The organism is Oleiharenicola lentus (assembly GCF_051660365.1).
Taxonomy (GTDB): domain Bacteria; phylum Verrucomicrobiota; class Verrucomicrobiia; order Opitutales; family Opitutaceae; genus Lacunisphaera; species Lacunisphaera lenta_A.
Genome location: NZ_JBOZXB010000001.1, coordinates 1,384,119 through 1,499,461, shown reverse-complemented (window position 1 = coordinate 1,499,461; position 115,343 = coordinate 1,384,119). Strand labels below are relative to the sequence as shown.

The following is a 115,343-nucleotide window of genomic DNA, read 5'->3' as shown; positions in this document are numbered from 1 at the left end:
GAAGCGAGCATGGGCGGCAGCCAGCAACATCACGCGCCTGCGCAGCAATCTCACGAAGCGCGCGAGCCACGTCCGCAGCCCGAGCGTCGCGAACAAGCTCCGCGTCAACCGCAGCAACCAGCGGCGCAACCGGCGCCGGCCCAGCCTCGCGCTGAAAATCAGCAACCGCAGGGCGAGAAAACTTTTCTCGCGAAAGTGCGCAGCATGATGCGTCGAAATCGTCGTGGTCGCGGCGGTTCGGGCAGTTTCCAATTCCTCACGAAAGCCTTGAAACTCGATGAAGCGGGCTTGCTGGCCAAGCTCGGCGAGTTCGGCCTGCGCCTCGATGAGAGCGGCAAGCACGTCATCGCGAACGAAGGCGGTTTCGATTACTGGCTGAATAAAAATTCGCGCGGCGAAATCTGGATCAACGCCGAGGAATCACGCGGCGGTGGCGGCCAACCCGCGGCGTCAGCGCCGGGCGAAGGCGCCTCGGCGGCCGCGGTTAATGCTGACTCTGAATCCGGTGAAAAATCTACTTACGTCATGCCGGATGGTCCGGCGGGCGACGCGCACGATGCCGGCCCGATGGGCAATGTGTTCGCGCCCAAGTCAAAAGCGGTGGAAGAGGTTCAGCCGCTTCCGGTGAATACTTTGTCGGCGGTGCGTTTGCTCATGGAGCCGAAAAAGCGCGGCGAAGGCGTCACGGCGCCAATTCCCGAACTCGCGGAAAAATTGGAAAAATCCGAGGACCAAATTCTCGCAGCCCTCGCGGCGGCGGGCTTGGAATTACCGGCTTCGCCCAAAGACAAACCGACATTCGCTGAACTCAACGGCGAGATTTTCTGGCTCAATGTAAACGCGAAGGGCCAGGTCTGGCTCAACGCGAAGGCGTCGAAGAAGACGAAGAGCAAGAAGTCGGCTGAGTGAGTAGAGTGGGTGGGTGTGTGTTTAGGTTTTAAAGTTTCTACGGGTAGGGCCTGACCTCCGGGCAGGCCGTTTGCATGGGGATATCCTGACGGCGGGCCCGGAGGTCGGGCCCTATCAACGCAATCCTGTGCTCACTACGCGCCCGGTGTCGGAAATGGTGCGCCGGAGGTGTGGAAACGCGTGAGGCCGGAGAGTTGATCGGCGATTTTACGATCCGATCGGCAATACAACATGCGGCCGGTGCCACCGGACTGCCGTTGCGTTTGGGCCCAGTGATCGAAAATGCCCGGCATCACGAGGCGCACGGTCGGTTCATCGAGTCCCTGACTGGCACGTTTGGCCGCGTAGTCGGGATTTCGCTGCGTGAGTTCCGCGTCGAATTCCGGCGCGAGCACGTTTGCCGTTGGGGTCTTGTGCGTGTGCGTGCGCAACTCCACCCACCATTCGTGGCTGTTCGTGACCTTGCCCGCGATCGGCCGGACGCTCAGCGGAGCGACGTGAAAATTTACCGCCTGCCAGCCGTTGCGGTGACACACCGTGACGAGCGTTTCGAGCAGTTCGCGTTCACTGACGTGTTCGCCGAATTTGTTTAATTGCAGGCGCGTGCGCCCGGCGAATTGCAGGCGCGGCGGCTCCGTGGAGACGAAGCGCACGATATCGCCCGTCACGTAACGGCACAGCCCCGCCGGGGTCGTGACGATGATCACATAATCAACGCCGGCCTGCACTTTTTCCAACGGCACGCATTCCGTGCCTGCGTGGGCCAGCGATTCCTCGGAGAAACGGCGCAGCGGAAGAAATTCAAAAAAGATTCCCGTATCGGTCAACAAACGGAGCGCGGTCGGCGTGCCTTCATCCTGTGCAGCGAAAATCCCTTCGCTCGCCGAGTAGATCTCGTGGAAATGCACCGTGGGGCCGAGCGACGCACGCAACGCCTCGGCAAACAAGCCCAGCGATGCGCCGGTGAAGGCGCAGCATTCGAGATTCGGCCACACCGCTTGCAGGTGCGTCATGCGGCGCTTGGCGCTGCTCGCGGTGTCGCGCACGGCTTGGGCGAGCGCAAGGATCGCGGTCGGGGTGCCGCCGACGAGGGTGACATCGCGCGCCACCATTTCACGGGCGACGGCGGTGGTCTTAGCTTTTCCCTCGGGCAGGTCGGCGGTCGCACGCGACGGTGCGTAGAGATTGGCTTCCGTCCACGGCGAGAGACATAGGGCCAGCATTCCGTCGAGTGAAGTGCGGTAAATGCCCTTCGTTTCTTTGAGCGCGGTGCTGTTGCCGATGTGCACCTGGCGGCCGAGAAAAACTCCCGCATGGCCGGTGTTAGCGGAATACAGCAGCAGTGAATCGCGCAAGCCGTGGCGGAAATGCGCGAGCATCTCCTCGGGCACGGGCAGCACTTTAGCGGTGTCTCCCGTCGTGCCCGCCGTCTCGACGAAAAACTGACACCGGCCCGGCGTTAGCACGTTGGCTTCGCCAGTGAGCATACGTTCGATCAGCGGACGGAAATACTCGTGGGTGCGCGGCGGAACTTGGTCGCGGAACTGGTCGTAGGAGGTTCCTGATTTAAGGCGATGGACGCGGCCAAATTCGGTCGAGCCGAACTGCGCCATGAGTTGCGCGAACGCGGCTTTTTGCGACGCCTGACTGTAGCCGGAGGATTTGAGCTGGCGGGCAAATTTAGACGCGCGGTAGCCAGCCCAGAGGTTGACCAAAAATCGCGGCGCCAGCGTCATTGCGCGTGCATTGAACGCTCCGCAGTCGCGAATGCGACTGAGATTTTCATGCGAACACACAGGAAAATACCCTAATGCGGGATTGCCGTGCCCCACGCGCGAGCCACGCTGGTTTTTCCATGCCGTTGCCGCCAGTCCTTTACGAAGACGACACCCTGATCGCGTTCGAAAAACCGAGCGGCATGCTGATCGCGCCCGACCGCTGGGATAAATCGCGCGAGAATCTCATGGACCTCGTGCACGACAAGCTGGGGCACCACGTCGCCAACGTGCACCGCATCGATGCTGACACGAGTGGCGTCGTGCTGTGCACCAAGACGAAGCTCGCGCTCGATTTCGTGAGCGGCCAGTTCCAGTCGAAAAGCGTCGGGAAAATCTACCACGCGATCACGACGGCGATTCCCGCGAGCGACAGTTACACCGTCGATCTCGTCATCAAAGAGGACGAAGCGAAACCCGGCCGGATGTGCGTGGTGAAAAAACACGGCAAGGCCAGCACGACGCATTGCACCGTGTTGGAAAAATTCCCGCAACCCGCCGGGCGGACGAGTTTCGCCTACGTGGAATGCCGGCCGCTGACGGGCCGCACGCACCAGATCCGCATCCACCTCGCGGCGACCGAAACGCCGATTCTCAACGATCCTTTTTACGGCACCGATGCGAAGCTGATGCTCTCCGATCTCAAGCGCGGTTACAAAGGCCGCGTGGACGAAAAGCCGCTGATCGCGCGCCTCGCGCTGCATGCGGGATCGTTGACCTTCAAACATCCCGCGACCCGCGAATCGGTTACGATTACGTCACCGCTGCCCAATGATTTCGAAGTGGCGTTGAAATATTTGCGAAAATTCGCCGAAGGAAAGCGCCGCTGATTTTTGTTTCGTGGCAGGGCTTTACTTGAAGCTCGAAGCGCGGTTGGCTGGCGGCAATCCAGAGTAGCATGAGTTCCCAGAGCCCGGTTAACCATTTCATCGACGCAGATCAGGTCGGCTGGATCGTGTTCGACGATCCCAACGGACGCGCGAACATCTTTAATCCTACCACGCAAGCGGCGTTGGGCGAAGCGATCGAGGCCTTGAAAAAAGCTGCGCCCAAGGCGGTCGTGCTGATCAGTGCGAAGGAGAAGATTTTTATCGCAGGCGCAGATTTGAAATGGCTCGCGAAGCTCTCGAGTGTCGCGGAGGCGGAGACAGCATCGCACGCCGGCCAACGATTATTCGCGCGCTTGGAAACGCTCGGCGTGCCGGTGGTCTGCGCGATTCACGGGGCGTGTGCGGGCGGTGGCTATGAAATGGCGCTGGCGTGCGACTGGCGAATCGCGAGTGACGCGAAGGAAACGGTGATCGGGCTGCCCGAAGTCGGTATCGGCCTGATTCCGGGTTGGGGCGGCTGCGCGCGTTTGCCGCGTTTGATTGGCGTGATGGCGGCGGTGGAACATATTTTAAAGGCGGCGTTGGTGCCGTCGGCGGAAGCCTTGCGCGTTGGGCTGGTCGACGAGGTCGTGCTGGCGGCGGAACTTAAGGAAAAAGCGAAAGCCGCCGCGTTGCGTCTCGCGAGCGAAGGGAAGCCGCAGCGCCCGACGGTGGCGGTCGTGGAGGAAGGTTTCTTTGCGAACCAGATCAAAACGGTCGCCGGGCGGATGCGCGGCCAGCCGGCGCCGCTGGCGGTGCTGGGCGCGATCGGCCAGTCGATCGGGGTGTCGCTGGAAAAAGCGCTGGAGATCGAAGCGAGTAATTTTGGCGGAGTCGCCGCCGGTGAAGTCGCAAAGAATTTGATCCAGGTGTTTTTCCTGAAAGACGCGGTGAAAAAGAGCACGATGGACGCGTGGTTTCCCAACGAGCCGGCGACGGTGTTGTCTGCGCCGTCCGCGACGGCACCGTTTCAAATTATCGGCGTGATCGGCGCGGGGGTGATGGGTTCGGGCATCGCGCAGTGGTGCGTGATGCACGGCTACGGCGTGATGTTGTGCGACTCGAATGGCGAGGCGCTCGATCGCGGCGTGGCGGTGATTCGTGCGCTGTTTGCCGATTTGGTGAAGCGTGGGAAGATGACCTCCGCCCAGGCGCACAAATCCACGGGCAGCATCGGCATTACGACTTCGGTGGAGGATTTGGAGAGCTGCGATCTGATTATTGAGGCGATCGTCGAAGACGTCGCGGCGAAGCGCAAAGTTTACGCGCAACTTTCGAAAGTGCTGCCGCCGGAGTGCTTGGTGGCGTCGAATACTTCCGCGCTGCCGATCGATGAAATCATGGCACCGCTCGCGGGCCAGGAGCGCACGCTGGGGTTGCATTTTTTTAATCCAGTCGGACGGATGCCGCTGGTCGAGATGGTGGTGAGTCCGCACACCTCTCGCGCAACGGCGGATCGCGCGCTGGCGTTTGTGAAGAAGCTCGGCAAGACGCCGGTGATCTGCCGCTCGTCGCCGGGGTTTTTCGTCACGCGCGTTTTGTTTTTCTATCTCAACGAAGCTTGTCGTCTTTGGGAGCAAGGTGTGCCGACAGAGACACTTGATCGGGCGATGCGTGACTGGGGCTGGCCGATGGGGCCGATGCGGTTGATCGACGAAGTCGGCGTGGACGTGACGGATTTTATTTACGGGGAAATGAAGCACTATTTCCCGGAGCGCTTTCTCCCGACCAGTGTGTGCGGGAAGTTGCTCGCGGCTGGACTGCGTGGTCGAAAGAATGGCACGAGTGCGGGCTTCTATGCGTTTGCCGAGGGCGAGAAATTGAACCCGGCGGTGGAGCAATTCGCCCCCGCGGCGAAAATCGACATGTCGGACGAAGCCATCGCGGCCAAGCTCAACGGCGTCATGATCGAGGAAACGAAACGTGTGTTGGCGGAAGGCGTGTTGAAATCGCCGGATGACGCCGATCTGGCGTTGCTGATGGGTGCGGGCTTTCCGGCGTTTCGCGGCGGACTGATGCGTTACGCGCGGAGCGTGGAGATGGCGTGAGCGGATAACGCTGAGCCACGAATTTCACGAATCACACGAATTGTCGGGAGGAATTCCAAACCTGAAGGCTGGTTCGTGGAGTTTGTGAGATTCGTGTCGGCGTTTGAATGATTTAGGCGGAACGGAGTATTCCCGCTGCTCACAGGAGCAGGCTTTCTAAAAATCCGTTGCGAGCGGGTGATTTGTCGCAAAGATTCCCCGTCTTCGAAGATGGCCCAAGCCACGTCAAAAACCCTGAGCAAAGAACAGAAGCGGCAGCTGCTGCTGACCATGCTGGAAAGCCGGCACGGAGACCTGCGCGAGGAGAGCCTGAACCGGCAAGGCAAGGGACATTTCCACGTCAGCGGGCGCGGACACGAGGCCTTGGCCACCCTGGGCGCCCAGCTTGGCGCGGAAGATTACATTTTGCCGTATTATCGTGACCGCGGTTTGTGCATGGCGCGGGGCATGACCACGCGCCACCTCGCGCTCGAGTATTTTGCCAAACGCGATTCGGCGTCGCGCGGGCGCATGATGCCTTCGCATTTTTCGTCGCGCGAGATGAACATCGTCAGTGTGCCTACGCCGCTCGGCACGCAGCTGTTGCCTGCGTGTGGGGTCGCGTGGGGTATGAAGCTCGATGGGAAAAAAAGCGTGGTGGTCACCACGATTGGCGACGCCGCGACGCGCCAGGGCGATTTCTACGAAGCGATCAGCTTCGCGTTGGAGAAAAAACTGCCGGTGCTCTTTGTCGTTGAAGACAACGCCTACGGCATTTCCACGCCCACGCGGAAAACCAACCCACTTTCGCTCGCGGTGCTGAACGCGGCCCAGTGGCAACGAGTCGACGGCACGAATGTCGAAGATCTCCATGCTGCGACGCAGCAAGCGCTCGCGAAACTGCGCGCGGGCGAAGGCCCGGTTTTTCTGTGGTGCACCCTCGAGCGCCTTTCCAGTCACACCAGTTCGGACGATCACACGCTGTATCGTTCGAAGGAAGACATCGCTGCGATGGAGGCGCGCGATCCGATCCGCGTGCTGAAAGACGCGATGATCAAAGCCGGCGAACTGACGGCGGTCGAATTCGGCAAACTCGAAAACGATCTTAAGGAAAAAGTCCGCGCGGAATATGCCGAGGCGGAGAAAGCGGCCGATCCGCGCGCCGATGAGTTGTTGCTCGATGTCACCGGCGCGTCGCCGGATTTGGGCGAGCAACTTTTCAAAGCCGGCACGTATCGCATGGGCGACGTCATCAATAAGACGCTGCGCGCCGGACTCGATGCCGATCCAGGCCGCCTGATTTTCGGCGAAGATGTTGAGGATCCGAAAGGCGGCGTCTTCCGTCTCACGCAGAAACTCTCCACGGATTTTCCGGAGCAGGTGTTTAATTCGCCCCTCGCCGAATCGACGATCTTCGGCGTCGGCGGCGGGCTCGCGCTCTACGGCAAGCGACCGGTGTTCGAACTCCAGTTCATCGATTTTAGTTTTCCTGGTTTTAACCAGCTCGCGTCTAACCTCGCGAGTCTACGCTGGCGTTCGAATGGTGAATGGAAAGTGCCCGCGGTGTTCTACGCGCCTTACGGAGCGTATCTGCCGGGCGGCGGGCTGTGGCATTCGCAGGCGAACGAGTCCGCGTATGCGCATTTTCCCGGAGTAAATGTCGTCGTGCCTTCCACGCCGGAAGACGCGGCGGGCCTGCTTTGGACGGCGATGCATGGCGAAGATATCACGATTTTCCTCGCGCCGAAACACATGCTCTGGGCGGAAAAAGAAACGAAGGAAGCCGTGGTTTCGATTCCGCTCGGGCAAGCGCGGGTGTGTTCGGAGGGCGACGACCTGACGATCGTGGCGTGGGGGAATACGATGGAGAAAGCGCACGAAGCCATTGCGCAATTGCAGGGCGAGGTGAGCGTGGAGTTGATCGATCTCCGTTCCATCATGCCGTGGGACAAAGCCACCATCGAAGCCTCGGTGCGCAAAACCGGCCGGCTCATCGTGGTGCAGGAAGACACCGAAGCGTGCTCGGTCGGCCAGATGATTATTACGCATCTCATGAGCCAGCCACAATTGTGGGCGGCAATGAAAGCCCCGCCCGTGCTCATCACGAAACCGAATGTGATGATCGGCTATAATCCGATTTACGAATACGCCGCGCTTCCCACGGTTAATGAAATTGTCGACGCGATCTGGCGGAGCGTGGCGCTCGACGTGAGCAGGTCGGGCTTTATGCCCGACATGAACGCGTCGCTGTCGGGTATAAAGCCCAACCTGCGAAAGGCTGCCGAACCTGCGGGCCTGGTTTCGGGCGCGCCCGGCCACGCGCCGGCGGTGGTTGCCGGCACGAGCGACATCGTGGTGCGTGTCCCCATCATGGGCGAAGGACTGCGTTCGGCACGCGTGGTGAGTTTAAACAAGAAGCCCGGCGACGCGGTGAACCACGATGATGTATTGTGTGAGCTTGAGACGGACAAGGCGGTTTACCCCGTGGAAGCTTCGTTTGCGGGCACATTCAAAGAATGGAAAATCAAGCTCGATGAGACGGTGTTGATCGGCCAGGAAATCGCGCTCGTGATCGGCGATGAGGCCAGCGTCGCCAACGCGTCGCCGAAAGAAGTTTTCAAATCTGCTCCCGCCACTTCGACCGCAGCAAAAAATGCCGCGCTCACCCCAGCGGTCTCGCGTCCGGTTTCAACAGCGTCCGCCGTGGCGCCAACTCCCTCTGCTCCCATGAAAGGCAATGTCCGTCCGCCCGCGTTGCATCCCGCGATCACCAAGCGTCTCGATGCCGTTGTCCCGGCCAACATGCTCATGGATGTCCGTTGGGATGCGCTCCGCAAAGCCCGCGAAGAAGCGAAAGCTAAATTTGGAAAATCCGCCGCATCTCCTTCCGTCATGATGGCGTGGTGCATTACTCGCGCGCAGGAAAAGCATGCGAGTCTTCGCTGCATCGTCGGGAAGGATGGGGTGATTTACGAGCACACGGACTTCGAGCAAGGCGTCGCTGTCGCGCTCGAAGGCGACCGGCTCGCGACGGCGTCGATCGCGGGCGCGAATAAGCTTTCGTGGACTGATTTCTGCGCCGCCTATAATCGTGCGCTCGAGGAAACCCGCGGCGGCAAACTCACGGATGTGCAAGCGCCGCTGAACATCACCAGCCTCGGCGCGTTTGGCATCGAGAGCGCCACGCCGATCGTTGTGCCGCCGTCGGTCGCGACGATTTTCATAGGCGCCGCGCACGAGCGCATGATCAACGAAGGCGGCGCGATTTATCCCGCCGAGGTCATTACTCTTTCACTCACGTTTGATCACAAGGTCATGAACGGCGCCGGTGCGGCCGCATTTCTGCAGGACGTGAAACGCGAGATGGAAGGCTTTAAGCTGCCGGGCTGAGCGGGCAGATGAGATACAGGCGGAACCACCGCTAATTTACGCTCATTCTCGCTAATCAAGACAGAGAGAGAGTGAACCTTAAGACAGGGCTCCTTTCATCAGCAAATTAGCGAGGATTAGCGGTTAAATCCGGAAGATTAAAACTCACACCATCGGACGGAATTTGCCGACGACGTGGGTGAGGCACGCGGTGATTTGGCCGAGGGAACAGGTTTCGACGGTGGAGATGAGTTCGGCGAACACGTTGCCGCTGCCGCGGGTCACGTTTTCGAGGCGTTGCAGGGCTTCGGCGGATTTTTTGGCGTGCTTCTTTTTGAAAGCTTTGAGGCGCGTGACTTGCAGGCGTTGTTTCGCGGGCGGCGTGCGGGCGAGCGGGACGCTGGGCATCGGTTCGTCGGAAATGTATTTGTTGAGGCCGATGATGGGGCGCTCGCCGGAATAGATCTGCGTTTCGATGCGGTGGCCGGCTTCCTGGATCTTGCTGCGTTGGTAGCGTTGCTCCATCGCGGGAATGACGCCGCCGAGCGTGTCCATTTCGCGAAACACTTTGAGGATTTCTTTTTCCACCGAGCGTTCGAGTGCGAGCAAGCCGGGTGAGCCGCCGAAGAGGTTCATCGTGTGTTTAAAGAAACCCGATTCCTCGAGCAGGATCGATTGGCCGTGCGAAGCGAGAAGCGCGTATTTTTCCGTGGGCGTCGTGAACGGTTCGTCGGCGGAGTTGGAGTGACATGAATTGGTGTAATTCATGTAAGCGACCATCAGTTCGGCGGCGGTGCGCGTGAGGTTATTTTGAAACTCGGCCGCGATGAGGGAACGTCCGCTGGTCTGCGTGTGGAGTTTTAAAATCTGCGCTTTGGCATTCGCGCCGAAGACATCGCGCATGCCGATGGCCCAGATGCGGCGGCACACGCGGCCGAGCACGAGGTATTCGACGTCGAGCCCGCAGTCTAAAAAGAAAGAGAGGCGCGGGCCGAAGTCGTTCACCTCCGCGCCGCGTTGCTTGAGCAACTCGGCGTAAGTGAAACCGTTGGAGAGCGTGAACGCGGCTTGCTGCACGGGCGTGGCGCCGGCTTCGGCGATGTGGTAGCCGGAAATCGAGACGGGATACCACTTCGGCATGTTCGGCACGCACCACTCGATCATGTCGCAGAGAAACCGCAGCGAGGCGTCGACGGGGAAGATCACTTCGTTCTGCGCCTGCACTTCCTTGAGCATGTCGGCTTGGATCGTGCCGCGCAGATTCGCGACGCAATCGGGGCCGAAGCGTCGTTTCGCGGCGGCGATGAACATCGCAAGAATGACCGGCGCGGGCGCGTTCATCGTCATCGAAACGGACGCGTCTTTGCGGGTGAGGTCGAAACCCGCGAAGAGTCGCTGCATGTCCTCGACGGTATCGATCGCGACGCCGCCTTCGCCGACTTTGCCGAGCACGCCTTCGTGATCGGAATCGAGACCGTAGAGTGTGGGGCCGTCGAACGCGGTCGAGAGGCGCAGGCTTTTTTGGTGACGGTTTAAATATTTGAAACGCGCATTGGTGTCGTCGGCGAGGCCGAGGCCGGCGAATAGGCGCATCGGTTCCTCGCCAGTGGCCGTGTCTTTGTCCAAATACATTTCGCGATACGCCGCCGTGGCATACGGAAACTGGCCGGGTGCGCCTTGACCGAGCAGGTATTCAGCGATCGCGCCTGGCTCGTCAGTGTCGGGCAACGCGACGCGGGGGAGCGGAGTGCCGGTGGGAGATTGGGTGGTTTCGACGGCTGCGCGGAGTTGGGCAAATTTCGCGCGCAACTCGGCGGCGAATTTCGCATCGGTGCGGGCGCGTGCAGATTCGGCGGCGACGTGCGCGTTGTAGGCGTCGATTGAATCGGAGATTTTTCCGAGCTGGCTCATGCGCGGGCTCCTTTTTTGAGACGCTGTTTTTTCGAGGTAGGGGCCGTTATCCTTAACGGCCCTTGCGCGGCGGACGTGGATGGAGGGCGGTTAGGGATAACCGCCCCTACCTTTTGCCGCGGGGAGGCCGACCGGCCCGCCCGGAGGTCGGGCCCTACCTCAAGGCCTGCGACCTTCGCAATGGCCGTAAACAGGGCGTCAACGCCGGGATCGAAATGTTTCGCGGCGGTGGTGGGATAGAGTGACTGGTCTTGAGCGTTTTGATTTAGGCGCGCTTGGATTTCCGCTTTGGCGGTGTGTGCCATCGGATGGTCGCATTTGTTGAGCGCGACAAAATCGGCGCCGTTGAGCAGGGTAATTTTTTGCAGCTGAATCAGGCCGCCGTAGTAAGGCGCGAGCACGAACAAGGTGGCGTCGACGAGTTTGGGTTTTTTGCCGAAGATTTGAAACGGATCGCTTTCCTGGCCGACGCCGACGGATTCGACGAGGATCAGGTCGAACTCGCCGCTTTGTTTCAGAATCTCAATTGCAGCGGGCGAGGCGGCGGAAAGCCCGGTGAGGCTGCCGCGCGTTGCGAGCGACCGGAAGAAGACGCGGTCGTCTTGCGCGTAGATGGCGCTGACGCGATCGCCGAGGATGGCGCCACCCGAATCGGGATGGGAAGGATCGTTGGCGAGGAGGGCGATGCGGCCCGTCGGGTTGCTCCGTAGGAAGCGCGAGGTGAGTTCGTCGATGAGCGTGGATTTGCCAGCGCCGCCGGGGCCGGCGACGCCGACGACGAAGGAACGCTTTGCGTTCGGGCGAGCGGCAAAAGGCGAGAGGCGAGAGGTTTTGCTCGCGAACACAGCTTCCTCAGCGAGCGTGATCGCCCGGGCCAGGGCGCGGTCGCCGCGAAGTTTCCGGGTGAGCTTCGGCACGTGCGCGTAATCTTTTTTGATCAAAGCCATGATGTCGTCGAGCGGGGTGCCGGCGAAGAAGATGCGATCGGTGCCCTGGCGCTTCATGACGCGCTCGTCGGCTTGGGTGATCGTGCCGCCGCCGCCGCCGAAAACGGGAATGTCGCCATTGCCGCTTTTGCGCAGCTGGTCGACGACTTCCTTAAAAAACACGATGTGGCCGCCGTTGTAGGAGGAGAGGCCGACCACATTGACATCTTCCTGAATGGCGGCGCGCACGATGGCCGATGCGGGTTGATGATAGCCGAGATAAATGACCTCGATGCCGTGGCGCGCGAGTTCGATGTTTATCGTGGTGACCGCGCTATCGTGGCCGTCGCATACGGGAACGGCGGTCAGAATGCGGATTGGCGCGGCGGATTTCGGGGAGTTACCAACAGCCATGTGACAGATACGAATGCGACGGGCACGCAGGCGCAATGCCTGATCGTTCCCATTTAAATTCCTCCGGAAAACTCGCCCGAACGGAGTAGGGCAAACTTAGGCCGCTTGTCCGGCGCGAGGTAGGGGAATCGTGATCGAAACCGTGGTGCCCTTCGAGAGTTCGCTCGTGATGCGAAATTCTCCGCCGAGGCGAAACACGATGCGCCGCACCAACGCCAAGCCGAGGCCGAGGCCTTGTTGCTCGAATTTCTTGCGTTCGTGTTGCTGGAAGAGGCCGAGTTGCTGGAGCTGTTTCGGCGTCATGCCGCGCCCCTGATCGGTCACCTCGAGATTGAGCAGATCTTTCTCGGGCTTGAGCGTGATTTTGACCGGTGAGCCTTCTGCGGAAAAACTGAGCGCATTCTCAACCAACTCTTCCGCGAGCGCGGTGCAATCGGCGGGGCCGCAGGGCAGGGTCGCGCCGATGATTTCGGCGGTAACATCCGCCGAGCGCCGGTTGCGATCGACCGCGGTTTTAATGCCGGTGTTGAACGCTTCGGCGACTTTCGCGGCGGGTAACAAATCGGACGCCGGGCGGTTGGGCGCATCGAGCGAGATGATGTGGAGATAATTCCGCAGTGTGCGATGGAGGCGGCGGGCGGATTTCAGGATGTCGCGCGTCAGCTCGCGGATTTCGTCTTTGCTGAGATCGTCGAGCTCTTCTTCAAGAATTTCCGTGAGACCGAAAATGCCCGCGAGTGGGGTAAAAAACTCGTGCGGCAGCGTCGCGTGCAGGCTGGTGCGCAGTTGCTCAATCATGCGCGTCTCGAGGTGACGGCTGATCTCGGCACGTTTGAGGCGGGCCGCGACGGCGCTGGCGAGCGCGCCCAGCGAAAATGGCTTTAAAAGGAAATCGTCCGCGCCGAGCTCCATCGCCGTGCGGGTGTTGGCGTTGGCGGCATCGCCGGTCATGAGCACGAACTGGCGATCGGAAAGCTCGGGATCCTGCCGCAGCTCCTTAAGAAAACTTTTGCCGTCCTGCCCGGGCATATCGACGTCGCACACGATGACGTCCGGCAGGTTGGCGCGGGCGAGTTCGGCGCCGATTTTAGTGTTGGGCGCTTGGAGCGTCCGGTAGCCGTAGGCTTCGAGTCCTTCCACCAACACCGGCCGAAGTCGGGGATCGTCATCGATGACCAGCACCGTTTTCAAACCGACGCCGGCGAAGGGGGGTGTGGTCATTGAATCAGGCACGTGCGGCTGACTTTGGGGAGAAGTGTCGTCATGGCAATAATTGAGAAGCCTGACTTGCAATGACGGTAAGATGCCTTTCAAAAACCCTCGGCCGGCGTCTAATAATTCGAGCGCAAGGACGTTTAGTCCCCAACCCCATGAGCAATTACCCCGTTTCTCGGCGTCGATTTTTCGGACAGCTGTCCACGGTGGCGATGGCTGCGGTGATTCCTACTCTGGTGGAGGCGACGGACTCGGTGAAAACGCGCAAGCTGGGGGTGGCGTTGGTGGGATTGGGCGGATATAGCAGCGGCCAACTCGGACCCGCTCTGCGGGAAACAGAATTTTGCCGACTGGCAGCAGTGGTCACTGGCGATGCGCCGAAAGGCCGGCGCTGGGCGCGCGAGTATGCGTTCTCGGAAAAATTCGTCTACGGCTACGACACGATGGAGCGGCTGGCTGACAATCCCGAGGTCGACATCATTTACGTGGTCACGCCACCCGGGCTGCATGCGCAGCACGTCATCGCCGCGGCGAAAACGCGCAAACACGTGATTTGCGAAAAGCCGATGGCGACCTCGGTGCCCGAGTGCGACGCGATGATCGCGGCCTGTCGCACGGCCGGCGTGCGGTTGTTCGTGGGTTACCGGCTGCACTTCGAGCCGCATCATCTGGAATTTAAACGCATCGCGCAGGCTGAAGAATTTGGAGCATTTAAAATGCTGCGCGGCGCAAACGGCTATTCCATGGGCAGCCGTTCGTGGCGCGTGAACAAAAAACTGGCGGGCGGCGGGCCGTTGATGGACATGGGCGTTTACGTGATCCAAGCCGCGTGTATGGCTAAAAATGAACAGGCTCCCGTCGCAGTGACGGCACGCGTGCTGCCGGTGACACGCCCGGAGTTGTTCGACGAAGTGGAAGAAGCGATCGTATGGACGATGGAATTTGCGGACGGAGCGACTGCGGAATGTCGGTCGAGTTATGCGGAAAATATCAGCGAATTTCGCGCCGAGGGTGCGGAGGGTTGGGCCGAATTGCGTCATCCGGCATTTTATTATCGCGGGCAGCGTTTGGTGACTTCGACGGGCGAGCGGAGGTTCAATGCGCGTCAGCAACAGGCTGCGCAGCTCGATGCGATGGCCCAATGTGTGCTGGCCGGCCGCCCGTGCGTGGCCTCGGGCGAAATGGGCCGGCGCGACCTCGCGGTGGTGGAGGCGATTTACCGCGCCGCGAAATCGGGGCAGCGTGAAAGGGTGCCCGCGGGTGATTGGAAACCACCGGTATGAACATCGGGCGAGTTTGCGCAGTGATTTGTTTTGCGGTGCTCGGTCTGGGCGCGGCGGAGCCGGAGCGATTGTTGAGCGGAGCCGAACTGGCGGCGCTCGATCGGGAGAATGCACTGTGGCGGTTGATTCGTCCCGACGAGGAGGTTGCGCTGAATCTTGGCAGGTTGCGCAAAGCAGGCTTCAGTGAAGCGGAAATTAAAAGCGTGGAGCCGCGGTTACGCGCGTGGTGGGAGTTGCCGATGAAGCGGGAATTCGGGCGTTTGTCAGAGGAGACGGTCGAAAAAATTGCCGAGGTTGATGCGCGTCACGTGGCGCGGTTGCGCGCGGCGCGGCTGAAGCGCGAAGTGGGCGTGCAGTCGGAGGAATTCAAAGTCGGCACGCCGCTCCAAGTGAGTTTGCAGTGGCGGCGGGCGGTGTTGCGGGTGCTGGAGTATGACGAGATCGCGGAGTTTGCGTTTATGAATTCCGAGTTCGCGCGGCTCGTGCAAATCCACGCGGACCAGATCGTGTTGACGGCGGATGAGCGGCGCACGCTGATCGAGTGGGAGCGGGAATTTTTGGTCGTGCATGGCCGGCCTGAGTCGTGGGAAGGCGCGACGTCCAAGGTGCGCCTTTGGCATCAGCGCGCCCAGGAAGACGCGCACGATCGCATCCGCGAATTACTGGGTGACGAGCGTGCGGTGGAATACCTGGCGGGGGCGCATCCGCCGTTGGGTAAAATGTGCGACGCGATTGTGGATGAATCGGTGAGCGCGACCGCGTTGCTGAATCTCTGGAAGTTTCGCCGCGAGTATCGGCGTGAACCCGACGCGAGTTGGAACTATCAGCGACGGCTCGCGCGGTATGAATCCGCGCAGGCGAAAGTGCGGGAGTTTCTGGGAGAGGATGCGTATCAAAATTACACAAAACAAGCGGATGCGCGCTGGATGTTTATGCCTGCGGTAGTCAGGACGAAACGCTGAGAAAGTTCATGTTCACTGAAATCAAGTCGGTCGTGCGGTCGTTGCGGCGGGCGCCGGGCTATGCGCTCACGGTGGTCGCGATGCTCGCGCTGGGGCTCGGCGCGTCAGCAGCGCTTTACCGGACGGTGATGGATTCGATGTTTTACTACCGTGCTTACACCGACAAAGGGACGCTCGTGCGCATCTCGTCGAAGAGTCCGGAGAGTGTCTTTGCGGCCAATGTGTTTATGGGGCGATTTCTCGCTTACCGTGAATCGGCAAAGTCGCTCGCAGAGATCGCCGGCACGACCAGTGAGGCGGGCAATTTGGTGCTCAATGGTGATCCGCAAGCTATCTACGCGGTGAAAGTGACGACGAATTATTTTTCGCTGCTCGGGGTGACGCCGGTGCTCGGCCGCGCCTTTGTGCCCGAAGAAGGGCAGGCTGGCCGCGAGCGTGTGATGGTGCTTTCACACTGGTTTTGGAAAAACCGGCTCGGTGCCGATCCTGCGGTGCTGGGTCGCGAGTTCTTGTTTAATGAGGAAAATTATCGCGTGGTCGGCGTGTTGCCGGCGGAATTTAATCCGCCGCTGAGTATGTCGGGTGGCGCGGTGTATGTGCCGTATGTCGTGCCGGCGGTGGTGGCAGATCGGGACGTTTTTATGGGTCTCAACGTGGTCGCGCGATTGCAGGCTGGCGCGTCCCTTGAAAAAACGCAGGCGGAACTGCGCACGTTGCTGCCCGAGCGCGGCAAACCTTACGCCCGGGCGATGGAGAAATATTTGGCGGTGGTTGAACCGCTCGATGCGCCGGCCCCGTTCGAAAGCGTGCGGCGTTACGAACTGATGCAACGCACGGCTTTGGCAGCGGTGGGTTGTCTTTATGCGATCGCGACGGTGAATGCCGGCGGACTCATGCTCGTGCGGATGCTCAAGCGGCGGCGCGAACTCGCGATTCGGTTTTCGCTCGGCGGATCGCGGACGGAGATTTTCCGTCTTTTGATGTGGGAAGGATTGTTGCTCGCCGGCGGTGCGATTGTGTTGGGTGCGGTGTTGGCAAACTGGTTGATGCCCGTGCTGCTTTCGTTGGCGGAAGAAAAGTCCGGGAGTGGCTCGGGGAGCGGCTGGACAGGATTTTCGCTGGAGCCGGGCGCGATCGGGTTGCTGGCGGGACTTGGCGTGGCGAGTGGGCTCGGGATTGCGGCCGCGATGACGTTAGTGCTTTCACGTGCAGATCTCGCCGATGTGATGAAAGACGGCAGCGCGGGCGCGGGAGAGAGTCGTCGCACGACTTGGTTGCGCGGTGGGCTGGTGGTCGTGGAAGTCGCGCTGGCGGTGGTGCTGCTCGCAGGTGCCGGGCTCATGTTGCGCACGTTTCAGCAATTGCAGGATGTGAAGCCGGGCTTCGATCCGACGCAGCGTTATCAGGCGCGAATCGATCAGACGAAACTGAGTTCGCTGACTCCGGCCATGCGTCAGGAGAAAATAAACCAAGTGCTGGAGCGGTTGCGCGCGGTGCCCGGAGTTTCGGGCGTCGGCGTCACTTCGACGATGAGTTCGGAGTATTTCAGTCCGTGGCAAAATTTGCAGATTGCCGGTGCAGGTGACGCGGCGAATGCGCCTGTGCAGGCGCAGGGCGTGGCGGTATCGGCGGATTTTCTGGAAGTGCTCGGCGTGCCGTTGAAGGCCGGGCGCACCTTTGGCGGGATGCGGCCGGGCGATGCGCCGGCGGTCGTGATTAACGAGTCGATGGCGCGCGCCTATTTCTCCGGGCGCGATCCGCGTGGCGAACAACTCGTGTTATCCGCGAAAGAGAAATGGGAAATCGTCGGCGTGGTCGGGGATACGCGCACACTGCGCCACGAGGCGAAACCAATGTTTTATTACCCGGTGTGGTTGCGCGGAAATATGGCCAGCCAGTTGGTGATTCGCACCGCCGGCGCGCCGGGAGCGTCGTTTCAAAAGGAACTGCGGCGCGCGGTTTACGAGGTCGATCCGAAGTTGGTGCTCACGGATGTGTTTTCCGTGACGCGCCGGATGGAGTTGGAGGTGAGTCAAGAGAGCCGGGCGTTGTCGTTGTTGAAAGTGTTGTCGGGACTGGCGCTGTTTCTCGCGGTGGTCGGACTCGGGGCGATGATGGCTTACACGGTGGCGCAACGGCGCGGGGAATTTGGCATCCGGCTCGCGCTCGGCGCGACGGTCGAGTCCGTGCAATGGCTCGTGCTGCGGCGCGGCCTCGTGCTGGTGGCGCTGGGCGTGACGGCGGGTTTGAGTTTGGCGTGGGTGCTGGCGCGATTCCTTGAGGCGCTGCTTTTCCAAACGAAAGGTCACGACCCGTTGACCTACGGCGTGGTGGGAATGCTGATGCTGCTGGTGGCGTTGCCCGCGTGCTGGTTGCCGGCACGACGCGCGGCGAGCGTGGATTTGGCGAAGTTGCTGCGCGCGGAGTAATCAGCGTCACGGGGTGCGCGAGCTTCGCGTGCGCAGATTTCAGATTGCGTCAGGCAGTGTAGTTTTCTCTAATGAATGTAGAGTTCATTAGTGAACTCTGCGCTTGGTTCCTGCCGGCGTGCTTTCGTTACCTTCAACCCCCACCTCCTCATGAAATCCTCTTCGTTTCGCGGGCGCTGCTTTGGCGTCATTGCGTGTATGTCGGTTGCGACCGTGACCGCTTTTGCGGCCGGTCCTTACGGCAATCGCGATAACCTCGATAAAAGTGACACCGCCGAAGGCCAATACCCGATGCCGTATCACTATCCGAAAGTGGAAGAGGTGACGGCGGTGTTGCAACGCGTGCACGCCCATCTCGAACACGCGATGACGACGGGGATCATCGACTCGAAGACGCGCGAGAAAATCACCGACTTGAAAACACCTGTGGCCACAGCGGTGGCGTCGCGCGGGGAGGAAGATGGCTTTCCGCAGATCGCCTACGCAACCGGGGTGACGTATTCGGGTATGCTGCACGCGGCGGAGGTCACGGGTGATCCGCGCTACAAAAACTTCGTCGCCGAGCGGCTGAAGTTTCTCGCCGAGGCGATTCCTTATTTCCGCGCCCAGTCGGAAAAATTCGGCGTGCCGCAGAATAGCTATCGCGCGTTGTTCGCCACGGACTCGCTCGACGACAGCGGTTCGATGGCGGCGTCATTGATCAAAGCACGGTTAGTCGGCGCGGGCCCGGATCTTTTGCCGAGCATCGAGCACTGGGCGAGTTATGTGCGCTATAAACAGTTCCGCATCGCCGACGGCATGCTCGCGCGGCAACGCCCGCAGCCCGAATCGCTCTGGGCGGACGACGCGTATATGTCGATTCCCGCGCTCACGCAGATGGGCCGGCTCACGGGCGATCGCGGTTGGTATGATGAAGCCGCCAAGCAAACGCTGCTGTTTGCGAAGCATCTATTTAACGCGGAGAAAGGCCTCTACATGCACGGCCGGAATATGAACCAGCCGCTTAACCCCGAGTTTTATTGGGGCCGTGCGAACGGCTGGGTGATTCTCGCGCAGTGCGAGTTGCTCGATTATTTGCCGGAGGATCATCCGGATCGTCCGAAGATCCTCGAGCTCTACCGCGCGCACGTGAAAGCGCTCGCGCAGTTGCAATCGGGCGCGGGACTCTGGCGGCAGCTGCTCGATAAAGAAGATTCGTTTATCGAATCGTCGTGCACCGCGATGTTTGTCTACGGCATCGCGCATGGGGTGAACCGCGGTTGGATTTCGCCGGTGGCCTATGGCAGCGTGGCGCAAGCCGGCTGGCTCGCGCTGGAAAAGCAGGTCAACGAAAAGGGTCAACTTGAGAACTCCTGCGTCGGCACGACGTTCGCGAGCGACGCGGTGTATTATTACAATCGTCCGGTGTCCGCGCATCATGGTCACGCCTATGGCCCGGTGTTGATGGCCGGCGCGGAAATCATCCGTCTGCTGCAAAACAACGGAAAACTCTTCGATGTGAAGCTCCAGTTCCGCACGTATCATTACGTGCCGAAGAAGTCATGAATTGAAGGTAGGGGCCGTTATCCTCAACGATCCTGCGGGAAGTGAGCATCGAACAGGGCGGTTAGGGATAACCGCCCCTACCTTAAAACCTCGGCCCGCCCTGCGTCGGACAGATCCGGGGTGCTGCGGCCTGACCTTAGAAATCCGCCGTGCCGGGGGTGCGCGCGAACGGAATCACGTCGCGGATGTTGGCGACGCCGGTGACGAACATCAGCATGCGTTCGAAACCGAGGCCGAAGCCGGCGTGGGGCACGCTGCCGTAGCGACGCAGATCGAGATACCACCAATAGGCTTTCTCGTCCAAGTGGTGCAGCGCCATGCCTTCTTTGAGGAGATCGAGGCGCTCCTCGCGTTGCGAACCACCGATGATTTCGCCGATGCCGGGCACGAGCAAATCCATCGCGGCGACTGTCTGGCGCTCCGCCGACTCACCGTCGTTTTTGCGCATGTAGAAGGCTTTGATCGCGCGCGGGTAATTATAAACCGTGACGGGACACTTGAAGTGTTCCTCGGCGAGGTAGCGTTCGTGCTCGGACTGCAAGTTGTCGCCCCACGACACGGGATGCTCCCACGTCTTGCCGCTCTGCGCGAGAATCTCGATGGCTTCGGTGTAGCTGCAACGTTGGAACGGACGCTCCAACACGAAGTCGAGGCGCGTCATCAATTCCTTGTCCACGAACTTGGAGAAAAATTCCAAGTCGGCGGCGCAGTGTTCCTTCGCATCGCGGATGAGGTGTTTCACGAATGCTTCCGCGAGATCCATGTTGCCTTGCAGATCGCAGAACGCGACTTCGGGTTCGATCATCCAGAATTCTGAGGCGTGACGCGACGTGTGCGAATTTTCCGCGCGGAATGTCGGGCCGAACGTGTAGATATTGGAAAGCGCGGTCGCGAAGATTTCGCCTTCAAGCTGACCGGACACCGTGAGAAACGTTTTCTTGCCGAAAAAATCCTGCGCGTTGTCGATCTGGCCATCTTCGGTTTTCGGCGGATTGGCGAGGTCGAGCGTGGTGACGCGAAACATGTCGCCCGCGCCCTCGGCGTCGCTGGCGGTGACGATCGGCGTGTGGACGTAGAAGAAATTACGTTCCTGGAAAAACTGGTGCACGGCATACGCGAGGCGGCTGCGCACGCGGAAGACGGCGCCGAAGAGATTCGAGCGCGGACGCAGGTGCGCGATCTCGCGCAGGAATTCCAGCGTGTGGCCTTTTTTCTGAAGCGGGTAGGTGGCGTCGGCTTCGCCGAGCACTAAAAATTTCTCCGCGACCACTTCCCATTTTTGGCCGCCGCCTTGGGAAGCAACGAGTTTCCCGCGCACTTCAACGGAAGCGCCGGTGGAAGCTTTGGCGACTTGCGCGTAGTCGGGCAGAGTGGCGTCGACGATGACTTGCAGGCCTTTGAGGCAGGAGCCGTCGTTGAGTTCGATGAAGGAAAATGCTTTCGCGTCGCGGCGGGTGCGCACCCAGCCTTGAAGCAAAATCGAATCGAGCGGCGTAGTGGAATTATGAGCGTCTTTAACGAGAAGGCGTGACATGACTTTTTGTCATGAGCGAACGCCGCCGATGCGTGCTTGGCAAATCAGGAAACGCGGATTTGCAGACCTCGTTGCCGGGACGGGCTCAACTTTCCACTTTCACGTGGCTCGCGGCGACGAGGCCGCCGTCGAGGGCGGACAGCGTGAGTTCAAACGGCGACCAGTAGCGTAGTTGGATCGTCAGCACGCGTTCCGCGCCCGTGCCGGTGATTTTGTAGGAGCCGACTTGATCGAGGTTGGAGATGTCGAAAAATACCAGCATCTCTTCCACGACTCCCTTCACGGGATGTAATGTGAACGGCACGCGCACATTGAGGTTGTCGCGTTGTGGTTTGCCGGCACTGAGCGTCGGCGCGGTTTCGTCAGCGGCGAGGAGGTTGAGGCGGATGTTGGAGTTCACCGCTTTTACGCCATCGTCAGCTTGCACGCTGAGGACGCAACTGCCGCCGTCGGACGAAGGGGGCGGGGTGATGCTGAGAAACGATTGGCCGTTGGCATCCTGCTCCACCTGCATGTCATTGGTGGCGAGAATGGACGAGGTGCAACTGAAGACCTTGACGTTGACCTTGTCTTTTTCAGTGCCGCCTTTGACGTCGATGGGGATCTTGATTTTGCCTTTGTGGGCGACGTCCACTTGGGGTGGCACGGTCATTTTGAGATCCGGTTTATCCATGAAGCGCAGAAGCGGGGCCTGCGCCGTGTAGGCGTTGCCCGCGCCGGTGTTGGTGAAGGTGAGCTCATGCACGGTGCCCGTGTTGGTCTCAATGAGCCGCGCGCGCGGCACGACCGAACTGTTGTCCTGACGGTCGATTTTGAGCGTGATGTCCGCGGCTTTCGGTCCGGAGCGACGCGCTTGGTCGGTAAGGTCGAGCACTGCGCGGACGGTGTCGGGATTGTTGCGGCCTTCGAAACCGTAGCGTCCACCGTTGTAGTTGAACGCGAAGTTTGGGGCGAATCCCACGCTGGCCGCGGCCTCTTTGGTGGTGACGCCGGCTTTAAGGCTGAACTCATTGCGATACGTTGGCGGGAGATCGACCTGCATCACCACCGCAGGCACATAATCCCGGGCCGGCGTGATCCAGAAAACTTGGTTTGCATAGAGTCCGGGCTGACGGTCTTGGGCCTCCTCTTCATCGCGCGGGCCGTATAGCGCCGAGTAATGCAGCCAGCGGAAACCACGATTCCAGTCGCCGACGCCCCACGAGTTGGCGATTTTCAACGCGCCTTTTTCACCGGGGTTGACCTCGCCGTCGCCATTCAGGTCGACCCAGAGATCGTCGTTGTAGCCCACGATCGTGATGCAGTGGTTGCCGGATTTGAGGCCGACCACGGTGGCGATGAATTCGCCCACGTGCGAGGCGTCGAGCCGGGAGCCGGGGTTGTCCACGATGAATTCCTTGTTCCACGCGTCGATGGCGGTGGCGGCCGTGAGCACATGGCCGTTAACGAGGAGGAGTTTGATGCGACGCAGGAACATCACGATGTTCTTTTCCTGCACAGTCCCGAAACTCTCGATGCGATGTTCGAGCGCGCCCTTCCAGATGTTCGCGTCAGTCGGCCACTGGCGGATGTTCAACGTCGGCGTGGGGCTGCCACGGTAGGGCACTTCTTTGAGCGAAGCGGCCCCGTGCGCCATCAATGCGGTGTAAGCGCGCACTTGGAACGCGCCGAGATTGTTGCCGTTGTTGATCAAGTTGAACGTCCACTGCGGCGAGAAACGCATCTCGGGCGTCGCGCGTTTCTGATCCCAGCCGCGGGCGAGGCCGGTCATGTGGGTGAGCTGGTAATACGTGGTCGCGACCGACGTGCAGGAATTGAGTTCGCCTTGGTTAAAGATCGGCGGGAAGCACGGCAGCGTGCTGTTGTCGATCTGGCGCGGGAAATTCACGAGCTCCTGCTCTTCGGTCGCGTCGCCGTGGGCCTCGGCGTAACGTTGGGCATGCACGCCTTTGCCGGGCGCGCGGACTAACCGGCCATTCGGAGGCGGGGCGGAGCCGGGGACGTTGTTGTGATAATCGACGATCAACCGACGCAATCCGCGCAGGTTGAGGTAAACCTTTTTGATTAAACTGCCGTGTGCGCTGAGCAGCTCACGATCATGCGCAGTCGGCTCTTCCCAGCCGCGCCCATGTGAGTTCGGCGTGGTATCGATGGCCTCGGCGGAGTGGGTCTGGGCCCGAAGCACGGCCACGATGACCACCGTGGCAATGACTGAGATCAACGCGGCGAGTTTCGTTCGCATGGGGAAAACTTTTTCGGAGGAGTCGTCCGAGTCAAGTGGGGCAAATACCTAGACGCGCCTGGCGATGAAATTTCTCAAATCTGCCTGATACTCCACATAGGGTGTTCCCCCAAGAACCGGGTCGCGCCGCGGGTATCTAAACCAGCGTATGAACACTCCAAATAGCACCCTTAAATCTTCGCGGATTATTCCGCTGCTCTCTCTTGCCTCGCTCGCGTTGTTTGCGACGGGCTGCGGTTCCTATCCTGAATCCAATGTGGTTTCCGCGCCGCCTCCGCAGGTGGTGCAACCGCAACAGCAACAGGTCATCGTCACGCAACAGCCGGTCGCCGCGCAAGTGGTGACGGCGACGCCGCTCGCCAACGGTCAGATTCTCATCAATCAAGCGCCGCCGGTGCAGCAGCAAGTCATCGTGACTCAACCGGCGCGTCCATCCTCATCCCATGTGTGGGTTGAAGGCTATTGGACGTGGCGCAATGATCGCTACGAATGGGTCGCCGCGCACTGGGAAGTGCCGCCGTTCTCCGGTGCGAAATGGGTCGCCCCACGCTCCGAGCGTATCAGCGAAAACAATTATCGTTTCTACGAAGGCTATTGGAATTAAGCCTGCGAATTGAAGGTAGGGTGTGAGCCGATAGTGCACTGCAAGGTGCAGCGAAACGGTGGGTGCGCCCTACCTTCTCCAGTTAACACCCAAAATAAAAAGCCGGTGCGGATTAATTCCCACACCGGCTTTTTTGCGCGCTCACGTTTCCGAATTTGAGGCGGGGCCATCAGCCCTGGGTGTTACCAAATTCGACATCGCCTCGCGGGGCTGATGGCCCCGCCTCCAACTTTGAGGACTCCTCAGCGTTCGATTCCTACCGGATAGAGCAGGTAACGCTCGTCGTAAAACTTGGTGCGTTCGTAAAACCATTGCAGGCGCGCATCGGCGTTCTTGGCGAACTCGGCATCGCCCGCAAGTTTGGCTTCGAATTCGGCTTTTAACGTGGCGTCGCTCGCGAGCATTTTTTCCGCCATCGGCGCAACGATGTAGCCTTCGATGTATTCGGTGCGTTGGAGGATTTCCGGAAAAAATCCCCACGCGAGCAATGAGTCGGCACTCTCCGGGTCAAGCAGCGCGATGGCGAGATCGCCGAGCGGTTGATCCGTCGGCACGCGCACGGAACCGGCAAGAAAAGTGACGCTGCCATTTTCCCGTGTGACTTTGCCGACGTTGAGCAGATGGCGGCTCTCGAACGGTTGCGCGGCGGCCTTCGCCCCGACGAGCCGGGACTGCTCCACGCTTTTCGTAACAGGGTGCGCGATCCGTTCGAATTGAATGCCGTGGCGTTCAAGCCGCGCGATGACTTCGGGTTTCGACGCCGGCACCCAAAATGATTTTGGGCGGCGCAATTCCACGCCCGGCTTGGTGTTCCAGTGGACGATGAGATCTTGGTAAGTCTTCGGCGTGCCGAGCCAGCGGACCTCTTTGATGCCCGAAGCAGGTGAAACGTATTCGTCATACGCGATGCCGAGGAAATCCATTTTGCGGTGCTCATCGGAATTGCCGCTCCAGTTCATCGCGACGGTCGCAGGCCGGGCCTGCGAGTCAGCGGCGATGGCCGACGTAAGCGCGGGACCGTGGGCGGCGAGGGTTTTTAAAGACGCTTCCAGCAACACATACGTGCCGAGCACGCGTTGCTTATAAGGTTTGAGCGAGTGATTTTCCACGAGCACCGACGGGACATGGCGGAGGTCGCCGTAGGAATTTGAGAAACGCGGATTTGCCGCGCCCATCGAAATGCCTTCCGTCAAATCGCGATTGTTGACGGCGGCGATGTAGGGCCCGGGAATGTGCCCGGCGGATTTTAGCGCGGCATCCATCGCGGGCCGCCAGGTTTTATCGAGCCACGCGCCGCTTTTTGGCGACCACGCGAAGCTTCCATCCCAGCCGTGAAACGTGTAGGTGATGTCGTATTGGTAATCGATGCCGTCGGTGACGTGCAGGTCGAGGTAGAGCGCGGGTTGCCACTGGTTGATGAGGCGTAGCATCGCAATCATCTCGCGCGCGTCGGCTTTCGCGTAGTCGCGATTCAAATTCAGATTCTGCGCGGAGGTGCGCCAGCCTTGATGCACCGGCCCGCGTTGATTCGGGCGATTCCACGCGGAGGAACGCTCGTGGCCATCAGCGTTGAACACCGGCACGAACAGGAGATTAACCTCATCCACGAGCGACGCTTTCCCGCCAAACGCGATGTCGCGTAGCAACATCATGCCGGCGTCCTTGCCATCGATTTCACCCGAATGAATGCCGGCTTGCGCGAGCAGCGATGGTTTTACGCGAGCAGCGGTGGCGTCACCGTTCGATGCGATGACCAGATACAGCGTGCGACCTTCCGGCGTCTGGCCGAAGGCGCGCATCTCGATGAGAGGCGAGGCGGCGTCAAGTTTTCTCAGCCAGGCGATCGTTTCGTCGTAGTTCGGCGAATCTGTGAGGCCGGTTTTTTCGGAAGGCGTGATCCACGGGTTATCCGGTTTGGCGATGAGTGCTTCGCTCGCGCCCTGCCACGCGGGGGCGGGCGGGAGAAATTCGGTCTGTCCGAAGGCAAAAGTCGTGGCGACCAAGCTCAGGTTGAAAAGGGAAGCGGTGAAGCGCATCGCTTCAGCCAAGAGCGAAAACCAAACGAGCTAAAGACAAACTCGACCAAGCGTTCGACACCTGCGGTGAAATTTTTCCGACAGATGAAATCTACGCGCTTTCCAAGGCGTCAAAATCAACGATGTTCGTGCCCATGTCTCTGCCCCGTTTCGGCTTTTTGATCGCCCTGTTGCTCGGCCTGCATTCAGCCCTGATTGCTGCGGAAAAAACGTTTGTCATCACCGATTACGGCGCCTTGGCCGGCGGTGAGAAACTTAACACCGTGGCGATCCAGGCTGCGATCGACGCTGCTGCGGAATCGAAAGGCGGCACGGTCGTCATTCCGGCGGGCGTGTTTCGCAGTGGTTCAATTTTCCTTAAACCGGGCGTCGCGCTCCACCTCGAAGCCGGCGCGGTATTGAAGGGTTCGGAAAACATCGAGGACTATCCGAAACGCCGCACCCGCATCGAAGGGCATTTCCCCGAGTGGCGCATGGCGTTGGTCAATGCGAGCGAGATGACCGGCCTGCGCATCTCTGGCGAAGGCAAGCTCGACGGGAGCGGGCCGGTTTTTTGGCGCGCATTTTGGCAACGGCGAAAAGAGAACCCGCAATGCACCAACCTCGAGGTCGAACGCCCGCGCTTGCTGTTTATCGATCGCTGCACCGACGTGCGGATCACGGGCCTTAGGTTGGAGGATTCGGGTTTTTGGAATCTGCACCTCTATCGCTGTCGTGATGTGACGATTGAGGAGCTGCGCATCACGATTCCGAGTTCGACTCCCGAGCTCGCAGCGCCGAGCACCGACGGCATCGATATCGACAGTTCGCAAAATGTAACCGTGCGCCGCTGCTTCATTTCAACGCACGACGACAATATCGCGCTGAAAGGCAGCAAAGGTCCGCTCGCTGATCAGGACAAAGACAGCCCGCCGGTCGAAAATATTTTGGTGGAAGACACCACCGTCGGCTCGGGCAACGGTCTCATCACCTGCGGCAGCGAAGCGACGCTCGTGCGCAACGTGACCGTGCGTAACTGTGTGATGATCGCGCGCGCGACCATGCTTACGATCAAGCTGCGTCCGGACACACCGCAGCATTATGAAAATATCCTGATCGATGGCGTCCGGCTAGAAGGCAACGGCCGGCTGTTCAACATGGCGCCTTGGACGCAGTTCTTCGATCTCAAGGGCCACCCGCCGCCGACCCGTCGCGTGAATAACATCACGGTGCGCAACGTGAGTGGCAGTTACCGCACGCTCGGCACCCTGCGCGGCAATCCCGGAGACGTGCTCGAGGATTTCACTTTGGAAAATATCGCGGTCACGCTCGCCGACGAAAAATTCACCGTCGGCGAAATCAAAAACCTCGCGCTCAAAAACGTCGTCGTAAACGGCAAGGCGCTGGAATTGCCCACGCGGTAAGGCCCGACCTTCCGCCGTCGCGCAAGGCTACGGCGGACAAACCGGGCGGGCCGGGTAGGGCGGTTATCCCTAACCGCCCTTTCGTGCACACGCGTTATTCCATTCGAAGGGTGGTTAAGGATAACCGCCCCTACCTCAAATGCGACTGAGCGCGCCATCGAGCACTACGCTTTCATTCCCACGCGTCTCGATCCGCGTTTCCTTTCCGCCCACCCGCACCACGCACGGACGTCCGAGTTTAGATCGCAGAGTGATTTTTTTCGCTGCTCCATTTTCCCAGGTGACATCGACCTCGAATCCATCGCGCGCACACAAGCCGGCAAATGATCCCGTCGGCCAGGCTTTCGGCAGTGCTGGCAAAATATCGATGGTCACCATGCGCTCGCCTTCCGAGTCGGCCGCGGTGAATTGATGGCTCTGTAACAACATCTCCGCGATGCCCGCCGTCGCGCCGAAATTGCCGTCGATTTGAAACGGCCCGCAGAGATCGAACAGATTCGGGAGAGTGCGTTTGGCGAGCAGTTGCGAAAGCTGGCTATAAGCGAATTCACCGTCGCCCACTCGTGCCCAGAGAGGGATGCGCCACGCGTAGCTCCAGCCCGTGCTGCCTTCGCCACGGCCCTTGAGCAATACTTTGGCTGCGTCGTAAACTTTCGGGTCGGCCGCCGTGATATCGGCCCCGGGATAAAGTGCCCATAAAGGCGACATGTGGCGGTGGCCGTTGTTAACTTTATCCACGTCGTCGAGCCATTCTTGAAGTTGACCATGACGGCCGATGAGATGCGGCGGAAGTTGCGGCAGCAGCGTTTCGAGTTCAGCGGCAAATGCCGGGTCGAACTCCCGCGCGGCTTCCGCCGTGGCCGTCCACAATGCACGGATCAGCTGAATATCCATGGTCGGCCCAACCGTGAGCGTGCCCTGCTCGGGCGAAAATGACGGCGACGTGACGAGCCAGTTGCGCGTCGGCTCACGCACCAGTGAATCGACGAAAAATAACGACGACGCTTTCATCGCGGGATACGCGCGTTGCTTCAGGAATTTTTTATCGCGGGTGAACAAGAAGTGTTCCCACAGGTGATAACTCAGCCATGCGCCGCCGGTCGGCCAGAGGCCGTCGATATTGTTAATCGGCGCCGTGCCGCGCCAGAGATCAGTATTGTGATGCACGACCCAACCGCGACTTTTGTAGAGGGATTGCGCAGTGCGGCGGCCGCTCACAACGAGATCGTCGATGAGATCGAATAACGGCTCGTGACACTCGGCGAGGTTGGTGAGCTCGGCGGGCCAGTAATTCATCTGCGCGTTGATGTTAGTCGTCCACTTGCTTTCCCATGGCGGATCAAGCAGCTCATTCCACACTCCCTGCAGATTCGCCGGTTGCGAACCCGGTCGACTGCTCGCGATCAGGAGGTAACGCCCGTAATCAAACTCGAGCGTCGCTAGCGCTGGATCGGCATCGATGTTTTTGGCCGCGCGCACTTTTTTCACGCGCTCGTCGGTGGGCAATTCGCTGGCCGGTGTGCGCCCGAGATCGAGGGTCACGCGGCGGAAAAGTGTTTGGTGATCGGCGGTGTGCGCCGCGAGCAACGTCGCAAAATCGCGTCCGTCGAGATGGGCGAGTGTTTTCACGCAACGCTCCGCCGGATCGGCGGAAATGTCCTCGTAATTCACAAAACTCGTTTCCGCAACGAGCAGCAGGGTGACCTCGTTTGCATTTTCCACCGTAAGGATGTCGCCCTCGGTTTTGACCAACCCATTGCTGGGCACGGCGCGCACGCGTGATTCAAAGCGCAGTCCATCGGCCTGCACCGAGCCACTGAGTTGCAGCGCGTCGTGGCCGAGGACATGCGCGGCGGAGTTTTTGTGCGGCGAAGTCATCCTCAGCGAAAATGAAACTTTGCCCGGCTGGCTCGCGCTGAGGCGCACGACGATCGCGCGATCCGGATAGCTCGCAAATACCTCGCGCGTGAACACGACCTCGCCAATGCGGTAACGCGTCGTGGCGACGGCGGTATCGAGATTCAGTTCACGGCGGTAATCGGTCGCGGCTTCGTGACCCGCGAATTGGAAACGCAGATCGCCGAACGGCTGGTAGGCTTTTTGACGGACGGGATCGCTGAGGAGCTTGGTCTTGCCGAGTTTGACGGCCTCTTCGAATTTTCCTTCCGCGAGGAATTTTTGCACCTCGGGCAAAACTTCGCCGGAACCGGCGCGCACGTAGTCGTGCGGCTTGCCCGTCCACAGCGTGTCTTCGTTGAACTGGATGCGTTCGCTCGCCGTGCCGCCAAAGATCATGGCGCCGTGCCGTCCGCTGCCAACGGGCAGGGCTTCCTCCCATTTCGCCGCCGGTTGCTTATACCAAAGCGTCGCAGGCTCGGCGAATAGCGCGCCGGGAATGACGAAAACCAAAAGCAAGCGCAGCGGGGTAAACATGGTGTGCAGTCGAGACGCGCGCCAATGGCTAGGAGTTTCCTCTCGGAGAGATTATCTGGAACTCAGGAAATCAGAAAACGCCTCGATTCAATCACTCAAATTCTCTGGTTCGTTCCTGATTTCCTGAGTTCCAGATAAAGTCTCTGGCTTCGCGTGTTTAAATTTCCATCGCCCGAGGTGAACGAATTCGTTTCGCTGGAAGGCGATGTTAACTGTGTGGAGGGAGAAAATGCGTTCCTTGGGGCCGGGGTTGTTGCTTGCGGCGGCTGGGATCGGCGCGGGCGATGTCGTGGTGGCGTCGGTGACGGGCATCAAGTTCGGCACGACCCTCCTGTGGGCGGTGGTGTTTACGGCGGCGTTGAAATTTGTGCTCACCGAAGCACTCGCGCGCTGGCAACTCGCGACCGGCGAAACGGTCGTGCGCGCGTGGATCACGCGGCTGCCGCGCTGGGTGGGAATTTATTTCGCGGGCTACCTCGTGCTGTGGACGTTTCTCGTCGGCGCGTCGCTCAGCAGCGCATGCGGGCTCGCGGGCGCGAGTTTGTTTCCCGGATTAAGCGTGCCGGTGTGGGGCGCGATTCACGCGGTCGTTGCTGCGTTGCTGGTCGGACTGAATCGCTACGCGCAATTTCAACGCGTGATGAAAGGGCTCATCGCGATCATGGCGCTGTGCGTGCTCGTGTGCGCGGTGCTGTCGAAACCGTCGGTGACGGACGTCGCGAGCGGCTTGCTGATTCCGCGCGTGCCGGCGGAGGGCGGTGGCGCGGCGGTGCTGGCGTTGCTCGGGGGCATTGGCGGGAGCCTGACGGTAATTTGCTACGGTTATTGGATGCGCGCAACGGGGTGGAGCGGCGCGGAACGGCTGCCGCAGGTGCGCGCGGACGTGCGGCTGGCGTATGTGTTCACCGGACTCTTCGGCATCGCGCTCGTGATCATCGCCGCCGGCGTGCACGCCAACGCCATCGGTGGCACGCGCATTGCGCTCGAAGTCGCCGCGCGTTTGGAAAGCTCCGCGGGCCCGGCCGGGCGCTGGATGTTTCTCTTTGGATTCTGGTGCACCGTGTTCACCGCGATGCTCGGGGTGTGGCAAGGTGTGTCGCAGGTGTATGTGGATTTGTTCGCCGCGTGGCGTCGTCAACCCGCCGTGGCGAGCAACGCCGAGGGCCGGCAAAGCCCGGTGTTTATCGGCGCGTTATGCTATATCGCGATCCCGCCGCTCGTGCTGCTGTGGTTTAAGCAACCCGTTGCCGTGGTCGTGACGTTCTCCGTCGTCGGCGCGTTCTTCATGCCGTTCCTCGCGGGCACGCTGCTCTACCTCAACAACCGTCGCGACTGGGTCGGCTCCCTCGCCAACCGCAAACTCGGCAACGCAGCGCTCATCGTGTGTTTGCTGGTCTTCGGAGCGGTTTGCGTGCGGGAGCTTTGGAGCGTTTTTTAAATCTAAGTCCTAATTTGGCGAAAAATTATTTATGAACAAATGGAACGAGGACTACGGAGACGATGTAGACCTGGCGCAGCAGAGATTTGCGCATCGAGAGGAGGAAGAAAAACGGCGTTCAAAAGAATACTCCGCTTGGTGTGAGTCTATGGAAACATGCGCGGGTATGCCGGTGCCTGAACTGAAAGATGGTTTTTCAGCTGAAACAGATTTTCACCCAGATGTGTGGCTTGATGCAGGAGTCAGTTTAATCGAAAGCGGTAAACCAACGAGAGATTGGTCAATAAAATCTCCAAACTACTTCGACGGTTTTGAGGACATGTATCCACGATACAGTCTCGACTATACTGTGATTCAGATGGGCACTGAATTTTTTCTGAAGGGCATGTGGCTTCTACAATTTGCCGAGCTTAGACCGTTCCGGAGTAACCTATATTTAGCTCCTAACGCTCGCTCTGAAATTAATGCGAAGCTTAAAGCTCTTTCGCATGACATCTTGGATATCGCATCTGAGGTTGGAGAGATTCCGGAATACGCTACAGACGAAGAATCAAAAAAGTTTCTGAGAATAATTACGGGGGTTTTTAAATTTTATTACTACCCTTTGCACGGGCGGGCTTCGCATTGGGCGCACGCGAGATATCCCAAGAAATTTTACATGGATCGAATAGCGCAGGCTGTTCCGGATAGCTGGCGAAAGTATCCTTATCAATGGACGCTTTTGCGGCTGTTTCGGCAGGCCGAAAATCGTGTTTACCAAATTTGGTTTCCGGATGGTGAGCGCGGTTTTTGAAGAAACGCCTGAGTGACTTTCAGTTTACTTCGATAGGGCTCCCACAAACTCCTGCACCGGCATCGTCTCTAATTTTGCGCGGTCGGTGAAGAGGGCCATGAGGTGTTTGGCTTTTTCTTGGGAGTAGTGAGCGGCGAAGGCGTCGTGGGCTTTTTGTTGGAGGACGGGGATGCCTTCGCTGCGACGGCGGCGGTGGCCGATGGGGTATTCGACGGCGATTTTTTCGGTCTTTGATCCGTCTTTGAAGAAGACCTGCACGGCGTTGGCAATGGAGCGTTTTTCGGGGTCGAGGTAATCTTTCGAATACGATTTCTCCTCGGTGACGACCATGCGCGTGCGGAGGGCGTCGATGCGCGGGTCGCTGGCGACGTTTTCCTCGTAGTGGTCGGCGGTGAGCTCGCCGAAGATGAGGCCGATGGCCGTCATGTATTGGAGGCAGTGGTCGCGGTCGGCGGGGTTGTGGAGCGGGCCGGATTTGTCGATGATGCGGATCGCGGATTCGTGCGTGGTGAGCTCGACGCGTTCGATGTCGGCGAGGCGGTCGCGCACAAGCGGGTGGAGTTGCATCGCGCATTCGACGGCGGTCTGCGCGTGAAATTCGGCGGGGAACGAAATCTTAAAGAGGATCTGCTCCATGACGTAGCTGCCGAGCGGGCGCGCGAGCGTGAGCGGTTTGCCTTTGAAGGAAACATCCTGGAAGCCCCACGTTTTGGCGCTGAGCACGGATTGATAGCCCATCTCGCCGGTCATGGCGATGAGCGCGAGGCGCACGGCGCGACTGGTGGCGTCGCCGGCGGCCCAGGATTTGCGCGAGCCGGTGTTGGGCGCGTGGCGGTAAGTGCGTAGCGCGGAGCCGTCGAGCCACGCGTGCGTGATGGCGTTGGCCACTTGTTCGCGCGTGCCGCCGAGCAGGGCGGCGGTGACGGCGGTCGAGGCGATGCGCACGAGCAACACGTGGTCGAGGCCGACGCGGTTAAAGGAATTGTCGAGCGCGAGGACGCCTTGGATTTCATGGGCCTTGACCATCGCAACGAGGACATCGCGCATGGTGAGCGGCGCGTGGGCGGGACGCGTCGGCGCGCCGGGCGCGGAGATTTGTTCTTTGCCGAAACCGGTGAGCGGCGAGTGAAACGCCATCGGCTGGATGCCGGCAGCTTGGTTGCGTGCGAGCCAGTCGGCGGTGGCGAGGATCGCGCCGAGGTTGTCGGACGGGTGGCCCCATTCGGCGGCGAGCCAGGTGTCGTTAAAATCGAGCCAGCGGACGATGGTGCCGATGTTGAACGCGGCTTGCACGGGATCGAGTTCGTAGCTGGTGCCGGGAACGCGCGCACCGTGTTTGATCGACGTGCCGGGGACGACGGGGCCGAGGAGTTTGGTGCACGCCGGATACGCGAGCGCCATGATGCCGCACGCGAGCGTGTCGGCGAGGCACCAGCGCGCGGTGTCGAGCGCTTCGTCGCTCGGGGTGGCGGCGCTGAGCGCGTAGTCGGTGAGTTGTTCGATGAGCGGATCGAGCGGCGGGCGGATGTTCGAGATAGGGGCGGACATGATGCGGGGCGCGCGATGCGCGCGGAGGTGGGAGATGGGAGATAGGAGTTGGGAGATGGAAGATGGGGGCAGACTGAAATCGTTCTCGTTCTCTTACTCCTTCTCGTTCTCTCGGTTTTTGAGAAAGATTAAGAGTAAGCAGAAAGAGAAAGATTTTTCTGATTACGGGCGCTGGGCGATACCGGGGTAGGAGCGATCGGTCGGGCCGGTGTAGTTGGCGGCGGGGCGGATGATTTTTCCGTCGAGGCGTTGCTCGATGATGTGCGCGGCCCAGCCGGCGGTGCGGGCGATGACGAAGAGCGGCGTGAACATCGCGGTCGGGACGCCCATTTTTTCGTAGGCGACGGCGCTATACCAATCGAGATTGGGAAACATTTTTTTCTCCGACCACATCAAGTTTTCGATGCGCTCGGCGATGTCGTAACGCGTGTTGTTGCGCGAAGTGATCGAGAGCTGGTGCGCGGTGGCTTTGATGATGGAGTTGCGCGGATCGCTGAGCGTGTAAACCGGATGGCCGAAACCGATGACGATTTCCTTCTTCGCGAGACGCGCGCGGATGTCTTTCTCGGCGGCTTCGGGGGTTTTGTAGCGTTGCTGAACTTCGAGCGCCACCTCGTTGGCGCCGCCGTGCTTAGGGCCGCGCAGCGCGCCGATCGCGCCGGTGATGCACGAATAAAAATCTGAGCCGGTGCCGGCGATCACGCGCGCCGTGAACGTGGAGGCGTTAAACTCATGCTCGGCATAGAGAATTAACGAGCGGTCGAGAGCGTCGACGTGGGCTTCGTCGGGTTCACGACGGTGCAGCAGGTGCAGGAAGTGGGAGGCAATGTTCGGCGCAGCCGTTTCGAGGCTGATGCGGCGGCGGCTCTTGGAGTAGTGATACCAATACAGCAGCATCGACGGGAAACTCGCGAGCAGGCGGTCGGCGATGTGTTGCGCGCCGGTGACGCTATCGGCGTTCGGGCCGCTGGACGGCAGGTTTTCGGCTTCCAGCGTGCCGAGCAACGAACAGCCGGTGCGAAGGACGTCCATCGGGTGCGCGGTCTTCGGGATCTTTTCCAGCACGCGGCGCACGGCGACAGGCAGGCCGCGGAATTTGCGGAGCTTGCGGTAGTAGCCGGCCAGTTGGGAGCGCGTGGGGAGTTCGCCGTAGATCAACAGGTAGGCGACTTCCTCGTAGGAGGAAAATTCCGCGAGCTCGCCGATGTCGTAGCCGCGGTAGTGGAGATCGTTGCCCGAGTGCCCGACGGTGCAGATCGCGGTGTTGCCCGCGACCACGCCCGAGAGCGCGACTGATTTTTTAACTTTAGGTGGTGTGGGGGTGAGTGATGAATCGGGCATATCGACGAGAGGTTTGATTTTTTGACCACGGATTTCACGGATAACACGGATGGATGTAGGCGTTTGATCCGTGGCATCCGTGAAATCCGTGGTTAATTACTTCGGGGGTTGGTAGCCGAGGATGTCGTAGAGTTCCGTGCGGGGCTGCATTTTAGCGACAACGTCACGTTGCGTGCCGTCTTGGCGGATGGCGGTGTAAACTTCGCGCGAGGCAGTGGCGGCGGCTCGCGAGGCGGAGAGCGGATAAAGCACCATCGCGATGCCGGTGGCGCGGATTTCTTCGACGGTGAAATAGGGCGTTTTGCCGAATTCGGTGAGGTTGGCGAGGACGGGCACGTGGAGCGCGGCGGTAAACGCGCGGTAGTCGTCGAGGGTGTGCAGTGCCTCGGCGAAAATCATATCAGCTCCCGCGGCGACGTAGGCTTGCGCTCGGGCGATCGCGCCGGCCACGCCCTCGTTGGCGGCGGCATCGGTGCGCGCCATGACGACGAATTCAGGATAAGGTTTTCCCGAAACAGCGGCTTTTACGCGCGCGACCATGTCCACGGTGGAAACCAGCTGTTTGCCTGGCAAATGGCCGCAGAGTTTCGCCGCAACTTGATCTTCGATGTGCGCAGCGCCGGCGCCGGCGTTGGCGATTTCGCGCACGGCCTCGGCGGGATCGTCCCAGCCGGTGTCGATGTCGACGAGCAACGGTAACTCGACGCGTGCCGCGATCCGGCGGGCGTCGATAATGACATCACCGAGTTCGGTCGCGCCATTGTCCGGAAGCCCGTAGGAGTGATTTGCGACACCAGCGCCGGAAAGATACAGCGCGCGAAAGCCGGCGCGTTCGGCGAGCAGCGCGGCGTAGGCGTTGATCGCGCCGGCGATTTGCAACGGCTTTTCTTCGGCGAGGGCAGCGCGGAATTTCTGGCCGGGAGTCATGGTCACAATCTGTGCGCGGGTTGGCGTGGTGTCGAGGCTTCGAGTCAGGGGCGGAATTCTAAATTCGACGGCACGCGGAAGGTGTGCACCGTGACTGCGGTTGCCCCGATGAATTCCACTGCGATTCAACTCACCCGTTGGAAAAAAGATTCCGAGCCCTCGACCGAAGCCGACAGGGTTGCGGTGGAGGAGCCGTTGGAGATCCGCGTGAACGGTCGCAGCGTCGCCGTCACGATGCGCACGCCGGGTCATGACCGTGAACTGGCGGCGGGATTTTTATTCACCGAGGGCGTGTTGAAGCGTGCGGACGAACTGCTTGATTTGCTCGTGTGCAAAACGCAACCCGAGGCGGCTTCGGGCAATGTCGTCGATGCGCAAGTCGCGGCGAGCGTGGGCGTGGATTTCGAGCGGCTCACGCGGCATGTGTTCAGTGCGTCGAGTTGCGGGCTGTGCGGCAAGGCGACGATCGATGCGCTGTTTCAGAATTTTCCGCCGGTGACGAGTGCGGCGCGTTTTTCTGCGGAGGACATTGCCGCGTTGCCCGAAAAGTTGCGGGCGGCGCAGCCGGGTTTCGGGGCGACGGGAGGGGTGCATGCGAGCGCGTTGTTCAGCGCGGACGGCACGCTGCGCGTGCTGCGCGAAGATGTCGGGCGGCACAACGCGCTCGATAAAGTGATCGGCCAGGCGTTGCTTGCGGGCGAGTTGCCGTTGAGCGAAACCATTTTGCTCGTGAGCGGACGGGTGTCATTTGAACTCGTGCAAAAAGCGCTCGCGGCGGGCATTCCGTTGATCGCGGGCATTGGCGCGCCGAGTTCGCTCGCGGTCGAGTGCGCGCAACGCGGCGGGCAAACGCTCGTGGGATTTTTACGCGTTGATAAAATGAATGTCTACACGGGCGCGGAACGGCTTGGCCTTACCGTCGCGGAGTTGACCACATGAAAATCGAAGCGATCTACATTTCGCCGGGACATAATTTTTTCGGGCACCACGGAAAACCGCCGAGCAAAAATCCGACGTTGTCGGTTGCGGAAGTGGAGTGCGTCGCGGGCCACGGGCTGAAGGGCGATCGCTTCTTCGACTACAAACCCGGCTACGGCGGACAGATTACTTTTTTCGCGCGCGAGATTCACGATGCGCTGTGTCGGGACTTTCGCGTGATCGGCGTGTCGTCCGAAGTCTATCGGCGTAACGTCGTGACAAGCGGCGTGAATCTCAATGACCTCATCGGCCAGGAATTTTCGGTGCAGGGCATTCGCTTTTTCGGCTACTCGGAATGCAAGCCGTGTTACTGGATGGATCAAGCGGTGGCGCCGGGGGCGTTCGAGTGGTTGAAAGGCAACGGCGGGTTGCGCGCGCGGATTTTGAGCGACGGGATTTTGCGCACGGAGGCGGGCGCGTGAGTTTCGCGACCGTGCTGCTCACGGGCGGCGGGTCGCGTCGCATGGGGCGCGACAAAGCGATGCTGGCGTGGAGTGACGGCACGCTGCTCACGCACCAAGCCGCGACGTTGCGCGCGACGGGCGCGAGTGAGTTACTGTTATCATGCGCGCCGGATCGCGAGTGGATCTGCGAGGGATTTCGTGTGGTATGCGACACGCAGGCGGACACCGGCCCGGCGGCGGCGTTGCTGGATGCGTGGCAGGCGACGACCGCGGACGTGTTGGTCGTGTTGCCCATCGATGTGCCGCGGATGTCTGTGGATTATTTGCGCGAACTGGCGTTGCGCGCGCGGCAGTTGGAGCAATCGGTCGTGCCAGTGCGTGGCGGTTATTTCGAGCCGCTCGCGGCGGCGTGGCATCGGTCGTCGCTCGTGGCGTTTGACCGCGTGGCGCACCGGCCGATGCAGGAAATTTGTGCGGAGCTGGCGAAGCGCGGGTTGTTGCATGCGCGCGAAGTGAGCGATGGCGAAGCAGCGCTGTTTGAGAACATGAACACGCCGGAGGAATATCAGCGCGTCAGAGACGCGCGGAGATTGGAGTTGGGAGATGGGCGTTAGGGTCGCCGAGCGCGTGCCGGGCTACTCTTGGCTGAATTTTCGTTGATCGGCGGACGCTTTGATCGTGATCACGACGGACTTCGAAGTCGGTGTGCCGCTGATGTCGGCCTGGCTGTCGAGGGGGACGAGGACGTTGCCTTCGGGAAAATAAGTCGCGGTGCATCGCCGTGGAATGTCGTAGGGCGCGATCATGAAGGAGGGCGCGTGGCGTTGCTCGCCTTTGAAATGGCTCGTGAGATCGACGAGCTGGCCCTGCACGAGATTCAGGTCGCGCATGTCGGCTTCGTTCATGAAGAGCACGCGACGGCCGTTGTAGATGCCGCGGTAACGGTCATCGAGGCCGTAGATGCTCGTGTTGAACTGATCGTGCGTGCGCATCGTCGTGAGCAGGAATTGGCCTTCGGCGATTTCGGCGCGCGTGAGTGGGTGCGCGGTAAACATCGCTTTGCCGGTCTTGGTCGGGAAACGGCGTTCGTCGCGTGGCGCGTTCGGCAGGTAGAAAAACCCGGCACGTGCGCGCTGGTTGTAATTCGCGAAACCCGGCACGACGGCTTCGATTTTGTCGCGGATGAGATCGTAGTTGCCGGCGTAGGCTTGCCAGTTGACGCCGGGTTTCCCGCCGAGCGTGGCTTGCGCGATGCCGGCGACGATGGCGGTTTCGCTGAGCAATTTTTCCGAGACAGGCTTCAGGTTACCGCGCGTGGGATTGATGATGCCCATGCTGTCTTCGCAGGTTTGAAACTGTTCGCCGCTCGCTTGCATGTCGACTTCCGTGCGGCCGAGACACGGCAGGATCAACGCGGTCTGCCCGTGCACAACGTGCGAGCGGTTGAGTTTGATCGAGACGTGCGCGGTGAGGCGGCAACGGCGCAGGCCGGCGGCGTTGGCTTCGGTGTCGGACGTGGCGGAAAGGAAATTGCCGCCCATCGCGAAAAATACTTTCGCGGTGCCGTCTTTCATTTTGTGAATCGATTCGACGGTGTCGTAACCGCGTTTGCGCGGCGGGTTGAAGCCGAAGACTTCGCCGAGTTTGTCGAGAAACTCGGGCCGCGGGTTTTCCCAGATGCCCATCGTGCGATCGCCTTGCACATTCGAGTGGCCGCGCACGGGACAAGGGCCCGCGCCGGGGCGGCCGATGTTGCCGCGCAAGAGGAGGAAATTAACGATGTCCTGAATCGTTGCGACGGCGTTCTTGTGCTGCGTGATGCCCATGCACCAGCACACGATGATGTTCTTCGCGCCGCGCGCGATGTCGGCGGCGGCGCGGATCTCGGCGCGCGTGAGGCCGGAGAACTCCACGATGTCGTCCCACGACGTGGCGCGGAGTTGCGTGAGGAGTTTTTCGTAATCCTGTGTGTAATCGCGGATGAAAGCGTGGTCGAACACCGTGCCCGGTGCAGTTTCTTCGTCAGCGAGCAATTCCTTCATGAGGCCCTTGAGGAACGCCATGTCGCCGTTGATACGCACTTGGAGCCAGAGATCGGAAAGGTTGGTGCCCTTCGTGAAAAGGAAGCGCGGGATGCGCTTCGGGTGCAGGAGATCTTGGGGGTTTTTAAAACGGAATGCACCGGTCTCCTGCAGCGGATTTACGTGCACGAGTTTGCAGCCGTTTTCCTTCGCGGCTTGGAGCGACGTGAGCATGCGCGGGTGATTCGTGCCCGGATTTTGGCCCAGAATAAAAATCGCGTCTGCTTTTTCGAAGTCGTCCAGTTTCACGCAGCCTTTGCCGATGCCGATGACGGGCGGCAGCGAGACGCTCGTCGATTCGTGGCACATGTTCGAACAGTCCGGCATATTATTTGTGCCGAACATGCGGATGAAAAGCTGGTAGAGAAACGCGGTCTCGTTGCTTGTGCGACCCGAGGTGTAGAAGAGCGCTTCGTCGGGCGAGGCGAGGGCGTTGAGCTCGCGCGCGACGATCGCGAACGCTTCGCTCCACTCAATGGGTTCGTAATGCGTTGCTCCCGGGCGCAACACCATGGGTTCGGCGAGGCGGCCTTGTTCGCCGAGCCAGAAATCTGATTTTTCGCCGAGTTCGGCCACGGAGTGATCGCGGAAAAAATCACGACCGATGGTTTTTTTCGTGGCTTCGTAGGCGACGGCCTTGAAACCGTTTTCGCAAAACTCCGCGACGCTGCGGTGATCGTCCGGGCTCGGCCATGCGCAACTCTGGCAATCGAATCCGTCGACCTGGTTCAACTTGAGCGCCGTGCGCACGGTGTTGACTGGCCCGGAATATTTCAGGCCAAACGCCGTCGTGACCACGAGTGCTTTTACGCCCGCAGCGGTGCGGTGCGGATGCGTGATGCGCGTGCCCGCGAGTTCGACCGGCGTTTCAGCGCCAGACGGCGCGGGGGAATGGGAGGGGGAAGTGGGCTCGGAACTCATCGGGCGGCAGGGTGGAAAATATTTTTCAACCTAGTCGCAAACCAGGCCTTAACAACAGAACTTTATATGAATGTTCACGCGCTCATTACGTCATGAGCACTCGCGGCACCCCATTAGAATCCGAGTGATAAAGCTAAAATTCCAGTGTAACAAAAATCTCCCGCGCTGCGTCGTTACGGCATCAATCGTTTACCCCCTAGTTTCCTTGCGGCTCTTTTGAGCGCCTGCCTTGGCGGCACGCTCGTCGCGCAAAAAGTCGATGTTACGCCAGCGGCGCCTGCGCCGACGGTTTCAACGGTGATTGAACTGGCTCCGTTCAAAGTGAGCGGTTCGCGGGCGAGCGCTTCCGATGTGGGTGGCACGACCCCGACGGATAATTACAGCGCGGAGGATATCGATAATTCCGGGGCGTTCGACCTCGGCGAATTTCTTGGGCAGTTACCACCGAGCCCCAATGGCAAGGAGCAGCTCGTCCTCATCGACGGCGAGCCGACGTATCTCGATATCTCCACGCTGCCGCCGGAAATGATTCAGGGCATCGAAGTTTCCAATTACGGCGCGATGCCGCAATACGGGGCGTTTGCCAAAGGCCGCGTTATTAACATCCGTCTTAAACAAAATTATCGCGGCGCGAACGTGACGCTGAATTATCGCAACAGCCTCGAAGGCGGCGGTGGGGCGCAGAAAGGTGTGACCCTTTCCGGCGGAGCCACGCAGGGAAAAAATCGCCTCATCTTCACACTTAACTATAAAGAGCAGACGTCGCTTTTTGCGTCGGAACGGAGTTTTTCGAGCAACCAAAATCACGAAGCGCTCGGCGGCACCGACCTGCGTTTGCTCTGGGGTGAGCGTGCCGTCGTGCAAGCCGTGGCGGGTAATCTCGCGGGGATCGTCGATGCGAGCGGCAATCCGGTGCCCGTTGCGCTCGTGCCGGAAACGGGCATCGCGACAGCGCCTGCGCAATTTCTCGCGGGGCAAATTCGGCCGCCTTTCGTGACGCTCACCGCGGCCGGGCAGCGACGCTTTGATACGGCGGATTATTTGATGCTGGTGTCGCCATCCGAACAAACCGGCATCAATCTCAATTTCAGTCGGCCACTGAATAAAGCCACGCGATTCTCGGTGGCGGCTTCGCTCAACGAAACCCGCTCCGGCCGCATCAGCGCGCCACCCGTCACGCCGAGTTCGGCCGGCACGCGGGTCGCGGCGGCGTTTAATCCGTTTGGTCAGGATGTGCTCATCGGCCTGGTGCACACCGGCTTCGGGCCGGTGCAGACGCACTCGGAAAGCACAAATGCCCAGTTCGGCATCAACCTCGCGGGGCAATTCACCGGTCGCTGGAAATGGAACACAAGCCTCGGCACGCGGTGGAGTGACGTCTCGCAATCGGCCACCGACCTCGACCTGCAAAAATTTTCCGCGTCGCTCAATGCCGCCGATCCCGCGCTGCGTTTTAATCCGTTTGGCGACGACGCGCGCAACGCCGTGCTTTATCCTGCGCTCACCGTGGTGCGCAGTAACGACAACACCACGCTCAATTCCAAACTCGAAGTCTCCGCCAGCGGGCCCGCCTTTGCAGCGCCGGGCGGTGACGCCAACCTGGTCTTGCGGGGCAATTACAGCGATCAATTGCAGGAGCGCACGTATCGCAACGCGCGCGGCTTGGCCGACTCCACGATTAACCGGCACCCGAATTCCGAGTCGGCGAGCGCGACCTTGATGCTGCCGTGGTTCAGCGAAACGAATGCGCGGCGGGCGTTGCGTCGTTTGGAAACTGAATTCACGAGTAATTTTTCCGATCGTAGCAGCGTGAGTCCGACGACGAAACAGCGCGCGGGACTCGTGTGGTCGCCGGCGAAGCCGCTGATGTTTCAGGGAAGTTATGCGGCGTCGTGGGTGGCGCCGATTCGCTACGTGGCGGAAGAGCAGGCGCTCGTCACCGCGACGTTGATCGATCCACACCGCAGTTCTGGCACGGCCTCGGAAGTGCAGGTCACGTCGCGCGATTTCGACGGCACGGCCAAAGCGCGCACCGAAGAAATGGTGTTCAGCGCCTCAATCGAGCCGACCTTTCTCGACGGATTGCAACTCACGGTGACTTACGACGAAGACCGGCAGCACGATCTGGCGAGTTCGCGCTTCGAGGCGCAGGATTTGATTTATAATGAGGCGGCTTTTCCGACTCGCATAACGCGCGCGATGCCAAATGCGGCCGACCTCGCGTTGGGTGAGCCCGGGACAATTATCGCGGTGGATACGACACCGGTGGAAGGCGGCGAGAAGTCGTCTTCGGGGCTTTCGCTTTCCGTGGAATATCGCAAAAATTCCGAATCGCTCGGCCATTTCCGTTTCTCGATTTCCGCGCGACACCCGCTGACCTCGACTTACGAAATCCAACCCGGCGTGCCGTTTTTGTTCGAGCGAGACACCGAGTTCAACCCACCTGATTGGACGACGCAGACGCGCCTCTCGTGGAGCAAGGGACCGTGGCAAATCTCCACGCACGTGCGCTACACCGACGAGATTATTTCACCCACCTTCGTCACGCCGCCCACGACCGAGATCGATCTGCGCTTCGGTTATAAATTTCGCAAAGACATCGTGCGCGGTTGGGGCAAGGGCGCGCAACTCGGCCTCAGCCTCGATAATTTTTTCACTGGCGACCCGCGCTTTGCCGATACCTTGACCGGATTTCGCAGCGGCTCGGCTCTGGGAAAAACCTATTCACTGACGTTAAAAATTCCGCTCAATAGCTGATTTGGCGCAGGGTATTAGGAGGCGCATTTTTTAAGCGACCGCCTGCCGCACAGCAGTCTGTTCAACAATGAGGCTGTAAAAATGACTGCCCTTGGTTTTAAGTCCGCATTCTCTCTTTTGAATTAACCCCCTCTCATTTTCTCCCATGGCTAAATCAAAATCCCATTTTCCTGAAATTTCCACCATCGCCTACGAAGGCACTGGTTCGACCAACGCGCTCGCGTTTCGGCACTACAATCCCGCCGAGGTGATCGACGGCAAGACGATGAAGGAGCACATGCGCTTCGGCATTGCTTACTGGCACTCGTTTCGCGGCACCGGCGGCGATCCGTTTGGCCCCGGCACGATCCAACGCCCGTGGGAAAAAGGCGGTGACAGCGTCTCGACCGCGAAGCGCCGCATGGATGCCGCGTTTGAATTTTTCCAAAAAATCGAAGCACCGTTCTGGTGTTTCCACGACCGCGACATCGCGCCGGAGGGCCGCACGCTCGCCGAGTCCAATAAAAATCTCGCCGCCGTCGTCGCGCACGCGAAACAACTCCAGAAAGCCACCGGCGTAAAACTCCTCTGGGGCACGGCAAATCTATTTTCGAATCCGCGTTTCATGTGCGGTGCTTCGACTAATCCCGACGCGCACGTCTTCGCGTATTCGGCTGCGCAAGTGAAGTCCGCGATGGACGCCACGCTCGAACTCGGCGGCGAAAACTACGTCTTCTGGGGCGGTCGCGAAGGCTACGAAACGCTCCTCAACACGAATCTAAAACGTGAACAGGATCACCTCGCGCGTTTCCTCCACATGGCCGTCGATTACGCCAAGAGCATCGGCTTCAAAGGCCAGTTCCTCATCGAGCCAAAACCGAAAGAGCCGACGAAACACCAATACGATTTCGACGTGGCCAGCGGTATCGCGTTCCTCCGCACCTACGGCTTGGAAAAGTATTTTAAGTTCAACATCGAGACGAACCACGCGACGCTCGCCGGTCACACGTTCAACCACGAAATCGAAGTCGCCGCATCGCAAGGCATGCTCGGCTCCATCGACGCCAACTCCGGCGACGAACTGCTCGGCTGGGACACGGATCAATTTTCCACCGATGTCCGTCAACTCACGCTCGCGATGATTTCCATTCTGCGCGCGGGTGGCCTCGGCAGCGGCGGATTTAATTTCGACGCCAAGCTGCGTCGGCCTTCGATTGATCTAGAAGATTTGTTCATCGCGCACATCGGCGGGATGGATGCCTACGCGTTGGCCTTCAAAATCGCTCGCCGCATTCTCGCCGAAGGCAAGTTCGAGCAATTCGTCGCCGACCGCTACTCGTCGTTCGATACGGGTTACGGCCAGGACATCGAAACCGGCAAAGCAAACTTCAAGTCGCTCGAAAAACTCGTCCTCACCAAACTCGGCGAACCCACCCTGCGCTCTGGTAAACAGGAGTATTTGGAGAATCTCCTGATGCAGTATCTGCATGGCTAAATCACAGGCTTTTTAGAGCAGAAGGAAAGTTCGCTCGCCAAGAGTTATGAGTCCTCTGCTCTAACCGTTGAGCTATAGGCCCGATTCTTGAAAAAGAATGGGGCATCGTGTTCAGCGAGAATTCGCGACTCAACAGCAAACTACGATTCGCGACTGTGGCGGCGGTGCGCGATTACCGGAGCTTGTTGCCGGAGTTTTTAGCCGGAGGAGTTGATTTGGATTTCGTCGTGACCGCTGGGTTGGGGGACGTCGCTGGGGAGACCTTGCCGGGGAGGGCTGCTTTGATTGCGGCGTCATCGGAGGGCGCGGGAGACATGAGGTTCTCGGTCGCGCTTTCCGCAGCGGCGACAGCTTTAAGGCGATCTAGAGCCGGCGTGCTCGTGGAGTGAGTGGCCGGACTCGCGACTGGGACGGTTTTTCCAAGCAGTGCTGTTTCCGCTTGGAGCCAGAACTCGTCGTGGCGGCCATCGGGTTGGCCGGCGTTTTGCCAGAGTTGATAGGCGCGTTGAGCGATTTCTTCGTGGGTTGGGGTAGGATTGTTCATGTGGATTTGGACTGCGGCGAGCGGACCTGCGTTCCTTGGCTGTTCTCTTAAAATAGCACCGGAAATTTTCGGGGATTCATGCGACGCAACTAGGAGTAGAGGCTTAGCGGTTGCCGTGGTTTCCGTGTGCGGCCAGCGTGGCGAGGAATGCAGGCACGATTTTATATCGCGACGTTGGTGGTGGCAGCTCTTTCGGCTGCGGCGACCTATCAATGGTCGCGTGAAAAAATGCGCGCGAGGGAATCAGCAAGCGCGTCCGGAGAACGGCCGGCCTCGGTGGCTACGTCCGACAAACCGCTGTCGCCGACGGAGGCGCGGAATTTAGGCACGACGCAGGCGCAGCAACTCCTCGCGTTGGAGGATGCCGCCAAGGGCGATCCGGTCGCGCACAGCAAACGACGCGCGGTGTTGATGGAGTGGTTTCAAAAGGATTTCGCCGCCGCGATGGCTTACTGCCAGGCGCTCGGCTACGAAGACCTCAATGATCCTGAATTGATCGCCTTCATGGCGCGCACGGCCAACGTCGACCAACTCGTCGATGTCATCAGCAAAAGCCCGCTGCCGTTTGAGGTCACGCGCAGTATTTGCGAAGGCGCCGGCGTGGAAAAAGTGCGGCAATTGATGGACACGGCGGGGCGTTATCAAGGCGTCGCCGCGATGGGTTTTGTGAGCGCGGTGAGCACGTATCTCACGGAGAAAAACATCGACGCGGCGATCGCGTTTGCCGGTTCGATCGAAAACGACGGCCTGCGCGCCTCTGCGCTGGCCGGAGTGGTCAACCAACTCAGCACCGAGGGAAAAAATTCGGAAGTGCAGTTCCTCTACGAGACGCTCGATCAGAAATTGCGCGAAACCGACCCGGTGAAATTCGCCTACGGACAATCATTGCACGACGCCGATCCTGAAACTGCGATTGCGTTGCTCTACGGTATTCAAGACGCGGTGCTGAAGCAGGTCGCGCTGCTGTCGTTCGCGCACAAAGTGCAGTCGAATCAACCCGCGATTGCGGTGCAGGCGATTCAAGCGTCGGGCATCTCCGTCACGGAGCAAACGCAGCAAATGGAGCGCATCTTGGGCGATTGGGTCGTGTTCGATAAGGAAGCCGCGGCCGAATACTTGAACACCGCCGAGTCGCTGCCGGCGGATTTGCGGGCGCGCTTGCAGGCGAAGGTCAAGTGAGGCGGCGGCCGGGCAGACCAGCGTGCGTCGCCCGGGTTTAGGGTTGGGCCTCGAAATAACGGGCGACGTCGCGCATCTGTTCCGGGGTGAGGCGGGCAGCGATCGGTTGCATCAAATGCGCGTAGTCCGAGCCGCCGCGTTGGTCGGCTTGGAAAAGCGTGAGCTGCAGCTCGAGGTAACGGGCGGGTTGCCCGGCGAGCGTCGGGTAGTCGGGTTTACGCTGTTTTCCGCGAACATCGTGACACTCGACGCACGCCGGCACGCGCTGCGCGGGCAGGCCATGAAGGGCGATCTCGCGACCGCGGGCGATGGCCTCGCGGTGAGTGGGCGCGGGAGGAGTGGCGGGCGGCGCGGGCAGGGCCGCGTAATAATTCACGAGTTGCTCCACGGTTTCCTTCGAAAGTCCGGCGGCGACCGGTTGCATGATGCCGCTGTGACGTTCGCTCGTGGCGTAGGCCTCCATGGCGGTCTGGAGATATTCACGGCGCTGGCCGGCGAGTTTCGGAAACGCGTCGCTTCCACGCCCCGAACCATCGCTGCCGTGGCAGCGCACGCAGGACTGCAACGCGACGCTGGACACCGGAGAAAGGGTCAGCGCTTGAATCGGATCCGCCGCGACCGTCTCGCCATGCACAAGGCGATGATAACCCTCGTCGTCGAGCTCCGGCAGTTTTTTGAGAAACGCGACCACGGCCCACACTTCGTCGTCGCGACTTTGCGCAGGCCACGCGGGCATGCCGGTGAATTTCAGGCCGTGCTTCACCACGTAAAACAATCGCTTGGGTCCGAGGTCATCGATGCGCCCGGTAAGTTCGGGCGCGGGTGGAGTCATGCGTTGCGCAATGAGTGGCATGCGCATGCCGGGACTGCCGTGGCAGGCGCGGCAACCGGTTTCGTAGTGGCCGGCACCTTTTAAGATGAGCGCGTGGTCGTCCAGGTTCGGCACGGTTACGCCGAGACTGTAGGTCGTGACCGTGCGCTTCATCGCATATTTCAAAAGCCATTCCGTGATCGGCCAGTGGCCTGAGCTGGCTCGCACGGGCACGATGCCGCTGCTCACGACCAGAAACGCGCCGATGAGAATAACGCCGACGACCACGCTCGCGTGATAGAGCCAGTGTTTGAAACGATTCATGCCGCGACCTCCCCGTGTGACGCGCGTTCGCGCAACAACACCCGCGTGAGCCAGAGTCCGCCGGCCAGATAAACTACACCGCCGATCAGCAACATGATGGCGCCGCCCAGGTGTTGATCTTCCAGCGGAGTCAGTGGTGCGTCTTCGAAGGCCAGTGAGCCGTTATGCGAGTAGAGCACGCGCGGCGTGAGCGCGAGCAACGCGCCGAGCAACGTCATGTGCATCGACGTAAGCAGGAGCGCCGTGAGCCCGGCGCCCGCGCGTTCGCGTCGGCCGGTGATTGCGCCGCCGAAGGCCGAAATCCACACGAGCACACCGGCGAGAAAGAAACACGCCTGCTCCAGCATCAGTCCCGCCGCCGTTGACCGCGCGAACTGATGCAGCGCGGGTGCGTGCCACACCCACACAATCACCAACTCCGCCAGCGAGAGGGGAATTGCGGGAAACCAGTCCGGCCAGCGGCGCGCCGGATCGAATCGCCCGCCGATGACCGCGAGCGAAAGCAGCGGTGCCGCTGCGGCGACCACGCCCATGTGCAACAGCATGTGCGCTGAGAAATAAGTGCGCGCGAGTTCCGGCAGTGGCCCGCACCACAACGCCGCGAGCAGCACTATTCCGAAGATAAAGGGCAACGGGCGCATCAGCGGCAGTCCTTGAAAAAAATGATGACGAACGTCGCAAACCCCACTGCGATGGCGCTGATGCCGGCGAGTAACGTCGTGGCGAAACCGATGAAGCGATGCCGGCCTTCCGGCGTGTCCGCGTCCTGCTCGCCCGAGGGCGGCAAGCGACGTTGATGTTTCCAACCGCTCCACGCGTTCCAGGCGATGCCGGCGAGCGCGATGACGGTGTAGGCCGCGATGGCGCTGCGCACGGGACTGAGGGATCCGTCGTGCGTGGAAAATTTCGCGCACCAAATCGCCGCGGTCAGATACGATGCCATGAAGTGGGTCGCCCAAATCAGCGGCGACGCGACGAGCAGCCACAGACTTTCGTTTTTTTCAGCGAATCGTTTCATGGTTTAACGCACGAGGGGAAACCCTGCGATGACGGCCACCGTGATCACCACCATGATCGCGACGAAGTGCCAGTAAAGCGTGACGTTGGCGATGTCGCTGGCGTGTTTCGCGTCCATGTGACCGGCAAATCTGCGGGCTAAACAATAGGCCTGCATTACGAAGCCCACCGCGACGTGAAACACGACCCAGATCACGAGAATCCACACCGTCGCCGGATAAACGTGTTTCGTCGGATCGAGCCCGGTCGTGAGCGGCCCGGCGATCAACGCCGCGCTGCCCGCGATGCTCAAGACCGCCGCGAGGGCGAGCGCGGTGTAGAATCCGGCGGCCAGGTTGCGCCGGTTGAGTTGGCGCGACGCAATCGTCAGCGCCCACGCCGCAACCAGCAGCCCCGCGCCCACGCACGGCCAGAACACGCCGGGACCGGGCATGTTTTTTGGCGGGAAATCCTCGTGGATCGTCCAGTAGAAAAAATAGCCGAACACGAGCGACACAAACGCCGTGATGTCCGCGAGCATCGTGATAAAAATCGCCCACCAGCCAACCGCGCCGGAGCCGGCTTGATACAGCGGCAATTTCAAACCGAGCCCGACGTCTTTTTGCGCGCGATTCGGAATGCGCGCCGTGCCCGTCCACAGCCACACGCAAATGATCGCGAGCGATGCGACGGCGCTGGCGAACGCGGGCCACCATAACTTGAAGGTGCCGAGCACAAAAAATCCGCCGAGCGTGAACGCCGTGGCCATTGGCAGGAAACTCGGGCCGGGCAGTTGCAGGCATTGCTGCGGCTTCGCGTCGATCGGCGAAGTGATGAGCGTCTCGCGGCGGCTGTCGTCGGCGTCGGCGAGGTAGAAGCGACCTTCGTCGACATCACGCATCAAGTTTGGCTGATCCCACAGCGGATAGCGGCTGTCGATTTCCGGCACGGAACGAATGCCCCACGGTTTCGGCGGCATCTCGGGCAGCCATTCGAGCGTGCCGGCGTTCCACGGATTGCGCGCCGAGGCGGGGAGTTTTCGTTTCGGGCGAATCACGTCCCACAAAACGACGGCAAACCCGATCGCCAGGATGAACGCGCCGATGGTCGACAGCAGATTCAGCCAATCGAAACCCAGACCCGCTTGGTAAGTGAACACGCGCCGCGGCATCCCGCGCAGTCCGGTGATGTGCATCGGCATGAACGCCACATTGAAGCCGACGAACATGATCCAGAAACCGATTGTGCCGAGCCGGTCGGAAAGTTTTTTGCCACCGATGAGCGGATAAAAATAATACAGCCCGGCGACGATGGGAAAAATCGCGCCGCCCATGAGCACGTAATGCAGATGACCCACGATGAAAAAAGTGTCGTGCGCTTGGAAATCGAACGGCACGAGCGCCACCATCACGCCCGTCAATCCGCCGAGCACAAAAATCGCGAGCCCACCCATCGAAAACAACATCGGCACCGAGCGCGTGTAACGCCCCGCCGCGAGCGTCGCGATAAAACAGAACAGTTGCACGCCCGTCGGAATTGCCACCGCTTCGGACGCGGCCGAGAAAAGTCCGAGCGATACGCCCGGCAGTCCGGTCGTGAACATGTGATGCACCCACAGGCCGAAACTCAAAAATCCCGTGCCCACCGCCGATAGCACAATCCAGCCATAACCGACAATCGGTGTCTTCGCGAACGTCGGCACGATCATCGCGATCAACGCGACCGAGGGGAGGAAGATGATGTAAACTTCCGGGTGGCCGAAGAGCCAGAAGAGGTGCTGCCACAGCACCGGATCGCCGCCGAGTTTTGGATTGAAAAACGGCCAGCCGAACGCGCGCTCCAATTCGAGCAACAAGCTCCCTGCGATCAACGGAGGGAACGCGAAGAGAATCATCACCGCCGCCACGAGCACATACCAGCAGTAGAGCGGCAGCATGTTGATGCGCATGCCGGGCGGCCGACATTTCAACGTGCCGATGATCAACTCCACGGCGGCGGCGATGGCGGCGACTTCGATAAACGAAAAACCCAACAGCCAGATATCCGCGCCGATGCCGGGCTGATAGTCATTCGACGTGAGCGGCGGATACATAAACCAGCCGCCTTGCGGTGCCGCGTTGAAGAAAATCGAACCGCACAGAAAAATTCCGCCCAGCAGGTAACACCAGTAGCCAAACGCCGACAGTCGCGGAAAGGGCAGATCGCGCGCCCCGAGCATTTGCGGCAGAAAAATCACCGCGATCGCCTCGAAAATCGGAATCGCGAACAGAAACATCATCACCGAACCGTGCACGGTGAAAATTTGGTTGTAGGCGTTGGCCGAGAGAAAATCGTTTTCCGGCACCGCGAGCTGGATGCGAATCAGCAAGGCGAGCAGTCCGCCGAACAGGAAAAACAGAAACGTCGTCGACGTATACCAGAGCCCGACGCGCGTGTTGTTAACCTCCGACCAATAACGCCAGCCCGTCGGCGGTTTCCACGCGGTCATCAGCCGTGCTTCCTGTGCGCGACGCACGGCAAGGGGCGGCGCTTTCGCCAGTGGCTCGGGATCGTCGGGGGTGGTTTTCATTGGAGGGATTCGAGATAGACGGCGAGCGCGTGGACTTCGTGCGCCGGTAACATGCGGAAATGCGGCATCAGCACGCCGGGCTTCACTTGGTCGGTCTGCGTGAGCCAGCGAGCGAAACCGTCGATGTCGTTGGGCAACGCGCCCGCGCCGAGCGAAAGCCGGCTGCCCACGTGAGTGAGATCCGGGCCGATGACGCCGCGGGCGTCGGTGCCGCGAATCGTGTGACACGCGGTGCAACCGTTCGCGAAGAAGCGCGCGCGGCCTTGTGCGATGAGCGGGTTTTCGGGCGCGCCGGCGGCGAGCGCGGGCTGACGCTGTTCGTCAAGCCAGCGCGCGAAGTCGGCTTTTTCCATCACGATTACATCGAACGCCATGATGGCATGCGATGCGCCGCAATACTCCGCGCATACGCCGCGAAACGTTCCGGTGCGCGTCGGCTCGAGCACGAGGCGCGTGCGCCGACCGGGAATCATGTCCATTTTTCCGCCGAGCGAAGGAATCCAAAACGCGTGGATCACATCCGGGCTCTCCAGTTCGAATTCCACCGGTTCGCCGACCGGCAGGCGGATTTCGTTGGCCGTCACGAGTGGAGTTTCGCCGGGCGGTTGATACGTGACGCGCCACCACCATTGCTCGCCCGACACATGGATTTTCAAACTCCCGGGCGGCGCCGACGCGAGCAACGGCGGCAACATCGAGAGTCCGTAGATTAACAACCCGCCCAACACGACGGTGGGAAACACCACGCCGCCCCCGACAATGAGCAGGCGCGAGCGCCGTTCCTGCGTGCCGGGCGTGTCGCGCCGCTTGCGAATCGCGTAAAAGGTCAGTGCCACCATGAGCAGCCAGATCGCAAATGCGCCCACGGTCATGCCCCAGAATAGATTCGCTATGTCTGTCGCCCCGCGTCCTGCCGGCTCAAGCGCAGACTGCCGTCCGGAGCATCCCGCCAGCGCGGCAAGCCCCCATAATCCACCCGTCCACGCGCCGAATCGCGACAACGTGTAAATTGGTCGGAAACGAGGCGGCATAACCGTGGGTGCGGTGAAAGCAGAGCCACGCCAAACATTTAAGCTCCAAACCGGTGAGCTTCGGAAAATCCCCTATGTCGAGCGGTTGCGATCACTTGGCTGATTTCGCATCGCCATGGAATTGGATGAACGTCTTTATTACGACGCGGTCTCTCTTAACCCTTCATGAAAACATCGCGCCTCGTTTTGCGTGCCGGATTTGTTCTGATCTTATTGGGAACGCACGGTCGACCGGCTAACGCAGCGGAAACCAAGCCTGCGCCGCCTGTTCCTGCCGCGACTGAGAAAGCGGATTCACGGGTGTCGCCCAAAACCGCCGGCGAAGTCACGCGACGCCTGCCGAAATACGATCCCGCCGCCCGCACTGCCGCCGAAGAAAAACGGTTGGCTGAAAAACGTCAGGGGCAACCTTTGCCGCCGGGTGAAATGGACGACGAGGTGCTTGAGCTCGCCGACATGACCGTGACTCAAGAAAACAAACTGCGCGGAAAAGAAGAACAGATGCGCAAGAAAAAGGATTTACTCGACCGCGCGCTCAAAGCGAACCCCGGCCTGAAGATCGCCCCATTTTCAAAGTTAAACAACGGCATTGCCTTGGAGATGCAGCGCGAATCAAAGGAGGCCGCCGCGCGCACCAAGCTCACGGAGCACGTGGAAAATTTGCCCGCCACCGATGAAGCCCGCGCCAAAGAAGAAATTCGCCTTATGCGTGACGCGGTCGCGCGACCGAATACGGATTGGCAGGCGCGGCGTTAGTGGAGTGGCGCGACGCGAGTTGCGGCGAATGTAACATTGGCGGGGTTGCGGTGAGTTCCAGTGTGCGCAGCGTAGACGCCTCGTCATGACCTCCAAAGCCGCCCCAACTTCCGCCGCTGAGAAACAACAATTGTTGAACGAAATCGCCGATGCGCAGCATCACGCCAACGCCACCAAGAAAATAGCGAAAGAAGCCAAGGCCGCTTACCGGCTGGCCAAGGAAAAATTTAAAACCGCCAAACGCGCCGCCAAGAAAAGCAAGAAAGTCGTGAAAGCCTTGAAGGCGGAATTGGGAGTGCTCGCTAAAGCCAAAGCCGACGCGCTTACCAAACCGAAACCCGCAGCGAAAAAGAAAAAGACCTCGCGTGTGGCCAAACCAAAACTCGAAAAGCTCGCGCCAGCCACGAGTGGTGCCGCGGTAGGTCAAGTGCCACCCGCCGCCCCTAATTCAACTGAAGTCGGCGAGGTTTCGGTTTCATCGGTAGCGGGATAATCCCGACATTTTCTACCACTGATCTTATTGGATCAGTGGTGAGATGCCGAATCCCTGATCAGGCTTCGGTTTCCGCGTTCCCTTCACGGCGTTCGGATTTGTGGCGGGCTTTCTTTTCGCGGCGTGCTTTGAGCCAGTGCGGTTCGGGCGCTTCGCCGGCCATGATGCAGCCTCGCGGCTGGATCTCACCGACGACTTGCGCGAGGCCGAAGCGATCGATCTGTGCTTTCACTTTTGTGGCGTCTTTGTAGGCGAGCGGCGATTCCGACAAATCGGGCGCGCCGCAGAACCAGCGGATGTCGAGACCACCGGTGACTTCGGCGAGCACTTGCTGCACGCGCGACGGGTCGATGTTGCCCTCGGCGTCTTTGTAGGGACGCAGCATCGCGGAGCGCGAGAGGTTGCGACCGGCGCCGTGCGGACAGAACGATAGGTAGTTGTCGTTGTTCGCGCCGAGCACGAGCAGGATTTCACGCGCCATGTTGAGCGGGATGAGTCCGAGCAACGGTCGGCCTTCGCGATCGCGCCAGGCGGGCGTGGCGCCTTTTCCGTGATAAAAAATGTCGCCACGTTTCCACACGAAATTGTGTTCGTTGCCGATCTGCACGAGCGCGCGCTGGCCGAGGCGGCGCAGCAAGGCGTCGTGGATGAGCGAATGATTTTCGCGCGTCCAGCGGCTGATGTATTGCAACGCGTCCCAGTAAGCGAGGCCTTCGGGCGAATCGGCGGCGAGCCACGCGGCGGCATCGGGAATATCCTTCGCGTTTTCGTCGCACCAGCTGCGCGCGGCGACCTGGCCGCGTTTGTAGAGGTCTGCGCCGAGTCCGCGCGAACCATGGTGCGTGACGAGCACGTTGAACTTTCCGTCGCGACGTGTGATCCAGTCGGACAATTCCGTGTAACCGGCGGCCTCGAGCGCTGCGCGTTGCGGCTCGGTGAACTCGATGCGTCCGATGTAAGCGAAGTGGTTGCCGTCGCCTTGCGTGCCGAGAAAATCGCGGGCGCGACTTTGCAGGCCCTTCAGGAAAGGGTTATCCCACACCGGTTCGTCGGTCACCGGCGAGCTGAGCTGGTAACCGCGCGGGCGGCCACCGCCACCGAAGTGAGTCACTTTTTGCAAGTGATCCATCATCTCGCCGACGGGATGATTCGCGGGGAAAAACGTCGCGAACATCGAGCAGCAGATATCCGCCGAGTGCGCGCCGGGGATGATCGCGTTTTCCACGGCGATGCCTCCGCCGACGGGAATCGTGGCGCGGCCTCCGCCGGACGGACACGCGTCGGGCATGATCACCCCGCGTTGCACGACGGGCACGTGCAACAGTTCGTGCATGCGCATGCGGGCGGCGGCGACGTTGGTGGCTTCCTCGGGCGTCTCGGCTTCGATGGCTTCGGCGAGCGGTGCGGGTGCGTAGCGCAGGAGCGCAACTTGGAGTTGTTTCGGGAATTCTTTTTCGAGCGCAGCGAGCACGTCGGCGCGGGCGAGTCCCGAAGATTCGAGATCGCGCGCGCGGCGCAGAGCCGGGCCGAGGCGACGGCCTTCATGCCAGCCGGCCGCGATGAGATCGCGGGCTTTGATTTCCATGTTCATGGCGAAAGAGAGAAAGTAAGGGTTTGGTTTTAACCAAGGATTTCACGGATGGGCACGGATTAGTTTTCGTGCATCGGTGAAATAGTGAGAGGGAAGAGTTGATGCAGGTTTTTAAAAGGTAGGGCCGATCTCCGAGCGGCCCGTCGAATTGCGAGAGTGCTGAGCGGCCCGCCCGGAGGTCGGGCCCTACCGAACTTAGTAGTGGTTGATGAGTGATTGCCAGAGGTGGAGGACGGCGAGGTCGACGCGGAGTTTTTTCTCGCCGGCTTCGCGGACTTGGCGCGCGCGTTCGCGGGAGACACGCAGTCGCGCGGCGATGTCGTCGAGCGTGGCGTCTTCCAAATAATACAGGCGGAGCGCGAGGGCTTGGTTTGCGGAGAGGCGTTCGAGCGCGGTGCGCAGGTTGCGATGCAGATCGTCGCGCTCGACATTTTGCAAAGGCGAGGGTGCGTCGGTGTCGGGCAACGACGCCCATTCGATTTCGGCGGCGACGCTGCGGGTGGCGGCGAGTTCGCGTTGGATCGAGGTGATCGCGCGGGCGGAAAGTTGCGTTTCCGTGGCGAGTTCATCAAGCGATGGGGCGCGACCGAGGCGTTGCGCGAGGAGGCGCTCGGCTTGGGCGATCGCAGTGGCTTGCGTGCGGCGATTGCGCGGGAGCGAGTCGAGGCGGCGGAGTTCGTCGAGCATCGCCCCGCGCACGCGCACGAAGCAGTAGGCGCGGACTTCATCGATTCCGCCCTCGATTTGAGCGTGGGCGGTGATGAGCGCGAGTTTGCCGATGGATGCGAGGTCATCGCGCCCGATGTGCGCGGGCAGGCGGCGGGAAATGGTGGCGACGGCCGTATCGACGATGTCGAGCAGGTCGGTCAGCGCGGGAGAGTTGGAAAGGGTGCAGGTCATGCGGAGCGTTCGCGGGTGCGAAGCACAGGGAAAAACGGTGGTGTGCGGCGGTCATGAGCCAGTCGGGCCGGTGGCGGTGTGGGTGCTGTTTTGCCAAGCGCGCGTGGGTGGCACGCGGTTGAAAATGAAACCGCCTCCGGAGCGGAAATGCTTCGGAGGCGGAGTTTGGCTTGCTTATCGGATCAGCAGGATGCGGCGATAATCGCTGCGTGCAATCAGCACGAGCGCAGCCACCGCACCCCAAGCGATCACTATGGCGATGGCTTTCATGTTTTGGTGTTTAGGTCGGACGGAATTGTCCGAACTAAAATTTCTGCCACGCAGCAGTTCCAGGTCGCTCGGCGCCGGAAGATTTCTCCGTGCGTTCGCCCTCGATGACTGACTGGTGGCAAAGGGTAATGCGTTCGCTTGTCGGCTTGGCTTTCGCTTTTGGAGAAAGAGAACGAGTAAGATTTTTGGAGACAGAACTCACACCGTCGCCCCTCTCGCGAAACCGATTTCACGGTTTGGGCGCCCGCGGGATTTGAATGCGGACGTTGGCTGATTGACTGGGCTCAGGGCTGAAGCCGCGGAGGGAATCTGGAAAAAGAGGCTCGGGGAAAGTGACACGTATTACGTGTCATTGGCCGGGGCCGGGATTCCGGAAGCGGACTTCATGGCATGAAAAAAACCACTTCCGGGTGGAAGTGGGCCGCATGAGGTTGAGTTGAAAAAACTCCTCAGTGTTGGGTCACACCACTTCCGATAAAACTAGCGATGCTGGTTTCGTCACTACCTCGGGCATCGGTTGCCGACGCTAAGCTCGCATTCGCATACGTGCTGGGCCGCACCGTGACCGGGCAGGAAGGCATCCTATGGAATTTTAGTGTGAGCATGGGCGGAGAGACGTTGGGTGGTTTCGAAGAGTTACAACGGAAATTCGGTTTCGAAAATCAAGGGGGTTCTTAAAAATATTTTTCGGCCCACGCATTTCCCGGGAAGCAGCGTCACTTCGTGCGTTCGACTTGCACGCTCCAGCCGTTGCCGGAGCTCAAGCCATGGGTTTTGGAGAAGCTGCCCAGATTGAGGGCGAAGGCGACGTCGAGCAGGCTGTTCAAATAGAGCAGCGGCTCGCCTTCCTTCACGTCGCCGAAGGTGTGCGCGTAAGGCATCGTGCCGTGGTAAACTTTTTTCGCGTCGTGGAAAATCGTGACGCTGAATTTGTCGCCGAACTTCGGCTTTAACTCGTTGAAGAGCGCGTCGGAGATATTCGTCCAGACGTTGCCGTAGTGGAAATCGATGAGCGGGATCGTGCCGCGCAACACGCCGTTTTTCACCGAGGCTTTTTCGTAGGGCAGGCGAACGACTTTGGCTTCGAGGAGCGGGCCGACTTGTTCGTAAGTGATTTTGCCGGCGGCAAGGCGCGCGCCGGTGAAGGCGTAGATGTCGCGGCCGTGAAACGTGTAGCTTTTCTCCGAGCCGGCGCGGCGGTTGGTGGTTTCCTCGATGCGGCGCACGGCTTCGATGCCGAGTTCTTCGGCTATGAGCGTCCACGTGCCGTTGTCGGGGCCGACGAAGTAGTGACCGCTTTTGGTTTTTAAAACGATGGAGAGCCGTTCGGTGCCGACGCCGGGATCGACGACCGAGATAAACACCGTGCCGGCCGGCCAGTAAGTCGCGGTTTGCTTCAGGCGATACGCGGCCTCCCAGATATCGTAAGGCGTGTTTTCGTGGCTGAGGTCGAAGATCGGCAGGCGCGGATCGACGCCCACCGCGACGCCTTTCATCGCGGCGACGGCACCGTCCTTGGTGCCAAAATCGGTTTGGATCACGAGCGCGTGGTCGGCGGCGCGGGCGACGAGACTCAGGCCGAAAAAAAGTGCCAGCATCAGGGAGAACACGTATTTCATACAGTCGGCAGATAAAACCGGCGGAATCTGCCGAGCAAGGCTTGTGCCACGAAGAGTTGGCTGACTAGCTGCTGGGCGTATCGCGTCAGGTTTAACCACACACTTATTCTATGTCTGAACCCGCAGCTGCGGTCGGCCCGCGCAAATGGTATAGTTTCACGCTCTCGCAACAAATCGTCATCGGTCTCGTGATCGGCGTGTTCCTCGGTTGGTGGCTCAGTGGGCTCGATCCCGCCGCGAAGGCGCAGTGGAACAAGGCGCTCGTCGTGGTGCGCGATGTGTTCCTGCACTTGATCAAGGTCATGATCGCGCCGCTGATCTTCGCGAGCGTGGTGCAAGGTTTTGCCGGCACCGGCGACATGAAAAAAGCCCAGCGCATTGGCTGGAAGTCTTTGGTTTATTTCGAAATCGTCACGACGCTCGCGCTCGTGGTCGGTTTGCTCGCCGTGAATATCATGAAGCCGGGCGTCGGCGTGGTGCTGCAACTGGATCAGGCGCAATCGACTGCCGGCCTCGCGAAACCGCAGACGTGGGATCAGATCATTTTGCACGCGTTTCCGACGAGCTTGATGGATTCCATGGCGCGCAACGACGTGCTGCAAGTGGTGTGCTTTGCGGTGATTTTTGCCGTTGCGGTGATCGCGGCGGGTCCGGCGGGTAAGCCGGTGCTCGATTTCTGCGGCAGCCTCACGCAGGTGATGTTTAAGTTTGCCGGCATCATCATGAAATTCGCGCCGTTCGGCGTGGGCGCGGCGATCGCAGTCACGGTGTCGCACCAAGGCGTCGGCTCGCTCTTCACGTTGGCGAAGATGATTTTCACGCTCTACGGCGCGCTGATTGTGTTCGTGGTGTTCGTGCTCGGCGCGGTCGTCTGGATCGCGAAGGTGCCGCTCAAGCCGTTCGCGAAAGCGGTGCGCGAGCCGTTTACGATCGCGTTCGCCACGGCGAACAGCGAAGCGGCGCTGCCCAAGGCGTTCGACAACATGGAAAAAGTCGGCGTGCCGCGCGGTATCGTCGGCTTCGTGTTGCCGGCGGGTTACTCATTCAACCTGGACGGTTCGACCCTTTACCTCGCAGTGGCGTCGGTGTTCGTCGCGCAAGCGGCGGAGACGACCACGGGCATCCATTTCAGTATCGGGGCGCAAATCACCATGATGTTAATGCTGATGTTGACGTCGAAAGGGGTGGCCGCGGTGCCGCGCGCGTCGTTTGTCGTGCTCGTGGCGGCGCTCGAATCATTCGGGCTGCCCACGGCGGGCGCGTTCCTGATTCTCGGCATCGATGCGCTGCTGGATATGGCGCGCACGTCGGTCAACGTCCTTGGCAACTGTCTCGCGAGCGTCGTCGTGGCGCGCTGGGAAGGTGAGTTCGACGATGCCAAAGCGGCCGCTTATGCCGCGACCCCCGATCCGAAGCCTTAACTTCTAACCGCTTCGCTGACGCCAAGTTAACCGGGGAAGCGGTCAAATGGGTTGCTGGACGGAGGGTGGAACGTAATTTCGCGGCCACACATGAGCACACTCTTTGGCGTCACGTTGGAAGTCGTTATCATTCTAAGCCTGGTGCTCGCGAACGGGTTTTTCGTCGCGGCCGAGTTTGCGCTCGTGAAAGTGCGGGCAAGCCAACTGCGCCCGTTGCTTAAAACCGGTGGCTGGCGCGTAAAACTTGCGCTCAAAGCCACGGAGCATCTCGACGCTGCCCTCTCGGCCACGCAACTCGGCATCACGCTCGCCAGTCTCGGACTCGGCTGGGTGGGCGAACCGTTTCTCGCGCATCGCCTCGAACCGTTGCTCGCGCAATGGGGCATCGATGACCCGAAGACTGTTTCGTCGATCGCCTTCGCGCTGGCGTTTACGGTGATCACTTTCATGCACATCATTTTCGGCGAACTCGCGCCGAAGTCGCTCGCGATTCAGCGCTCGAAAGCGGTGACGCTGTGGACGGCCGGGCCGTTGCTCGGGTTCTATTATCTGTTTTTCCCGTTCATCTGGTCGCTCAACGGCCTCGCGAATCTTTTCCTTCGCACGATCGGCCTCGGGCCGGCGAAGGAAGGTGATCACGCGTTTAGCTCCGAAGAACTCGAATATGTGTTCAGTCACGCGCGTCATTCGCATCCTGGCGATGCGTTGATCAACAAGCTCATGGTGCAATCGCTGCGCGCACGCGAAACGCAGGCACAACAAATCATGCGTCCGCGCGATCAAGTCATCGCGCTCTGGCTCGACCAACCGGTTTCCGAAAACCTGCGCATTGCGCAGACGAGCGGTCACAGTCGTTTCCCCGTATGCTCGGGCGGCTCGCTCGATAAAGTCGAAGGCCTGCTCCTCGTGCGCGAATGGCTCTGGCAAATCTCCGCGCTCGGCACGGACACGCCGTTCGAGCCGCTCGTGCGCGAAGTCGTGGAATTTCAGACGACGACGCCGCTGCATACGATGATCGAGCGTTTCCGCACGTCGCGCAGCCATCTGGCGGTCGTGCTGGATGACAACAAGCGCCTCGCGGGCATCGTGACGTTTGAAGACGTGCTCGAAGAGATCGTCGGAGACATCCGTGACGAATTCGACATCGAGAACGGCCCGATTTACGAGCGCACGGAAAACGCCATCACCGTGAGCGGCACGCTCACGATGCGCGAACTGCGCGCCGAAACCGGCTGGCCGCTGGAATGGAACGCGCGCGAAACCGTGGCCACTTGGACGTTGCGTCATTTTAGTCGTCCGCCGAAACGCGGCGAGATGCAGACTGTCGGCGAGTATCGCATCCACGTCGTTGAAGCCAACGCCGAGCGTCCGCGCCGCGTGCGCGTGGAGCGGGCGACGGGGCTGACAGTGCCACCGATGTAGTGTGCGGGTGGGCGTCGGTCTCCGCACCGACGCCTCCGCGTATTCGCGACTTATCGCCGGTGCGGAGACCGGCGACCACCCGCAAAACCCCTCCATGATCTGGCTCGCGATACTCACGCTTCTTTTCTGGCTCGGAGCCGCGTGGGAAATCATGCGCGGCAACCGCCGCCTGCGCCGGCTCGCGACACTCGATGCGCCACCACCCGCGCACTGGCCTCGCGTGTCGCTCGTGCTCGCAGCGCGCAACGAAGGCCGCACGCTGGGCGCGGCGTTGCCGACGATGCTCGCGTTGGATTATCCGGAATTGGAACTCATCGCGGTCAACGATCGTTCCGAAGACGACACCGGCGCAGTGCTCGAAAAAATTGCGGCGACCGATCCGCGTTTGCGCGCGGTCCATGTGCGCGAGTTGCCGGCGGGTTGGCTGGGAAAAAATCACGCGTTGCACATCGGCGCGCAGCAGGCGTCGGGCGAATGGATTTTATTCACTGACGCGGACATTCATTTTGCGCCCGATGTGTTGCGTCGGGCCATCGCTCACGCCGAAGCGCAGCAACTCGATCATCTGGCGGCGGTGCCACAACTCCACGAGCGCGGACACGCGCTGGGGATTTGTGTGAGCGCGTTCAGTTTATTGTTCGCGCTGTTCATGCGTCCGTGGCGCGTGCCGGATCCGGCGAGTGCATGTCACGGCGGAGTGGGCGCGTTTAACCTCGTGCGTGCGGCCACCTATCGACGCCTCGGCGGACACGCGCCGATCCGGCTGCGACCGGACGACGATATGAAACTCGGCAAACTCATGAAGTCGGGTGGGCGGAGTGAAATTGTGCTCGGCGTCGGCGTGCTCTCGGTCGCGTGGTATGCGTCGGTGGGCGAACTCATCCGCGGGCTCGAGAAGAACGCGTTTGCCGGGCTCGATTATCGCGTGTGGGCCACGGTCGGCGCGGTCATTGCGCACGGTGTGGTCGTGTTTTGGCCACTCGCAGCATTGTTTGCGGTGATCGGAGTGGAGTGGTGGTTAAATTTTTCCGCGGTGGCGGTGATGCTGCTGGTCGCGTCGGATAATCATCGCTTCGACGGCGGGCGCGCGTGGCACGCGTTATTTCTGCCGGTGGGGGTGGCGGTGCTTAATTACATCATGGTGCGTTCGATGGTGCTGACGTTCTGGCGGGGCGGCATCGTGTGGCGCGGCACTCACTATTCCCTGCGCGAACTGCGGGCGAATCGGTGTTGACGTATCGCATCGATAAAAGGTCGACCCACTTCCTGCGAAATGAAAAAGCTTTCGCATCATGAAACTGCTACCCCGCGTTCTGGTGATGAGTGTGTTGGCATCGGCCTTGTCAGCGTCTGAGTGGACGATTTCGACTTTCGCCGGCACCGGTGTGGAAGGCTTTAGCGGCGACGGCGGCGCGGCCACCGCCGCGCAAATCAACGATCCCTACGGTGTCGTGCGCGGCCCGGATGGCGCGATCTGGTTTTGCGAACACAACGGCCACCGCATCCGCCGCGTCGCGGTCGATGGCACGATCACGACCATCGCGGGCACGGGCGTTAAAGGTTATACGGGCGACGGCGGGCCGGCGACGCAGGCGACGTTTAATTTGCCCCATGAAATCCGTTTTGATCGCGCGGGAAATCTATTTGTCGCGGACACGGGCAACAACGCCGTGCGTCGCATCGACGTGAAAACGGGCGTGATCACGACCATCGCGGGCGGCGCGAATCGCGGTTACGCGGGCGATGGCGGCCCGGCCAAGGCGGCGGCGCTCAAGGGCCCGCACAGTATTCAGTTCGGTTCCGATGACAGCCTTTATATCTGCGACGTGGGCAATCACGCGATTCGCGTGATCGATCCAAAAACGGGCAACATCCACACGCTCGCGGGCACGGGAAAACCCGGCCCGACGCCGGATGGCGCGCCGATTGCCGGCACGCCGTTGAACAATCCGCGATCGCTTGATCTCGACGCTGCAGGAAATCTCTGGCTCGCGACGCGTGAAGGGAATCAGGTTTTGAAACTCGATTTGAAAGCCGGCGTGATTCGCCACATTGCCGGCACGGGCGCGGCAGGCTTCACCGGCAATGGCGGCCCGTCGAAACTTGCCACGCTTTCTGGGCCGAAAGGTATTGCACTCGATGCCGCGGGCAACGCTTGGCTCGCCGACACCGAGAGTCACACGGTGCGCATGATCGACGCGCGCACGGGCAACATGGAACTCATCGCCGGCACCGGCGTGAAAGGCGATGGCGCGGACGGCGATCCGTTAAAGTGTGCCCTGAACCGGTTGCACGGAGTTTTCGTCGATAAGGACGGCGCCGTTTACATCGGAGACAGCGAAGCGCACCGCGTTCGCGTGCTGCGTAAGCGCTAGCAGAGGTCGAGAGAGCGTTGCGCACCTGCGCGGATTTTGCCAACGCAGGATTGAATCGCTCCCGCGCGGGGTTACGATGCCCTCATGTATCCCTCGGTCAGCGAACTCGCGGCGCAAGAAGCGGTGGACGCGCTCATGCATCGGCTCGCGGAACTCGACCAGATTGGCATTTCGCTTTCGCAGCAGAATGATATCACGCAGCTGTTGGAAAATATCCTGCTCGCGGCGAAAAAGATCACCAACGCCGACGGCGGCACGCTGTATCGTTGCCGGGCTAACGCGCGCGACTTCCTTGAATTTGAAATCATCCGCACGGACTCGCTCGGCATCGCGATGGGCGGCACGACGGAAAACAAAATTTCGCTCGAGCCCATTCGCCTGCGCGATGCCGCCGGCGTGGAAAATACGTCGACGGTCGCGGCCTTCGCCGCCTTGAAAAAACGCACGGTGGCGATTGCGGATGTGGATCGCTCCGAAGGTTTCGATTTCACCGGCACGAAGGCGTTCGATCAGCGCACCGGCTATCGCTCGAAATCGTTTCTCACGGTGCCGCTGAAAAATCACGAGGATGAAGTCATCGGCGTGCTTCAGCTGATCAACGCCAAGGATCGCGCGACGGGAGAAATCGTTGCCTTCAGTGAAACCGATGTGCGTCTCGCCGAGTCGCTCGCGTCGCAAGCGGCGGTCGTGCTGACAAATCGTTTGCTCGTGCTCCAACTCGAAAACCTTTTCGAGTCGTTCGTTAAATTACTTAACCAGGCAATCGACGAAAAATCACCTTACACCGGCGGCCATTGCGCGCGCGTGCCGTTGTTAACGATGCTGCTGGCGGAGGCCGCGCATCAGACTACTGTCGGCCCGCTCGCCGCATGGCAGATGACAGACAAGGATCGTTACGAATTGAAACTGGCGGGCATGCTGCACGATTGCGGCAAGGTCACCACGCCTGTTCACGTCGTGGACAAGGCCACAAAGCTGCAGACGATTTTTGACCGCATCGAGTTGCTCGACACGCGTTTTGAAGTCGTGAAACGCGATGCCGAACTGGTGGCACTGCGCGCGAAGCTGGAAGCGAACACGCCGGAAACCGTTGCTCGGATCGAAGCAGAATTTCATACGCGGCTCATGGAAATCGCTGCCGACAGCCGATTCTTACACGCCGCAAATATCGGCGGAGAAAGAATGACGCCCGCGGACAAGGATCGTGTGCACGCCATTGCTAAAAAGTATCGTTGGAAAAATCCGCAAGGCACCGAGGTGGATTTTTTAAGCGAAAACGAAATCGAAAACCTCACGATTTTCGCCGGCACGCTCACCGCGGCGGAGCGGCAAGTCATCAATCATCACATCACCGTGACGATTCAGATGCTCGAAGCGCTGCCGTGGCCGCGTCATCTGCAAAACGTCCCGGAATACGCCGGTGGCCACCACGAGCGCATGGACGGAAAAGGTTACCCGCGCGGCCTCACGCGCGACCAAATGTCGGTGCAGGCGCGTATCATGGGTATCGCGGATATCTTCGAAGCGCTCACCGCGCGTGATCGACCTTATAAACAAGGCAAGACGCTCACCGATTCTTTGCACATCCTCGGCCAGATGAGTTTGCAAGGACACATCGATCCCGACCTCTTTGATATTTTCGTGCGCGAACGCGTTTATCTGAATTACGCCCGCCAATTCCTCGACGAGCGCCAAGTCGACGACGTGGACGTAAAAAAAATTCCCGGCTATTCTGGGGATTGAGCGCGAGACTCGCAAACTTCCCAGGGAAAGTCTTCAAAGTCCCATGGATTAGGGTGGTTTGTAGCAGAGAAGCGGTCGTCGTCATCTACCCAAAGTGGATGGACAGCGAAGATGGAAAAACATCCGTGGAGAGGCTGTTGCTGAACCTCCGGGTCGCAACCTCGCTTGCTCGCGCCCGATAGGAAAGCCCTGCCATGGCGATGTGCTCCTCGATCCCATCAACGATCTTGGCGGGTGAAGTGTGCCCGAGGTGTGCGCGATTCCGCCACGTCGTCGGAGTGATAAATCTGACCCTTGATCGAGCTACCTACCGGATGTTTTTCTGCCCTGGGATGGCTAATGTAGGGCATGACATCTCAATCCAACGAATTTCAAGATCGAGTCATCGTGGTGACTGGGTCATCCAGTGGCTTCGGCAAAGGTGCAGCTCTTGCTTTCGGTGCCAAAGGCGCAAGCGTGGTGCTCGCGGCACGACGAACCTCGTTGCTCGAAGGCGCAGCGAGTGAAATAAAAGCAAGCGGCGGTGATGCCTTAGTTGTCACCACGGACGTCGCCGATGCGGAGCAAATCCGTTATTTAGCCGAGCAAACAGTCGCTCGCTTTGGCCGAATCGACATCTGGGTAAACAATGCCGGCGTCGGCGTGATCGGCCCATTTGAAAACGCTCCGGCGGAGGATTACTCCCGGCTCATCGACATCAACCTAAAGGGCGTTGTTTTTGGAAGTCTCTCGGCCATGCAGCGCTTTCGAATTCAAGGCGCGGGCACGCTCATCAACGTGGGTTCGATCGACAGTGAGGTGCCGCTTGCGTATCAAGCGGCCTACTCCGCGACCAAGGCAGGGGTCTTGAGTCTAGGACGCGCGCTCAACGAAGAGATTCGCTTGAGCGGCCAGGAAAAAATCAAGGTGGCGACTGTGATGCCTTGGGCCATTGACACGCCATGGTGGGGACATGCTGCAAACTACAGTGGCGGCACGCCGCGGATGGGCGCGATGGATGATCCTCAAAAGGTCGTGGACGCTATTCTAGAAATGGCCCGTGATCCTAAAGAAGAATGTCCTGTCGGATGGAAAGGGAAGGGTTCCTACGCTTCCCACAAATTGATGCCCGGCACCACGGAACGAATCTCCGCGAACCTGGCTCATCATTACCAGATTGAGACGGCGCCGCCGGCTCCCGCGACCAAGGGGACACTCTTCACGCCCATGATGTCGGGCACCGGAATCGACGACGGCGTTCGGGAACGGATGGAACGCGAAGAGCGGGCTCGAAAAATCGTTCAGAAATTGCCGGAAGAGAAATAACCCGCGTTTGCGTCGTCCTCTCACAGAACACCCAGAAGTTTGCCCGATGCCCAACGCCTCGGGGAGTTGATACGTTCCCCGGCTCTCTTCGGACGCTTTTAACAGCTCAAAAAAATTAAGCATCAATTCTATCTATGAATCTACGTTCTCTACTTCTCGATCAGCTCGCCGATCTTTTTAATGCCGAGCAGCAGCTCGTCTTAGCGCTGCCGAAGATGGCGGCTGCCGCGACCGGCGGCAACCTTAAGCAGGCTTTCCTTGATCACCTCGAGGAGACTCGCGTTCACGTGACGCGCATCGAAAAAGCCTTTGCTGCACTCGGTGAAAAACCGTCTTCCAAGACCTGTGCGGCCATGCAGGGATTAGTAGAGGAGGGCAGCGAAGCGATTGCTCTGAAAGCTCCCGGCGTAGTTCGCGACGTTGCGCTTGTTGGGGCAGCACGACGCGTCGAGCATTACGAAATGGCCGCCTACCAAGCGGCACGTGGCCTCGCCACCGCCGTCGACGAAGACACGGTCGCTGACCTCATTCAACAGACCTTGGACGAGGAGAAGAAGAGCGACCTCAGGCTCTGCACGCTTGGCGAAATGGGTCTGGAATCCGCTCGCGATCTCACCGGTGACGAGGAAAACGCCGTCGAGAAAAGCTCCACCAAGAAACTCGGCAAGAAAAAGCAGAAGTAAGGAAATCCCATGAAAAACTTTTTTTCGAAAGCACCAGCGAACACCTCCCAACCGCCGCCCTTGGCAAAAAAAGGCACGTGCCCGATCGCGGCGCTCCGTAAATTCTTCGGCGGCGAGACTCACCAGGAGGCGCCCGCAGGAGTTCCCTCATTGACGACTAACCAAGGAATTCCGATCGCGGACAACCAGAATTCCCTCAAGGCGGGCATCGGCGGACCAACGCTGCTGGAAGATTTCGTTCTTCGGGAAAAAATTACCCACTTTGACCATGAACGGATTCCGGAGCGGATCGTTCATGCCCGCGGGTCCGGCGCCCACGGTTTTTTCGAATCCTACGGCGATTTATCCGACGTCACGCGCGCTCGTTTCCTTGAGGCGGGAAAGAAGACGCCCGTGTTTGTGCGTTTCTCAACAGTCGCGGGTGGCGCCGGCTCCGGGGATCTGCCTCGGGACGTCCGCGGCTTCTCGGTTAAATTTTACACCGAGGAAGGAAACTTTGATTTGGTGGGCAACAATATCCCAGTCTTCTTCATTCAGGATGCGATGAAGTTTCCCGACTTGATTCACGCGGTGAAGAAGGAGCCTGATCGCGGTTACCCGGAGGCAGCCAGCGCCCACGATACTTTCTGGGATTTTATATCCCTAATGCCCGAGAGCATGCACATGATCATGTGGGCCATGTCGGATCGCACCATTCCGCGGTCGCTTCGCATGATCCAGGGATTTGGCGTGCACACGTTCCGCCTGATTAACGCCGACGGCAAATCGACTTTCGTGAAGTTCCACTGGCGGCCCCTTTTGGGCTGCGCCTCGGTATTGTGGGACGAGGCGGTGAAAATTAACGGCGCCGATCCGGATTTCCATCGTCGCGATCTGTATGAAGCCATCGCCCGGGGCGATGCTCCCGAATGGGAACTGGGCTTTCAGCTCTTCGATCAGAAAACCGCGGACGCACTCGACTTTGACGTCCTCGATCCGACGAAACTCATTCCGGAGGAAATCATTCCCGTCCGCTATGTGGGCAAGCTCACCCTTGATCGCAATCCCGACAACTTCTTTGCCGAGACCGAGCAGGTGGCGTTCTGTCCGGCGAACATCGTTCCCGGCATCGACTTCTCCAACGATCCTCTATTGCAGGGCCGGCTCTTTTCCTACCTCGACACGCAACTCTCGCGTCTTGGCGGGCCTAATTTTCACCAGATTCCTGTCAACGCACCCCGCTGCCCCATGCGTAACTTTCAACGCGATGGCCTCCGTCAAATGACCGTGCCGAAAGGTCGGGTCGCCTATGAACCCAGTTCGTTGGACAATGGTCATGTGCGGGAAAATCCGGCCGTCGGTTTCCAGACGTTCGCGACAAAGGGAGCTCCCGAAACCTTGGACGCGGAGAAAACGCGCCGCCGGAAGGAAACTTTTGCCGATCACTATTCCCAAGCCCGGATGTTCTTTCGCTCACTCGAGGCGCCTGAGCGCAGGCATCTGATCAACGCGTTTACCTTCGAACTTTCCAAGGTCGAATCCAAGCCGGTCCGCTGTCGGATGCTTGGTCATCTGCATCTGGTCGACTCGGAGTTGGGCAAGATTGTCGAGGAGATGATGGGCATGGCTGGACAGGCTCAGTTCGTGACGCCGGCGGTGCCAGTGCGCGACATCGCGCCATCGCCAGCGGTCAGCCTGCACGCGCAGATGAAGGAAACGTTGAAAGGGCGCAAAGTCGGGGTGCTGCTCGGTGACGGATTCGATTCTGGAATTCTTCACGCACTGCAAGGCGCGGTGGATGCCGAACACGCATGTCTCGTGAAGGTGACCCCGAAAATTGGCGGAGCTCGGAACCGCGATGGTCTTCTATTCGAAGGCGACATGGCTCTTTCGGGTGGACCCTCCCTGTTCTTCGATGCTGTTGTCGTGCTGACGTCAGATGAAAGCGCCGCCAAGCTCGCGACGGAGGCCGCGGCGGTGGATTGGATTCGAGACGCGTTCGGTCACTTGAAAGTGGTCGGAGCAAGCGAGTCTTCGCAACCGCTGCTCAACGCGGCGGGCGTCGAGCCCGACGAGGGTCTTGTCGTCCTTAGCGCAAAGGATGTCGTAAAGGAGTTTATTGCCGCAGCGCGCCGGGGAAGGATCTGGGATCGCGAACCTAAGCTGCGTTCTCTCGGACAGAGGTGAGCTGGTTCTCTAGATCTCGTCATGGGACACCCGTTGATCGCAACGACACAAGCGTATCTCGAAACCTCTTCTCCTGCGGCCACGGACGTGTTGGCTCTCGGATGATTTTTTCGAAGAAACACTCATCCCGCGTTGGAAAATGGTGCCTTCCTGATTCAAATCGTTTGGTTGAACCTATGAGGCAGTCGCTCGCCGCAGTGGGGCTGCGAAGCTGTTCAGATGAATTGAGGGCAAAAATTGATTGGCAGGCCCCAAAGCCTTACCAACAGTCTACCTTCGTTGGCTTGCCCGAGTGGCGGAATGGTAGACGCACCAGACTTAAAATCTGTTGATCGTAAGGTCGTGCCGGTTCGAGTCCGGCCTCGGGCACCACTATCGTATGTCGCTGGTAGAGCGATGTTCATTTGCTCCTGCGTTATTTCTGAAGGCGGAGTGCTAACAAAACTGATAAGTTGTTTGCTAAAGTTTCCCAAAATACCCCGAGAAACCTGCTTAAGTGTCAGTGCGCCGTGCTTTGCTGCGTGAACAGCATTTGTGCGCGAAATGTCATGGGAAGCTGGCGCACAGTTTAAATTTTTGGAACGACTCAATTTTGCAGCTTACGGCAAAAGAAACTATGTTGGTCGGGGTTATCCAAAGAATCACCGTCAAGCGTTAAAAAGAAATCCGCAAGACGCAGTGCTCCACTCGCATGCGTTCGTTATAGTTGACCGCTGGGTGCGTCGCCCGTTGGGGAGACCGATTGAGGCGTGGAAAAATTTCGAGCCGGGCTTGGTGTGAATCGAGGCCATATTTCGAATATATTGCCCGACATTAAATCCACAAGTGATTACCTATTAAGTAATTAAAATAACTATAGGGAATTTTGATGAACGTTGGTGAACATTGGTGACCAACCAATCTTTCCGGTGCGGTTTCAGTTTTTGCGTTGGTGGAGCGACATTCGATAAGTCGCCGGAGTGCGAACGCGACAAAACACCGAAATAGGGCGCGCCCGTTCATGCTAACAAAACTGATAACACTTTATGCTGTTTGTAGGAATTTACTGAAGTTTTTCTCCACGGAGAATGTGCGCCAGTGTGGCGGCGAGAAAGTAGTGCCGGTTCGAGTCCGGCCTCGGGCACCATGTTCACGGCGAGGCCGGTGGGAAATGGCCTTGCGCTTCCCTGCGGGCTCAGGCGCACTTGGCGCCCTCTTAAACACATGAAGATTGGTTTTTTGGGCGGCAGTTTCGACCCGGTTCATTTTGGCCACTTGATTGCGGCTCAGGATGTGGCTGAACAATTTAAGTTCGACCGGCTGTTTCTCGTGCCGGCAGCCCAAGCGCCCTTGAAACCAAATGATGTGCAATCTTCGACGGAGGATCGCCTGGCGATGTTGTTTGCGGCGTGTGAGTGGGATCGGCGTTTTGAGATTTCCGATTACGAACTGACGAAAGGTGGCGTGAGTTACACGATCGATTCGGTGCGGCATTTCAAACAGCAGTTTCCGGATGATGAATTGTTCTGGATCGTGGGTGGCGATCAGTTGCCTTTGTTACACAAGTGGAAGGAAATCGATGAATTGGTGAAGCTTGTGCAGTTTGTGTTTTTGGAGCGCCCGCGTCACCCGACGAAGCCGCACGTGGAAATTCCCGGCCTTAAGCTGCACCGTTGCGACGGTCATTTGATTGAAATCAGCTCCAGCGAACTCCGGGCGCGGGTGCGCGAGGGGCGTTCTCTGCACTATTTCTGCCCGCAAAAAGTTATCGCCTATATCGAAAGCAAGAAGCTGTATCGGTGAAACCGATGAAAGCTAAAGCTCCCCAGAAAACGACCAAGCCTACCGCTGCTACGAAGCCTGTTGCTAAAGCCAAGCCGGCGCCGAAACCCAAATCTGCGGCTAAGAAAGCGACCGTGAAAGTTGCCGCCAAGCCGGCCAAGCCTGCCGCACCCGCTAAGCCGTCGGAAAAGCTGGTCAAGCTGATCATTGAGGCACTCGATGCTAAAAAAGCGGAAAATTTGCGCGTCCTTGATGTGAGCAAGCAATCTAGCATCACCGACTATCTGATTCTCGCGACGGGTAACTCGGATCCGCACTTGCGCGCGCTGCGCATCGAACTCGAACGCGTGCTGGATGAGCAAAAAGCCCGCATTCTCGGGGTTGATACCACCAAAGAGAGCGGCTGGACGGTCGTGGATGCCTTCGAAATCATGATTCACCTCTTTACCCCGGAGAATCGTGATAAATACCGCATGGAATTGCTCTGGAAGGACGCGGTTGAGGTGTCGCTGCCGAAATTACTCAAATAAAGCAGGGGCGAATAGCTGGCGGGGTGGGGCGATTAACGTTCGCCCCGCAGTCTTCACAGGTTTTTCAAAAGTTTAAACCTTGCGAGAAAGACCCCCATCCGCTGTTCTCAACCTGTCTGCACAATAATCATATCAAATAATAAATACCATGAACATTCGTTCCAATAAAGGTTTCACGCTCGTTGAAATCATGATCGTCGTAGTCATCATCGGCCTCCTCGCTGCGATGGCTATTCCTGCCTTCCAAAAAGTTCGCACCAACTCCATCGGCAAAGCCATGGAAAACGATGCGCGCCAGATCGCTTCTGCCGCTCAGCAATACATCCTCGACAATGCCGGTCAAACGACCGTCACGGTCTCGGCGAACACTCAAGATGGCGTGATCGCCACCACGAGCCCTGTTGCTGAGTATGTGAAGAAGATCAGCAAAGGCACCACCGTTGGTAACTACAACGGAACGGTCACCGGCACGAACCCGGCGTTCTCGATGAGCAATCCTCAGCTCGGCAGCACCTCGGTTGGTTTCGATGCCGAAGGCAAGAAGCTCTAATTCAGTTGCTTTAAGATTGAGCCGCACCGCAGGGTGCGGCTTTTTTTTTACCTTATGGCGTGGGGCGCATCAATTTTATCCGAACGCAGACGGTTTTGGGCTCAGTTTGCGGCAGCTGGCCTGATTGGCGTTTCACTGGTTTTATTTCGTTGGGGTGCGGGAACCGGCCTGGCGAGTTATGTGGTTCGTTACACAGGCTACTGGCTAACTTTAGGTCTGGTGCTTGGCGCAGTTTGGTCTGTTTGGCAGTTTTTCCGTCCGAGTTTGGCTGGCTTGCGAGTCAAGTGGCAGAAGCATCGGACGGGTTGGGTCATTGCTATACTCGGAGCGGTATTGTGGCACGTGCATGAGCCCCATCGCTTGCGGGTTCTTTTTGACGAATATGCTTACGCGGGTGTCGCGCACTCGATGCACTTGCACCGGGAAGCGGCTTATCCTTCGCGAGCGCATTTGGTCAATGGATCCGTATCGGTGCTGAATTACGGCGTCGATAAGCGGGCGGTGTTGTTTCCTTTTGCGATTTCGGTGGTGCACGACTTGACGGGCTTCCGGGCGGGGAATGTATTTATCGTTAACGGGATTCTGAGCCTGGTTTCTACACTGCTGGCCTACCATGTCCTGATCGCGTTCGGCCAAGGGCGGCGACTGGCCTGGCTCGGGCAACTGCTTTGGATAGGCCTGCCACTTCTGCCACAGGTCGCCACCGGTGGTGGCTATGATCTCTTGAATATCTGTTTGGTGCAATGGTGGCTGCTGGCGGCGTATTATTACTGGAATAGCGAAAAGGTGGAAGGGCTCGATTTGCTGGTTCTGTCCACCTTGTTGTTGGTGCAGGTGCGGAATGAATCAGTTCTCTACCTTGCGGTGACGGGGTTGTTTGTGGTGTTGAAATGGCAGCGTGAGAAAAAATGCCGCCTGACGTGGCTTTCGGTGCTGTCCGTTTACAGCATGGTGATCCCGGTCTCCGTGAACTTGCTGTTCAATAATGTCCGGGGCATGCAAGAGACTGCCCCCGGGCAGAAATATTTTGCGATGGAAAATGTGGTAGGGAACCTTTCCCACGCGGTGGCGTTTTTGTTTTCGCCCGATTTTGAAAGTGTGAATTCAGCGCTGCTGGCCTTCGCTGGGCTGATCGCTTTGGCGCTTTTTCTGGTGCGGCTTTTGTCGAGCAAACCGTGGCGCAAGTTCCCGGTGCAGATTGGAAATGATCTATTGCTGGTGGCATTCGTCGCGGTGGTGTTGGTGACCAACTTCATCATGCTGACGAGTTTTTGGGGTGAGTGGACCGACCCGCTGGTCTCGCGGTTTTCGTTGCCGCTGCAGTTTCTATTTCTGGTGATGATTGTTAAGGTGAGCTCGATGGTTTTGAAAGAGCGAGTGCTCCCTCTTCCGGTGATCGGCTTGCTGGGCCTCTATGTGATCGTCATGCATTTGCCGGCCTCTTCGTCGGGCGCGGCGACGCATAAAATGATCACGAGTCGAGAATATGTTTTTTTTGAAGATAAACTAAAAACCAAGACTCCCGGTAAAGTATTGCTGCTCGGCTCGGGGTATTTGTTGCCCATCTTGCAAGGCCACGCGGCGGTCGGCGCCGATTATGCGAATATGGCGCCATGGAAAGTGCAGGCGGTGATTGATCGGGGAATTTATCCAGAGGTATGGTGCACTGGCCGCTATCATTATGATTTTAAGGCCAAAAAATGGAAACTCTTCGGTGAAGGAATAAGCGATGATTTCGAAACCGAATTGGTGGACGAAATGGCCACGTGGCACGGTTTTAAATTTTCTATTTTCAGGGTTATCGGCGTAAAAGATAAGCCAAAGGCCTATGACGAAATCGCCAAAGCCACGGCCTTAACGCCGAAGACAGAATACGAACATTTCCTGGAAACAATGAACCTGCTCCCGTGAGCCGGTTTCAGGCGAAACGCACTTTGCGCAGCCCGAACCACGTCATGCGCAGCAACAGCCAGCCGTGTGTGAAGCGTGAAATGTTCGTCTCGCCGTAAGTGCGGTCTTTGTAGCGCACGGGGATGTCGCGGATGCGCAGATTCATGAGTGCGGCGCCGAAGAGCAGGTTGAAATCTCCGAACGGATCGAAGTCACCGAGCTCTTTAATGCGAACACGCAGGCGGTAGTAGTCGGTGCGCAAAAGCGCTTTGGTGCCGCACAGACTGTCCTTGATGGGCTGTCCAAGCACAAAGGAAAGTGAGAGGGCGAAAAATTTGTTACCTAAGAAATTCAGGAAACGCATCGCCTTCTTTTCCATCGGATAAACGAGTCGGCTGCCATTGGCGAACTCAGCGCGGCCGGAGATTATCGCGTCGTAGAATTTCGGTAGATCTTCCGGCGGAGCCGTAAGATCGCCGTCTTGAATCACCAAGACCGTGCCAGTGGCGGCATCGAAGCCTGTGCGCACGGCGTCCCATTTTCCTTTGCCGGGCTGGCGGAGAAGTTGGATGCGATGCGGCCCGCGATAAGCGGCCACCTCGCGTTGCAGCACTTCCCACGTGTCGTCCCTGCTGTTGCCTTCGACAAACACGATTTCCGTGCCATGGCCCAAAGTGGGAATCCGTTCCAGCGCGGCGCGCACATTGCCGGATTCATTGCGCATGGGCACAATCACCGAACAGGCTGGCGCGTTGGAATCGGCGGAGATGTCCACGCGGCGATTGGGGCGCGCGACCACTGTGAGCGTAATTCCCAGCCAGCGAAACCCCGGGAGATTTGCGACAAACCGGTTGAAGAAAGGCGTGATCAGGGGGATTTTGAACGGCACCAGTTGCTTCGTGCCGTTCACGACTACGTCCCAATTCGCCAGCTCCAACAAGTTCACGAGATCGTTTGACGTGAGCCAGTTGCTGATTGGTTGCGGGCTGACGAGGTTCGCCTTTTGCGCGCCACGCAATGGCCATAGCCAGAGATTATTGAGGGATGTAATAACGAGCCGGGTGCGCGGATCAGCCGAGGCGTGCATGTTTTCCAACGCCAGCTGGATGTCTTCGAGATAACCCGTGAGAAAATTACAGACGATGTAATCGAAGGTTTCGTCGATTTTTTCGAACTGGGCATTTGCGATCAGGAATTCGATTTTCTCCGCGGCATTGCTGCGCGCGCGGGCGTAACCAATCATGACCGGGCTGAAATCGATGCCTAGTCCACGCGATGGTTCGAGGGCGCGGATCAAGCCACCCTTGCCGCAGCCCCATTCGAGAATTCGGCTACCGGACGGGATGGTGCGCTTATGTTGAGCCGCGATTTGCGCGTGAAAATGCGTTTGAATGCTGCGTGCCTTGGCGTCGTTTTCAGCAACCCAATCAAAGTATTCCGGAGAAGATGTCGCGGTGAGCAATTGCATGGTAAATAGGCGATATTCCAGTGCCGGAAAACGCTGCGCTGTTCGATATAAATCACGTCAACGTAGGAAGGTTGCCTGGATTTTTACGGCACGGGTGTGTGGATTGACGCACTACGCGCCGGGGCTCACGCTACGGAAATTGATTTTCCGCCTGCGCCCATTGTTAATCGATTTCTACACCCGTGTGTTCACGGGGGGATCAAGCTGGCTGTTGGCTGACCGCATTGTGCGGATCGTGTTGGGCCTAGTGGTAAACGTTGCGCTGGCGCGTTCCTTGGGGCCGGAAAATTTTGGTCTACTTGCTTATGCGATTACGTTGAGCGCGCTTTTTCTTCCGCTCAGCACGCTGGGTTTGGAAAGAATCGTGGTTCGAGAGCTGGCTCGTGGTAACGTTACGGAAAGCAGCGTTTTAGGTTCCATTGTGGGACTGCGGTTACTGGGCGGTGCCGTGGGTTGCGGGCTGGCGGTAACGACAGCGATTATCACGGGGGAAAGTTTAACCGGAGTGGCAAGTGGCTTGGTGGCGCTTATCGCCGCCGCCGGCTGGTTTCAGGCGTTTGATGTGATCGATTGGTCTTTTCACGCTAAGGGAGATTTCAAGCGTGGCACGCGCGCACGACTGGCGGCCTTCGTGATTGGCGCGCTGCTCAAAGTGGGGCTGGCGTATGCCGGAGTGGGACTGCTTGTGCTAGGTTTGGTGAGTTTAGTGGAGATGGTCATTGCGGCGGGACTCCAGTGGCTGGCGTGGCGTCAGTGCACGCCGGCTGCGCAGTGGGAGTTCGACATCAAGCTGGCCGGCATGATGAGTCGCCTCGCGGCTCCGTTATTAATCAGCGAACTCGCGGTTTGGATTTTCCAGAAAGCGGACACGATAATTTTGCAGCGAGTGGGCGGTGATTTTGAAGTTGGCCTCTACGCGGTCGCGCAACGCTTGGCGCAGGCAGCCTACTTTTTGCCTGTTCTGGCGGTGCAGTTTTTTTCGCCGCGTGTTGCTCAGGCTGAAAGTGACGCGGCGGCGCTCCAACTGGTGGGGCGGGTCATGCGGTGGCTGGTGGGCATCGCTTATATCGTCGCTTTGATGCTGTGGTTGGCGCCAGACGTGTTGATTCGAGGATTATTTGGAAACGCCTATGCAGCGTCGGCACCGCTGGTGGCTTGGCTGGCGTGGACCAATGTGTTTGTTTTCATGGGATGTGCTCACAGCTTGTATCTAGTGAATCGTGGCCTACCCAAAATTTCGCTTCGTCTTACTTGGATCACGGCCGTTACGAGCATCACACTGAACCTGCTTCTAATCCCGCAATGGCAAGCGCTGGGTGCGGCGATTTCAGCAGTGTTTTCTTACGGACTGACGACGCTGCTGGCGGTCGGTATTTTTCCAGAAAGCCGGCCCTTGTTGCGCGTGAATATTGAGGCGCTGCTCGCCCCGTTAATCTGGCTTTTCAAAAAGCGAAATCGTCCCGGTATCTCATGAACGCGCCCCTTCCATTAATTGCGGTAGTGAGCCAAACATGGCAGGGACACGTGCCTGCGTATCATCGGAACTACGCGCGTGCCTTCGCAGCAGCCGGCGCTGAAGTGCTCGAGATTAAGCCAGCCTCTGCGGATTTCACGGTAACGCCTGAAGTGACTAAAAAAGAGTCGGTGCTACGACGTGGTTTGCGTTCGATCAGTCGTATCGGCCCGATCCGTGCGCTTTGGTGGTGGCGGTGGGCTGCGCGCAGGGTTGCCGTTGAGGAAAAACGACTGGGGAAATCGGTGGATGCGATTTTCTTCACTTACTTGGATTTACACTTTGTCGCTTCGAAGCTGCCGGTCTTCTGGGTGGATTTACAGATGGGCCGGCCATGGGGTGGCATTTTGCTGCATCCTTCGGCGGCGCGAGGAGTGGAAGAACTTTTTCCCGGAGCTGAATGTGTCTTTCGGTCAAATCAGTGTCGGGCGGTTGCAGTGATTGATGATATTTTTATCGCCCGATGCCGGTCGAACTGGCCGGGTAAAAAGGTGATTGCGGTTCCGGAGCTGGCGGATGTTTCGCCGCCCGCCGAAAATTCCCTTATTGCGGGCGAAATTAAACGATGGGCTGAAGGACGCTGCGTAGTGGGCTTGTTGGGCGTGGTGACGTGCAAAAAAAACGTTGAAACATTTTTGGCGGTCGCGCGCGCGACGCTCGCGACGAAAGCGCCGTATGCATTTGTGATCGCAGGGGAATGTTCGGCCCATGCTTCCGGCGCCGGAGACTTCGCGCGCTTGAAGCCGCTGCTCGATGTGCTGCCGGAGAACTGCCGCGTTTGGCTACGACGCATTGAAGACGGGGCCGAGTTCAACGCGGTCGTGACTGCGTGCGATATTCTTTTCCTGGCCTATCGCCCGGCGGCGGAGCACAGTAACGTATTGGTGAAAGCGGCTTATTTTCAAAAGCCCTCCCTGGTCAGCGAAGGACATTTGATGGCGCGGGATGCGCGTGAATTTCAATTAGGTGAAGTTGTGCCACCGGCCAATGTGGCGGCGACCGTTGCGGCGCTGGAATCAATCCGGAGCACGAAGGGGCCGCGCAATTTTGAAGGGTATTATCATCGGCATTCCCTCGCACGCTTGGATGAAGTAGTGCCTGCAATGCTGACGGCATTAAAGTGATGCAAACAGGCGCGCCCATTCCTGTGATCCTGTTCGCCTACGCGAGACCGCAGCACCTTCGACGAGCGCTGGCGTGCTTGAAAGAAAATCGCGTGCCCTTGATCTACGCGTTTAGCGATGGGGCGAAAAGTCTGGCAGACGCGCCAATGATTGAGGCGGTGCGAGCACAGTTGCGCGCGGTGGATTGGGCGGAAGTGCACCTTTGCGAACGTGACCGCAATTTCGGCTTGGGCCCGAATGTGCTGGCGGGTGTCACTGAAGTCGCGGCGAAGCATGATGCGTTTATTGCTTGGGAAGATGATTTGGTGTGCGTGCCCGGAACGTATGCATGGGTGAGCGCGGCGCTCCGGCATTACGCGGATGTTGCTAACGTGTTCAGTGTTTCCGCGTGGAATCACCCGAGCGTGATTCCGGGCGATGTGCGGCGAGCCGCTTATTTTGATGGACGTGCGGAATGTTGGGTGTGGGGCGGTTATGCCCGTGCGTGGGGTGGGATGGATCAAAGCGCGCGCGAGAAAATGCGCGATGCTGCGAGGCGCGGCGTGGCGGCTGATGCTTACGGTTCTGATCTGCCAACGATGGCGCGGGCGGAGGCGCGGAAAAATGTGTGGGCGGTGCGCTGGCTTTATCACCACCTGCAAAACGGAGGACTTTGTCTTCGCCCGCCGTGGAGCATGGTCGAGCACATCGGTTTCGATGCATCCGCGACCAACGCGAGTGAAGCCCGCCGCTGGGAAAACGATGTTTTGCAACCAGCTCCGGAGATTCCGAATCACTGGCCTGCCCCCGTCGAAAATCCGGCGTGCAGGGGGTTGTGGCAACAGGCCAATCCACCGCTGAGTTGGTGGGGGCAAGTGGACCGGCTAAAGAGCGCCGCGCGTCGGCGGGCAGTTGTCACTGCAAAAAAAACTCTACCAGAATCTGTGCGCCTCAAATTACGGGCCGCGTTCGGTTGGAAGTGGTTTCGCGGCGATTATGCGACATGGGACGAGGCGAAAGCAGCGTCGACCGGCTATGAGCAAACCCTGATTTTGGATCGTGTGTTGAGCGCGACTCGCGCCGTGCAGGCGGGCTCGGCGGCTTACGAGCAGGATGGCGTTTTGTTTTTTGCCGCGAAGCCAGACGCCGCGCTCATGGCGGCGTTTGAAGAAATCAAGAGCGCGAGCGAAGGAAGGTTGCGTGTGCTGGATTTCGGCGGCTCTTTGGGCTCGCTGTATTGGCGACATCGTGAGTGGTTGCCGCCGACTCCTGGGTTGGGGTGGGATATAGTTGAGCAAAGCATTTTTGTGCAGGCGGGTCGCCGCGAATTTGCGAATACCCCGCTGCGTTTTTTTGAAAGTATTGCTGCGGCCGAAGCTGCTGGCCCGCACGATGTGCTGCTGTGTTCCACGACGCTGCAATACCTCGAAGACCCTGCGGCGGTTTTCAGGGAATGGAAAAGCTACCGTTGGCCTTGGCTGCTCTTGAATAATCTGCCGCTGCACGTGCACGAACCGGATCGCTTGCGCGTGCAGCATGTGCCTCCGTCGATTTATCCCGCGAGTTACCCGGTATGGTTTTTCAATCGTGAACAATTACTCGCGCGGCTAGCTCCCGATTATGAACTCGTGCGAGAGTTTCCATCTGAAGCAGTGTGGCCAGTCGGGTGGGGGCAATATCCGTCGACAGGATTACTGCTCAAGCGGAAGATGTAACCGTGAATTTATTCGACCGTATCTTCTTGGAACCTGAACTGCGCGAACGCCCGCCCGTCTTGGTGGATGTGGGCGCAGCGGGTGGAATCTATCCGAAGTGGAAACGACTCGCTAAATATTCCATCGGCGTCGGTTTTGAGCCTGATGCGCGCGAAGCGGCGGCGCTTCACGGAACGCACGCGGAGTTCAAGCAATGGATTTTTCATCCCAGTTTGATCGTTCCTGCTGCGCCGGCGAAGGGGCAACGCGCACTCCATCTTACGCGTTCACCCCAATGCTCGAGTGTCCTGCAACCGCGCGCTGATCGTCTGCGCGACTGGGCGTTTGCGGATTTTTTCCACGTGGAGAAAATCGCGTCAGTTGCCGCGACGACTCTGGCCAATGCGCTGAAATCACACGGCTTGGATCGGGTTGATTGGTTAAAATGTGACACGCAGGGACTCGACTTGGGCATTTTTCAGAGTCTGCCGACGGAGTGGCGCGAGCGGTTGTCGGTCGCCGAATTCGAACCGGGGTTGATCGACGCTTACGAAGGCGAAGACAAGTTGCCCGAAGTGCTCGCGGCAATGGCACGTGAACCATTCTGGCTGGCGGATCTGGAAATCGGACGCACGCCCCGCGGAAGTGCCCAGCGCTTTGGCCGCAGAGCTGCGCGATGGATGACACGCCTTGCGCCCACGGCGCCGGCGTGGGGCAACCTTTGTTTCATTCGTGAGAATTCGCCTGGATCTGCTGCGCTTAATCGCCGCGGTTATTTGCTCGCGTGGGTTTTTTCGATGGAGTTGGGGCAGCCGGGGTATGCGTTGCAAGTGGCAGAGCGCGGTCGCGAGATTTTCGGTGGTGATCTTCTCCCGGATCTTGCGAAAGCCAGTGAGCATGCTTTGCGCTGGGCAATGCTGCGGGCCTTTCCCGGCTGGGCGTGGCGTCGATTGTGGCGTTCGTGATGAATCACTACTGCACTTACTTCGACGCGGGCTTTCTCGCCCAAGGAATGGCGTTGTGGAACTCACTGCACGCTTACGATGCGCAGGCGGTGTTGTGGGTGCTGGCGCTAGATGATGGCACGGAGAAAAAAATACGGGAACTGGCGGAGCCGGATTTGCGAGTCATTCCGCTCAGCATGCTCGAACGCGATGACGCTGAACTCCTGCGAGCGAAGGCCAATCGTTCGCGCGTTGAATATTATTTCACGCTTTCGCCTTGTTTTCCGCGTTGGCTGCTGAAGGTGGAGGAGGAAATTGATGCGTTGGTTTACCTCGATGCTGATTTGTTTTTCTTTTCGTCGCCGCAGCCAATCTGGGACGAACTCGCGAGAGGGAGCGTGTTGTTATGTGCTCACGATTTTCCGGCGTTTCTCTATCATTACGAAAAACACGGTCACTACAATGTGGGCGTGCTCGGCTGGCGGCGTGACCCGGGCGGGCTTGCTTGTCTCGATTGGTGGCGTGAGCGGTGCTTGGAGTGGTGCTATGATCGTTTGGAATTGGGACGATACGCCGATCAGAAATATCTGGAGGAATGGCCGGGACGGTTTGCCGGTGTCGTGACGTGTGCGCATCCCGGCATTAATTTCGCCCCTTGGAATTGGATGAATCGAACGTGGGCGGTGGCCGGTGGGAAAGTTTTTTTTGAAGGAACGCCACTGGTCGTATTTCATTTTGCGCGTTTTCGAGCGCTAGCTGGTAACTGGTTGTGGCAATCAGGACAGTTGGACTACGGTGTGATGCCGGCGCGATTGAGAAACGGGATTTACGGGCCGTATTGGCGTGCATTGAAAACTGTAGGTGAAGCGACGGCCTCCTCGCGTTTGGGACGCGGATTCTGGCGTTCGCTGCCGCTGCGATTTTTATTTGGCAGCGACTGGGTGCGCGTGGGCGACCGGTTTATCTCGGGGCGCTTTGGATTGGGGCGCTATTCCGGGCGTTTTTTGGCGAAACTGCGCACGATTTTTTTGCGGAGATAGCGAGCGACCGAAACGGCGTCCCAAAACCAGCAGCGCCACGCGGGGAAGTAGAGGCGGCGCACCAGAATTTCTTCCGCATAGACCGGCCAGATTCCGGAGTCGCTTAAACCACCGCGGCCGCATGCCGTGATGCGCATGCGGAGACTTTTGAAGCGAATCTTTCGCTGCACGAGACGGAGATTAAATTCGTAGTCGCCCGCAATGCGCAGGCCGATCTGGAAGTCGCCGTTTTCGAGAAACAAACCGCGCCGGTAAAACGTCGCTTGATGATGCGCGAAGTTTCGCTGGATTCCACTCATGGGATCGCGCAGGGGATAAATTCTTCCGTCATCGTAAGCAGCCTCGCCCCCGACGACTCCGGCGCTGGTTTTCGCGAGTTCAGGCCCGATTTTTTTGAAGGCGCCGCCAACCAAACGGTCGTCTGCTCCTAAAAAAAGAATCCACTCACCGCGTGCGAGAGCGAGGCCTTTGTTCATCGCATCATACACTCCGCGATCCGGCTCGCTGATGAATGCAGCCAGCCGCGAGCGTTGCGTTTCGAGCCACTCGCGCGAGCCGTCGGTCGAAACGCCATCAATTACGATGGCTTCGAGGGCCGCATCGTTTTGCGTCGAGATACTTTCGAGCGCCGCGTGCAGCTGCGGGCCGGGGTTGCGGCAAACGATGATGACGCTGATGAGCGGCGTAGACATGCGACGATAAGGTTGCGACCTCGGCGAGAGGCGACAAGGCTGGACTCAGTGTCCGCTTCACGCCCGATTCTTTCTGTCATCATCGTCGCATATAAATCCCGCGATGAACTGCCCGCGTGTCTTGGGTCGCTACCCGCGGAGTTGCTGGGACGTCCGGTTGAAATCTGTGTCGTTAATAATTCGGCGGGCGATGGTTTGGCAGCTTGGATCTCTGATGAATTTTCGGCGGTCAAGTTGATCGAGCCAGCGGCGAATCTCGGCTTCGGGCGCGCAAACAATCTCGGTTATGCGAACACCACGGGCGAGTGCGTGTTGTTTCTCAATCCTGATACGATCGTCAATCGCGAGGCGCTCGAACATTGTGTTCAGCGAGTATTGGCGGAAAAAGACGTTGGGCTGCTTTCTCCGAAACTGATTCAAGCGGATGGTTCGATGGACTTGGCTTGCCGGCGAAGCATTCCGACGTTGTGGGATGGGTTTACGCGCGCGAGCGGGCTGGCGGCGAAATTCCCGCGCCGGGCGCTGTTCGCTGGCTACAATCTCACGCACCTGCCGGTGAATGGGACTTATGAGGTCGGCGCGATCAACGGGGCGTTTCTATTGGCGCGACGTGAAGTGTTGGAAAAGGTCGGCCAGTTCGACGAACAATTTTTCATGTATGGAGATGACATCGATCTCTGTATCCGAGTCGCGCGTGCGGGTTGGAAAATCATTTACGACGGACGCGTGCAGATCGTGCATTTAAAAGGGCAGAGCGTGGCAAAAGAATACGCTGCGATGTCGACCGCGATCTTCGATGCGAACCGCGAAGTCTACTTGAAGCATTTCAACCCGAGCAATTCCACGCTCGTGCGGTGGAAATATCAGTCAGCGTTTGCGCTTTGGAAATACGTGGCACTGCTGCGCGCCCGTCTACGCGGATATCGGCATGTGAAACCGCTTTGACCTAAGCTGGACTGCGCCAACGCAGTAAGGTGAGCAGGGTGATTTGGAGATCGAGCCAGAGTGACCAGTTCTCGATGTAGAAAATGTCGTAGCGAATGCGCGCGGAGAGATCGGTGTCGCCGCGCAGGCCGTTAACTTGCGCCCAGCCGGTCATGCCGGGTTTGACGAGATGGCGCGGGAGGTAGTGGGGAATTACGGCGGAAAGCTGATCGACGTGATGCGGACGCTCGGGGCGTGGGCCGACGAGACTCATGTCGCCGCGGAGAACGTTCCAATATTGGGGTAGCTCGTCGAGATTCCAGCGGCGTAGGAAAGCACCGATCTTCAGCAAGCGGGTGTCGCCCGTGCGGGTGCTGTGATGCGCGTGGTCGCGAGTGGCCGCGTCGGGCAGCATGCTGCGGAGTTTGTAGAGTGTGAACGGTTGGTGACCGGCCCCGATGCGGGTCTGGCGAAAAAACACCGGGCCGCGGGGTGACTCGCGCTTGATGAGCAATGCCAGCACGGCGATCACGGGTGCGGACAATGCGAGCCCGAGAATGGCGCCAAGCAAATCGAGGCTGCGTTTGGCCGCGCGGTTCAGAAGGCGCGAAATCGGCAAGTCTTCCACGCCGATGACGGGCGTGCTGCCGACGGTTTGCAGGCGAAGACCGGTGAGGAAAATGGGAAAAGCGAGCGGCGCGATTTTCCATTCCACGTAACTGCGTTCGCAGGTGCGGGTAATTTCACGGAGTTGCTCGGCGGGGATGTCGAGGTGCGTGGCGATGAGCACGTCGATGCGTTCGTGTTCGAGCACCATGGAAAGATCGCGGACGTTACCGAGCGAAGCGAGCGGCGCGTGTGTGGCGGAAAGGCCGTCGTCGATCACACCCGCGATCCGATACGGGTGAGCGGCGCTTTTTTGAACTTCGTGCACCAAGCCGGCTGCTTCGGCGTGCCAACCGAGGAGCGCGACGCGGCGTTGCAACTTCGGCAGACGCGTCGGTCGCGTGATGAAAAAATAAAACATTTCGCGCCAAAGCCAGAGGGTGACGAGTGTGACAATGCCGGCGAGCACGACGAAGAGGCGCGAGATCGGTGGGTCGAATTTGATGACGAGCGAGAAAGTCAGGTAAATGATGACCCAGAAAAAAGTGCCGCGCGCAAGCTGGTTGAGGTTATGTTGTTTTCGCAGCAGCGTGCGGCCGTCGTAGAGCCCGAGTTGCGTGAAAGCAGCGATGAGCAAAATCAAACCGACGACAAGGAGCGGGAGATAAAGCGAGAGCGTGGCGTCGGGGACGTCGATGCCGAGGGCGCCGATCGATGAACGGTAGCGGAGCCAATACGCCAGCAACAGCGCGCCGAATGAAACCACGGTGTCGCCGACGAGCAGTAACGCGGGCAGAGTGGTTTCGCGCAGGGTGTTGGCGGGGTTGCGGGGCACGGTTACGGAAAGCGAAGTTGTTGCGGATCTTTGAGCAGGCTGACGAGCGCCCAATTATTAAGCCAGCCCTTGGGCGGGAGTGGGAAGGGAAGACTTTCGGCGAAGCGCGCGTCTTCCCGCACATCGTAGAGATCGGTGGGCGTGCCGAGATCCGGATTACGCATCAACACTGGGTAGCCGGTGCGTTCACGGCGGTAGCTGCGTTCTTGATTAGATGAAGGCTGGCCGAGTTGCCCGGTGAGCGTGGCGAGGAGTTTCACCTGACTTTCTTCCCACGGACTGAGGTAACGGTAATTCGCGAAAGCGGCGAGGAAGCGGGCGTAGGCTTGGGCGGTGCGTTTGCGTTGCGCGGCCATGAAGGGTTCGCGCCACCACGGCGAAGCGAGAAAGCGCGGGTCGTTGATACATTCGAGGGCAAACGCATCCGCCGTGCCTTCGAGGTTTTCTTGGGCAAGACGCGCCAGGCCGAGTCCGAAGTAAGCGCCGCCTTTGTCGGGGACGAGACGCAGGGTTTCGAGAAAATGACTTTCGGCTGCGACCGTGTTCTCCGCCAGCAACAGCCAACCGAGGTTGAAGTGTGCGATTTCCTGATGCGGGTTGAGGCGGAGGGTTTCGTTAAAAAGCGCGATCGCCCGGTCACGCTGAGCGGGGTTTTTTGCGAGCGTGAGTGCTTCTGCAGAAAGCGCGGATGCGTGATCGCGGCCACCGGCTTGGGCGATGACCAGCAGGATGATCAACGCCATCCCTCCGAGCAAAACACGGCTGCGACGCGAACATGGATTAGTTTGCGGTGGTGCGGCTAACGCGACGACGGCCGCGAGACCAAACGGGAAAATCGGGACGTCCAATTGGAAATCGGTAAATGAAAACACGGCATAGCCGGCGAGCGCCGCGACAGCCCAGACTCTGCGGCGAAACAAAATCACGCAGAGCCCGGCGACGACGATGATCCCGACGGTTCCGGTTTCAGCCCAGACGTGGAGCGGGGTGCAGTGCAGTTGCAGGACATTTTCCGGGCCACCGCCGAGCGAGCCGCGAAACTGCGGATAGGCAAATGGCGTGGCCCCTGGTCCCCAACCAAAGAGTGGACGTGCATGAATCATCTCCACCCCGGCGTCGATCATCGCGGAACGTTGCACGTTGCTCAGGTTAGGTGCAGCCAGTGGATCGCGCGGGCCGAACATATCACGAATACGTGGATTGATGGCTCCCAGGATAAGCGCTGCGAGCACTGCGCTTGCACCAATCAACAGCGTGCGCCGACGAGGAAAATTACTGCTGAAGGCCATTACGACTCCGAGCGCGACTGCGCCGATCAGGCCGCCACGACTGCCGCTCATGAACAGCGCGAAGGTGGCGAGCGATGCTCCGGCGATGGCCGCACTGCGCAATGCGCCGCGTTCGTGGCTGATGCGGCGGATAATCCACGGCAAAAAGAAAAGCATGAGGCCGGCCGTGTAATTGGAATGGCCGAGCGGATGCGGGTTGCGCACCTCGAAAAGAGTGCGGGAGAAAAACTCCGCTTTGGTCAGACGCACCGCATCGGCGGCCCAGAGGAGATTGCTCACCACGGCAAGCGCGACTCCAGACCAGCCGAGAATTTTTTCCACCTGAACGTGGCGTGGGGCCGAATCCGATTGGAGCCAATCATAACCGAGAAAAAATGCGGCGATGGCGGCAAGCGGCACGGCCGCGACCCACAGCGACGACGCGCGATAAGGGCTGGCAAATGTGGCCGCGCAAATCACCAGCGCGAGCGCTGACACGAACCATACCCATGCCGCCGACGGCAGGCGAAAAGATTTACTGGAAAAACAGCGCAAGCCTAATGCCAGTAAAGGTGCGGCCAACGCGAGTGCTTGGGCGAAAATCCACGGAGTTGCGTGCATCCGCGTCGCGCCGTTTGGCATGAGGGTGATCAGGGCCAACGTTACCAAACCGACGAACGCAAGCGGACGGACGAAGGTGTCGGCGAAGCGCATGCAGACGCTTCAGCGAAACAAATTATATTTCACAATCGCGTAGATCGCCCGGAAACCGTCGCGCCAGCCGATTTTTTTTCCTTCGGCGTAAGTGCGCCCGTAGTAGCTGATGCCGATTTCATAGATGCGGCAGTCTTTCAGCGCGGCGACCTTGGCGGTGATCTCCGGCTCGAATCCGAAACGGTTTTCCTCGATCTTGATCTGCTGCAGAATTTCCCGGCGGAAAATTTTATAACACGTCTCCATGTCCGTCAGGTTGATGTTCGTGAACATGTTCGAGAGTAGCGTGAGGAAACGGTTGCCCATCATGTGCCAGAAATAAACCACGCGGTGCGCATCCGCCCCCATGAATCGTGAGCCGAAAACGACATCCGCTTTCCCTTCCAGAATCGGTTTCATCAGCCGCGGATATTCCTGCGGATCGTATTCGAGGTCGGCGTCCTGCACGATGACGGCGTCGCCAGTCGCAGCTGCAAATCCGGTGCGCAAAGCCGCGCCTTTGCCTTGGTTGACCTCGTGATAAATAATCCGCGTCACCAACGGCTCGATTTCAGTGCGCAAGATATCTCGGGTGCCGTCTTTGGAGCAGTCGTCGACTACGATGATTTCCTTGTCAGCTACGGGCGCATTGCGCACGGCGTCGACGATGGCGCGAATGGTTTTTCGCTCGTTGTAGCAAGGAATTACAATGGTGAGCTTCATGGATGAGCTAAAATAAGCTAGCTGGGTGGATCAAAGTGGGAAGCCTTTTTGGGACTTGAGCCTAAGCCCTTGACGGGGTCGAAGCGGTCTCGGCATGGTTGGCGGGTGGAAAAACGTCCGTCCGCTTTCAAGTTAGTCGCGCTCGTCAGCATTGTCGTTGTCTGCGCGGGTGTCGGATTTTGGTGGCTCAAGATCCACGACTTCAGCATCCGCGTTTCGATTGATGAAGGGATCAATTTGCTGCGCAGTGCCGGCCCGCTGGCGTTTTTCACGGCCATGGCGGTGCTGCCTGCGGTGGGCTTTCCCTTGAGTGTTTTCAATGTCACTGCGGGCACGGCGTTTGGCGCTCAGATGGGAATCGGTGGGGTGCTCGTGGCGGCGGCGGTGGCGATTGCGCTTAATCTGGCGCTCACTTACTGGCTCGCACGTTACGCGCTGCGCCCATGGATCGAGGAGATGATCAGCCGAACCAAGTATAAGATCCCGGTCGTCCCGTTGGAGCGCCAAAAAGAAATCACCTTGCTGGTGCGGATCACGCCCGGCCCGCCGTTTTTTCTGCAAAGTTATTTACTGGGACTGGCGGAGATCAAATTCGTCACCTACATGTGGGTCTCCTGGGTGGTGAACTTTGTGCTCTCCGCGGGGTTGATCGTATTTGGCGACGCTATCCTGCAAGGCAAAGGGAAGGTCGCTTTTTTCGGCATCAGCCTGGTGGTCGCAGTCACGCTCGGCGTGCATTTGTTGAGGCGGCACTATGCCAAGAAACGAATCTGAACTCGCTCTTGATGATTCTGGGCGCATTCGGAGCGTCACAGAATTCACGCGAGAGGTTAAGGAACTGCTTGAGACGGGCATGCGTCCCGGCTGGGTGCGCGGGGAAATTTCCAACCTCCGCGCTCAGGCCAGCGGGCACATTTATTTTTCGCTGAAAGATGCGGGCGCACAACTGAGCTGCGTGCTTTTCCGCGGGGATGCGGCCCGACAAACGGTGAAGTTGCGCGACGGCCTGCAGTTGCTCGTGTATGGCGAACTCAGTCTCTACGAGGCGCGGGGGAGTTATCAGCTCATCGTGCGCGCGGTCATCGATCACGGGGCAGGGCAACTCCAACAAGAGTTGGAAAAGTTGAAACAGCGGCTGGCGGCGGAAGGATTATTCGCGCCGGAAAATAAAAAACCGGTGCCATTTTTGCCGCGCACGGTCGGGTTCATCACGTCGCCGACCGGCGCGGCGGTGCAGGATTTTATCCGGATTCTCGCGCGCCGTGGCTGGACCGGTCGACTCGTGGTATTGCCGGCAAAAGTTCAGGGCGAGGGCGCGGCAGCGGAAATGATCTCGATGCTGCAAACCGCGGAAGCGCTCGGCGTGTTCGATCTGCTCGTGATCGGACGTGGCGGTGGGTCGATTGAGGATTTATGGGCGTTTAACGAGGAGCCCCTGGTGCGCGCGGTGGCGGCGTGTGGCGTGCCGATTATCTCAGCCGTCGGACACGAGATTGATTTCACGCTGTGCGATTTTGCGGCCGACGTTCGTGCCGAGACGCCGAGCGGCGCGGCGGAACTGATTTCGAGCAATTACCTGAATTGCACGCAGCGTCTCGTGCAGCTGGGCGAAACCTTGACGGCGTTCGTCGATGACGAACTGGCGCGCGCGACCGAGAAACTTGCGCACGCGCGCAGCCGGCTGCGGTTGCTGTCACCCGCTTCCGCGATCGAACACAATCACCTTCGCCTCGATGATCTTGGCAACCGCTTGCGGGCGGCGTTGCGGGCGTCGGTGCAGATTCGCCGCGAATCCCTTGCGGGCGGACGCCGACGCCTTGAAAGCGCGTCTCCGGAGCGCCGCGTGCAATTGGAATCGCATCGTTTGCTGGCGCTTTGGAAACGCCTCGAGTCGGCCAGCCCGGCCTCGGTCTTGAAACGTGGTTACGTGATCGTGCGCGATGCGGAAGGCCGGCCGGTGAATCGCGCGGCGGCAGTTGCTCCCGGCCAGCCGCTGATCAACGAGTTTCATGACGGGAAGGTAAAAGTTCGGGCGGAATAAATCAGGTTGGGCCGCCTCTTATCGAGGCGTCCGCTTCGTTTGCTAAAACGTAATTCCTAACAACCTTCTCTCCCTATGAAATCACGCCTTACCTTAATCCTCGTTGCTGCCGCTGCGGTGACGATCGGATGGGCCAAAGAAACTTCTCCGATGAAAGCGAAAAACCAAACCATTGCCTCTGACGCCGCCTATTGTCCGCCCGATGACACCAAGTCCGCCTGCGGGCTGCCTTCGAAAGTCGTCATCGACATGAGCAAGACGAAGGTGAAGCGCACCGAGGCCGAGTGGAAAGCGTTGCTCACCCCGGAACAATATCGCGTCGCGCGCGAGCAAGGCACCGAGGCGCCATTTCGCAACGAGTATTGGAATAACCACGAAGACGGCGTGTATTTCGTCGTCGGGAGCAATACGCCGCTGTTCGACAGTCGTGATAAATTCGATTCCGGCACCGGCTGGCCGAGTTTCACAAAACCGATCGAGCCGGCTTTCATCGGCGAAACTCGTGACACCAGCTGGGGCATGACTCGCGTGGAAGTGCACAGCGCGATCGATGGCAGCCACCTCGGCCACGTTTTCGACGACGGCCCGCGTCCGACCGGCCTGCGTTACTGCATCAATTCAGCTTCGTTGAAGTTTATGCCGCGCGCCGAATACGACAAGTGGGTCGCCAAAAACGCACCTGCTGCGAAGACTAACTAAGAGCAATTCGCGGGCGGCGTTTTACCGCCCGCCTTACTGATACATCCAGTAGCGTTTCGTCTGCGCCTGGTAGGCGAGTGAGCGGGCTTTCCAATTATTAACGAAAAGCGGCACGTCGATACGCGCGCCTTCGCGGCGCAGGGCATTAAACCACGCAGTCGAACCGACGTGCACATTGAAAGTGCGGATGTCGGCTCCTTTCAACGTAGCGAAAGGATTCAGGCTCCAAATCGCGGCCTGCTTCTGCATGTAGAAAGAAAGCTCGGTGGGGTTCCATTTCGCCCAGTCGGAAACTTCGACGACAACGTAGGTGACGATGCTGCCGGCGCTGTCTTTCACCGGCCGCTTCACAAAATTCACGCCGGGGATTTTGTAGGCTTCGAGCGCGCGGATGATGTCGTCCGGTTTTTTTTGCGGGTAGCCAATGCTGCGATAGGGGAATTCTTTGCCGACGCGCCACGGGTTGTTTTGCGTGCCGAGGCCAAGCATCGCGTAGCCGACGGCGGCCTCGAACGACGGGATCAGGGGAGAAGTCTGCACCCAGCGCAGCCCGGTTTCGGGCCATTGCATCGAGCGATTCCAACCGCGCATCGGAATCACGGTAAGTTTTCCTTTGGCGCGAATTTTATCCGAGATACCCGATTTAGCGCTGGTGGAAAATTTCGCCATGCGGGCGAGCTCGGCGATCGTGAGTCCGTGCACGTAGGGCATGTTCGGAAACGCGCCGACGTCGCTCATCCATTCAGTATCGAGGAGCGGGCCGTCGACTTTCCAGCCGCCGAGTGGATTCGGCCGGTCGAGCACGATCGCTTCGACGCCGTTTTCGAAGCATCCCTCGAGCGCATGGCGCATCCAACTGATAAACGTATAGGAGCGCACGCCGACGTCTTGCAAGTCGATGACCACGGCATCGATTCCCTTCAAAGTCGCCGCGGTGGGCTTCTTGTTTTTTCCGTAGAGCGAGTAGATCGGTAGACCCGTGGGCGCATGGCGGTAGTCGCCGAAATTCACCGCGGCTTTGATTTCTCCGTCGATGCCGTGTTCGGGTGCGAAGAGCGCGACGAGTTTGGCGTTGGGCGCGCGACGCAGCACGTTGATGGTGCTTTCGCCGAGCCGATTCACGCCGGCCCGATGGGTGAGCAGGGCGATTTTTTTGCCGGCGATCGCGCGGAAACCTTCCGCTTCGAGCACATCGATGCCGAGCATCACTGGAAATACGCGAGCGGGCGGCGCCGGCGGAAGGGCCAGTGCGCTCGCTGGTGCGGTCGGCTTGGCCAGCGCGGGCGCGGGTGCCTTCGCGGCGGGCGTTGCGGGACGCTGGGCAACTTGCGCTGTCGCCGCCGGCGTGGATTTATTTGCGCAACCGAGCAGCAGCGTGAACGCAGCCACGGCAAGTGTGGCGAAGGAAAATTTCACAAACGGCCGGCGGGACATGTGGCGAAATTTCTGAAAATGCCCTTCACGCTTGGCGAGGACAATCGTCGCTGGGAAAGGCTCACTTGGTTTCTGACACCTCGTTCGCGAGGAGTTCCGTGACCTTAGGTTTTCGGCAAGTTCCGGCGCGCCTGCACCGCGGCGGCCATCGTTTCAAAAACCGGAATCGTCTCATCGAATCCAAGGCACGCGTCCGTGATGCTCTGGCCGTAAACGAGTTTCTGGGTCGGCTCATGTTTTTGCGCGCCGGCTACGAGATTGCTTTCGAGCATGAAGCCGATGATCGCGCGTTCGCCAGCGGAGACTTGCGTGGCGAGGTCGTGGGCGACGGCGATTTGCTGTTCATGTTTTTTGCCGCTGTTGCCGTGACTGCAATCGACGAGCACGACCGGCAGCGAGCCGGATTTCTGTAGCAGGCCGGACGCGTGTTGCACGGATTCTCTGCTGAAATTCGGCCCGGTCCGACTCCCGCCACGCAGCACGAGATGGCATTCCGGGTTTCCCGTGGTTTCGAGCACGGCGGGGGCGCCTTCGCGCGTGAGCGAGGGGAAACAGTGCGCGTGTCGCGCCGACACGATGGCGTCGACCGCGACTTGCAGATCGCCGTCAGTGCGGTTTTTGAAACCGACGGGCATCGAGAGGCCCGAGGCGAGTTCGCGGTGAATCTGGCTTTCCGTGGTGCGCGCGCCGATCGCGGCCCACGAAACGAGATCGGCGTAATATTGGCCGAGCGTCGTATCGAGAAACTCCGTCGCGATGGCGAGACCCGTGGAGTTGACTTCGAGCATCAGCTGCCGCGCGAGGCGCAAGCCGGTGTTCACTTGATAAGTGCCGTCGAGGCGAGGGTCGTTGATCAAGCCCTTCCAGCCGACGGTCGTGCGGGGTTTTTCAAAATAAACGCGCATCAACACGAGCAGGTCTTTCGAGAACTGATCGGCGATGGGTTTAAGTTTTTTCGCGTAATCGAGCGCCGCCGCCGGATCGTGGATCGAGCATGGCCCCACAATCGCGATCAACCGGTCGTCGCGCCCCATCAAGATATCCCCGACGGCGCGACGCGCGGCGCGCACTAAACCGGCGCCGGCTTCGCTTAACGGCAGATCTTCCTCGAGAATAGCCGGCGAAAGCAACGGTCGGGCTGCACGAATGCGGAGATCGGAAGTCGGTTGACGCATGGAAAAAGAGCATGTCAACGCGCCGCCCTGGAAAAGGCACGGAGATTTTCGCCTCGGCGCGGCTCACTTCGCGCGTAAAGCTGCGGGATGCTTTCCATCTGCCAGCACGGTTATGAATCCTTCCTCGAGCGCGAGCTCGCGGAGAACGGCCTGCCGGTGGCGGAAAAAGGGCCAGGCTGGGCGCTGACTGGCGACGAAGGGGCGTGGCCGGCGGAAAAATTCGAGGCGCTGGCGTTTTCGCATGTGACCTTGCTCGCGCCGCGCGAATTCAAAGGCGAGGCGGTCAACGCGATCGCGCAACAGCTCGCGGATTTCTTTCTCGAGAGCTTGCGCGGCGAACGCATCGACGCCGCTTGGCCGTGCGTGTTTCAGGTGGTGCCGGAAGTCGTGGGGCTCGGGCGGCGTTCGAGCGGCGTGGAAAAAGCGTTTCTGGAACTGCTGAAGAAAAAACTTTCGCGCATTGCGAAGCTGGCGACGCCGGATCTGCCGCGGGGGGCGGGAAAAGTCCGCGGGCTGTTTGTGTTTTTCGCGGATTTCGGGCGGGTGTTTGCGGCGCGTGATTTGTGGCTCGGTGGCCAGCGCCGCATGGCCGACGATGACGCGGCCCCGTCGCGTTCCTATTTGAAAGTGGAGGAAGGCTACATCGTGCTCGGTCGCGAACCGCAGGCGGGTGAAACAGTCGTCGACCTCGGCGCGGCTCCCGGCGGCTGGAGTTACAGCGCGGCCAAACGTGGTGCCAAGGTGATCGCGATCGACAATGGCCCATTAAAGGGCGGGGCGCTCGATCATCCGCTGATCGAACATCGCTTGGAAGACGCGTTCGGTTTTCGCCCGCCGAATGGAGAGCGTTACGACTGGTTATTTTGCGACTTAGTCGAAGATCCGAATCACGTCGTGCAAAACATTGTTCAACCATGGTTGGAGAACGCGTGGTGTCGCCAGTTCGTCATTAACCTGAAGTTTGGCCACGTGGATTCGCTGGCTCTGCTGCGCGAGCTCCGGGCGGCGAGCTCGCCGTTTGGGCGTTACGCGAAAAATCTTCGCATCCGCCACTTGTATCACGACCGCGAGGAGTTCACGTTGGTCGGCGAAACCATCGCATGAAATCCGCTCCCGCACCGAAACTAAAAGAAATCACCGTCTGCGGCTGGCAGGCGGTCTCGACGCTGTTCGCGCAGCATCCGCAGGAAGTGAAGCGGTTGTTCTTCGATGCGCAGACGGGCAAGCGCGCCGGCGAATTTTCGCAGCAACTCGCGCAACACAAGAAAGTGTATCGCCAAGTCGAACCGGCGGAACTGGAAAAAATTTCGAACACGAAACTACACGGCGGCGTGGTCGCAGTGATCGACGAGCGTCCGGTGAAAAAAGTGACGCGCGAAGTGCTCGCCGAATGGAGCCGCACGCGCGCGCCGCTGTTGCTGCTGGACCGCGTGAGCAACGCCAACAACGTCGGCGCCATCGTGCGCACGGCGGCATTTTTTGGCGTGAAGGCGATCATCGTGGCCGATCACCCGGGACAGGCGTTGCCCGGCGACGCGGCGTTTCGAGTCGCGGAAGGCGGGATGGAGTTTGTTGATTTTTACCGCGTGCCCGCGCTGCCGCCGTTTTGTGCGGATTTGAAACGCACGTATTTTTTGGTCGGCACCAGCCTGCGGGGAAACCAGCTCTCGCCCGATGCGGTGCGCGCGCAGGGTTCGCCCAAGCCGCCAGCGCTGATTCTGGGTAACGAAGAAAAAGGCATCGCGCCGGAAGTCGCGGCGCAATGCGATCGCCTCGTGAAAATCCCCGGCACGGACTCAGTCGAGTCGCTCAACGTCTCCGCGGCCGCCGCAGTGATGTGCTGGGAGTTTTTCGGAAAACGCTGACCAGAGTCGATGACCCGCGGTTAGCGGCCAAGAATTTTTTTCAAAAGCCCAGGAGATTTCGCTGCAGGTGATTGTGCGGTAGCGGTGACGCCGCCGTTGCCCAGCAGTGGTTCAAACTGCCCGGCCTTCTTGTAAAGAATGACGACATCTTGAATGCCCCAACAATCTTCGAGGTAGGCGCGGATGAAGGTATTGGGGTAGCGCTGGAGTTGGCGCAGCACCCATTCCGGCGAACTGAGAGCGAAACCGTAATCAGCTTCGGGTGTGCTTTCGAAGTAGCGTTGGTAGGCGAAGCCGTGGCGCGCGTAGTCCGCGAGCAGCGCTGATTTGTCGATATTTTCGGCTACGTTTTTTTGCCCGCGCGCGAGCAGGCTCGAGGCGGTGCGTCCCTGGGTTGTGAAAATAATCACTCCGCACTCGCGCACCCAATTGATGAGGCAATCCAGCGCGGTGAGCCAACGGTCTTCGCGCAAATGGGTGAGCAGCGAGCCGACCCAGATTAAGTCGAACTTGGATTCGAACGGGAGCCGACGCAGATCGACGTCAGAATAAAACGGCGTGGCGCGAAACTGGGTTGCACAAAAATCGACTCCGTCGCGATCCAGGTCGCACGCGGTGATGTTGGCGTAATCGTAATAAGCCCGCAACCAACGGAGCACGCGCCCGTGCCCGCAGGGTAGATCGAGAATGTCCGGATAGTGCGGCTTGTCGCACAGCTCGGCTGAAAACTTGATCAGCTCCAGCGCACGTTTGCCGAGGTCGAAGTATTGCTCCGGCGCTTCCGGTGCGACCATTCCGTCGCGCGCAGCGATGGCCCGGTTGACGTGGAGTGAACTGAAATCGTAGAGCGGTTTCATCGCGAAGTTCTCAATCCAGGCGCACGAATTGCGGTCGGTCAATCGCAGGTGCGCCCGAGCGAACCGTCGCCGTGGCGGATTTAAGCGGAGCGGCGATGAGTTCGTCGTTGCCGGTGCGAATCGGACGGCTGATGTCGATTAACTTCATGTGACGGCGGCGCGGGTTTCGGAAAAGATCTCGTAGGTTTTCGCGTGCATGATTTCGCGCAGCTTGGCGATGGCCGCCGCACAGTCGGCGAAGCTCGTGTAGAGTGGCGCTGGCGCCAGGCGAATGAGGTCGGGCGTGCGGAAATCCGGCACGACGCCGGCGATTTTCAAAGCCTGACAAATCCGCCAGGCCTCTGGATGACGCAAGGCAATGTGTCCGCCGCGTTCATGTGCGAGGTGAGGGTTGGCGAGGGTAAAACCGAAGCCGGTGAGTTCGCTTTCCACGAGCGTCATCAAGTAATCCGTGAGTTCGAGCGATTTTTGACGGAGGGGCACGATGCCGCCGGCCTCCGCGAAAAGCTCGAGTGAACCTTGCAGCGGGGCGAGGCTCAGCAGATGCGGTGTGCCGATCTGCAACGCGGAAGCGTCAGGCGACGGCGCGTGATCAAGCGACATCGCGAAACGCTGATCGCGCCGCACGCCCCACCAACCGGCGAGGCCGGGAGCGCGGGCATGGTGGCGTTGGTTCAAATAAATTCCGCCGACGGCACCCGGGCCGGCGTTGAGGTATTTGTAAGAGCACCAAAACGCAAAATCCACGCCGTCGTTGCTGAGCTCGTGCGGCACGGCACCGATGGAATGAGAGCAGTCGAAACCTATCATGACGCCGCGCTTGTGCGCGGCACGAGTGAGTGCGGCGAGATCAAGCAATTGTCCGCTCTTGAATTGCACGGCGGAAAACATCGCTAGCTGAACGTCATCAGTGAACGCGGCGGCGAGATCGTCGATCTGCAACGTGAGGCCGTCGCGACTGCGGACGAGCCGGAGGTGTTTTGCGGGATCGAGACCGCGTTGGGTCAGGTGACTTTTGAGGGCGTGGATGTCGGACGGAAAATTCAGCTCGTCGGCGAGGATGACGTTGCGCGGCGAATCGGGCGTGAAGAACGTCGCGAGCAATTGATGAAGATTGCCCGTCGTCGAGCCGGTGACCGCAACTTCGGCCGGGAGCGCGCCGACGAGCGGTGCCAGGTTCGCGGCAATCGACTCACTTAGGCCGACCCACGGCGGATTTGCGTCCGTCCAGCCCTCGATGCCGAGCGTGCGCCATTCGTTGACGATGCGGTTGAGATGCGTTTCGGCGCGTTGCGAAAGCAGGCCGAGTGAGTTGCCATCGAGGTAGATTTTGCCCGGCGGGAGATGGAACTCGGCACGAAAGCGGGCAAGGGGATCGGCGCGATCAAGCGCGGCGGGTGAACGCATAGGCAGGAGAATTGCGCGAGATCAACGCGGCGCAAATGTGAAAGCCTGCGTAAATCGTCGCCTGAGCCAAACCCGGTTTGTCATATATTATATGACAAACCGGTTTGGTGCAGCGCTCATTTTTGCAAATGGACGTTTGGGCCGATGTCATACCTCGCCTCTGAAATTGACAGCGGTGCGGTGGCCGGTCATCGGTTTTGGGCATGATTCGTTTTGCCGCCTATTTCTACTTTGGCTTTGCGGGCTTTTTTGCCCCGCAAATCGAAGGCGGCATGTCCCCACGCAAACTCTGATTTAACCCAGAACCACTTTGCCGAGGAGCCGCCCAATCGAGGCGGCTTTTTTATTTTCACAAACTCCCGTTATGATCCTCCCGAAAAACAATCGTCTCTCCGCCGAACAAGTTGCCGAACTCACCGCTGTCGTGTGCGAGTTTGGCTGCCGCATCCAACCGATCGTCGGTGATGTGCGCACGATTTACGCCATCGTGGGTGACGAGCGCCATGACTTGATGATCAGCCGGCTCGAAGGCCTGCCGTATGTCGATCGCGTCGATACGATTCAGTCGCCGCACAAACTGATGGATATCAAATCCGACCTCGCGAACCACCGCGTGCGCGTCGGTGGGGTCACGCTGGGCGACGAGTTGTTGATCATGGCCGGACATTGCACGCTCGACCCAAAGAATCCGAATCGTTTCTACGAAACCGCCGCCGCGGTGAAGGAAGCCGGTGCGCATGCGATCCGCGGCGGCGTGTGGAAGCCGCGCACCAATCCTTATGCGTTCCAAGGTGACCATCGGTCGCTCGATATTTTAATGGAAGCCTCGCGCCGCACCGGTTTGCCGGTGGACACCGAAGTGATGGACGAGGAACAGCTCCGCATGGCGCTCGACGCGGGCGTGCACATTCTGCAAATTGGCGCGCGCAACGCGCTGAACTACTCGCTGCTTCGCCAGGTCGGCAAAGCGATCGCGGGACGCGACACCGTCGTGTTGTTGAAACGCAGCATCCACTCGGGCCCGCTCAACGAATTCATCTCCGCCGCCGAATACATCGTGAACTTCGGCAACCCAAACGTGATTCTCTGTCCTCGCGGCACGCAGCCGGGACTTGATGGTTACCGCAATCATCCGGACGAATCGATCACGCCGCTCCTCAAAGAGCGCACGTGGGCACCGGTCGTCGTCGATCCATCGCATTCGGTCGGCAAAGCGGCTTATGTCACGGCGTGCTCGCTGGCGGCGGTGGCTTACGGCGCCGATGGACTTTGCATCGAAGCGAACGTCGAACCGGCCAAAGGTCTTGGCGATGATCCGAAGCAGGCCGTGACGCCGGCTGCGCTTGCGGGGTTGATTAAGCAGGCGAAGGCCATTCATGCTCTCCGTCGCTCCACGCTATCGCCCGTCACCGCCTCATGAAAAAGGAACTCGCCAATCTCCGCGCCGAAATCGACTCGCTCGACGAAAAAGTCGTCAAGCTGCTTAACCGCCGGCTGAAATGTGCCCAGGAAATCGGCGAACTGAAACGCGGATCAAAGACGCGCATCTACGTCGCCGAGCGCGAAGCCGATGTGTTGCGCCGCGTGCAAGCGGCGAACAGCGGCCCGCTCAAGCCCGCGGCGGTGCAGGCTATTTATCGTGAGATCATGTCGGCGGCCATCTCGCTCGAGAAGCCGCTCAACATTGCCTACCTCGGGCCCGAAGCGACCAACACGCACCAGGCGGCGATTCGGAAATTTGGCTCGAGCGTCGACTATCGGCCGATGGCGACGATCGCGGATATTTTCACGGCCGTCGAAAAAGGCGAGGCCGACTACGGCGTCGTGCCGGTGGAAAATTCCACGGAAGGCTCGGTGCGCGACTCGCTCGATCTGTTTGTCGAGACGCCGTTGAAGATCGTCGCCGAGCTCCACCAAGAGATCGAACACACGCTGCTTTCCAACGAACCGCTGGATAAGATCAAAAAAATTTACTCAAAAGACCAGGCGCTCGCGCAATGCCGTCGCTGGCTGCAACGCAATCTGCCGCACGCACAACTGATCGACGTGGATAGCACCGCGCTTGGGGTGCAAATCGCGGCGAAGGAAAAAGGCGCGGCAGCGGTCGCGCCGCGGCTCGCAGGTGAGCGTTACGGCGTGCCGGTGGCGGCGACGCACATTCAGGATTTAAAGAACAACACGTCGCGTTTCGTTTTCCTCGGACGCGAAGCTTCGGGCTCGGCGGGCAGTGGCCATGACAAGACGAGTTTGCTGGTCTCGTTGCACCATGAGCCGGGCGCATTGCTGCACGCGTTGCAGCCGTTCAACCGTCGCAAGCTCAACCTCACGCGGATCGAGTCGCGTCCGAGCAAACTTAAGCCGTGGGACTACATTTTCTTTCTCGATGTCACGGGGCATTACGACGATCCCGCGATGCAGGCGGCGCTCAAGGAATTGAGTCGCAAGTGCCCGCTCGTGAAATGGCTTGGCAGCTATCCGGTCGCGAAGAAGTAAGCGTAGTGAGAAGAGCGGAGGGGTGCAGCAAGACTGCGCCCTGCAAACTAACCGGCGACACTCGGCCGTTATTTCTTTCGCCGCCGGTTCACAAAAACCAACAGCGCGCCACCAATCGCGAGGAGTGCGTAGGTGGACGGTTCGGGGATGGATTGGAATTCTGCGCCGTAGATGTTTCCGGAGCGACCGGTGACCGTGAGGGAATTAAGCAAGGCACCGGTCTTGCTGTATTGCTTCAACGCGAGCGATGAATCGTTGGGCACGAGCCAGAGCGTGTCGGTGCTCGCTTGGTAAGCGAGGCCGCCATTGTCACCGGCGGAATGGTTGAATTGGGAAACAAGGGTGCCGCTGAGATCGTATTGGTAAATGACGGTGGTGCCGGCGAACCAAAGCGTGTTGGCAACTAAATCATAGGTCATGCCCATGATGTTGCCGTCATTGACTGTGAAGAGGGCGGTCGGGTTAGTCCACGTCAGGTCGGTTTGATATACCTGCACGGAATTCGAATTCCACTGGAGCACGTAATTGTGTGAAGCGCTGGCCGCGCCATCGAGGGCTTGCGTCCAGTTGAATGAGTTGGTCGGCACCTCCCGGTTGCCGATGAGGGCTCCGGTTAAAAGATCGTAGTTGCCGGTGAGGCCGGGATTATCGCGATGACCGAGACTGACGGTTTCGCGCACGGCGATGGGATAAGCGAGCGAACTGGTCGTGGCGCTAAACAGAATGGATCCGGTCGTCGTATCGATGGCCTGAAGCTGCGACGCGTCGCCGTTGGCAACGTAGAGAATGGTTTGGGCGGTCGCGTTTTGCGCCGAGCTCAACGCCAGCGCGAGCGAAGTAACCGCGAGCACGCGGCGAAAGAAGGTGGCCCGAGAAAACATCGTGAAGAATTGATGCAGGATGGAGACCAACGTCGGTGACTTACCAGTGAAAATAACTGAAAATTTCCGGGCAAATTTTCCTCGGCAGCGTCGGATGCATGGGGTTTCGTGGTCCGGTGCGTTCGCTCAAAATTCTCTTCGTCAGCCCGGAGGTGGAACCGTTTGTGAAAGTCGGCGGCTTGGCCGACATGGTGGGCTCGCTTCCGAAGGAGTTGGCGAAGCTCGGCCACGACGTGCGCATCGTGTGTCCGCTTTACGGTTCGGTAAAACGCGTCGGGGAGTGGCGCGCGCGAGGTGAATCACTCGGCGTCGATGTGGGCCCGAATGCGCATTGGGCGCGGACCTGGGAAACGACGCTGCCCGGAACGGCGGTGCCGGTTTATTTTTTAGAGAACGACGATTTTTTCGCTCGTCCCGAAGTTTACAACAATCCGTGGGGTTCATTCGCGGATAACGATGTGCGGTTCGCGTTTTTGTCGCGGGGTGCGCTGGCGCTGTGCCAGCAACTCGGCTGGGTGCCGGACGTGGCGCATTGCCATGATTGGACGACCGGGCTCGTTCCGGTGATGGTGAACACGACGCTGCGGAACACGGAACTTGGCGGCGTCGCCACAGTGTTGACGGTGCACAATCTTGAGCACCAAGGCTACTCGCCGGCCCGCATGGTGGAGTTCGCGCGGTTGCCGTGGGACGTATTTCACCGCGATGCATTGATGACGAACGGTTCCGTGAATCTCATGCGGACGGGGCTGTTTCACTCGACCAAAGTCACGACGGTGAGCCCGAACTACGCCGAGGAAGTGAAGACGGCGAGCGGCGGGTTCGGTCTCGATGGCGTGCTCAAGTATCGCGCCGGGGATTTTATCGGGATTGTGAACGGGATCGACGACGAGTCGTGGGATCCAGCGCGCGACCAGACGTTGCCTGCAAATTATTCCGCGACCGACCTTGCCGGTAAAGCGACGTGCAAAGCAGCGCTCCAGGCGCGCTTCGGGCTCGAGCGAAATCCGCGCATTCCGCTATTCGGCGTGGTGTCGCGGCTCGCGTCGCAGAAGGGGCTCGACCTCCTGGCGGAGGTGCTGGTGCCGATGCTGGACCGGATGCGCGTGCAACTCGTGTTGCTGGGCAGCGGCGATGCGCATCTGGAAAATACGTTCCGTTGGGCCAACGATGCGTATCGCGGCCGCGTGGGCGTGCATATCGGTTTCGACGGGAAGCTCGCGCGACTCATTCAGGCGGGCAGCGATTTTTTTGTGATGCCCAGTCGTTCCGAACCGTGCGGGCTGACGCAGATGTATGCGATGCGTTACGGCACGCTGCCGATCGTGCGCGCGACGGGCGGGCTGGTCGACACGGTGGAAAATTTCTCCGAAGGCTGGAATTACGGCACGGGATTCGTGTTTCACGACGCCACGCCCGAGGCGCTGATCAACACCCTGGGGTGGGCGTGCGCGACCTATTACGACCGCCCCCAGGAAATGGCGGGCCTCCAACAGCGGGCCATGGCCAAGGACTTTTCGTGGCGGCGCAGCGCGGCGTCTTATGTCGATGTTTACCGTTGGGCGGTGGAGAGCCGCACCGGCGTTTATCCCGAATGATGCGCGTGACAGTAACCCTTGGTAAATCGGCTCGTCTTATCGTTTCCCATTCTCACTCTCACTGGCGACTCTTCCCGGCCCCTGTCATGAAAAATTCCGCTTCCCTCCGAGTGCTTGCCTTGCTTGCCAGTGTGCAGGCGGTTGGCCTCGCCGCAGACTGGCCGTCGCTGACGAATAACTCCCCGTTTGGTCAGCCTCCGCAGGTGGTGCAGCAGCAGGCGGGCGAATACGAGTTCCGCGGCATCGTGAAGGAAGACGACATCACGCTCATCAATGTCTTCAACTCGTCCACGCAGAAATCGCAGTGGATTCCCGTGCAAGGCGAGGCGGGCGGTATCGCGGTCGGTTCCTACGACGTTGCGGCGAACCGGGTGCAAATCACGGTTTCTGGAAAACCGCAGACGCTGACCTTCAAGCAAGCGCGAGTCGCCTTGGTGCAGGCGGCACCGCTCCCGCCGCCGCAGGGCATGCCGCCGCCTCCGGGTGGCGGAGTTCAGGGCGAAGTGCGCGTAGCGAACGCTCAGGGCGTCCCTGGCCCGGGCGGTGCCGATGCGCAAAAAGCGTTTAACAATCTTCCGCCTGAGGCTAAATCCATGATCGATGAAATTCGCCGCCGCCGCGCCCTTCGTGCGCAGCAGGTGCAGCAGCCCGCCCCGGCGACCAACCAAGCCACGGTCAAACCCGCTACGCCCAATTCCCAACCATGAAGACGCTCCGCTCTTTTCCCCTCCGTCAATCGCGCAAGGCCAGCGCTGGTTTCTCCATTCTCGAAATGGTGGTCGTGCTCGCCATCATTGGCCTGATCCTCGGCCTCATCGTTTCCAAGGTCGGCAACACGTTCACTCGTAGCCAGGAGGACGTCGCCAAAATTTTCGTGAAGGACTCCGTCAGCCTGCCGCTTACGCGTTACCGCATCGATTTGGGCAGCGTGCCTTCCACGAGTGAAGGACTGGCCGCGTTGATCACCGCGCCCTCGAGTGTGGCGGATCGCTGGCGCGGTCCTTATCTCGAAGCCACGGGCGGAAAAATCCCGCTCGATCCCTACGGCGAGCCTTATCAATACCGCAGCCCGGGCGTGAAAAATACCAGCGGCTACGATGTGTTTTCCAAGGGCGCCGATAAACTCGCCGACACGGCCGACGACATCGGCAACTGGTAATGTTCGCCGGCAGCTCCAACCGGGGCCTGCATCGTTCTTCAGCCTTTACGGTGCTGGAGCTGGTCATGGTGCTGGCATTGTTCGGGCTCGTCGCGGGTCTCGTCGTCGGCACGGGCGCGACGATGTTCCGCCAATCCGAGAACGAAAGCGTGGAGCAAAAAACCCTCTCCGCGATCGCCACGGCGCGCCGCGAGTCCGTCGCTTCGGGCGAAATCCTCGAATTGCGCTACGACGAAAAAAGCCGCGTGCTCGATTGGGGAAAAGGGAACAGCACGTTGTCCGGCGAAGATATTTTACGGCTGCTGCCACCGGCGCGCGTTTCCGCGATGCTCATCGGCGGCCGCGTCGTCGAGGCGTCGATCCCGCTGGTGCGCTTTCACCCCGATGGCACGTGCGATCCGTTTCGCGTGGAGATCGTGCAAAATAAAACCAGCCGCATTACGGCGATCGATCCGTGGACGTGCACGGCATTAACCGCGCTCCCGGCCGAAGCCCGGCGTTGATGCAGATGAATTTTTTTCGACCATTGGCAATGAATCCTACGCCTCGGGGTTTTCCTCGGTTCGTTTGGAGGCGGGGCCATCAGCCCCGCGGGTTATCGGCAGCGCAGCTCAGACTTCGCGGGGCTGATCGCCCCGCCTCCAATTTTGAGAAGGCGAGAGCCTTCAGCTTGGTGGAGGTGCTCGTGGCGTTGGCGATTTTCGCCCTAGCCTCGATGGTGCTCGTGGGCGCATTTGTGAACGTGCTGAACGCGCAGAATACCGCGCTGCGTCGCGACGAGAATGGCGCGGCGGTTCGCCTGATTCGCGAAGCGCTGTATGCCGAGCCGTTGCTGGAAAACATTGAACGCTGGAACGACATCAAGCTGCCGGACGATGGTCGTGGCCGCTGGCAGGCAACCGTCGAGCCGACGACCGTGGCGGATTTGTTTCAGGTTACGCTAGAGGCCGAACTCGATTTGGGGCGCGGCAAGGATCGGCTCACGGTAACGGAAACGTTCCGGCTTTTGCGACCGACGTGGTCGCTGGCGGTCGATCGGGAAACGCTGCGAAGCGACGCCCGGAGCAAACTCGCGGAGCGAAAATTCTGATGAAGCTTCGCTCACAGTTTCCGGTTCGTGCTCGCGGTTTCTCGCTCGTGGAAGTGCTCGTTTCACTGGTGATGCTGGCGGCGCTGTTGCTGGCGATTAACCAGTTTGTTTTTTCCATCGCGGAATCGTGGGCGAAGGATCGGGAGCGGTTCACTTTCACGCAGCACACGCGCGCGGTCAGCCGGCACATCGGCGAGATGTTTGAAGCGTCGGCCAACAGTGCGCGAGCAAGCGGCTTGACCCAAGGCGGTTTGATCCCCGGTGAAATTAAAGTGCCGCGCGGCGGCAACGTCGACCTGATGACCTTCGACCTGCCGAACGGCGACCGCTTGTTTTCGTGGCCCGGTTCGCCGTTGCCAGAAGTGCAATGTGCGATCGGCTGGGAACGCGAAGCCGGCCTCGTGATTTACTACAAGTCTCGGCTGGAGGAGGATTTTGACACGGCGGATTTTCGCGTGGCGACGCTGTCGTCTTTCGTCACCGAAATCTCCTATGATTACTACGACGCCGACCGCAATACGTGGACGGTGGAAACTGGTCTTAAGAAAACCGCGACCGCCCTCACTCCGCCGCGCCGGATTAAGCTGCGTTTCCAACGCGGCAACCAAGACATCACGGAGGTGGTCGATATTCCATTGCTGTCCGGCGAAGGCGTGCCGGCCTACTGAGCATGAAGCGAGCGATGACAATTTTTAGTCGAGGGAGAGAGTCGCGGCGCGCTTCCGTTGTCGTAGTGGTGCTGATCATCATCGCGTTCGCGTCGATGATGTTGGCGCGAATGATCGAACTCAGCAGCACCGATCTCCTGATCGCGATGCGCGTGGCCGACCGCGACCGTTTGCGTGGCGATGCGCGCTCGGCGCTGGAAACCACGCTCGCCGTGCTGGAAGATTTTCGCGCGGTCGACCAAGGGTTGTTTGCGCCAGAGCAAGGGTGGGGCGATCCGCTGACTTATGCGAATTACACGCCGCGCGAAGGCCTGCAAATCGCGGTCACGTTCGAGGACGAAAGCGCGAAGCTTTCGCTGCCGCGCATGAACCTCGATTCGCTCACGCTGTTGTTGAGCGAGCTTGGTTTGGCCGACGCGGATGCCGAGCGCGTCGCCGATGCGATGATGGTGTGGATGCACAAAGAGCACATCGCCGGCGAATCTGCGACGAGTGCCACGGTGTATTTGCAGGACGAGCTTTCGCACATTCCGCCGCAGCGCTCGTTGCGCTCGTTCGATGAACTCGCGGACATTGTCGTCGCGAAGGATTTTTTCTACGACAAGGAAGGTCGCCGCACGCCGTTGTGGGACGCGTTTGTGCAAAGCGTATCGCTCTATGATTTCGAGACGAGCAACCTGAACGCCGCATCTGCCGCTGTGCTCATGGCCTCCGGTTGGGACGAGACGCAGGTGGATAGTTTAACCCGGCACCGCACGGCTCCGAAGAGCGCGGTGAACACGCCGCCGTATCTGCGCACGTTGGACGAAGCGCGCACCCAGGTCGGCAACGCCGAGAGCCGCAACCTCGGCACCGAAATCCTCTGCCTGCGCGTGAATGTCGTCGTCCAGCAAGGGGCGGCGCAATTCAAGCTGTCGGCGCTGGTGGCGCGCAAAGGGCAGGTAAAACTGCCGCCGCCCATGGAAAGTGAAAACGCCCCCGAACCCGCTGCAACCGGCGAGCAGGCGCCGGCGTCTCCCACCACGGCGGCGCGCCAGGGGACAAATACCGCTGGCAACACCATCCAATATCCGTTCACCATACTCGAACTCACCGAAACCAGTTTGCCCGACGCTGTGACCACACCCGATCCCGCCCCTAACACGGCTCCTACCTCCCGATGAGTTTTTTGTCCGCATTATCCGCTCCTTCCCCGGCCGCCGCGCTCTTTGTGCCGTCCGATCGTTTCTTTCTCCGGCTCGTGCCGCTTGCTCCGGAATTGCCCGCGGCTGACCAGGCGCAGCTCGCCCTCGATGGCTCGGCCCCGTTCCCGCCCGCGCAACTTTACTGGGGTTGCTGTGTGTCGCCCGACCGCACGCAAGCGCTCGTGTATGCCGCGCACCGCCGACGTTTTTCCGCTGAAGAAGTGAAGGCCTGGGATCGTGCCGGCCTGGTTGTTCCTTCCATCGTGGTGCTCTGCGGGGCGTCGCCGGCCAAGGGTCCGTGCGTCTGCGTGGTCGAAGAAGGCAATGCGCTCCACGGCGCCGTGTGGGCCGAAAACGCCACTTGGCCCGCGCACGTGCAGGCGCGCAGCCACGCCGAAAAGCCGGACGCCGCCGCCCTTGAAAAATTTGCCGCCGAACTCGCCGCGAAAGCGGGCGTGAGCGATGCACGTGTCTTGCACGTCACGGCGACTCCGACGGCGCGTTGGGAAGATGACCGACTTATCTTTGAACAACAGAACGGTGCCAGCCTGATCAAAGGCCCGGCCATGGCCAAAGCCGATGCCGACGCCCTCGATGTGCGCGAGCGCGAATTTTTGCTCAAGCACCGTGAGGAGAAACGCCGCGGTGCGCTCATCTGGAAACTCATGCTGGCGGGCGGCGCGGCTGCCGTGCTGGCGCTGCTGTGTGAGCTCGGTGCGCTTGGATTTATGGTGGTGACGAAAATGCAGGATGCTCGCGCCAAGGAGCGCGAACCGCTCGTGCAACGTCTCGATGTTGCCAACGCGCTCGTTAATCGCGTCGACGAACTCACCCAGAAACGCCTGCGGTATTTTGAAATGCTGACTTTCGTCAACGATCGCCGGCCTGCCTCGATTCAATTTAGCCGCACTTCCAACAACGGTCGATCGGGCCTCGATATCGAAGCGCAAACGACCAATGCGGGCGACGTGGGCACGTTTGAAAATGCGCTGCGCTCCACGGCGGAAATCCAAAGTGCCACCAGCAGCGAGAGTCGCACCCGCGAGGGCGTCACCACGTTTACTTTGAAAGTCGCCTTTAAAGCCGATTTCACCGCGGCGCCGCCACAACCGCCGGCAGTCGTGACGGGAGGTGCCCAATGAAACACTGGCTGCAAACCCGCACCCTCCGCGAACAACTGCTGGTCACGGTGTTGATCATTGCTGCGGTTGTCGTCTGGCTGTTCGCCGCGTCCGACCGGGTCAGCGCGCGCGTGACCGAATGGAAAACCGTCCGTAAGCAACTCGTCTCGCAGCAGCTTTGGTTGGACGACCAGGCCCGCATCGAAGCCCGGACAGCTGAGTCGATCAAGCACCTCGATCCCGCGCGCACCCTGGATCCCACAAAACTGGTCGCCGCGCTCACCACCTTGGCGCAGCAAGCCGGGTTGCAACCGTCGATCGACGCGCCGCAAACCCAGACGTCCACGCAGTTCAATTATCACACCGTGCGCGTGAATTTCCGCAAAGTGTCGATGGGATCGCTGCTCACGTTCTACGACGAACTCACCAAGCAAGTGCCGTATCTGAATCTTGAGTTTATCAACTTGCAGGCCGACAAAGCCCGCACCGGCCAGTTAGACGCGACCTTGCAAATCGTCGCCCCGCAGGTCGCGAAGTGAGGCGATGCTGTGACCAGGACCGCCGATCCCGCTGCGAGCTGCTGAAGGTGCCCGCCGGTCTCCGCACCGGCGACAGGCCGGCGAATGCGTCGAAGCGTCGGTGCGGAGACCGACGCCCACCTTCTGACTAGCTCGTGGATTTGCCCGCGGCTTCTTCGGCGGCGATTTTCTTTTTTCGGTCGGCGAGTTTTTTGAGGAGCAAGAGTGAACCTAGGCCGGCGGTCGTGATGGCGCTCATGGAGCCGCCTCCGCCGCTGCTACTCCCACCGCTGTTCGAACCGCCACTGGTTGTCGGTGTAGTGGTGGTAGGCGTGGTGGGCGTGGTGGGCGTCGTCGGAGTCGCGGTGGCGGCGCTCATGATGCCGAGGCTTTCGCGTCCGCCGAAGCGGCTGCTAAATGCGGGGAGCACATAGTTCATGTCGCCGCTGCTGATGCCAAACCACGAAAGAAGATCACGCGCGTATTCGTCGACGGCCACGCCGGGGATGAGGCGGCCCTGGCCGGTGTCGATCGCGGAGAGATTTTGAAAATCGGGATAGTAACCTTGCTCGCGGTTGCCGTAGACGTTGCCGCCGCGCACGGCTCCACCCATGACGAGGTGATTGCCGCCCCACGCGTGATCGGAGCCGTTGCCGTTCGATGTCAGGGTGCGACCGAAATCCGACGCGCTGAAAAGCGTGACGTTGTTTTGCAGGCCGAATTCTCCAAGTGCCGACCAGAACGTGTTCAGGCCCTGACTGACGGTGCGGAGCATGTTGACCTGATTATTGATCACTTCGTCGTGGTGATCCCAACCGCCGTATTGCACGAAGAAAACCTGGCGGCGTGCGCCGAGGCGACTGTTCGAGGCGGCGATGCGCGATACCATCGCGAGATTCGCCGCGAGCGAGTTACCTGCGGGAATCACGGTTGTCGTGAGGTTCGCGGCGCTGATGGCGGCGGTGAAATCGTAGTAGGAATCGACCGCGTCAGCCGTCGAGCCCGCGAAGGATTTTTCAAAAAGATTTTGGTAATCCGCGCCCAGGTTGCTGTCGACGGCGGCGGTGCGCAGCGCGTTGAGATTGTTGGCGGCGGTCGGGCTGTAACCGGTCAACGCGGTCGCGCCCGTCGAACCGACGGTGTAGGTGAACGCGTTTTGGCCGGTGAGGAACGTGTTTTGACCGGAGAGAGAAATGTTCATCGACACCAGGCTCTGCGCGTTGAGCGACTTGATGATGTCGGCCGCGCGGCCGCCCCAGCCGACGGCGGTGCGTTGGTCGGGCATGCAGGTTTGCCACTGCTTGATCTGGTCGGCGTGCGAGTAGAGCGAGAGCGGGCGGTAGCGATTCGCTTTGTAGTCGGCCAGCGTGGTCGGGCGGACGAGCGAGCCCACGTTGGAAACGAACGCGAGTTTACCGGAAGTGAAGAGGTCGCGCACTTCCGTCATCGACGGGTGCACGCCGAGCGTGCGGCCGCTGAGATTGCCCGGCGTGATTTGGAGCAGCGTGTCTTTCGCGAGCGCGAGATTGCCGCGCACGGCCGCGTAAGCGCTGTATTCCGCGCTCGTGGTGGGCACGAGCATGTTGAACGAATCGTTGCCGCCCGCGAGAAAGAGACACACGAGGGCCTTGTAGTCGCCGGTCGCGGTCTGCGCGGCGAGCGAGTTGGCGAGGCGCAAACTGAGCAGCGTGGAGAATAGCGCGGAGGCGCCGACGCCGGCGCAGCTGGCCTGGCCGATGAATTGACGACGGGAAAGGTGTTTATCGGAAGCGCTCATGGCGGTTATTTGAGGACGGCGTAGTCGGCCGAGGAGGCGATCAGGTAGATGGCGAGACGCACACGCGTTTGCGCGAGCGTCGAGCCGCCGGGAACCATCGAGGCAGTCACGCCGTCGAGAGCTTTTAGAATAATGGCGCGGGAATTGGCGCTGAGGGTGCCGTGCGTGAGCAGCGTATCGAGGTTGTCGATGAGCGCGGAATTGGAAGTTGCGACGAGAGCTTCCTGATCGGCGGTGCTGATGCGGAACTGACCGGCGGTGTTTTGCGTGATGTTGTAGAGTGCGTTCGGCGTCGTGACCGCGAAGACGGAATTCAGAATCTGAAATTCCGGCCCGACGAGACCCGCGGCTCCGATTGGCCCGGGCGGTTCATAATCGGGCGCGTAGAAATTGAACACCGAGGGCGAGCCGAGCGGAAATTGGCCGAGCGTGCTTTCGGAAACGGAAGCACCGAAATCGTAAGCGGACGTGGCGGTCGCGAGTGTGAAGCGAAACGCCCGAAACAGGTGCGTGATGCGAAGGAAGGGCTCGCGCAGTTTGCCGTGTTCGCGGTCAGCGATGAAGGACGTGGCGCGGGCTTCGTTGTCCAGGAGGATGGCCTTCACGACAGCGAGGAGATCGCCGCGTGTGCCGGCGCCGTTGTTGATGAAGACCGCGGCGACGCGTCCCACGTAAGCATCGCTCGGGTTTGATGTGACGAGGCGCTGGATGAGCTGGCGCGAGATGAACGGGGCGGTGTTCGGGTGCTCGATGAGATTATCGATGGCGTCTTGCACGTCTTGCAGGCCGGTTTGGCCGGCGGGGAGCGTGGGTTTGCGCGCGCCGTTGTAACGCAGCAGCGTTTTGGCGTCGGAGTCGTGTTGCGAATCCCACATGCGCATCGGCGCAGTATAGTTCACGGCGGCGCTGGGGAAATCGAGCCGACCGGTGCCCGTGCCGGTGTTGTTGGCGCTGTCGTCGGTGAAACCAGTGAAGACGCGCGCGAAATTAGAGACGTCGTCACTCGTGTAAGTTTCCAACGGGCGACCGGTGCCGTCGGCGATGTAATTGCCGTCGGCGGTGAGTTGATAGAGACCGACGGTGAACAGCTGCATCACTTCGCGGCCGTAATTTTCATCGGGGCGCGTGCCGGCAGTGGTGTTGGCTTTGCGGTTTTTATAATGGCTGAGGTAACGGCCCATCATCGGATGGCGCGTGACGTCCATCATCAGCGTGCGGAAATTTCCGAGGGCGTTGCGTGCGAGCATGTCGTAGTAACTGCTGGAACCATCGAGGCCGTTCGCGACGTTGGTGTCGGCGTCGGAGATGACCAGGATTTCGCTGAGCGCGTAGGCGACGCGTTGGCGGAGTTGGTCGGGCGCGGTCATCATGACCTGCGTGCGGGCGCGGCGATTCGTGGTTTTGTCGAACGCGGTGATCGCGCCGGAATCCTTTTGGCTTTGCTGAAGCGCGACGGTCGACGTGACTGCTTTGGCGGCTTCGCGATCAATCCACAGGCTGTAGTTGTTGCCGAGAAAACCTCGGAGCTCGGCAATGCCTTCGGGCGTGGGCCCGAAAGTGGCCTGACCTAGAAAGCGTGAAGCGAGTTGATCGGCGGAGAGCGAGGTGTTCGGAGTGATCGCGGCGTGGGCGGTGGGCCACCACAACGCAAAGAGAACGACCAGGCCCGGGATAAGGCGGTTCTTTTGCACAGGCGCAACGTGCGCCTCCGTATGACGCTCGCGCAAACAAATATCCGGAGTAACGGGGCCTTTAAGCGCGATTTACATCGTGTAGGACATTGTCCTACGGGCCGGCTCAGAGGCGGATGCTGTTGGTCACTTCAAAGATGGCGCTGACGATCGCGTAAGCGAGGAAGGCCACGAAGCTAAACGTTGTGAAAAGCGCGATGCCTGAAAACAACTTGGTCACGTAACTCAAGCGCCGCGAAAGCTCGGCTTGGTAAGAGGTCGCGGTCTGCCGCAGGCTCGGCACGAGATTGCCGGTTTGTTCACCCACCGAGAGACGATCTAGAAAAAGTGGGGCCACCAAACCCGTGCGCATCAGCGAAGCGCTCAGGCTGGAACCTTCCATGACGCGATCGGTGGCTTCATGGAGTTGCTCCTGCACGATGGTGTTGTTGATCGCGCGTTCGGTGAGGCGCAGCGCTTCGGCGGTGGTGACGCCGTTTTCAAGCAGCACGGCGAGCGTGTGGCTGAAATTCAGCACCGCGTAACGCACCACAAATTCCTTTACGATCGGGATGCGTAACAGCCAGCCGTCGGTGGCGCGGCGACCTTCCGTGGTTTTGCGCCAGCGCGTCAGCAGGATGGTGGCGACGATGATCACGCCCACGATGAGCGGGCCGTAAAACAGCAAGAAGCGCGAACCGCTCACGAGCACTTGCGTGGCGAAAGGCAGTTTTCCTCCGAGCGAATTCAACAGCGCCTGAATGCGCGGCATCAGAAAAAACAGCAGGAAAATCACGACTGCAAAACCGAGCACGCAGATGAAAGCCGGGTAGGCCATCGCGGCGATGAACTCGTTGCGCAGTTTTTTCTGTTCGTTGAAATGCGTGATGAGCCGCGTGAGCACTTCGCTGAGATTGCCCGTCGCTTCGCCGGCGGCGATGAGGTTGACGGTCTGGCGATCGAACACATCGGGGTGATCGGCCATCGCGTGCGAAAGATTGCTGCCCTCGCCGAGGCGCGTCCACAACGCGGCGCACAAGCCGCGCAGTTTCGGTTCCTGCAGGCGCATCGCGAGCAGGCGGACGGATTCGCCCGCAGACATGCCCGCGCCGATGAGATCGGCGAGTGATTCGAGAAACGGCAGGCGTTCTTTCGAAGTGAATTTAAGATTCGTCGAGGCCGGGCCACTTTTACTGGCGGAGGGATTCGCGGCGGCGCCTTCCTCGTCGAGTTTCAACACATGCAGCCCGCGCACGCGGAGGGCTTGCAACGCGGCGCGGCGGTTGGCGGCATCGAGGGTGCCGTTGCTCGGCGTCGCGGAGGCGGCAGTGCGCGCGGTGTAATTGAAACGGGCCATCGCGCTTATTCTTCGCCCGTGCTGATCGTGCGGAGCAATTCGTCGAGCGACGTCGCGCCGGACTTCACGCGGTCCCAGCCGGATTGCTGCAACGTGCGCATGCCTTGCGAGCGCGCGAGCGTGCCGAGCGCTTTGGCGGATTCGCGCGCAACGATGAGATCGTGCAACGGTTTCGGCTGAAGAATTTCAAACAAACCGATGCGGCCGCGGTAGCCCGTTTGGCGGCACGCGCGGCAACCGACGGCGACGTGCAACTCGTGCACGCTGTTGGCTTCGCTTTGCGGGAGATGGAGCACATCAAGCGCGGCGCGCAGGCGCGTGGCGTCGATGGGTTCGGTTTTCGAACACGCCACGCAAAGGCGACGCACGAGGCGTTGCGCGATGACGAGTTCGACGGACGACGCGACGAGGAAAGGTTCCACGCCCATGTCGGTGAGACGCGTGAGCGCGCCGGGGGCGTCGTTGGTGTGCAGCGTCGAGAAAACCAAGTGACCGGTGAGCGAGGCGCGGATGGCGATCTCGGCTGTCTCAAGATCGCGGATTTCGCCGACCATGATGACGTCGGGATCCTGACGGAGCACGGAGCGGAGCGCGCTGGCGAAGGTGAGGCCGATTTCCGAGCGCGTCTGCATCTGGTTCGCGCCGGGGACTTCGTATTCGATCGGATCTTCGATCGTGACGAGGCGCAGTTCGGGGGAATTGATGCGGCGGAGAAAGGCGTTGAGCGAAGTCGATTTGCCGGAGCCGGTCGGGCCGGTGACGAGAATCAGGCCGTGCGGGTAATCGAGGATCTTGACGATGAGCGCCTGCTCGTCGGCGGTGAGGCCGATGCCGTCCATCGTGTAGGCCTGTTTACGCTGGTTGAGGAGACGCAGGCTGATGCTCTCGGCGTAAATCGTCGGGAACGTGGAAACACGGATGTCGAGCGCGGCACCGCCGACGCGGAAGTCGATGCGGCCGTCTTGCGGGAGGCGTTTTTCGGAGATGTTGAGGCGCGCCATGATCTTGAGGCGCGAGATAATGGCGTCTTGGAAACGCAGCAGATTTTCCGGCAGCGGCACGGCGACGAGCAAGCCGTCGACCCGGTAACGGATGCGGAGTTCGCCTTCCTGCGGTTCGAAATGGATGTCGGTCGCGCTCTCGTTGATCGCTTGCGTGATGACGTCGGTGACGAAGCGCACGACGGCGGCGTCGGCATCGGCTTCGAGTTCGGTGGAAGTATTTACCGGCGCGAGGTCGTCGAGGTCGGCTTCGTCGAGCGAACCGGAACCGACGCCGTAGTTGTCGTTGATGAGTTGTTGGACGCGATCGGCGGGCGCGAGGTGCCACACCAGCGGGCGCGGCGTAAAGGTGTTCATCCAATCGACGATGCTGCTGTCAGCCGGCCACGAAGTCGCGAGTAACAAGGGTGTAGTCGGCGCGGGTGTTTCTGGGGTTTCGGACGGATCTTTTTTTGCGACGCCGGGAGCGAGCACAGGCACAACTTGGAATTCGTGAGCGAGACGCGCCGGGAAAATGGCGAGCGAGGCGCGATCGACGAGCGGCGCTTCGAGGACGGGCAGGCCGGTGTTTTCGGCGAGCACGGCGAGGGCGGCGGTGTCGTTCACGGCGAGGCCGGCGGCGAGCAGCGTCATGCGTTGGTCGCGCGTGGATTCTTGTAACGTTTTCTGCGTCGCCTCGGGCAGGCGGGCGAGGAGCGCAGCAGGCAAGAGGTCAGTCGTCATCGCCGGAAGCGCGTTCACTTGGACTTAACCGGCAGGACGCCTTGCAGCGTGGCCTCGACGTCTTTCTTTTGCGGGCTAGTTTCGAGGCGGCGCATGGCCTCGACGTTATCGGCGGGCGTGTTGGTCAGCACGTAAGGCCGCAGGAAAATGACGAGGTCAGTGCGCGTGTTTTCACGACGACGACTGCCAAGGATATCGCCGATGATCGGGATGCCACCAAGACGGCTGCTGGTGCGCGAGATGGTTTTGCGCTGCATGCCGCCGAGCACGACAATTTCTCCGCTCTTGGAGCTGACGAAGGAAGTCGCTTTGCGGCTGCCGATGACGGGCTGGGAGTTGCCGTCGATCAAAACGCTATCGAGCACGTCCTTCACTTCCTGTTCGATTTCAAGTTGCACGGAGCCGTCGGGGCCGATGAGCGGCGTGACAGTGAGCGTGATGCCGATGTCCGTGTAATTGATGCTCGTGTTGCCGATGCCGGTGACGTTGCCGCCGCCGTTGTTACCGTTGTTGGTCACGTAGCTGCTGATGATCGGGCGCTCTTCACCGACGAAGAGAAAGCCTTGTTTGTTGTGGGAGGTGACGATGTTCGGCGCGGAGAGGATGTTGATGTTCGATTTGCGCGGCGTGCTTTTCAAATTGAGCGTTCCGGAGAGGCTTTTGAGGCCGGTGGTGGAATCGACCAAAGTGGCTGGAGTCGTGCCGGTATCAAAGCCCGGGCCGGAGGCGCTAAAGGCGACGAGCTTGTCGTTTTGAATCACTAAGCCGAGCGCGTCGATGCCGGTGGTGGCCTGGTCGCTGAGAGTGACTTCGGCGATGACGACTTCGATGCGCACTTGGGCGAGGAGCACGTCGAGTTGGTGGATGAGATCCTTGATGAGGCGCATGTCGTCGACCGTGCCGGAGACGACAAGGGAGTTGCTGCGTTCGTCGGGGATGACCGTGAGGATCTCGCTGAATTGCTGCGGGGCGGAACCGCCGCCTTGGTTGATGATGAGATTGCCGTTCGGGCCCGTGGTGACGGAGATGGGGCCGCCCGCATTGGCGGCGCGGTTGGCCTGGCGGTTTTGATTGTTGTTACCGGCGTTGCCTTGAGCGCCACCGGCGAGGGCGGCCGCTTGCATGGCCACGGGCTGGTTGGGGTTATTATTGTTACCGCCCGCGTTGTTGCGGTTGGCCATGAAGCCGGCGATGGCGTTGCGGATGCCCGCCTGGTTCTGATTTCCCTGGGCTCCCGTGCGGGTCACGGCGGCTTGGCCGGAAATCACGCTTGTTAAAATGCTGCCCAGTTCCGTCGCGTTGGCGTGCTTGAGCGCGATGACTTCCTGCCGCGTGCTCGATTCGCCGGCGGTGTCGAGTTTCTCGATCAAGTTATCGAAAAACTCATGCTGGCGCTCGTCGGAGAGGAGAATGATTTGGTTGGTGCGATCGTCGGCTTGGAACGAAGTGGCCGTGCCGAGCGAGGTCGCGGCGCTGCCCGAAAGGATGCCTTGAAGTTTCGCGACGAGTTCCGAGGCGGTGGTGCTTTGGACTTTATAGAACTTCGGCTTCATGCCGCCGAGCGAAGGTTGGTCAACTTGGTTGAGCAGCATTTCGATGCGTTGCAGATTGCTGATGCTGTCGGTGATCAGTGCGGCGTTCGATT

General features: G+C 59.7%; 91 protein-coding genes and 1 tRNA gene (2 of these 92 cut by a window edge). 55 read left to right on the top strand and 37 right to left on the bottom strand.

Translation table 11 applies throughout. The annotated features are described in order from the left end of the window. On the top strand, positions 1-909 hold the 3' portion of the coding sequence (locus tag ACRRQW_RS05420; protein ID WP_438480244.1) for a hypothetical protein. Its footprint begins 762 nt before the window's first position; 909 of the gene's 1,671 nt are visible here — the last part of the coding sequence; the start codon falls outside the window, past its left edge; it ends in the stop codon at positions 907-909. 134 nt (positions 910-1,043) lie between these two features. Here the strand turns inward: ACRRQW_RS05420 and ACRRQW_RS05415 are convergent, their stop codons facing one another. Beyond that, positions 1,044-2,645, bottom strand: a complete 1,602-nt coding sequence (locus ACRRQW_RS05415; protein ID WP_438480243.1) for a GH3 family domain-containing protein — start codon at positions 2,643-2,645, stop codon at positions 1,044-1,046. 119 nt (positions 2,646-2,764) lie between these two features. Between ACRRQW_RS05415 and ACRRQW_RS05410 the strand changes: the two genes are divergently transcribed. From ACRRQW_RS05410 to ACRRQW_RS05400, 3 genes are all read left to right on the top strand, one after another. Continuing rightward, the gene (locus ACRRQW_RS05410) at positions 2,765-3,514 is read left to right on the top strand and encodes an RluA family pseudouridine synthase (RefSeq protein WP_438480242.1); all 750 of its coding nucleotides are present in this window, start codon (positions 2,765-2,767) and stop codon (positions 3,512-3,514) included. Between the two features lie 68 nt (positions 3,515-3,582). After that, positions 3,583-5,601: a 3-hydroxyacyl-CoA dehydrogenase NAD-binding domain-containing protein gene (locus ACRRQW_RS05405; RefSeq protein ID WP_438480241.1), complete on the top strand. Its 2,019-nt coding sequence runs from the start codon at positions 3,583-3,585 to the stop codon at positions 5,599-5,601. 210 nt (positions 5,602-5,811) lie between these two features. Then, the gene (locus ACRRQW_RS05400) at positions 5,812-8,970 is read left to right on the top strand and encodes a thiamine pyrophosphate-dependent enzyme (protein ID WP_438480240.1); all 3,159 of its coding nucleotides are present in this window, start codon (positions 5,812-5,814) and stop codon (positions 8,968-8,970) included. A 144-nt stretch (positions 8,971-9,114) separates the two neighbouring features. Here the strand turns inward: ACRRQW_RS05400 and ACRRQW_RS05395 are convergent, their stop codons facing one another. The 3 genes from ACRRQW_RS05395 to ACRRQW_RS05385 all read right to left on the bottom strand — a co-directional run bounded on the left by ACRRQW_RS05395 (position 9,115) and on the right by ACRRQW_RS05385 (position 13,421). After that, positions 9,115-10,860, bottom strand: a complete 1,746-nt coding sequence (locus ACRRQW_RS05395; protein ID WP_438480239.1) for a methylmalonyl-CoA mutase family protein — start codon at positions 10,858-10,860, stop codon at positions 9,115-9,117. Then, positions 10,857-12,200, bottom strand: a complete 1,344-nt coding sequence (locus ACRRQW_RS05390; protein ID WP_438480238.1) for a cobalamin-dependent protein — start codon at positions 12,198-12,200, stop codon at positions 10,857-10,859. Before ACRRQW_RS05390 ends, ACRRQW_RS05395 begins: the two co-directional genes overlap by 4 nt. Before the next feature lie 96 nt (positions 12,201-12,296). Beyond that, the gene (locus ACRRQW_RS05385) at positions 12,297-13,421 is read right to left on the bottom strand and encodes a hybrid sensor histidine kinase/response regulator (RefSeq protein ID WP_438480237.1); all 1,125 of its coding nucleotides are present in this window, start codon (positions 13,419-13,421) and stop codon (positions 12,297-12,299) included. Positions 13,422-13,570: 149 nt separating this feature from the next. Here ACRRQW_RS05385 and ACRRQW_RS05380 point away from each other — a divergent pair, with 149 nt between their 5' ends. The 4 genes from ACRRQW_RS05380 to ACRRQW_RS05365 all read left to right on the top strand — a co-directional run bounded on the left by ACRRQW_RS05380 (position 13,571) and on the right by ACRRQW_RS05365 (position 19,634). Continuing rightward, positions 13,571-14,698, top strand: a complete 1,128-nt coding sequence (locus tag ACRRQW_RS05380; protein ID WP_438480236.1) for a Gfo/Idh/MocA family protein — start codon at positions 13,571-13,573, stop codon at positions 14,696-14,698. Next, the gene (locus ACRRQW_RS05375) at positions 14,695-15,660 is read left to right on the top strand and encodes a hypothetical protein (protein WP_438480235.1); all 966 of its coding nucleotides are present in this window, start codon (positions 14,695-14,697) and stop codon (positions 15,658-15,660) included. The genes ACRRQW_RS05380 and ACRRQW_RS05375 overlap by 4 nt, the downstream gene beginning before the upstream one ends. A gap of 8 nt (positions 15,661-15,668) precedes the next feature. Beyond that, entirely contained in the window at positions 15,669-18,089 is a 2,421-nt protein-coding gene (locus ACRRQW_RS05370) for an ADOP family duplicated permease (protein ID WP_438480234.1), read from the top strand. A 150-nt stretch (positions 18,090-18,239) separates the two neighbouring features. After that, positions 18,240-19,634, top strand: coding sequence for a glycoside hydrolase family 88/105 protein (locus tag ACRRQW_RS05365; protein WP_438480233.1), 1,395 nt, complete (start codon positions 18,240-18,242; stop codon positions 19,632-19,634). A 136-nt stretch (positions 19,635-19,770) separates the two neighbouring features. Here the strand turns inward: ACRRQW_RS05365 and asnS are convergent, their stop codons facing one another. Beyond that, the gene (gene asnS / locus ACRRQW_RS05360; protein ID WP_438480232.1) at positions 19,771-21,168 is read right to left on the bottom strand and encodes an asparagine--tRNA ligase; all 1,398 of its coding nucleotides are present in this window, start codon (positions 21,166-21,168) and stop codon (positions 19,771-19,773) included. Between the two features lie 85 nt (positions 21,169-21,253). Continuing rightward, on the bottom strand, positions 21,254-23,410 hold the full coding sequence (locus ACRRQW_RS05355) for a hypothetical protein (protein ID WP_438480231.1): 2,157 nt from the start codon (positions 23,408-23,410) through the stop codon (positions 21,254-21,256). 148 nt (positions 23,411-23,558) lie between these two features. On the opposite strand from ACRRQW_RS05355, the gene ACRRQW_RS05350 reads away from it, so the two are divergent. Next, the gene (locus ACRRQW_RS05350) at positions 23,559-24,014 is read left to right on the top strand and encodes a YXWGXW repeat-containing protein (protein ID WP_438480230.1); all 456 of its coding nucleotides are present in this window, start codon (positions 23,559-23,561) and stop codon (positions 24,012-24,014) included. Between the two features lie 242 nt (positions 24,015-24,256). Here ACRRQW_RS05350 and ACRRQW_RS05345 read toward each other — a convergent pair whose 3' ends face one another. Beyond that, positions 24,257-26,050, bottom strand: coding sequence for a M14 family metallopeptidase (locus ACRRQW_RS05345; protein ID WP_438480229.1), 1,794 nt, complete (start codon positions 26,048-26,050; stop codon positions 24,257-24,259). Between the two features lie 134 nt (positions 26,051-26,184). On the opposite strand from ACRRQW_RS05345, the gene ACRRQW_RS05340 reads away from it, so the two are divergent. Further along, on the top strand, positions 26,185-27,453 hold the full coding sequence (locus ACRRQW_RS05340; protein WP_438480228.1) for a glycoside hydrolase family 28 protein: 1,269 nt from the start codon (positions 26,185-26,187) through the stop codon (positions 27,451-27,453). Positions 27,454-27,588: 135 nt separating this feature from the next. On the opposite strand, the gene ACRRQW_RS05335 is transcribed toward ACRRQW_RS05340, so the two are convergent. Then, a complete protein-coding gene (locus tag ACRRQW_RS05335) occupies positions 27,589-29,886 on the bottom strand; it encodes a glycoside hydrolase family 95 protein (protein WP_438480227.1) in 2,298 nt (765 codons plus the stop codon). Between the two features lie 229 nt (positions 29,887-30,115). On the opposite strand from ACRRQW_RS05335, the gene ACRRQW_RS05330 reads away from it, so the two are divergent. Both ACRRQW_RS05330 and ACRRQW_RS05325 read left to right on the top strand, forming a co-directional pair. Further along, positions 30,116-31,324 (top strand): Nramp family divalent metal transporter, encoded by a 1,209-nt coding sequence (locus ACRRQW_RS05330; protein ID WP_438480226.1) that lies wholly within the window; start codon positions 30,116-30,118, stop codon positions 31,322-31,324. A 31-nt stretch (positions 31,325-31,355) separates the two neighbouring features. Beyond that, positions 31,356-32,117, top strand: a complete 762-nt coding sequence (locus ACRRQW_RS05325; RefSeq protein ID WP_438480225.1) for a hypothetical protein — start codon at positions 31,356-31,358, stop codon at positions 32,115-32,117. Between the two features lie 24 nt (positions 32,118-32,141). Here the strand turns inward: ACRRQW_RS05325 and ACRRQW_RS05320 are convergent, their stop codons facing one another. The 3 genes from ACRRQW_RS05320 to prpB form a co-directional block, all read right to left on the bottom strand. Then, positions 32,142-33,665: a bifunctional 2-methylcitrate dehydratase/aconitate hydratase gene (locus ACRRQW_RS05320; protein ID WP_438480224.1), complete on the bottom strand. Its 1,524-nt coding sequence runs from the start codon at positions 33,663-33,665 to the stop codon at positions 32,142-32,144. Positions 33,666-33,827: 162 nt separating this feature from the next. Then, complete coding sequence (gene prpC, locus ACRRQW_RS05315; protein ID WP_438480223.1) at positions 33,828-35,006, bottom strand: bifunctional 2-methylcitrate synthase/citrate synthase; 1,179 nt, start codon at positions 35,004-35,006, stop codon at positions 33,828-33,830. Positions 35,007-35,102: 96 nt separating this feature from the next. Then, a complete protein-coding gene (gene prpB, locus ACRRQW_RS05310; protein ID WP_438480222.1) occupies positions 35,103-35,933 on the bottom strand; it encodes a methylisocitrate lyase in 831 nt (276 codons plus the stop codon). 108 nt (positions 35,934-36,041) lie between these two features. Between prpB and fdhD the strand changes: the two genes are divergently transcribed. Genes fdhD through mobA form a run of 3 tightly spaced genes read left to right on the top strand, consistent with a single transcriptional unit; the run spans position 36,042 to position 37,929 of the window. Continuing rightward, the gene (gene fdhD / locus ACRRQW_RS05305) at positions 36,042-36,872 is read left to right on the top strand and encodes a formate dehydrogenase accessory sulfurtransferase FdhD (RefSeq protein ID WP_438480221.1); all 831 of its coding nucleotides are present in this window, start codon (positions 36,042-36,044) and stop codon (positions 36,870-36,872) included. After that, entirely contained in the window at positions 36,869-37,333 is a 465-nt protein-coding gene (locus ACRRQW_RS05300) for an MOSC domain-containing protein (protein ID WP_438480220.1), read from the top strand. The genes fdhD and ACRRQW_RS05300 overlap by 4 nt, the downstream gene beginning before the upstream one ends. Next, a complete protein-coding gene (mobA, locus tag ACRRQW_RS05295; RefSeq protein WP_438480219.1) occupies positions 37,330-37,929 on the top strand; it encodes a molybdenum cofactor guanylyltransferase in 600 nt (199 codons plus the stop codon). Before ACRRQW_RS05300 ends, mobA begins: the two co-directional genes overlap by 4 nt. Before the next feature lie 21 nt (positions 37,930-37,950). Here mobA and ACRRQW_RS05290 read toward each other — a convergent pair whose 3' ends face one another. Beyond that, positions 37,951-40,317, bottom strand: coding sequence for an FdhF/YdeP family oxidoreductase (locus tag ACRRQW_RS05290; protein ID WP_438480218.1), 2,367 nt, complete (start codon positions 40,315-40,317; stop codon positions 37,951-37,953). Positions 40,318-40,533: 216 nt separating this feature from the next. Between ACRRQW_RS05290 and ACRRQW_RS05285 the strand changes: the two genes are divergently transcribed. Then, positions 40,534-43,074, top strand: a complete 2,541-nt coding sequence (locus ACRRQW_RS05285; RefSeq protein WP_438480217.1) for a hypothetical protein — start codon at positions 40,534-40,536, stop codon at positions 43,072-43,074. A gap of 145 nt (positions 43,075-43,219) precedes the next feature. Then, on the top strand, positions 43,220-44,548 hold the full coding sequence (gene xylA, locus ACRRQW_RS05280; protein WP_438480216.1) for a xylose isomerase: 1,329 nt from the start codon (positions 43,220-43,222) through the stop codon (positions 44,546-44,548). Positions 44,549-44,720: 172 nt separating this feature from the next. On the opposite strand, the gene ACRRQW_RS05275 is transcribed toward xylA, so the two are convergent. Next, positions 44,721-45,092, bottom strand: a complete 372-nt coding sequence (locus tag ACRRQW_RS05275) for a DUF2934 domain-containing protein (RefSeq protein WP_438480215.1) — start codon at positions 45,090-45,092, stop codon at positions 44,721-44,723. 276 nt (positions 45,093-45,368) lie between these two features. Between ACRRQW_RS05275 and ACRRQW_RS05270 the strand changes: the two genes are divergently transcribed. Further along, complete coding sequence (locus tag ACRRQW_RS05270) at positions 45,369-46,271, top strand: hypothetical protein (protein ID WP_438480214.1); 903 nt, start codon at positions 45,369-45,371, stop codon at positions 46,269-46,271. Between the two features lie 37 nt (positions 46,272-46,308). Here the strand turns inward: ACRRQW_RS05270 and ACRRQW_RS05265 are convergent, their stop codons facing one another. The 5 genes from ACRRQW_RS05265 to coxB are packed head-to-tail and all read right to left on the bottom strand — an operon-like array spanning position 46,309 to position 52,002. Further along, positions 46,309-47,406: a c-type cytochrome gene (locus tag ACRRQW_RS05265; RefSeq protein WP_438480213.1), complete on the bottom strand. Its 1,098-nt coding sequence runs from the start codon at positions 47,404-47,406 to the stop codon at positions 46,309-46,311. Then, positions 47,403-48,047 (bottom strand): cytochrome c oxidase assembly protein, encoded by a 645-nt coding sequence (locus ACRRQW_RS05260; protein WP_438480212.1) that lies wholly within the window; start codon positions 48,045-48,047, stop codon positions 47,403-47,405. Before ACRRQW_RS05260 ends, ACRRQW_RS05265 begins: the two co-directional genes overlap by 4 nt. Then, positions 48,047-48,424 carry a hypothetical protein gene (locus tag ACRRQW_RS05255; protein WP_438480211.1) on the bottom strand — a complete coding sequence of 126 codons (378 nt, stop codon included), beginning with the start codon at positions 48,422-48,424 and terminating at the stop codon, positions 48,047-48,049. Before ACRRQW_RS05255 ends, ACRRQW_RS05260 begins: the two co-directional genes overlap by 1 nt. A 3-nt stretch (positions 48,425-48,427) precedes the next feature. Continuing rightward, a complete protein-coding gene (gene ctaD / locus ACRRQW_RS05250; RefSeq protein ID WP_438480210.1) occupies positions 48,428-50,971 on the bottom strand; it encodes a cytochrome c oxidase subunit I in 2,544 nt (847 codons plus the stop codon). Continuing rightward, positions 50,968-52,002, bottom strand: coding sequence for a cytochrome c oxidase subunit II (gene coxB / locus ACRRQW_RS05245; protein ID WP_438480209.1), 1,035 nt, complete (start codon positions 52,000-52,002; stop codon positions 50,968-50,970). The genes ctaD and coxB overlap by 4 nt, the downstream gene beginning before the upstream one ends. 165 nt (positions 52,003-52,167) lie before the next feature. Between coxB and ACRRQW_RS05240 the strand changes: the two genes are divergently transcribed. Together ACRRQW_RS05240 and ACRRQW_RS05235 are read left to right on the top strand one after the other, a co-directional pair. Next, positions 52,168-52,758: a hypothetical protein gene (locus ACRRQW_RS05240; RefSeq protein ID WP_438480208.1), complete on the top strand. Its 591-nt coding sequence runs from the start codon at positions 52,168-52,170 to the stop codon at positions 52,756-52,758. 85 nt (positions 52,759-52,843) lie between these two features. Beyond that, entirely contained in the window at positions 52,844-53,251 is a 408-nt protein-coding gene (locus ACRRQW_RS05235; protein ID WP_438480207.1) for a hypothetical protein, read from the top strand. A gap of 58 nt (positions 53,252-53,309) precedes the next feature. Here the strand turns inward: ACRRQW_RS05235 and ACRRQW_RS05230 are convergent, their stop codons facing one another. The 3 genes from ACRRQW_RS05230 to ACRRQW_RS05220 all read right to left on the bottom strand — a co-directional run bounded on the left by ACRRQW_RS05230 (position 53,310) and on the right by ACRRQW_RS05220 (position 57,631). Next, positions 53,310-54,842 carry an RtcB family protein gene (locus tag ACRRQW_RS05230; protein WP_438480206.1) on the bottom strand — a complete coding sequence of 511 codons (1,533 nt, stop codon included), beginning with the start codon at positions 54,840-54,842 and terminating at the stop codon, positions 53,310-53,312. A 195-nt stretch (positions 54,843-55,037) separates the two neighbouring features. Then, positions 55,038-55,742: a sigma-70 family RNA polymerase sigma factor gene (locus ACRRQW_RS05225; RefSeq protein WP_438480205.1), complete on the bottom strand. Its 705-nt coding sequence runs from the start codon at positions 55,740-55,742 to the stop codon at positions 55,038-55,040. Positions 55,743-56,728: 986 nt separating this feature from the next. Continuing rightward, positions 56,729-57,631 carry an SAM hydrolase/SAM-dependent halogenase family protein gene (locus tag ACRRQW_RS05220; RefSeq protein ID WP_438480204.1) on the bottom strand — a complete coding sequence of 301 codons (903 nt, stop codon included), beginning with the start codon at positions 57,629-57,631 and terminating at the stop codon, positions 56,729-56,731. A 110-nt stretch (positions 57,632-57,741) separates the two neighbouring features. Here ACRRQW_RS05220 and ACRRQW_RS05215 point away from each other — a divergent pair, with 110 nt between their 5' ends. The 13 genes from ACRRQW_RS05215 to ACRRQW_RS05155 all read left to right on the top strand — a co-directional run bounded on the left by ACRRQW_RS05215 (position 57,742) and on the right by ACRRQW_RS05155 (position 73,498). After that, positions 57,742-59,052 carry a dicarboxylate/amino acid:cation symporter gene (locus ACRRQW_RS05215; RefSeq protein WP_438480203.1) on the top strand — a complete coding sequence of 437 codons (1,311 nt, stop codon included), beginning with the start codon at positions 57,742-57,744 and terminating at the stop codon, positions 59,050-59,052. Positions 59,053-59,142: 90 nt separating this feature from the next. Then, on the top strand, positions 59,143-60,474 hold the full coding sequence (locus ACRRQW_RS05210; protein WP_438480202.1) for a hemolysin family protein: 1,332 nt from the start codon (positions 59,143-59,145) through the stop codon (positions 60,472-60,474). Positions 60,475-60,481: 7 nt separating this feature from the next. Beyond that, a complete protein-coding gene (locus ACRRQW_RS05205; RefSeq protein ID WP_438480201.1) occupies positions 60,482-61,708 on the top strand; it encodes a glycosyltransferase in 1,227 nt (408 codons plus the stop codon). Positions 61,709-61,766: 58 nt separating this feature from the next. Continuing rightward, a complete protein-coding gene (locus ACRRQW_RS05200; protein ID WP_438480200.1) occupies positions 61,767-62,849 on the top strand; it encodes a hypothetical protein in 1,083 nt (360 codons plus the stop codon). An 84-nt stretch (positions 62,850-62,933) separates the two neighbouring features. Beyond that, positions 62,934-64,592 (top strand): GAF and HD-GYP domain-containing protein, encoded by a 1,659-nt coding sequence (locus ACRRQW_RS05195; protein ID WP_438480199.1) that lies wholly within the window; start codon positions 62,934-62,936, stop codon positions 64,590-64,592. A gap of 348 nt (positions 64,593-64,940) precedes the next feature. After that, a complete protein-coding gene (locus tag ACRRQW_RS05190) occupies positions 64,941-65,897 on the top strand; it encodes an SDR family NAD(P)-dependent oxidoreductase (protein ID WP_438480198.1) in 957 nt (318 codons plus the stop codon). A gap of 134 nt (positions 65,898-66,031) precedes the next feature. Then, positions 66,032-66,580: a ferritin-like domain-containing protein gene (locus tag ACRRQW_RS05185; RefSeq protein WP_438480197.1), complete on the top strand. Its 549-nt coding sequence runs from the start codon at positions 66,032-66,034 to the stop codon at positions 66,578-66,580. Between the two features lie 9 nt (positions 66,581-66,589). Further along, a complete protein-coding gene (locus tag ACRRQW_RS05180) occupies positions 66,590-68,746 on the top strand; it encodes a catalase (protein WP_438480196.1) in 2,157 nt (718 codons plus the stop codon). 286 nt (positions 68,747-69,032) lie between these two features. Further along, positions 69,033-69,118, top strand: a tRNA-Leu gene (locus tag ACRRQW_RS05175). Positions 69,119-69,949: 831 nt separating this feature from the next. Further along, a complete protein-coding gene (nadD, locus tag ACRRQW_RS05170; protein WP_438480195.1) occupies positions 69,950-70,528 on the top strand; it encodes a nicotinate-nucleotide adenylyltransferase in 579 nt (192 codons plus the stop codon). 5 nt (positions 70,529-70,533) lie between these two features. Further along, positions 70,534-71,037, top strand: coding sequence for a ribosome silencing factor (gene rsfS / locus ACRRQW_RS05165; protein ID WP_438480194.1), 504 nt, complete (start codon positions 70,534-70,536; stop codon positions 71,035-71,037). 148 nt (positions 71,038-71,185) lie between these two features. Then, complete coding sequence (locus ACRRQW_RS05160) at positions 71,186-71,587, top strand: type II secretion system protein (protein WP_438480193.1); 402 nt, start codon at positions 71,186-71,188, stop codon at positions 71,585-71,587. 54 nt (positions 71,588-71,641) lie between these two features. Then, entirely contained in the window at positions 71,642-73,498 is a 1,857-nt protein-coding gene (locus tag ACRRQW_RS05155) for a hypothetical protein (RefSeq protein ID WP_438480192.1), read from the top strand. Between the two features lie 7 nt (positions 73,499-73,505). Here ACRRQW_RS05155 and ACRRQW_RS05150 read toward each other — a convergent pair whose 3' ends face one another. Continuing rightward, positions 73,506-74,945: a glycosyltransferase gene (locus tag ACRRQW_RS05150; protein WP_438480191.1), complete on the bottom strand. Its 1,440-nt coding sequence runs from the start codon at positions 74,943-74,945 to the stop codon at positions 73,506-73,508. 160 nt (positions 74,946-75,105) lie between these two features. Between ACRRQW_RS05150 and ACRRQW_RS05145 the strand changes: the two genes are divergently transcribed. The 5 genes from ACRRQW_RS05145 to ACRRQW_RS05125 all read left to right on the top strand — a co-directional run bounded on the left by ACRRQW_RS05145 (position 75,106) and on the right by ACRRQW_RS05125 (position 81,239). Then, positions 75,106-76,419 carry a flippase gene (locus tag ACRRQW_RS05145; RefSeq protein ID WP_438480190.1) on the top strand — a complete coding sequence of 438 codons (1,314 nt, stop codon included), beginning with the start codon at positions 75,106-75,108 and terminating at the stop codon, positions 76,417-76,419. Then, a complete protein-coding gene (locus tag ACRRQW_RS05140; RefSeq protein WP_438480189.1) occupies positions 76,416-77,582 on the top strand; it encodes a hypothetical protein in 1,167 nt (388 codons plus the stop codon). The genes ACRRQW_RS05145 and ACRRQW_RS05140 overlap by 4 nt, the downstream gene beginning before the upstream one ends. A 92-nt stretch (positions 77,583-77,674) precedes the next feature. Continuing rightward, positions 77,675-79,276, top strand: coding sequence for a methyltransferase, TIGR04325 family (locus tag ACRRQW_RS05135; RefSeq protein ID WP_438480188.1), 1,602 nt, complete (start codon positions 77,675-77,677; stop codon positions 79,274-79,276). Between the two features lie 2 nt (positions 79,277-79,278). Continuing rightward, entirely contained in the window at positions 79,279-80,220 is a 942-nt protein-coding gene (locus tag ACRRQW_RS05130) for a hypothetical protein (RefSeq protein WP_438480187.1), read from the top strand. Further along, the gene (locus tag ACRRQW_RS05125; RefSeq protein WP_438480186.1) at positions 80,220-81,239 is read left to right on the top strand and encodes a glycosyl transferase; all 1,020 of its coding nucleotides are present in this window, start codon (positions 80,220-80,222) and stop codon (positions 81,237-81,239) included. The genes ACRRQW_RS05130 and ACRRQW_RS05125 overlap by 1 nt, the downstream gene beginning before the upstream one ends. Here the strand turns inward: ACRRQW_RS05125 and ACRRQW_RS05120 are convergent. Continuing rightward, a complete protein-coding gene (locus ACRRQW_RS05120) occupies positions 81,188-81,931 on the bottom strand; it encodes a glycosyltransferase family 2 protein (RefSeq protein ID WP_438480185.1) in 744 nt (247 codons plus the stop codon). The two genes, ACRRQW_RS05125 and ACRRQW_RS05120, sit on opposite strands and share 52 nt — an antisense overlap. A gap of 48 nt (positions 81,932-81,979) precedes the next feature. Between ACRRQW_RS05120 and ACRRQW_RS05115 the strand changes: the two genes are divergently transcribed. Next, entirely contained in the window at positions 81,980-82,876 is an 897-nt protein-coding gene (locus ACRRQW_RS05115) for a glycosyltransferase family 2 protein (protein ID WP_438480184.1), read from the top strand. A gap of 1 nt (position 82,877) precedes the next feature. Here the strand turns inward: ACRRQW_RS05115 and ACRRQW_RS05110 are convergent, their stop codons facing one another. The 3 genes from ACRRQW_RS05110 to ACRRQW_RS05100 are packed head-to-tail and all read right to left on the bottom strand — an operon-like array spanning position 82,878 to position 86,980. Next, positions 82,878-84,296 carry a sugar transferase gene (locus ACRRQW_RS05110; protein WP_438480183.1) on the bottom strand — a complete coding sequence of 473 codons (1,419 nt, stop codon included), beginning with the start codon at positions 84,294-84,296 and terminating at the stop codon, positions 82,878-82,880. A 2-nt stretch (positions 84,297-84,298) separates the two neighbouring features. After that, on the bottom strand, positions 84,299-86,278 hold the full coding sequence (locus ACRRQW_RS05105; RefSeq protein ID WP_438480182.1) for an O-antigen ligase family protein: 1,980 nt from the start codon (positions 86,276-86,278) through the stop codon (positions 84,299-84,301). 9 nt (positions 86,279-86,287) lie between these two features. Then, positions 86,288-86,980 (bottom strand): glycosyltransferase family 2 protein, encoded by a 693-nt coding sequence (locus ACRRQW_RS05100; protein ID WP_438480181.1) that lies wholly within the window; start codon positions 86,978-86,980, stop codon positions 86,288-86,290. Between the two features lie 105 nt (positions 86,981-87,085). Between ACRRQW_RS05100 and ACRRQW_RS05095 the strand changes: the two genes are divergently transcribed. The 3 genes from ACRRQW_RS05095 to msrB all read left to right on the top strand — a co-directional run bounded on the left by ACRRQW_RS05095 (position 87,086) and on the right by msrB (position 89,720). Further along, entirely contained in the window at positions 87,086-87,754 is a 669-nt protein-coding gene (locus tag ACRRQW_RS05095) for a TVP38/TMEM64 family protein (RefSeq protein ID WP_438480180.1), read from the top strand. Positions 87,755-87,833: 79 nt separating this feature from the next. After that, a complete protein-coding gene (xseA, locus tag ACRRQW_RS05090) occupies positions 87,834-89,021 on the top strand; it encodes an exodeoxyribonuclease VII large subunit (protein ID WP_438480179.1) in 1,188 nt (395 codons plus the stop codon). 75 nt (positions 89,022-89,096) lie between these two features. Further along, positions 89,097-89,720: a peptide-methionine (R)-S-oxide reductase MsrB gene (msrB, locus tag ACRRQW_RS05085; RefSeq protein WP_438480178.1), complete on the top strand. Its 624-nt coding sequence runs from the start codon at positions 89,097-89,099 to the stop codon at positions 89,718-89,720. A 33-nt stretch (positions 89,721-89,753) separates the two neighbouring features. Here the strand turns inward: msrB and ACRRQW_RS05080 are convergent, their stop codons facing one another. Together ACRRQW_RS05080 and ACRRQW_RS05075 are read right to left on the bottom strand one after the other, a co-directional pair. Then, entirely contained in the window at positions 89,754-91,154 is a 1,401-nt protein-coding gene (locus tag ACRRQW_RS05080) for a DUF1343 domain-containing protein (protein ID WP_438480177.1), read from the bottom strand. A gap of 104 nt (positions 91,155-91,258) precedes the next feature. Continuing rightward, a complete protein-coding gene (locus ACRRQW_RS05075) occupies positions 91,259-92,329 on the bottom strand; it encodes a 3-deoxy-7-phosphoheptulonate synthase (RefSeq protein ID WP_438480176.1) in 1,071 nt (356 codons plus the stop codon). Positions 92,330-92,416: 87 nt separating this feature from the next. Between ACRRQW_RS05075 and ACRRQW_RS05070 the strand changes: the two genes are divergently transcribed. After that, positions 92,417-93,433 (top strand): SAM-dependent methyltransferase, encoded by a 1,017-nt coding sequence (locus ACRRQW_RS05070; protein ID WP_438480175.1) that lies wholly within the window; start codon positions 92,417-92,419, stop codon positions 93,431-93,433. After that, positions 93,430-94,194, top strand: coding sequence for a TrmH family RNA methyltransferase (locus ACRRQW_RS05065; protein ID WP_438480174.1), 765 nt, complete (start codon positions 93,430-93,432; stop codon positions 94,192-94,194). The genes ACRRQW_RS05070 and ACRRQW_RS05065 overlap by 4 nt, the downstream gene beginning before the upstream one ends. 20 nt (positions 94,195-94,214) lie before the next feature. Here ACRRQW_RS05065 and ACRRQW_RS05060 read toward each other — a convergent pair whose 3' ends face one another. From ACRRQW_RS05060 to kynU, 3 genes are read right to left on the bottom strand one after another with little or no spacing between them, the layout of a single operon-like run. Continuing rightward, the gene (locus ACRRQW_RS05060; protein WP_438480173.1) at positions 94,215-95,051 is read right to left on the bottom strand and encodes a class I SAM-dependent methyltransferase; all 837 of its coding nucleotides are present in this window, start codon (positions 95,049-95,051) and stop codon (positions 94,215-94,217) included. 10 nt (positions 95,052-95,061) lie between these two features. Next, positions 95,062-95,199, bottom strand: a complete 138-nt coding sequence (locus ACRRQW_RS05055; RefSeq protein ID WP_438480172.1) for a hypothetical protein — start codon at positions 95,197-95,199, stop codon at positions 95,062-95,064. Continuing rightward, complete coding sequence (gene kynU / locus ACRRQW_RS05050; protein ID WP_438480171.1) at positions 95,196-96,458, bottom strand: kynureninase; 1,263 nt, start codon at positions 96,456-96,458, stop codon at positions 95,196-95,198. Before kynU ends, ACRRQW_RS05055 begins: the two co-directional genes overlap by 4 nt. A 364-nt stretch (positions 96,459-96,822) precedes the next feature. Here kynU and ACRRQW_RS05045 point away from each other — a divergent pair, with 364 nt between their 5' ends. Both ACRRQW_RS05045 and pheA read left to right on the top strand, forming a co-directional pair. Then, positions 96,823-97,878 (top strand): 3-deoxy-D-arabino-heptulosonate 7-phosphate synthase, encoded by a 1,056-nt coding sequence (locus tag ACRRQW_RS05045; RefSeq protein WP_438480170.1) that lies wholly within the window; start codon positions 96,823-96,825, stop codon positions 97,876-97,878. Beyond that, on the top strand, positions 97,875-98,951 hold the full coding sequence (pheA, locus tag ACRRQW_RS05040; RefSeq protein WP_438480169.1) for a prephenate dehydratase: 1,077 nt from the start codon (positions 97,875-97,877) through the stop codon (positions 98,949-98,951). Before ACRRQW_RS05045 ends, pheA begins: the two co-directional genes overlap by 4 nt. A gap of 68 nt (positions 98,952-99,019) precedes the next feature. On the opposite strand, the gene ACRRQW_RS05035 is transcribed toward pheA, so the two are convergent. Beyond that, positions 99,020-99,832: a PEP-CTERM sorting domain-containing protein gene (locus ACRRQW_RS05035; protein ID WP_438480168.1), complete on the bottom strand. Its 813-nt coding sequence runs from the start codon at positions 99,830-99,832 to the stop codon at positions 99,020-99,022. 116 nt (positions 99,833-99,948) lie between these two features. On the opposite strand from ACRRQW_RS05035, the gene glgA reads away from it, so the two are divergent. The 9 genes from glgA (at position 99,949) to ACRRQW_RS04990 (ending at position 107,191) form a co-directional block, all read left to right on the top strand. Next, complete coding sequence (glgA, locus tag ACRRQW_RS05030) at positions 99,949-101,430, top strand: glycogen synthase GlgA (protein ID WP_438480167.1); 1,482 nt, start codon at positions 99,949-99,951, stop codon at positions 101,428-101,430. An 86-nt stretch (positions 101,431-101,516) separates the two neighbouring features. Beyond that, entirely contained in the window at positions 101,517-102,137 is a 621-nt protein-coding gene (locus ACRRQW_RS05025) for a hypothetical protein (RefSeq protein WP_438480166.1), read from the top strand. Then, the gene (gspG, locus tag ACRRQW_RS05020) at positions 102,134-102,589 is read left to right on the top strand and encodes a type II secretion system major pseudopilin GspG (protein ID WP_438480165.1); all 456 of its coding nucleotides are present in this window, start codon (positions 102,134-102,136) and stop codon (positions 102,587-102,589) included. The genes ACRRQW_RS05025 and gspG overlap by 4 nt, the downstream gene beginning before the upstream one ends. Then, the gene (locus ACRRQW_RS05015; protein WP_438480164.1) at positions 102,589-103,092 is read left to right on the top strand and encodes a pilus assembly FimT family protein; all 504 of its coding nucleotides are present in this window, start codon (positions 102,589-102,591) and stop codon (positions 103,090-103,092) included. The genes gspG and ACRRQW_RS05015 overlap by 1 nt, the downstream gene beginning before the upstream one ends. Further along, positions 103,092-103,679 carry a type II secretion system protein gene (locus ACRRQW_RS05010; RefSeq protein ID WP_438482342.1) on the top strand — a complete coding sequence of 196 codons (588 nt, stop codon included), beginning with the start codon at positions 103,092-103,094 and terminating at the stop codon, positions 103,677-103,679. Before ACRRQW_RS05015 ends, ACRRQW_RS05010 begins: the two co-directional genes overlap by 1 nt. Next, positions 103,679-104,347 carry a prepilin-type N-terminal cleavage/methylation domain-containing protein gene (locus ACRRQW_RS05005; RefSeq protein WP_438480163.1) on the top strand — a complete coding sequence of 223 codons (669 nt, stop codon included), beginning with the start codon at positions 103,679-103,681 and terminating at the stop codon, positions 104,345-104,347. The genes ACRRQW_RS05010 and ACRRQW_RS05005 overlap by 1 nt, the downstream gene beginning before the upstream one ends. A 68-nt stretch (positions 104,348-104,415) precedes the next feature. Further along, positions 104,416-105,510, top strand: a complete 1,095-nt coding sequence (locus ACRRQW_RS05000) for a hypothetical protein (protein ID WP_438480162.1) — start codon at positions 104,416-104,418, stop codon at positions 105,508-105,510. Further along, a complete protein-coding gene (locus ACRRQW_RS04995) occupies positions 105,507-106,673 on the top strand; it encodes a hypothetical protein (RefSeq protein WP_438480161.1) in 1,167 nt (388 codons plus the stop codon). Before ACRRQW_RS05000 ends, ACRRQW_RS04995 begins: the two co-directional genes overlap by 4 nt. Continuing rightward, positions 106,670-107,191, top strand: coding sequence for a GspMb/PilO family protein (locus ACRRQW_RS04990; protein ID WP_438480160.1), 522 nt, complete (start codon positions 106,670-106,672; stop codon positions 107,189-107,191). The genes ACRRQW_RS04995 and ACRRQW_RS04990 overlap by 4 nt, the downstream gene beginning before the upstream one ends. A gap of 127 nt (positions 107,192-107,318) precedes the next feature. On the opposite strand, the gene ACRRQW_RS04985 is transcribed toward ACRRQW_RS04990, so the two are convergent. The 5 genes from ACRRQW_RS04985 to ACRRQW_RS04965 all read right to left on the bottom strand — a co-directional run. After that, the gene (locus ACRRQW_RS04985; RefSeq protein WP_438480159.1) at positions 107,319-108,947 is read right to left on the bottom strand and encodes a DUF1501 domain-containing protein; all 1,629 of its coding nucleotides are present in this window, start codon (positions 108,945-108,947) and stop codon (positions 107,319-107,321) included. Between the two features lie 5 nt (positions 108,948-108,952). Beyond that, positions 108,953-110,638, bottom strand: coding sequence for a DUF1800 domain-containing protein (locus tag ACRRQW_RS04980; protein WP_438480158.1), 1,686 nt, complete (start codon positions 110,636-110,638; stop codon positions 108,953-108,955). A 106-nt stretch (positions 110,639-110,744) separates the two neighbouring features. Then, positions 110,745-111,974, bottom strand: a complete 1,230-nt coding sequence (locus ACRRQW_RS04975; protein WP_438480157.1) for a type II secretion system F family protein — start codon at positions 111,972-111,974, stop codon at positions 110,745-110,747. A gap of 5 nt (positions 111,975-111,979) precedes the next feature. After that, entirely contained in the window at positions 111,980-113,698 is a 1,719-nt protein-coding gene (locus tag ACRRQW_RS04970) for a GspE/PulE family protein (RefSeq protein WP_438480156.1), read from the bottom strand. Between the two features lie 14 nt (positions 113,699-113,712). Continuing rightward, a protein-coding gene (locus ACRRQW_RS04965; protein WP_438480155.1) for a secretin N-terminal domain-containing protein crosses the window boundary here: on the bottom strand, positions 113,713-115,343 show its 3' portion. 610 nt of this gene lie beyond the right edge of the window; only the last 1,631 of its 2,241 coding nucleotides appear in the window; its start codon lies beyond the right edge, outside the window; the stop codon is at positions 113,713-113,715.

What these genes read in the sequence shown, in the direction of transcription:
- ACRRQW_RS05415 (WP_438480243.1), bottom strand. Translation starts at nt 2,645, where the DNA reads ATGACGCTGGCGCCGCGATTTTTGGTCAACCTCTGGGCTGGCTACCGC.
- ACRRQW_RS05410 (WP_438480242.1), top strand. Translation starts at nt 2,765, where the DNA reads ATGCCGTTGCCGCCAGTCCTTTACGAAGACGACACCCTGATCGCGTTC.
- ACRRQW_RS05405 (WP_438480241.1), top strand. Translation starts at nt 3,583, where the DNA reads ATGAGTTCCCAGAGCCCGGTTAACCATTTCATCGACGCAGATCAGGTC.
- ACRRQW_RS05400 (WP_438480240.1), top strand. Translation starts at nt 5,812, where the DNA reads ATGGCCCAAGCCACGTCAAAAACCCTGAGCAAAGAACAGAAGCGGCAG.
- ACRRQW_RS05395 (WP_438480239.1), bottom strand. Translation starts at nt 10,860, where the DNA reads ATGAGCCAGCTCGGAAAAATCTCCGATTCAATCGACGCCTACAACGCG.
- ACRRQW_RS05390 (WP_438480238.1), bottom strand. Translation starts at nt 12,200, where the DNA reads ATGGCTGTTGGTAACTCCCCGAAATCCGCCGCGCCAATCCGCATTCTG.
- ACRRQW_RS05385 (WP_438480237.1), bottom strand. Translation starts at nt 13,421, where the DNA reads ATGACCACACCCCCCTTCGCCGGCGTCGGTTTGAAAACGGTGCTGGTC.
- ACRRQW_RS05380 (WP_438480236.1), top strand. Translation starts at nt 13,571, where the DNA reads ATGAGCAATTACCCCGTTTCTCGGCGTCGATTTTTCGGACAGCTGTCC.
- ACRRQW_RS05375 (WP_438480235.1), top strand. Translation starts at nt 14,695, where the DNA reads ATGAACATCGGGCGAGTTTGCGCAGTGATTTGTTTTGCGGTGCTCGGT.
- ACRRQW_RS05370 (WP_438480234.1), top strand. Translation starts at nt 15,669, where the DNA reads ATGTTCACTGAAATCAAGTCGGTCGTGCGGTCGTTGCGGCGGGCGCCG.
- ACRRQW_RS05365 (WP_438480233.1), top strand. Translation starts at nt 18,240, where the DNA reads ATGAAATCCTCTTCGTTTCGCGGGCGCTGCTTTGGCGTCATTGCGTGT.
- asnS (WP_438480232.1), bottom strand. Translation starts at nt 21,168, where the DNA reads ATGTCACGCCTTCTCGTTAAAGACGCTCATAATTCCACTACGCCGCTC.
- ACRRQW_RS05355 (WP_438480231.1), bottom strand. Translation starts at nt 23,410, where the DNA reads ATGCGAACGAAACTCGCCGCGTTGATCTCAGTCATTGCCACGGTGGTC.
- ACRRQW_RS05350 (WP_438480230.1), top strand. Translation starts at nt 23,559, where the DNA reads ATGAACACTCCAAATAGCACCCTTAAATCTTCGCGGATTATTCCGCTG.
- ACRRQW_RS05345 (WP_438480229.1), bottom strand. Translation starts at nt 26,050, where the DNA reads ATGCGCTTCACCGCTTCCCTTTTCAACCTGAGCTTGGTCGCCACGACT.
- ACRRQW_RS05340 (WP_438480228.1), top strand. Translation starts at nt 26,185, where the DNA reads ATGTCTCTGCCCCGTTTCGGCTTTTTGATCGCCCTGTTGCTCGGCCTG.
- ACRRQW_RS05335 (WP_438480227.1), bottom strand. Translation starts at nt 29,886, where the DNA reads ATGTTTACCCCGCTGCGCTTGCTTTTGGTTTTCGTCATTCCCGGCGCG.
- ACRRQW_RS05330 (WP_438480226.1), top strand. Translation starts at nt 30,116, where the DNA reads ATGCGTTCCTTGGGGCCGGGGTTGTTGCTTGCGGCGGCTGGGATCGGC.
- ACRRQW_RS05325 (WP_438480225.1), top strand. Translation starts at nt 31,356, where the DNA reads ATGAACAAATGGAACGAGGACTACGGAGACGATGTAGACCTGGCGCAG.
- ACRRQW_RS05320 (WP_438480224.1), bottom strand. Translation starts at nt 33,665, where the DNA reads ATGTCCGCCCCTATCTCGAACATCCGCCCGCCGCTCGATCCGCTCATC.
- prpC (WP_438480223.1), bottom strand. Translation starts at nt 35,006, where the DNA reads ATGCCCGATTCATCACTCACCCCCACACCACCTAAAGTTAAAAAATCA.
- prpB (WP_438480222.1), bottom strand. Translation starts at nt 35,933, where the DNA reads ATGACTCCCGGCCAGAAATTCCGCGCTGCCCTCGCCGAAGAAAAGCCG.
- fdhD (WP_438480221.1), top strand. Translation starts at nt 36,042, where the DNA reads ATGAATTCCACTGCGATTCAACTCACCCGTTGGAAAAAAGATTCCGAG.
- ACRRQW_RS05300 (WP_438480220.1), top strand. Translation starts at nt 36,869, where the DNA reads ATGAAAATCGAAGCGATCTACATTTCGCCGGGACATAATTTTTTCGGG.
- ACRRQW_RS05290 (WP_438480218.1), bottom strand. Translation starts at nt 40,317, where the DNA reads ATGAGTTCCGAGCCCACTTCCCCCTCCCATTCCCCCGCGCCGTCTGGC.
- xylA (WP_438480216.1), top strand. Translation starts at nt 43,220, where the DNA reads ATGGCTAAATCAAAATCCCATTTTCCTGAAATTTCCACCATCGCCTAC.
- ACRRQW_RS05275 (WP_438480215.1), bottom strand. Translation starts at nt 45,092, where the DNA reads ATGAACAATCCTACCCCAACCCACGAAGAAATCGCTCAACGCGCCTAT.
- ACRRQW_RS05265 (WP_438480213.1), bottom strand. Translation starts at nt 47,406, where the DNA reads ATGAATCGTTTCAAACACTGGCTCTATCACGCGAGCGTGGTCGTCGGC.
- ACRRQW_RS05260 (WP_438480212.1), bottom strand. Translation starts at nt 48,047, where the DNA reads ATGCGCCCGTTGCCCTTTATCTTCGGAATAGTGCTGCTCGCGGCGTTG.
- ACRRQW_RS05255 (WP_438480211.1), bottom strand. Translation starts at nt 48,424, where the DNA reads ATGAAACGATTCGCTGAAAAAAACGAAAGTCTGTGGCTGCTCGTCGCG.
- ctaD (WP_438480210.1), bottom strand. Translation starts at nt 50,971, where the DNA reads ATGAAAACCACCCCCGACGATCCCGAGCCACTGGCGAAAGCGCCGCCC.
- coxB (WP_438480209.1), bottom strand. Translation starts at nt 52,002, where the DNA reads ATGCCGCCTCGTTTCCGACCAATTTACACGTTGTCGCGATTCGGCGCG.
- ACRRQW_RS05240 (WP_438480208.1), top strand. Translation starts at nt 52,168, where the DNA reads ATGAAAACATCGCGCCTCGTTTTGCGTGCCGGATTTGTTCTGATCTTA.
- ACRRQW_RS05235 (WP_438480207.1), top strand. Translation starts at nt 52,844, where the DNA reads ATGACCTCCAAAGCCGCCCCAACTTCCGCCGCTGAGAAACAACAATTG.
- ACRRQW_RS05230 (WP_438480206.1), bottom strand. Translation starts at nt 54,842, where the DNA reads ATGAACATGGAAATCAAAGCCCGCGATCTCATCGCGGCCGGCTGGCAT.
- ACRRQW_RS05225 (WP_438480205.1), bottom strand. Translation starts at nt 55,742, where the DNA reads ATGACCTGCACCCTTTCCAACTCTCCCGCGCTGACCGACCTGCTCGAC.
- ACRRQW_RS05220 (WP_438480204.1), bottom strand. Translation starts at nt 57,631, where the DNA reads ATGAAATACGTGTTCTCCCTGATGCTGGCACTTTTTTTCGGCCTGAGT.
- ACRRQW_RS05215 (WP_438480203.1), top strand. Translation starts at nt 57,742, where the DNA reads ATGTCTGAACCCGCAGCTGCGGTCGGCCCGCGCAAATGGTATAGTTTC.
- ACRRQW_RS05210 (WP_438480202.1), top strand. Translation starts at nt 59,143, where the DNA reads ATGAGCACACTCTTTGGCGTCACGTTGGAAGTCGTTATCATTCTAAGC.
- ACRRQW_RS05200 (WP_438480200.1), top strand. Translation starts at nt 61,767, where the DNA reads ATGAAACTGCTACCCCGCGTTCTGGTGATGAGTGTGTTGGCATCGGCC.
- ACRRQW_RS05195 (WP_438480199.1), top strand. Translation starts at nt 62,934, where the DNA reads ATGTATCCCTCGGTCAGCGAACTCGCGGCGCAAGAAGCGGTGGACGCG.
- ACRRQW_RS05190 (WP_438480198.1), top strand. Translation starts at nt 64,941, where the DNA reads ATGACATCTCAATCCAACGAATTTCAAGATCGAGTCATCGTGGTGACT.
- ACRRQW_RS05185 (WP_438480197.1), top strand. Translation starts at nt 66,032, where the DNA reads ATGAATCTACGTTCTCTACTTCTCGATCAGCTCGCCGATCTTTTTAAT.
- ACRRQW_RS05180 (WP_438480196.1), top strand. Translation starts at nt 66,590, where the DNA reads ATGAAAAACTTTTTTTCGAAAGCACCAGCGAACACCTCCCAACCGCCG.
- nadD (WP_438480195.1), top strand. Translation starts at nt 69,950, where the DNA reads ATGAAGATTGGTTTTTTGGGCGGCAGTTTCGACCCGGTTCATTTTGGC.
- rsfS (WP_438480194.1), top strand. Translation starts at nt 70,534, where the DNA reads ATGAAAGCTAAAGCTCCCCAGAAAACGACCAAGCCTACCGCTGCTACG.
- ACRRQW_RS05160 (WP_438480193.1), top strand. Translation starts at nt 71,186, where the DNA reads ATGAACATTCGTTCCAATAAAGGTTTCACGCTCGTTGAAATCATGATC.
- ACRRQW_RS05155 (WP_438480192.1), top strand. Translation starts at nt 71,642, where the DNA reads ATGGCGTGGGGCGCATCAATTTTATCCGAACGCAGACGGTTTTGGGCT.
- ACRRQW_RS05150 (WP_438480191.1), bottom strand. Translation starts at nt 74,945, where the DNA reads ATGCAATTGCTCACCGCGACATCTTCTCCGGAATACTTTGATTGGGTT.
- ACRRQW_RS05140 (WP_438480189.1), top strand. Translation starts at nt 76,416, where the DNA reads ATGAACGCGCCCCTTCCATTAATTGCGGTAGTGAGCCAAACATGGCAG.
- ACRRQW_RS05125 (WP_438480186.1), top strand. Translation starts at nt 80,220, where the DNA reads ATGAATCACTACTGCACTTACTTCGACGCGGGCTTTCTCGCCCAAGGA.
- ACRRQW_RS05120 (WP_438480185.1), bottom strand. Translation starts at nt 81,931, where the DNA reads ATGTCTACGCCGCTCATCAGCGTCATCATCGTTTGCCGCAACCCCGGC.
- ACRRQW_RS05105 (WP_438480182.1), bottom strand. Translation starts at nt 86,278, where the DNA reads ATGCGCTTCGCCGACACCTTCGTCCGTCCGCTTGCGTTCGTCGGTTTG.
- ACRRQW_RS05100 (WP_438480181.1), bottom strand. Translation starts at nt 86,980, where the DNA reads ATGAAGCTCACCATTGTAATTCCTTGCTACAACGAGCGAAAAACCATT.
- xseA (WP_438480179.1), top strand. Translation starts at nt 87,834, where the DNA reads ATGCGTCCCGGCTGGGTGCGCGGGGAAATTTCCAACCTCCGCGCTCAG.
- msrB (WP_438480178.1), top strand. Translation starts at nt 89,097, where the DNA reads ATGAAATCACGCCTTACCTTAATCCTCGTTGCTGCCGCTGCGGTGACG.
- ACRRQW_RS05080 (WP_438480177.1), bottom strand. Translation starts at nt 91,154, where the DNA reads ATGTCCCGCCGGCCGTTTGTGAAATTTTCCTTCGCCACACTTGCCGTG.
- ACRRQW_RS05075 (WP_438480176.1), bottom strand. Translation starts at nt 92,329, where the DNA reads ATGCGTCAACCGACTTCCGATCTCCGCATTCGTGCAGCCCGACCGTTG.
- ACRRQW_RS05070 (WP_438480175.1), top strand. Translation starts at nt 92,417, where the DNA reads ATGCTTTCCATCTGCCAGCACGGTTATGAATCCTTCCTCGAGCGCGAG.
- ACRRQW_RS05065 (WP_438480174.1), top strand. Translation starts at nt 93,430, where the DNA reads ATGAAATCCGCTCCCGCACCGAAACTAAAAGAAATCACCGTCTGCGGC.
- ACRRQW_RS05060 (WP_438480173.1), bottom strand. Translation starts at nt 95,051, where the DNA reads ATGAAACCGCTCTACGATTTCAGTTCACTCCACGTCAACCGGGCCATC.
- ACRRQW_RS05055 (WP_438480172.1), bottom strand. Translation starts at nt 95,199, where the DNA reads ATGAAGTTAATCGACATCAGCCGTCCGATTCGCACCGGCAACGACGAA.
- kynU (WP_438480171.1), bottom strand. Translation starts at nt 96,458, where the DNA reads ATGCGTTCACCCGCCGCGCTTGATCGCGCCGATCCCCTTGCCCGCTTT.
- ACRRQW_RS05045 (WP_438480170.1), top strand. Translation starts at nt 96,823, where the DNA reads ATGATCCTCCCGAAAAACAATCGTCTCTCCGCCGAACAAGTTGCCGAA.
- pheA (WP_438480169.1), top strand. Translation starts at nt 97,875, where the DNA reads ATGAAAAAGGAACTCGCCAATCTCCGCGCCGAAATCGACTCGCTCGAC.
- ACRRQW_RS05035 (WP_438480168.1), bottom strand. Translation starts at nt 99,832, where the DNA reads ATGTTTTCTCGGGCCACCTTCTTTCGCCGCGTGCTCGCGGTTACTTCG.
- ACRRQW_RS05025 (WP_438480166.1), top strand. Translation starts at nt 101,517, where the DNA reads ATGAAAAATTCCGCTTCCCTCCGAGTGCTTGCCTTGCTTGCCAGTGTG.
- gspG (WP_438480165.1), top strand. Translation starts at nt 102,134, where the DNA reads ATGAAGACGCTCCGCTCTTTTCCCCTCCGTCAATCGCGCAAGGCCAGC.
- ACRRQW_RS05015 (WP_438480164.1), top strand. Translation starts at nt 102,589, where the DNA reads ATGTTCGCCGGCAGCTCCAACCGGGGCCTGCATCGTTCTTCAGCCTTT.
- ACRRQW_RS05010 (WP_438482342.1), top strand. Translation starts at nt 103,092, where the DNA reads ATGCAGATGAATTTTTTTCGACCATTGGCAATGAATCCTACGCCTCGG.
- ACRRQW_RS05005 (WP_438480163.1), top strand. Translation starts at nt 103,679, where the DNA reads ATGAAGCTTCGCTCACAGTTTCCGGTTCGTGCTCGCGGTTTCTCGCTC.
- ACRRQW_RS04995 (WP_438480161.1), top strand. Translation starts at nt 105,507, where the DNA reads ATGAGTTTTTTGTCCGCATTATCCGCTCCTTCCCCGGCCGCCGCGCTC.
- ACRRQW_RS04990 (WP_438480160.1), top strand. Translation starts at nt 106,670, where the DNA reads ATGAAACACTGGCTGCAAACCCGCACCCTCCGCGAACAACTGCTGGTC.
- ACRRQW_RS04985 (WP_438480159.1), bottom strand. Translation starts at nt 108,947, where the DNA reads ATGAGCGCTTCCGATAAACACCTTTCCCGTCGTCAATTCATCGGCCAG.
- ACRRQW_RS04975 (WP_438480157.1), bottom strand. Translation starts at nt 111,974, where the DNA reads ATGGCCCGTTTCAATTACACCGCGCGCACTGCCGCCTCCGCGACGCCG.
- ACRRQW_RS04970 (WP_438480156.1), bottom strand. Translation starts at nt 113,698, where the DNA reads ATGACGACTGACCTCTTGCCTGCTGCGCTCCTCGCCCGCCTGCCCGAG.